This is a genomic window from Halomonas sp. McD50-4 (genome assembly GCF_022348135.1).
GTDB classification, from domain to species: Bacteria; Pseudomonadota; Gammaproteobacteria; order Pseudomonadales; family Halomonadaceae; genus Vreelandella; species Vreelandella piezotolerans.
This window is the reverse complement of sequence record NZ_JAKRFG010000002.1, coordinates 228,512-343,854: the sequence shown is the minus strand read 5'-3', so window position 1 is coordinate 343,854 and position 115,343 is coordinate 228,512. Positions and strand designations below refer to the sequence as shown.

107 protein-coding genes, 2 tRNA genes and 1 pseudogene (2 of these 110 running past the window's edge) are annotated in these 115,343 nt (G+C 58.7%); 41 read left to right on the top strand and 69 right to left on the bottom strand.

Translation table 11 applies throughout. From position 1 onward, the window contains the following. The 3 genes in view from MHM85_RS04210 to MHM85_RS04200 are tightly spaced (at most 29 nt apart) and all read left to right on the top strand, a layout consistent with a single transcriptional unit that may run on beyond the window. On the top strand, positions 1-246 hold the end of the coding sequence (locus tag MHM85_RS04210; RefSeq protein WP_239285118.1) for an ABC transporter permease. The gene continues 552 nt to the left of window position 1, outside the view; only the last 246 of its 798 coding nucleotides appear in the window; its start codon lies beyond the left edge, outside the window; its stop codon occupies positions 244-246. Positions 247-275: 29 nt separating this feature from the next. Further along, a complete protein-coding gene (locus MHM85_RS04205) occupies positions 276-1,097 on the top strand; it encodes an ATP-binding cassette domain-containing protein (RefSeq protein ID WP_239285115.1) in 822 nt (273 codons plus the stop codon). Further along, positions 1,090-1,722: an ATP-binding cassette domain-containing protein gene (locus MHM85_RS04200; protein ID WP_239285113.1), complete on the top strand. Its 633-nt coding sequence runs from the start codon at positions 1,090-1,092 to the stop codon at positions 1,720-1,722. Before MHM85_RS04205 ends, MHM85_RS04200 begins: the two co-directional genes overlap by 8 nt. On the opposite strand, the gene MHM85_RS04195 is transcribed toward MHM85_RS04200, so the two are convergent. The 4 genes from MHM85_RS04195 to MHM85_RS04180 all read right to left on the bottom strand — a co-directional run bounded on the left by MHM85_RS04195 (position 1,690) and on the right by MHM85_RS04180 (position 6,546). After that, a complete protein-coding gene (locus MHM85_RS04195; protein WP_239285111.1) occupies positions 1,690-2,877 on the bottom strand; it encodes an MFS transporter in 1,188 nt (395 codons plus the stop codon). The genes MHM85_RS04200 and MHM85_RS04195 overlap by 33 nt on opposite strands. A 37-nt stretch (positions 2,878-2,914) precedes the next feature. Further along, on the bottom strand, positions 2,915-3,445 hold the full coding sequence (locus MHM85_RS04190; protein ID WP_239285109.1) for an NlpC/P60 family protein: 531 nt from the start codon (positions 3,443-3,445) through the stop codon (positions 2,915-2,917). Positions 3,446-3,656: 211 nt separating this feature from the next. After that, on the bottom strand, positions 3,657-6,122 hold the full coding sequence (locus MHM85_RS04185) for a YbeU/YbeR family protein (protein WP_239285107.1): 2,466 nt from the start codon (positions 6,120-6,122) through the stop codon (positions 3,657-3,659). A 181-nt stretch (positions 6,123-6,303) separates the two neighbouring features. Further along, on the bottom strand, positions 6,304-6,546 hold the full coding sequence (locus MHM85_RS04180) for a GlsB/YeaQ/YmgE family stress response membrane protein (RefSeq protein WP_139525453.1): 243 nt from the start codon (positions 6,544-6,546) through the stop codon (positions 6,304-6,306). 117 nt (positions 6,547-6,663) lie between these two features. Here MHM85_RS04180 and MHM85_RS04175 point away from each other — a divergent pair, with 117 nt between their 5' ends. From MHM85_RS04175 to MHM85_RS04160, 4 genes are read left to right on the top strand one after another with little or no spacing between them, the layout of a single operon-like run. Further along, the gene (locus MHM85_RS04175) at positions 6,664-7,533 is read left to right on the top strand and encodes a D-hexose-6-phosphate mutarotase (RefSeq protein WP_239285105.1); all 870 of its coding nucleotides are present in this window, start codon (positions 6,664-6,666) and stop codon (positions 7,531-7,533) included. 58 nt (positions 7,534-7,591) lie between these two features. Beyond that, positions 7,592-7,783 carry a hypothetical protein gene (locus MHM85_RS04170; protein WP_239285103.1) on the top strand — a complete coding sequence of 64 codons (192 nt, stop codon included), beginning with the start codon at positions 7,592-7,594 and terminating at the stop codon, positions 7,781-7,783. 47 nt (positions 7,784-7,830) lie between these two features. Further along, positions 7,831-9,219 (top strand): YcjX family protein, encoded by a 1,389-nt coding sequence (locus MHM85_RS04165; RefSeq protein WP_239285101.1) that lies wholly within the window; start codon positions 7,831-7,833, stop codon positions 9,217-9,219. Beyond that, positions 9,216-10,253 (top strand): TIGR01620 family protein, encoded by a 1,038-nt coding sequence (locus MHM85_RS04160; RefSeq protein WP_239285099.1) that lies wholly within the window; start codon positions 9,216-9,218, stop codon positions 10,251-10,253. Before MHM85_RS04165 ends, MHM85_RS04160 begins: the two co-directional genes overlap by 4 nt. A gap of 18 nt (positions 10,254-10,271) precedes the next feature. Here the strand turns inward: MHM85_RS04160 and MHM85_RS04155 are convergent, their stop codons facing one another. The 7 genes from MHM85_RS04155 to MHM85_RS04125 all read right to left on the bottom strand — a co-directional run bounded on the left by MHM85_RS04155 (position 10,272) and on the right by MHM85_RS04125 (position 18,016). Then, the gene (locus tag MHM85_RS04155) at positions 10,272-11,393 is read right to left on the bottom strand and encodes an ABC transporter ATP-binding protein (protein WP_239285097.1); all 1,122 of its coding nucleotides are present in this window, start codon (positions 11,391-11,393) and stop codon (positions 10,272-10,274) included. Positions 11,394-11,569: 176 nt separating this feature from the next. Then, positions 11,570-12,448, bottom strand: a complete 879-nt coding sequence (locus MHM85_RS04150; RefSeq protein ID WP_239285095.1) for a carbohydrate ABC transporter permease — start codon at positions 12,446-12,448, stop codon at positions 11,570-11,572. Next, positions 12,441-13,355, bottom strand: coding sequence for a sugar ABC transporter permease (locus tag MHM85_RS04145; protein WP_139525447.1), 915 nt, complete (start codon positions 13,353-13,355; stop codon positions 12,441-12,443). The genes MHM85_RS04150 and MHM85_RS04145 overlap by 8 nt, the downstream gene beginning before the upstream one ends. 98 nt (positions 13,356-13,453) lie before the next feature. After that, positions 13,454-14,728 (bottom strand): ABC transporter substrate-binding protein, encoded by a 1,275-nt coding sequence (locus tag MHM85_RS04140; RefSeq protein WP_239285093.1) that lies wholly within the window; start codon positions 14,726-14,728, stop codon positions 13,454-13,456. A gap of 171 nt (positions 14,729-14,899) precedes the next feature. Further along, entirely contained in the window at positions 14,900-16,303 is a 1,404-nt protein-coding gene (locus MHM85_RS04135; protein WP_239285166.1) for an ATP-binding protein, read from the bottom strand. 74 nt (positions 16,304-16,377) lie between these two features. Beyond that, a complete protein-coding gene (locus MHM85_RS04130; RefSeq protein WP_153842319.1) occupies positions 16,378-17,103 on the bottom strand; it encodes a response regulator in 726 nt (241 codons plus the stop codon). Between the two features lie 115 nt (positions 17,104-17,218). Then, entirely contained in the window at positions 17,219-18,016 is a 798-nt protein-coding gene (locus tag MHM85_RS04125; protein ID WP_139525444.1) for a Cof-type HAD-IIB family hydrolase, read from the bottom strand. Positions 18,017-18,196: 180 nt separating this feature from the next. Here MHM85_RS04125 and MHM85_RS04120 point away from each other — a divergent pair, with 180 nt between their 5' ends. From MHM85_RS04120 to MHM85_RS04110, 3 genes are all read left to right on the top strand, one after another. After that, entirely contained in the window at positions 18,197-20,137 is a 1,941-nt protein-coding gene (locus MHM85_RS04120) for an exoribonuclease II (protein ID WP_239285164.1), read from the top strand. 134 nt (positions 20,138-20,271) lie between these two features. Further along, positions 20,272-21,390 carry a glycosyltransferase family 1 protein gene (locus MHM85_RS04115; RefSeq protein ID WP_139525443.1) on the top strand — a complete coding sequence of 373 codons (1,119 nt, stop codon included), beginning with the start codon at positions 20,272-20,274 and terminating at the stop codon, positions 21,388-21,390. Then, positions 21,368-22,405 carry a lysylphosphatidylglycerol synthase transmembrane domain-containing protein gene (locus MHM85_RS04110; protein ID WP_239285091.1) on the top strand — a complete coding sequence of 346 codons (1,038 nt, stop codon included), beginning with the start codon at positions 21,368-21,370 and terminating at the stop codon, positions 22,403-22,405. Before MHM85_RS04115 ends, MHM85_RS04110 begins: the two co-directional genes overlap by 23 nt. A gap of 65 nt (positions 22,406-22,470) precedes the next feature. Here MHM85_RS04110 and sucD read toward each other — a convergent pair whose 3' ends face one another. From sucD to sdhC, 9 genes are all read right to left on the bottom strand, one after another. After that, positions 22,471-23,343 (bottom strand): succinate--CoA ligase subunit alpha, encoded by an 873-nt coding sequence (gene sucD / locus MHM85_RS04105; RefSeq protein ID WP_044627828.1) that lies wholly within the window; start codon positions 23,341-23,343, stop codon positions 22,471-22,473. Then, on the bottom strand, positions 23,343-24,509 hold the full coding sequence (sucC, locus tag MHM85_RS04100) for an ADP-forming succinate--CoA ligase subunit beta (RefSeq protein WP_016914526.1): 1,167 nt from the start codon (positions 24,507-24,509) through the stop codon (positions 23,343-23,345). Before sucC ends, sucD begins: the two co-directional genes overlap by 1 nt. A gap of 165 nt (positions 24,510-24,674) precedes the next feature. Further along, entirely contained in the window at positions 24,675-26,114 is a 1,440-nt protein-coding gene (gene lpdA / locus MHM85_RS04095) for a dihydrolipoyl dehydrogenase (RefSeq protein ID WP_139525441.1), read from the bottom strand. Between the two features lie 112 nt (positions 26,115-26,226). After that, complete coding sequence (gene odhB / locus MHM85_RS04090; RefSeq protein WP_139525440.1) at positions 26,227-27,786, bottom strand: 2-oxoglutarate dehydrogenase complex dihydrolipoyllysine-residue succinyltransferase; 1,560 nt, start codon at positions 27,784-27,786, stop codon at positions 26,227-26,229. A 38-nt stretch (positions 27,787-27,824) separates the two neighbouring features. Then, positions 27,825-30,659: a 2-oxoglutarate dehydrogenase E1 component gene (locus MHM85_RS04085; protein ID WP_139525439.1), complete on the bottom strand. Its 2,835-nt coding sequence runs from the start codon at positions 30,657-30,659 to the stop codon at positions 27,825-27,827. A gap of 347 nt (positions 30,660-31,006) precedes the next feature. Next, positions 31,007-31,717, bottom strand: a complete 711-nt coding sequence (locus MHM85_RS04080) for a succinate dehydrogenase iron-sulfur subunit (protein ID WP_016914530.1) — start codon at positions 31,715-31,717, stop codon at positions 31,007-31,009. A 27-nt stretch (positions 31,718-31,744) separates the two neighbouring features. Then, complete coding sequence (gene sdhA, locus MHM85_RS04075) at positions 31,745-33,520, bottom strand: succinate dehydrogenase flavoprotein subunit (protein WP_139525438.1); 1,776 nt, start codon at positions 33,518-33,520, stop codon at positions 31,745-31,747. A 3-nt stretch (positions 33,521-33,523) separates the two neighbouring features. Next, the gene (gene sdhD / locus MHM85_RS04070) at positions 33,524-33,871 is read right to left on the bottom strand and encodes a succinate dehydrogenase, hydrophobic membrane anchor protein (protein WP_139525437.1); all 348 of its coding nucleotides are present in this window, start codon (positions 33,869-33,871) and stop codon (positions 33,524-33,526) included. After that, positions 33,865-34,242, bottom strand: a complete 378-nt coding sequence (sdhC, locus tag MHM85_RS04065; RefSeq protein WP_196781579.1) for a succinate dehydrogenase, cytochrome b556 subunit — start codon at positions 34,240-34,242, stop codon at positions 33,865-33,867. The genes sdhD and sdhC overlap by 7 nt, the downstream gene beginning before the upstream one ends. 488 nt (positions 34,243-34,730) lie before the next feature. On the opposite strand from sdhC, the gene gltA reads away from it, so the two are divergent. Further along, positions 34,731-36,017 (top strand): citrate synthase, encoded by a 1,287-nt coding sequence (gltA, locus tag MHM85_RS04060; RefSeq protein WP_139525436.1) that lies wholly within the window; start codon positions 34,731-34,733, stop codon positions 36,015-36,017. A gap of 99 nt (positions 36,018-36,116) precedes the next feature. Beyond that, entirely contained in the window at positions 36,117-36,998 is an 882-nt protein-coding gene (locus tag MHM85_RS04055) for an NAD(P)-dependent oxidoreductase (RefSeq protein WP_139525435.1), read from the top strand. 375 nt (positions 36,999-37,373) lie between these two features. On the opposite strand, the gene MHM85_RS04050 is transcribed toward MHM85_RS04055, so the two are convergent. From MHM85_RS04050 to gltX, 3 genes are all read right to left on the bottom strand, one after another. Further along, a tRNA-Glu gene (locus MHM85_RS04050) sits at positions 37,374-37,449 on the bottom strand. Positions 37,450-37,500: 51 nt separating this feature from the next. Then, positions 37,501-37,576: transfer RNA gene (locus MHM85_RS04045), tRNA-Ala, on the bottom strand. Between the two features lie 129 nt (positions 37,577-37,705). Beyond that, positions 37,706-39,184: a glutamate--tRNA ligase gene (gene gltX / locus MHM85_RS04040; RefSeq protein WP_153842315.1), complete on the bottom strand. Its 1,479-nt coding sequence runs from the start codon at positions 39,182-39,184 to the stop codon at positions 37,706-37,708. 286 nt (positions 39,185-39,470) lie between these two features. On the opposite strand from gltX, the gene MHM85_RS04035 reads away from it, so the two are divergent. Continuing rightward, a complete protein-coding gene (locus MHM85_RS04035; protein ID WP_139525433.1) occupies positions 39,471-39,995 on the top strand; it encodes a helix-turn-helix domain-containing protein in 525 nt (174 codons plus the stop codon). 21 nt (positions 39,996-40,016) lie between these two features. Here MHM85_RS04035 and MHM85_RS04030 read toward each other — a convergent pair whose 3' ends face one another. Then, entirely contained in the window at positions 40,017-40,595 is a 579-nt protein-coding gene (locus MHM85_RS04030) for a hypothetical protein (protein ID WP_139525432.1), read from the bottom strand. 395 nt (positions 40,596-40,990) lie between these two features. Here MHM85_RS04030 and dusA point away from each other — a divergent pair, with 395 nt between their 5' ends. Beyond that, positions 40,991-42,034: a tRNA dihydrouridine(20/20a) synthase DusA gene (gene dusA, locus MHM85_RS04025; RefSeq protein WP_153842314.1), complete on the top strand. Its 1,044-nt coding sequence runs from the start codon at positions 40,991-40,993 to the stop codon at positions 42,032-42,034. Between the two features lie 342 nt (positions 42,035-42,376). Here dusA and MHM85_RS04020 read toward each other — a convergent pair whose 3' ends face one another. Further along, positions 42,377-43,108, bottom strand: a complete 732-nt coding sequence (locus MHM85_RS04020) for an SDR family oxidoreductase (RefSeq protein WP_139525379.1) — start codon at positions 43,106-43,108, stop codon at positions 42,377-42,379. A gap of 160 nt (positions 43,109-43,268) precedes the next feature. On the opposite strand from MHM85_RS04020, the gene MHM85_RS04015 reads away from it, so the two are divergent. Further along, the gene (locus MHM85_RS04015) at positions 43,269-44,153 is read left to right on the top strand and encodes an AraC family transcriptional regulator (protein WP_153842313.1); all 885 of its coding nucleotides are present in this window, start codon (positions 43,269-43,271) and stop codon (positions 44,151-44,153) included. Positions 44,154-44,266: 113 nt separating this feature from the next. Here the strand turns inward: MHM85_RS04015 and MHM85_RS04010 are convergent, their stop codons facing one another. Next, positions 44,267-45,721 carry a catalase gene (locus MHM85_RS04010; RefSeq protein WP_139525377.1) on the bottom strand — a complete coding sequence of 485 codons (1,455 nt, stop codon included), beginning with the start codon at positions 45,719-45,721 and terminating at the stop codon, positions 44,267-44,269. Positions 45,722-45,903: 182 nt separating this feature from the next. Further along, positions 45,904-46,935, bottom strand: a complete 1,032-nt coding sequence (locus tag MHM85_RS04005) for a succinylglutamate desuccinylase/aspartoacylase family protein (RefSeq protein ID WP_139525376.1) — start codon at positions 46,933-46,935, stop codon at positions 45,904-45,906. 243 nt (positions 46,936-47,178) lie between these two features. On the opposite strand from MHM85_RS04005, the gene MHM85_RS04000 reads away from it, so the two are divergent. Continuing rightward, complete coding sequence (locus tag MHM85_RS04000; protein ID WP_139525375.1) at positions 47,179-47,790, top strand: TetR family transcriptional regulator; 612 nt, start codon at positions 47,179-47,181, stop codon at positions 47,788-47,790. A gap of 70 nt (positions 47,791-47,860) precedes the next feature. Next, on the top strand, positions 47,861-48,784 hold the full coding sequence (locus tag MHM85_RS03995; RefSeq protein ID WP_139525374.1) for an alpha/beta hydrolase: 924 nt from the start codon (positions 47,861-47,863) through the stop codon (positions 48,782-48,784). 9 nt (positions 48,785-48,793) lie between these two features. On the opposite strand, the gene MHM85_RS03990 is transcribed toward MHM85_RS03995, so the two are convergent. The 5 genes from MHM85_RS03990 to MHM85_RS03970 all read right to left on the bottom strand — a co-directional run bounded on the left by MHM85_RS03990 (position 48,794) and on the right by MHM85_RS03970 (position 57,778). After that, positions 48,794-49,468, bottom strand: coding sequence for a hypothetical protein (locus MHM85_RS03990; protein WP_139525373.1), 675 nt, complete (start codon positions 49,466-49,468; stop codon positions 48,794-48,796). A gap of 211 nt (positions 49,469-49,679) precedes the next feature. Then, on the bottom strand, positions 49,680-52,868 hold the full coding sequence (locus MHM85_RS03985; RefSeq protein WP_139525372.1) for an efflux RND transporter permease subunit: 3,189 nt from the start codon (positions 52,866-52,868) through the stop codon (positions 49,680-49,682). Continuing rightward, positions 52,868-54,136: an efflux RND transporter periplasmic adaptor subunit gene (locus MHM85_RS03980; RefSeq protein ID WP_139525371.1), complete on the bottom strand. Its 1,269-nt coding sequence runs from the start codon at positions 54,134-54,136 to the stop codon at positions 52,868-52,870. Before MHM85_RS03980 ends, MHM85_RS03985 begins: the two co-directional genes overlap by 1 nt. Before the next feature lie 65 nt (positions 54,137-54,201). Continuing rightward, a complete protein-coding gene (locus MHM85_RS03975; protein WP_239285088.1) occupies positions 54,202-55,671 on the bottom strand; it encodes a TolC family outer membrane protein in 1,470 nt (489 codons plus the stop codon). Positions 55,672-55,819: 148 nt separating this feature from the next. After that, positions 55,820-57,778 (bottom strand): sigma 54-interacting transcriptional regulator, encoded by a 1,959-nt coding sequence (locus tag MHM85_RS03970; RefSeq protein WP_176558194.1) that lies wholly within the window; start codon positions 57,776-57,778, stop codon positions 55,820-55,822. Positions 57,779-58,071: 293 nt separating this feature from the next. Here MHM85_RS03970 and MHM85_RS03965 point away from each other — a divergent pair, with 293 nt between their 5' ends. Genes MHM85_RS03965 through cynS form a run of 4 tightly spaced genes read left to right on the top strand, consistent with a single transcriptional unit; the run spans position 58,072 to position 61,756 of the window. Then, complete coding sequence (locus tag MHM85_RS03965; RefSeq protein ID WP_139525369.1) at positions 58,072-59,496, top strand: CmpA/NrtA family ABC transporter substrate-binding protein; 1,425 nt, start codon at positions 58,072-58,074, stop codon at positions 59,494-59,496. A gap of 2 nt (positions 59,497-59,498) precedes the next feature. After that, positions 59,499-60,356 (top strand): nitrate ABC transporter permease, encoded by an 858-nt coding sequence (gene ntrB, locus MHM85_RS03960; protein ID WP_139525368.1) that lies wholly within the window; start codon positions 59,499-59,501, stop codon positions 60,354-60,356. 10 nt (positions 60,357-60,366) lie between these two features. Beyond that, positions 60,367-61,323, top strand: a complete 957-nt coding sequence (locus tag MHM85_RS03955; RefSeq protein ID WP_153842311.1) for an ABC transporter ATP-binding protein — start codon at positions 60,367-60,369, stop codon at positions 61,321-61,323. Then, positions 61,316-61,756: a cyanase gene (gene cynS, locus MHM85_RS03950; RefSeq protein WP_153842310.1), complete on the top strand. Its 441-nt coding sequence runs from the start codon at positions 61,316-61,318 to the stop codon at positions 61,754-61,756. Before MHM85_RS03955 ends, cynS begins: the two co-directional genes overlap by 8 nt. On the opposite strand, the gene MHM85_RS03945 is transcribed toward cynS, so the two are convergent. From MHM85_RS03945 to MHM85_RS03895, 11 genes and pseudogenes are all read right to left on the bottom strand, one after another. Further along, on the bottom strand, positions 61,741-62,589 hold the full coding sequence (locus tag MHM85_RS03945) for a fructosamine kinase family protein (protein ID WP_153842309.1): 849 nt from the start codon (positions 62,587-62,589) through the stop codon (positions 61,741-61,743). The two genes, cynS and MHM85_RS03945, sit on opposite strands and share 16 nt — an antisense overlap. 73 nt (positions 62,590-62,662) lie before the next feature. Further along, entirely contained in the window at positions 62,663-64,147 is a 1,485-nt protein-coding gene (gene xylB / locus MHM85_RS03940) for a xylulokinase (RefSeq protein WP_153842308.1), read from the bottom strand. After that, a complete protein-coding gene (locus MHM85_RS03935; RefSeq protein ID WP_153842307.1) occupies positions 64,147-65,634 on the bottom strand; it encodes a mannitol dehydrogenase family protein in 1,488 nt (495 codons plus the stop codon). Before MHM85_RS03935 ends, xylB begins: the two co-directional genes overlap by 1 nt. A gap of 36 nt (positions 65,635-65,670) precedes the next feature. Next, a complete protein-coding gene (locus MHM85_RS03930; protein WP_153842306.1) occupies positions 65,671-66,291 on the bottom strand; it encodes a nucleoside/nucleotide kinase family protein in 621 nt (206 codons plus the stop codon). A gap of 7 nt (positions 66,292-66,298) precedes the next feature. Then, a complete protein-coding gene (locus MHM85_RS03925) occupies positions 66,299-67,084 on the bottom strand; it encodes an L-iditol 2-dehydrogenase (protein WP_153842305.1) in 786 nt (261 codons plus the stop codon). Then, on the bottom strand, positions 67,068-67,766 hold the full coding sequence (locus MHM85_RS03920; protein WP_139525361.1) for an HAD-IA family hydrolase: 699 nt from the start codon (positions 67,764-67,766) through the stop codon (positions 67,068-67,070). Before MHM85_RS03920 ends, MHM85_RS03925 begins: the two co-directional genes overlap by 17 nt. Next, complete coding sequence (gene ugpC, locus MHM85_RS03915; RefSeq protein ID WP_139525360.1) at positions 67,763-68,920, bottom strand: sn-glycerol-3-phosphate ABC transporter ATP-binding protein UgpC; 1,158 nt, start codon at positions 68,918-68,920, stop codon at positions 67,763-67,765. The genes MHM85_RS03920 and ugpC overlap by 4 nt, the downstream gene beginning before the upstream one ends. Positions 68,921-68,931: 11 nt before the next feature. After that, positions 68,932-69,782, bottom strand: a pseudogene (locus MHM85_RS03910) (carbohydrate ABC transporter permease). Positions 69,783-69,814: 32 nt separating this feature from the next. Continuing rightward, a complete protein-coding gene (locus MHM85_RS03905) occupies positions 69,815-70,705 on the bottom strand; it encodes a sugar ABC transporter permease (protein ID WP_139525358.1) in 891 nt (296 codons plus the stop codon). Between the two features lie 75 nt (positions 70,706-70,780). Then, positions 70,781-72,103, bottom strand: coding sequence for a sugar ABC transporter substrate-binding protein (locus tag MHM85_RS03900; RefSeq protein ID WP_239285086.1), 1,323 nt, complete (start codon positions 72,101-72,103; stop codon positions 70,781-70,783). A gap of 164 nt (positions 72,104-72,267) precedes the next feature. Beyond that, positions 72,268-73,221, bottom strand: coding sequence for a sugar-binding transcriptional regulator (locus tag MHM85_RS03895; protein ID WP_139525356.1), 954 nt, complete (start codon positions 73,219-73,221; stop codon positions 72,268-72,270). Between the two features lie 121 nt (positions 73,222-73,342). Here MHM85_RS03895 and MHM85_RS03890 point away from each other — a divergent pair, with 121 nt between their 5' ends. Next, positions 73,343-73,654, top strand: coding sequence for a YqfO family protein (locus MHM85_RS03890; RefSeq protein ID WP_153842302.1), 312 nt, complete (start codon positions 73,343-73,345; stop codon positions 73,652-73,654). Positions 73,655-73,689: 35 nt separating this feature from the next. Here MHM85_RS03890 and MHM85_RS03885 read toward each other — a convergent pair whose 3' ends face one another. Beyond that, positions 73,690-74,247, bottom strand: a complete 558-nt coding sequence (locus MHM85_RS03885; protein ID WP_153842301.1) for an NUDIX hydrolase — start codon at positions 74,245-74,247, stop codon at positions 73,690-73,692. A 93-nt stretch (positions 74,248-74,340) separates the two neighbouring features. Between MHM85_RS03885 and MHM85_RS03880 the strand changes: the two genes are divergently transcribed. From MHM85_RS03880 to MHM85_RS03860, 5 genes are read left to right on the top strand one after another with little or no spacing between them, the layout of a single operon-like run. Continuing rightward, complete coding sequence (locus MHM85_RS03880) at positions 74,341-75,012, top strand: CoA pyrophosphatase (RefSeq protein WP_153842300.1); 672 nt, start codon at positions 74,341-74,343, stop codon at positions 75,010-75,012. After that, positions 75,009-75,677 carry a 2OG-Fe(II) oxygenase gene (locus MHM85_RS03875; protein WP_153842299.1) on the top strand — a complete coding sequence of 223 codons (669 nt, stop codon included), beginning with the start codon at positions 75,009-75,011 and terminating at the stop codon, positions 75,675-75,677. The genes MHM85_RS03880 and MHM85_RS03875 overlap by 4 nt, the downstream gene beginning before the upstream one ends. A gap of 20 nt (positions 75,678-75,697) precedes the next feature. Further along, on the top strand, positions 75,698-76,585 hold the full coding sequence (locus tag MHM85_RS03870) for a PAS domain S-box protein (RefSeq protein ID WP_239285084.1): 888 nt from the start codon (positions 75,698-75,700) through the stop codon (positions 76,583-76,585). Beyond that, positions 76,582-77,226, top strand: a complete 645-nt coding sequence (locus MHM85_RS03865) for an ATP-binding protein (RefSeq protein ID WP_239285082.1) — start codon at positions 76,582-76,584, stop codon at positions 77,224-77,226. Before MHM85_RS03870 ends, MHM85_RS03865 begins: the two co-directional genes overlap by 4 nt. Beyond that, positions 77,226-77,891: a response regulator gene (locus MHM85_RS03860; RefSeq protein WP_153842297.1), complete on the top strand. Its 666-nt coding sequence runs from the start codon at positions 77,226-77,228 to the stop codon at positions 77,889-77,891. Before MHM85_RS03865 ends, MHM85_RS03860 begins: the two co-directional genes overlap by 1 nt. A gap of 7 nt (positions 77,892-77,898) precedes the next feature. Here MHM85_RS03860 and MHM85_RS03855 read toward each other — a convergent pair whose 3' ends face one another. Continuing rightward, positions 77,899-78,780 (bottom strand): L,D-transpeptidase family protein, encoded by an 882-nt coding sequence (locus MHM85_RS03855; protein WP_231125533.1) that lies wholly within the window; start codon positions 78,778-78,780, stop codon positions 77,899-77,901. 371 nt (positions 78,781-79,151) lie between these two features. On the opposite strand from MHM85_RS03855, the gene MHM85_RS03850 reads away from it, so the two are divergent. After that, positions 79,152-79,631, top strand: a complete 480-nt coding sequence (locus MHM85_RS03850) for a PRC-barrel domain-containing protein (protein ID WP_153842296.1) — start codon at positions 79,152-79,154, stop codon at positions 79,629-79,631. Positions 79,632-79,767: 136 nt separating this feature from the next. Here the strand turns inward: MHM85_RS03850 and MHM85_RS03845 are convergent, their stop codons facing one another. Continuing rightward, positions 79,768-80,190, bottom strand: a complete 423-nt coding sequence (locus tag MHM85_RS03845; protein ID WP_044627904.1) for an OsmC family protein — start codon at positions 80,188-80,190, stop codon at positions 79,768-79,770. A 241-nt stretch (positions 80,191-80,431) separates the two neighbouring features. On the opposite strand from MHM85_RS03845, the gene MHM85_RS03840 reads away from it, so the two are divergent. Beyond that, positions 80,432-81,337: a DMT family transporter gene (locus tag MHM85_RS03840; RefSeq protein WP_139525347.1), complete on the top strand. Its 906-nt coding sequence runs from the start codon at positions 80,432-80,434 to the stop codon at positions 81,335-81,337. Here the strand turns inward: MHM85_RS03840 and MHM85_RS03835 are convergent. The 6 genes from MHM85_RS03835 to MHM85_RS03810 all read right to left on the bottom strand — a co-directional run bounded on the left by MHM85_RS03835 (position 81,297) and on the right by MHM85_RS03810 (position 86,912). Further along, a complete protein-coding gene (locus tag MHM85_RS03835) occupies positions 81,297-82,133 on the bottom strand; it encodes an MOSC N-terminal beta barrel domain-containing protein (protein WP_153842295.1) in 837 nt (278 codons plus the stop codon). The two genes, MHM85_RS03840 and MHM85_RS03835, sit on opposite strands and share 41 nt — an antisense overlap. A gap of 88 nt (positions 82,134-82,221) precedes the next feature. Next, a complete protein-coding gene (gene gntR / locus MHM85_RS03830) occupies positions 82,222-83,217 on the bottom strand; it encodes a gluconate operon transcriptional repressor GntR (RefSeq protein ID WP_153842294.1) in 996 nt (331 codons plus the stop codon). A gap of 79 nt (positions 83,218-83,296) precedes the next feature. After that, positions 83,297-83,797 (bottom strand): gluconokinase, encoded by a 501-nt coding sequence (locus MHM85_RS03825; protein WP_153842461.1) that lies wholly within the window; start codon positions 83,795-83,797, stop codon positions 83,297-83,299. 57 nt (positions 83,798-83,854) lie between these two features. After that, entirely contained in the window at positions 83,855-85,135 is a 1,281-nt protein-coding gene (locus MHM85_RS03820) for a TRAP transporter large permease (RefSeq protein WP_139525344.1), read from the bottom strand. Positions 85,136-85,140: 5 nt separating this feature from the next. Further along, positions 85,141-85,767 (bottom strand): TRAP transporter small permease, encoded by a 627-nt coding sequence (locus MHM85_RS03815; protein WP_139525343.1) that lies wholly within the window; start codon positions 85,765-85,767, stop codon positions 85,141-85,143. 71 nt (positions 85,768-85,838) lie between these two features. Continuing rightward, a complete protein-coding gene (locus MHM85_RS03810; protein ID WP_153842293.1) occupies positions 85,839-86,912 on the bottom strand; it encodes a TRAP transporter substrate-binding protein in 1,074 nt (357 codons plus the stop codon). A 308-nt stretch (positions 86,913-87,220) separates the two neighbouring features. On the opposite strand from MHM85_RS03810, the gene MHM85_RS03805 reads away from it, so the two are divergent. The 4 genes from MHM85_RS03805 (at position 87,221) to MHM85_RS03790 (ending at position 89,587) form a co-directional block, all read left to right on the top strand. Beyond that, positions 87,221-87,670, top strand: coding sequence for a MarR family transcriptional regulator (locus tag MHM85_RS03805; protein ID WP_139525341.1), 450 nt, complete (start codon positions 87,221-87,223; stop codon positions 87,668-87,670). 127 nt (positions 87,671-87,797) lie between these two features. Continuing rightward, entirely contained in the window at positions 87,798-88,223 is a 426-nt protein-coding gene (locus MHM85_RS03800) for an organic hydroperoxide resistance protein (protein WP_153842292.1), read from the top strand. 249 nt (positions 88,224-88,472) lie between these two features. Next, on the top strand, positions 88,473-89,333 hold the full coding sequence (gene yghU, locus MHM85_RS03795) for a glutathione-dependent disulfide-bond oxidoreductase (RefSeq protein WP_139525339.1): 861 nt from the start codon (positions 88,473-88,475) through the stop codon (positions 89,331-89,333). Between the two features lie 23 nt (positions 89,334-89,356). Continuing rightward, on the top strand, positions 89,357-89,587 hold the full coding sequence (locus MHM85_RS03790) for a DUF2798 domain-containing protein (protein ID WP_139525338.1): 231 nt from the start codon (positions 89,357-89,359) through the stop codon (positions 89,585-89,587). 101 nt (positions 89,588-89,688) lie between these two features. Here MHM85_RS03790 and MHM85_RS03785 read toward each other — a convergent pair whose 3' ends face one another. The 14 genes from MHM85_RS03785 to MHM85_RS03720 all read right to left on the bottom strand — a co-directional run bounded on the left by MHM85_RS03785 (position 89,689) and on the right by MHM85_RS03720 (position 104,148). Beyond that, positions 89,689-91,797, bottom strand: coding sequence for a TonB-dependent siderophore receptor (locus MHM85_RS03785; protein WP_219863818.1), 2,109 nt, complete (start codon positions 91,795-91,797; stop codon positions 89,689-89,691). A gap of 156 nt (positions 91,798-91,953) precedes the next feature. Next, positions 91,954-92,271, bottom strand: coding sequence for a DUF6693 family protein (locus tag MHM85_RS03780; RefSeq protein ID WP_153842291.1), 318 nt, complete (start codon positions 92,269-92,271; stop codon positions 91,954-91,956). Between the two features lie 71 nt (positions 92,272-92,342). Continuing rightward, complete coding sequence (locus tag MHM85_RS03775; RefSeq protein WP_139525336.1) at positions 92,343-92,882, bottom strand: YetF domain-containing protein; 540 nt, start codon at positions 92,880-92,882, stop codon at positions 92,343-92,345. Positions 92,883-92,943: 61 nt separating this feature from the next. After that, positions 92,944-93,264, bottom strand: a complete 321-nt coding sequence (locus tag MHM85_RS03770; protein WP_153842290.1) for a hypothetical protein — start codon at positions 93,262-93,264, stop codon at positions 92,944-92,946. Between the two features lie 54 nt (positions 93,265-93,318). Continuing rightward, positions 93,319-94,257, bottom strand: a complete 939-nt coding sequence (locus MHM85_RS03765; protein WP_231125531.1) for a lipid A deacylase LpxR family protein — start codon at positions 94,255-94,257, stop codon at positions 93,319-93,321. A gap of 304 nt (positions 94,258-94,561) precedes the next feature. Further along, positions 94,562-95,101, bottom strand: coding sequence for a YaeQ family protein (locus tag MHM85_RS03760; protein ID WP_153842458.1), 540 nt, complete (start codon positions 95,099-95,101; stop codon positions 94,562-94,564). A 46-nt stretch (positions 95,102-95,147) separates the two neighbouring features. Then, positions 95,148-95,855 carry a glutathione S-transferase family protein gene (locus MHM85_RS03755; RefSeq protein ID WP_153842289.1) on the bottom strand — a complete coding sequence of 236 codons (708 nt, stop codon included), beginning with the start codon at positions 95,853-95,855 and terminating at the stop codon, positions 95,148-95,150. 37 nt (positions 95,856-95,892) lie between these two features. After that, the gene (locus MHM85_RS03750) at positions 95,893-96,510 is read right to left on the bottom strand and encodes a LysE family translocator (RefSeq protein ID WP_153842288.1); all 618 of its coding nucleotides are present in this window, start codon (positions 96,508-96,510) and stop codon (positions 95,893-95,895) included. A gap of 100 nt (positions 96,511-96,610) precedes the next feature. After that, the gene (locus tag MHM85_RS03745; protein WP_139525333.1) at positions 96,611-97,384 is read right to left on the bottom strand and encodes an enoyl-CoA hydratase-related protein; all 774 of its coding nucleotides are present in this window, start codon (positions 97,382-97,384) and stop codon (positions 96,611-96,613) included. 109 nt (positions 97,385-97,493) lie between these two features. Further along, a complete protein-coding gene (locus MHM85_RS03740; RefSeq protein ID WP_153842287.1) occupies positions 97,494-98,342 on the bottom strand; it encodes a 3-hydroxybutyryl-CoA dehydrogenase in 849 nt (282 codons plus the stop codon). Continuing rightward, positions 98,339-99,985: an acyl-CoA synthetase gene (locus tag MHM85_RS03735; RefSeq protein WP_153842286.1), complete on the bottom strand. Its 1,647-nt coding sequence runs from the start codon at positions 99,983-99,985 to the stop codon at positions 98,339-98,341. The genes MHM85_RS03740 and MHM85_RS03735 overlap by 4 nt, the downstream gene beginning before the upstream one ends. Before the next feature lie 107 nt (positions 99,986-100,092). Beyond that, complete coding sequence (locus tag MHM85_RS03730; RefSeq protein WP_153842285.1) at positions 100,093-101,889, bottom strand: acyl-CoA dehydrogenase; 1,797 nt, start codon at positions 101,887-101,889, stop codon at positions 100,093-100,095. Positions 101,890-102,003: 114 nt separating this feature from the next. Then, positions 102,004-103,374, bottom strand: coding sequence for an MFS transporter (locus MHM85_RS03725; protein ID WP_153842284.1), 1,371 nt, complete (start codon positions 103,372-103,374; stop codon positions 102,004-102,006). Positions 103,375-103,509: 135 nt separating this feature from the next. Further along, complete coding sequence (locus MHM85_RS03720) at positions 103,510-104,148, bottom strand: class I SAM-dependent methyltransferase (RefSeq protein WP_153842283.1); 639 nt, start codon at positions 104,146-104,148, stop codon at positions 103,510-103,512. A gap of 41 nt (positions 104,149-104,189) precedes the next feature. Here MHM85_RS03720 and MHM85_RS03715 point away from each other — a divergent pair, with 41 nt between their 5' ends. The 4 genes from MHM85_RS03715 (at position 104,190) to MHM85_RS03700 (ending at position 106,394) form a co-directional block, all read left to right on the top strand. Further along, complete coding sequence (locus MHM85_RS03715; protein ID WP_153842282.1) at positions 104,190-104,573, top strand: VOC family protein; 384 nt, start codon at positions 104,190-104,192, stop codon at positions 104,571-104,573. Between the two features lie 117 nt (positions 104,574-104,690). Further along, complete coding sequence (locus tag MHM85_RS03710) at positions 104,691-105,095, top strand: DUF4870 domain-containing protein (protein ID WP_153842281.1); 405 nt, start codon at positions 104,691-104,693, stop codon at positions 105,093-105,095. Positions 105,096-105,098: 3 nt separating this feature from the next. After that, positions 105,099-106,031 carry a lipid A biosynthesis acyltransferase gene (locus MHM85_RS03705; RefSeq protein WP_153842280.1) on the top strand — a complete coding sequence of 311 codons (933 nt, stop codon included), beginning with the start codon at positions 105,099-105,101 and terminating at the stop codon, positions 106,029-106,031. A 12-nt stretch (positions 106,032-106,043) separates the two neighbouring features. Beyond that, entirely contained in the window at positions 106,044-106,394 is a 351-nt protein-coding gene (locus MHM85_RS03700; protein ID WP_139525324.1) for a DUF4870 domain-containing protein, read from the top strand. A 10-nt stretch (positions 106,395-106,404) separates the two neighbouring features. On the opposite strand, the gene MHM85_RS03695 is transcribed toward MHM85_RS03700, so the two are convergent. Further along, positions 106,405-107,814 (bottom strand): mannose-1-phosphate guanylyltransferase/mannose-6-phosphate isomerase, encoded by a 1,410-nt coding sequence (locus MHM85_RS03695; RefSeq protein WP_153842279.1) that lies wholly within the window; start codon positions 107,812-107,814, stop codon positions 106,405-106,407. After that, on the bottom strand, positions 107,811-109,406 hold the full coding sequence (locus MHM85_RS03690) for an alkaline phosphatase (RefSeq protein ID WP_153842278.1): 1,596 nt from the start codon (positions 109,404-109,406) through the stop codon (positions 107,811-107,813). Before MHM85_RS03690 ends, MHM85_RS03695 begins: the two co-directional genes overlap by 4 nt. A gap of 176 nt (positions 109,407-109,582) precedes the next feature. On the opposite strand from MHM85_RS03690, the gene MHM85_RS03685 reads away from it, so the two are divergent. Genes MHM85_RS03685 through MHM85_RS03670 form a run of 4 tightly spaced genes read left to right on the top strand, consistent with a single transcriptional unit; the run spans position 109,583 to position 114,702 of the window. After that, positions 109,583-111,112 carry a glucan biosynthesis protein G gene (locus MHM85_RS03685; RefSeq protein ID WP_239285080.1) on the top strand — a complete coding sequence of 510 codons (1,530 nt, stop codon included), beginning with the start codon at positions 109,583-109,585 and terminating at the stop codon, positions 111,110-111,112. Continuing rightward, positions 111,105-113,075, top strand: coding sequence for a glucans biosynthesis glucosyltransferase MdoH (gene mdoH / locus MHM85_RS03680; protein WP_219863109.1), 1,971 nt, complete (start codon positions 111,105-111,107; stop codon positions 113,073-113,075). The genes MHM85_RS03685 and mdoH overlap by 8 nt, the downstream gene beginning before the upstream one ends. Beyond that, positions 113,076-113,849, top strand: coding sequence for an FkbM family methyltransferase (locus MHM85_RS03675; RefSeq protein ID WP_153842275.1), 774 nt, complete (start codon positions 113,076-113,078; stop codon positions 113,847-113,849). A 52-nt stretch (positions 113,850-113,901) separates the two neighbouring features. Continuing rightward, the gene (locus MHM85_RS03670) at positions 113,902-114,702 is read left to right on the top strand and encodes a creatininase family protein (RefSeq protein ID WP_153842274.1); all 801 of its coding nucleotides are present in this window, start codon (positions 113,902-113,904) and stop codon (positions 114,700-114,702) included. On the opposite strand, the gene ribA is transcribed toward MHM85_RS03670, so the two are convergent. Further along, positions 114,699-115,343, bottom strand: partial view of a GTP cyclohydrolase II RibA gene (ribA, locus tag MHM85_RS03665; RefSeq protein WP_139525317.1) — the 3' portion only. 459 nt of this gene lie beyond the right edge of the window; only the last 645 of its 1,104 coding nucleotides appear in the window; its start codon lies off the right edge, out of view; its stop codon occupies positions 114,699-114,701. The two genes, MHM85_RS03670 and ribA, sit on opposite strands and share 4 nt — an antisense overlap.

Below are 115,343 nucleotides of genomic sequence, written 5' to 3'. Positions count from 1 at the left end.
TTACTGCCTCACTGCTTGGTCGGCGCACTGCTGCTGTTCCCCCATGCCATTTTGCATGAAGCCGCTCTGACCTTTTTGGGCGTTGGCCTGGACCCAACCCAGCCCGCCATTGGCGTACTACTGGCCGACGCCATGCGCTATCTCACTGGTGGCTACTGGTGGCTTGGCGTGTTTCCGGGGCTGGGCTTACTGCTCATGGTGCTGGCCATTGGGCGTTTTGCGGCCCTGCTGCGCCAAGCGCTGTAAGGCGATACGGTCTACCTGAGGAGTTTGCCATGCTGCATATCGAACGGCTGACCCTAGAACTGCCCCATTACCCCCGCTGGTGGCAAAGAGAGTGGGCCACCTGTATCGACGCGCTGTCGCTGCACATAGCAGCGGGCGAAATACACGCGGTGGTGGGGGCATCAGGCGCAGGGAAAAGCCTGCTCGCCTACGCCATTATGGGACTGCTGCCGTCGGCGGCTAATATGAAGGGAACGCTGCATTTTCACTCAGCGCCTTTAACCCCTGCGCGCCAGTGCCAGCTACGCGGCCGTCAGCTAGCGCTGATTCCCCAATCACTAAGCGCCCTTGACCCTCTCGCTCGTAGCCAGCAACAGGTACGCTGGGCTGCCCAGCGCGTGGGGTTTGAACGCCCCGCCGCCGATCAGCGTGCCGAGGCGCTGCTCGGCCACTACCAGCTTAGCCACGCCGCCGCCCTCTACCCCCATGAGCTCTCGGGTGGCATGGCCCGTCGCGTACTCATCGCCATGGCCCAAGTGGGCAACGCGCACCTAGTGATTGCCGATGAGCCCAGCGTGGGTCTAGACCCCACACAGCGCGACCGCGTACTGGCAACGCTAAAGGCCATGGCACTCGAGGGCAAAGCAGTATTGCTGATTACCCACGACCTTCGCCATGCCCTGCCCATTGCCGACCGCGTCACCGTGATGCGACACGGTAAAGGCCTAGAGACCGCCCCCGCCAAAGCGTTTCAGGGCCAAGGGGAACGGTTAACCACCGCTTATGCACGCGCCCTCTGGCACGCGCTGCCGGATAACGCCTTCAGCACGCTGCCAGTCACCGCCTTGCGACAGGAGCCAACGCTTGCTTGAAGCCCATGGTGTCTCGTTTCACTTTCCTTCCGGCTTGCCACTCCTGAAAGGAGTTACCCTTCGGCTTGCACCTGGCGAATGGATCGGGCTCAGCGGCGACTCTGGGGCAGGAAAAACCACCCTGGGTAAACTGCTGGCAGGTCAGCTAGCCCCCCACGAGGGCCAAGTGACCATTGACGGCGCGCCGCTACCTAAGCAAGGCTTAAGCCCTGTACAGTGGCTTCCGCAGTCACCTGAGCTGGCGGTCAACCCGCGCTGGCGGGTAGGCAAGATAGTGAGAGAGGCATGGACACCCCCCGATGCGCTGATGAAAGCGTTTGGTATTGAGCCGCACTGGCTCAAGCGTTTTCCCAGCGCCCTCTCTGGCGGAGAGCTACAGCGTGTATGCGTACTTCGCGCACTCGCCCCCGGCGTGCGCTACGTGGTGGCCGATGAAATCTCAACCATGCTGGATCCCGTCACCCAATTGACCCTTTGGCAGGCGCTGCGCGCCCACGCGGAACGCCACAACCTGGGCGTGCTGGTAATCAGCCACGATACGGCGCTGCTAAAGCGCCTGTGCCATCAACGGTGGCATTTGGCGGGTGGGCAATTAACGGCTGGTACGGCGCTCGAAGCGCCATAGGCCCACGCTAATGAACAGCGTCACGCAAAGCAGCAGCCACGAACCGATCGCCACGCCCTGCCACTGCGACCAGCGCCAAAAGGGCTCCAACCAAAAACCGCCAATGCTGGCACCTAGATAGTAAAACACGAGATAGAGCGCTGATGCGCTACCCCGCGCTCCTTGGGCATAGCGCCCCACCCAGCTAGACGCCAGCGAATGCGCCATAAAAAAGCCAAAAGCGTTAATGGTCAAACCCAATATGATCAGTGCCAGCGAGTCCGCCAAGGTCACAGCCGTCCCCAGCATCAGAATCACGATGCCTGCGCTAATACAGATGGCAGGTGAAAAACGCCCCGCCAACTTGCCGGACACCGTCGAACCAAAGGTACCGCCCAGATAGGTGAGAAAAATCAGCCCTAGACCGCTGGCCGCCAACTGATAAGGCGCATCCGCTAGACGAAAAGTGATATAGCTGTATTGGTTGATAAAAATCAGAAAGTTAATGCCGCCTAGACAGTAGGCGGCGAGCAGCACCGGTGAGCGCAGATGTCCCAGCAGGTCTGTCACTGCATCACGCAAATGAAAACGTTTGGGCACGAAGGCTTGGCTGTTGGGCAGTAGCCGCCAGAAAAGCACACAGCCAACCAGGGTCATGGCTCCCACTGCAATAAACGCTGCCGTTGGCCCGCCGATGGCGGCGGCACCACCGCCAACGATACGTCCGCTGATACCGCCCAACGAATTGGCGCCGATATAGAGCCCGACGGCGCTCAGCAGAGCCGTCTTGTCGAACTCATCGCCCATCCAGGCAATGGCCACCGCAGGCAAACCTCCGAGCACGAAGCCTTGCAGCAAGCGCAGCAACAGCAAACTTTCGAAGGACGGCGCAAAGGCCAAGGCAAGCGACAGGCCACCGGCCAGAAGCAGCGTAAACCGCATGATGGCTTCCCGACCAATCGCGTCGGAGAGCGGCCCAAACACCAGCAGCGCCAAGGCCAGCGAGAGTGTCGACACCGACATCAGCAGGCTGACACCTAGCGTCGACACGCCATAGGTCTCTTTGAGTCCAGGCAGCAGCGGCTGCGGTACGTACAGGTTGATGAACACCAAAAACGACCCTAAACAGAGGGCCGCCGTCGCGCGCCACCAGGCGCGCGTCTTTGCTTCAATCATGGCCTTTCCAACGTGAACGGACGCTCACGGCGAACACTTACGGCATCGAGCGACTGCTGAGCTGAGCCAGATTGGTCGGCTCTAGCGCCCGACGCGACTGCCAGTAATAGCGCTGCCAATAGCTGTTGTCCAAGCTTGAGATGATCACCCCTTTGGAGGTGGACGCATGGAGAAAGTAGCCATTGCCGACGTAAATCCCCACATGGTTGTAGCGTCCCGGTGGGCGGAAGAAGACCAGATCGCCCGCCTGCAGCTCTTGGCGGTCGATCGGGCGTCCCTCATGCACTTGATCTTGGGTGGAACGGGGTAACTCGACGTCAAAGGTATCGCGGAATACGTTTCTCACCAGGGCAGAGCAATCGATCCCTCGATCCGTCGTTCCTCCAATCCGATAAGGCGTTCCGGCCCACCGCTGATGCTGCTCTAGAAGCGCTTGGCGCACGACTGTTGGCGGGGGTGTCTGCAGACTGCGAAGATGCGCATCGATGGGATCAACGGGCGACATTTGAGGATTGGCACCCTGCATGCCGGGAAGCGACATCGAGAAGTAATCCTCGGGGGGTTCCATACCCTGGCGTGAGGTGGAGCCCGCACAACCAGCTAACAAAGCAACGACGACACAAACACTTACAACACGGACAGCGGTCACAGCGGGGTGTGGCGACGCAACCATGCGATTAACCTCGTGACTGAAGAAAAAGTGGAAAAGACCCAAGCATGAGAAAACTCATTTTTTACAAACCCTGGACTATAAGCTAGTTATCCTATGCTTGGCGAGCCTAATGTAAGATTCGTTGATCACCCGGCAGCGTATCGATATGCAGCGGCGCGAAATGGCGCGGCTTGTTGCCTGGAAAATCCAGGCTCGCCCAGGGGCCGGCCAGCACTGGCGCGCCGCATAACCAAGCCACCAGCGCTTGACGAAAACCGGCCAAGAAGCTCTCTCGTTCCGGGGTGTCGCCCATGAAAAACGAAAACCCTGCGTACATGCCCGCCGCATACTCCTGCCAACCCGAGTAATGATCCGCCGCCAACTGATAGGCGCGGTCGAGCACGTTCGCGAACGCTGACTTGTCGAGCCAACCTAGCTGACGTGCCGCAATGGCGAGATCGACGAGCTGGGCAATGTCCCAGGCGGCCATATCCACGTCATTACAACCATCTTCGTTGGTACTCACACGGCGCAGGCGCAACAAGTGGTGACGCTCTTCTTCGCCGCAGTCGCCGGACTCCAATATGGCGATCTCAGCCGCCAACCGCTCCGGGTTAAGCGTGTAGGGCGCGTAGTTGATCTGGTACTCCTGGCGATCTCCCGCCTCCAACATGAAGGTCAAAAACTCCTGCATGTCGTCGGCGCTAGAGAGGTGATAGTGGCTCTCTACCCATTCGCGAATGTCGGCGCACTCACGAGGACTTTCCAACTGTGGCTCGCTCCAGACCGCGCTGTTCAGCGGCCCCACCAGCGACATCGCCGTGAAGTGGGTCAATGTAGGTCTCTCACCCGGTTCGCACCAAGCATCGGGGCGCCAATCTAGCCAATGGAACAGGCTGCCAGGATCTTCCAGATGCCATGCGATTTCATTGATCAGCGAATCATGCTCGGGCTCTGGCAGGCAACTCTCCCAGGCAAACCACGCCTCTAGCAGACGCTTGGGCGACGCATAAAAGCGACACAAGCAGCTACGTAAGGCGCTAGCGTGCTGCATGAGCGGTTCGCGCTCGAACAGACCACTGTCGAAAGCCATATGCAGATAGAAGGCAAATTTCTCCGCCATGTGAATCGTCGCGGCGTGGCGGCTCACGCCTTTTACCGCGTTGCGCTGTTTGAGCTCATCGGGGGTCGGCTGACCAAAGCGCGTCTGCGACGGTGGCAATACGCCATGGGCGGCATCCGCAGCCAGCTGGTTAAGATGGTGCGCCTGGGCAGGTAGCCAGTAGCGCGCCAGCACTTGGTGGCCCTCATCGGCATGCAGCCCCAGAGAGTCTTGAAGGTAAACGGCGGCATCTGCCCTGCGCTGTTCGGCGATCGGCGCTGACGGATCGAGTTGCCGCAACATGACGTCCGGCTCGCGGACGCCCGCCAACGCGAGCAGCCAATGGTGCGGCGTATGACGCCATGCTTTGATGCGCGCCCGCGAGGCATCACGGGTCGGCTCGTCCAGTAACGCCCCCAGCGAGTGTTTCCAAGGGCTGTGGGGCGCGTGCATGAGCAGCTTATGACGCGCGCTAGGCGTCATCCCCCGGCGATCGACGCCCTCGAAGAGGCTTTGTCCGCGCAGGTAGGCTTTCAGTACGGCATGCCAGTCGTGGTAACGGCGCCCGACGAGATCAGCCGCGTGGGCCGCCAGGTCGTCCGCTTCCGCCTGGCTTAGCCAGCCGCAGCAGGCACCGGCCCAGGCAAGCTCCACCAATCGCAGCCAATCCCAGGCGGCCCATTCCAGCGGCTCGCCCTGATTGACGAACGTGGTGAGCACTGGCGCGTAAGGCGCATCGTTCACCGCGCCCCGTTGCCACTCTTGGCGCTGAGCATGATCCATGGTTAGCAGTTCGCGGGCTTCGATATCCCAGCGCTGGCGCTCGCCCTGGGCACTGAGCCAAAGCATCACTTCCAGTAACTGCTCACGGTCTTGAATCTGCCAAACACGCGCCAACCACTGCGTGGCGTCGGGCCAATCGGCGGTGCTGGCTGGATAGCACACCAGCGGGCGGAACAGTGCGCCCAACCGCCAGGGCTGGGCTGCAGCAGACTGAGGCCACAGCGATGCTGGGGCGCCACGCTCGGCGAGCGCTGCATCCAGCGCCTGCCAGGTAACACCTTCACCTTCACTCTCTAGATCCGACAACGCTTGGCAGGCATCGATAAAACGGTCATCGGCACCGGTTTCCCAGCCTTTAGCACCTAAGGCGCGGCGCAGGTCGGCCAGCCACGCTCGCTGATCGCCGTAGTCGGCGGTGATGCGTCGTATTAGGTGGTGCGCCCAGTTCGTCGCCTGCGCCTGACTCAACCAGCCTGCTGCGCCCGCCAGGGCTGACCACTCCAGCGCGCCCAGCAGTTGGTCGGCACCCCCCGATGGCGCACCAAGGGCAAAAAACAGCTGGTCTGCCAACGCGCCACGATCTGTCATACCCAGTTCCAGCAGGCGCTGCTCCGCTGCAACCGCATCCACCGCCAGTGGATGCGGCGTAAAAGCCCAGTCACACAGCACCAGCTGTTGAGCCCACCAGGTAGTTAGTGCGTCGACCAAAAGACACCTCGAAGAAACAGAAAGCGATCCATGAAAGCCATCACCCATCGGAGCAGCCAGTCGCGGCTGCTAAAAGCCGAATAGTGTAACGGAATCTGCTGCCAAGACCGATAGCCGCCGCACAAAACAGCGCTGCCCGGCGCAAAGGCCGGGCAGCAGATACCACTTAGCGTGAGAAACGCTAGGCGCTTTTAACTTTACTAATGACCCATAACAAGACCACGGCCCCCACGGTCGCCGTGACTAGCGAGCCGATGAAGCCGCCCGCCTGCAGCCCCAGCAGGCTGAAGAGGAAACCACCGACGAGCGCACCGACCACGCCGACGCCAATGTTACCGAGCACGCCAAAACCGCCGCCACGCATGATGTTGCCGGCGATCCAGCCAGCTAAACCACCAATGATTAACCACGCAATAAAGCCCATACTACCTCCTTGGTTTCACTCAGCTTGGGGTTTTACCTTCCATCTATGCTTGTCCTACCATAGCACACGGCGCTACTGTTCTGCCTATTTGTTGCCTTTGCCCACAAGGATTCCCCTATGATTCCCGACTCCCTTAAACAGCTACTTAGCCATGTTGATGGTCATCAACGCGCCACCTGGGAAGGCCGTGACGTTACGCTCTTCAACATGGCCTGGGGGGAAATGGTCATTAGCCTGCAAGGCGCACAGGTGCTGCACTTTCAGCCGACAGGCGACACTGGCTGGCTATGGGTAACGCCAACGCCCCAAGCGCTGCCCGGCGCGATTCGTGGCGGCATTCCGCTTTGCTGGCCCTGGTTTGCCGACGAGCGCTACGCTGACGAAAGCCCCGAGCGTAACGGCCCCTTCCATGGGCTTGCCCGTCACGCCATGTGGCGCCTGGACGCCGTTGACGACCACGCCGAAGGCATCGAGGTCCATCTCTCGCCGGAAGAGCGTCTGCATAGCCAGCTCACCGCGCGCGTGGTGATTCAAGCCAACGCCCAGCGGTTGAACGTCGAGATCATCAGCGAAAACATCGGCGATGCCCCGATCAAGACCAGCGGTGCGCTGCACAGCTACTTGGCTGTCCATGACGCCCATCAGTGCCGTTTAGAGGGCCTGGCGGGGGCGCGCTACCTGGACAAGCTGCGCGACTTTGCCGAGTCTGAGCAGCAGGGCACGCTGGCGATTCGTGGACCGGTCGACCGTATTTATCACACCAACGAAGCCGTGCTGCTCGACGACGGTCAGCGCACGCTGCGCATCGGCAAACAGTCCAGCGACTCTACGGTGATCTGGCACCCGGATAGCGAACTGCCCAACGATACCCCCGCTGACGCCGCCAAGCACTTTGTATGCGTCGAAGCCGCCAATACGCGCCTTGATCCCGTTTGGCTGGTTCCCAGAGCACAGCACTTGCTAGGGACGACAATAAGCCGCGGTTAATGATCGGTTCATCGAGGCTTTGCTATGATCAGGCCACCAATATCCCCAAGGAGAGACGATGGATCCGCAGCAATGGCTGGAGGCCGCCACGCTGGCCTTTAACCTAATCGGCATGGTGGTGTGCTTGGTGGGTTTGACCCTTGCGCAAAAAATGCAGCGCCACTGGCCCGGCTATAGCCTTGCGGTCGTTGGCTTCATCATTGCGACCCTGCCCATGCTCTCTCAGCTGGTCTTGATGTGGCAGCGCTAGCGCGCTTATCTCATTCGAACGCCCTACCCAACCAAGGAAGCGACAGGATGCGCCAGCCGCTGAGCCGCGAATTGAGCAACCTATTGGAGCGAGGCCGAGACCGGCAGCTGCGGCTGGCGGTCACGGGGCTGTCGCAAGCAGGAAAAACGGCCTTTTTGACCTCGCTAGTAAACCAACTGCGCCATGCAGGCGTAGAAGCACGATTAGACCTGTTATCGGTTGCCCGCGAAGGGCGATTGCTAGGCGCGCAGCGTTTGAATCAGCCTGACCTAGGGGTGCCGCGTTTCCCTTACGACCCCGGCATGGCCTCGCTGAGAGACACACCGCCGCGCTGGCCAGAGCCTACTCGGGGTATCAGCGAGCTTCGCTTGCAGCTGCGCTACCGCCCTGCCCAACAGGGCTGGTTCACGCCGGATATCGCTCACCTGACACTGGACCTGTTCGACTACCCTGGCGAATGGCTGCTGGATTTACCGCTGCTGCAGCACGACTTCTATAGTTGGAGCCAGAGCCAAGCCCAGCACGAAGGCCCCCATCGCCGAGCGCTGTTTAGCGAATGGTTGGCCGAAGCAGAGCAGCTAGACCCCACGGCGGAAGCCGATGAAGCGCAGCTCGCCACGCTGGCCGAGGCCTACGCATTGGGCCTACGGCGTGCCAAGCAGGCGGGCTTTTCTGACCTGCAGCCGGGGCGTTTTTTGCTGCCCGGCGAGCTGGATGGCGCACCGGTACTGCAGTTCTTCCCGCTGCCCGGATTAGATACTCCCAAAGAAACCCTCGACGCGCTGCCCGAGTCGAGCCTCTACGCCACCCTGGCGGCGCGTTTTCGCTACTATCAGCAGCAGGTGGTGCGCCCCTTCTACCGCGACCACTTCCGCCGCTTTGACCGCCAGATCGTGCTGGTGGACGTGCTGGGCGCGCTCAACGCCGGGCCGGAGCGTTTCGAGGATCTTTCCCGCGCGCTGCAACAGCTGATGAAGAGCTTTGATTACGGCAAGCGCAGCTTGCTGACCCGCCTGTTCGCTCCCAAAATCGATCGCCTCGCCATTGCCGCGACCAAAGCGGACCACGTAACGCCCGATCAGCACCCCCATGTCGTGCAGCTGTTGGAAGCGCTGCTGGCGGAGCCATTGAAAGACTTACGCTTTGCCGATATCCCGGTGAAAGCGCTGTCGCTGGCGGCCATTCGCACCACCGAGGCCCGCGAAGTGCTGCATGATGGCAAGCGAACGCCAGCGCTGAAAGGCACCACGTTAGAAGGCGAAGACGTGTTGGTGTACCCCGGCGATGTGCCCAGCCGCCTGCCCAAAGCCGATTTTTGGCAGCAGCAAGGGTTTGATTTCCCCAGCTTCCGCCCGATGCCCGCCGATAGCGAGGCACTGCCCCACATCCGTATGGACGCCGCGATTGACTGGCTGATTGGAGACAAACTGACATGAGCAACCCTCAGCCCCGCCGCGACTTCCACACCGAAGCGCCGCCCGAACCTACCCCGGAAACCCTGCGCCAGCACGAACGCTTTTCGGCGACTGAATCGCACCAGCCGCTGGCGACCCAAGCCGAACTCAAAGCACTGCCGGAAGAGACCCTAGGCGCGCCCCGCAAGCGCCGCTGGGGGCTGATGTTCGCCTTGGCAGGCGGAGCCACACTCGGCACGGTAGAGCTGGCAACCGGCATTCCTGACGCGCTGTCCCAGTCCCAGTGGATGACGATGGCGTGGCAGCTGTTTGGGATTAGCCTGATTGGCTTGGGCGGCGTATCGCTTCTCAAGGAGCTGGGCCGTTTGCGGCGCTTAAAGCGGCACGATCAGCTACGGGCCAACCTAGCCGAGCTTCCCCAGCGTTCCAGCCAGCAGGCCCAGGCGATGGCCGTTCAATTGAAACAGCAGCTCGCGCTGAGCAACGATGATCCTCACTGGCTGGCCTTCCAGCGGGCGTGCCAGCCGCACCATAGCGGGGAAGAGATTCAAACCCTGCTGCGCTACCACCTGCTGGCCCCCCGTGACCGGGAAGCTCAGCGGTTGATTACCCGGATGTCGGGGGAAACCGCCATCATGGTGGCGGTTTCCCCGCTGACCCTGGTGGACATGGCGCTGGTAGCGTGGCGCAGCCTGGCCATGGTGGATCGGCTGAGCCGTCTGTACGGGCTGGAGCTTGGCTACGCCAGCCGCCTGCGGCTATTTCGCCACGTGCTGCACAACATGGCCTTTGCAGGCGCCAGCGAACTGGCCACCGATGCCAGCATGGACATGCTCTCGCTGGACTTGGCAGGCCGCCTTTCGGCGCGAGCAGGCCAGGGCTTGGCGACCGGGTTGCTGAGCGCCCGCCTGGGGCTGCGTGCCCAGCGGCTGTGCCGCCCGGTGGCCTTTACGCCAGAGGAGCAGCCCAAATTAGCCGACCTTCGCCAAGACCTCTGGCGGCAGATCAAGCGGCTCGACAAAGAGCCCGCCCCCGCCGCGCGTCACCGCGATTAATACCGCTCACCCAGCGGCTCACGCCAGCCGCTGCTCGGTTTCGGCATCGAACAGCACCGCTCGGGACATATCGACCCTCAGCGCCAAGCGCTCCCCGGGTGATACCTCACATTTGGGCCCGACCCGCGCGGTAATCTCCTGCTCACCCAGCGGCAGGCGCAGCAGAATATCGGCACCGGTCGGTTCCACCACGCTCACCTTGGCGTCCAACAGCGTACCTTCGGCTTGCTCGCTGAGGCGCAGGTCCTCTTCGCTAAAGTGCTCGGGCCGTAGACCCAGAATCACCGGCTTGTCGAGCTGCTCCACCAGCTCTGCGGTATGGCGGGCCGTTGGCCAGGGCAGCAGCAGGTCGGCTTCGTCGGGGGTGGCAATGCGCAGTGCATAGCCATCGCCGTCGGCTTCCAGCGTGGCGCGGATGAAGTTCATCGACGGCGAGCCCATAAAGCCCGCCACGAACATATCCACCGGATTGTTGTAGACCTCATCGGGGCTGCCCAACTGCAGAATATGCCCGTCACGCATCACCGCGATACAGTCTGCCAGGGTCATGGCTTCTACCTGATCGTGGGTAACGTAAACGATAGTGGTGCCCAGGCGCTGGTGAAGCTTTTTGATCTCGGTGCGCATATCCACGCGCAGCTTGGCGTCCAGGTTCGAGAGCGGCTCGTCAAAAAGATAGACTTTGGGCTCCCGCGCCAGGGCACGCCCCATGGCCACCCGCTGGCGCTGGCCGCCGGAGAGCTGGGCGGGCTTGCGCTCTAGCAGGTGGGAGATTTGCAGCAGATCGGCCACCCGCTCCACGGCGGCTTCCCGCTCGGCCTTGGGCACTTTGCGCATCTCTAAACCAAAGCTGATGTTTTGGCGCACGGTCATGCTGGGGTACAGGGCGTAGGATTGGAACACCATGGCAATATCGCGCTCGGCGGGGGTGCGCCAAGTGACGTCCTCACCGTCGATATAGATATTGCCGCTGGTGACCGGCTCAAGCCCGGCGATGGCATTCATCAGCGTGGATTTCCCACAGCCGGATGGCCCCACCAGAATCAAAAACTCGCCGGAATCGATGGAGATGCTGACATCTTTCAGCACCCGCTCGCTGCCAAACTCTTTGCGTACGTTGTGAATCTCTAACGCTGCCATGATCAAAATCCTGTTCTAAGGGGGCTGGCAAGAAGCGCATTGGCACCGGTCAGATCACCCCTTGGCGGGGGCGCTGTAAACCCTTCCCTGGGCGCTACTTTCGCCGTCCTGGCGAAAGACCCCCGCTACGGGGTGATGCTGACCTCTACCTGCGACTGCCATGCACCTAGTTGTTATTAGCCCTTTACGGAGCCTGCCGTGAGCCCGCGTACGAAGTATTTACCCGCCAGCACGTACACCACTAGGGTGGGCAGTGCGGCAATCATGGCGGCGGCCATATCGACGTTGTATTCGCGCACGCCGGTGGAGGTGTTCACCAGATTATTGAGCGCCACCGTGACTGGCTGAGTGTTGTGTGCCGAGAACGCCACGCCAAAGAGGAAATCGTTCCAGATTTGGGTGAACTGCCAAATCACCGACACCACGATGATGGGCGCCGACACCGGCAACAGGATGCGCCAAAAAATACGGAAGAACCCGGCTCCGTCCAGCTTGGCCGCCGAGACCAACTCGTTAGGAATCCCCACGTAGAAGTTACGGAAAAACAGCGTGGTAAAGGCGATACCAAACACTACGTGCACCAGGATCAGCCCCGCTCGAGAGCTAGAGAGCCCCAGCCAGCCCAGGGTTTGCGCCATGGGCAGTAGCACCACCTGAAACGGAATAAAGCAGCCGAACAGCATCAGCGCGAAGACCAGCTCGGAGCCTTTGAAGCGCCATTTTGTCAGCGCATAGCCGTTCAGCGCTCCCACGGCGGTGGAGATCAGCACCGCAGGAATGACGATGGCAAAGGAGTTCCAAAAATAACCACCCACGCCGTCGCAGCGCATACCGGTGCAGGCTTCACCCCAGGCTTTTGCCCAGGGGGCCAGCGTCGGATTTTGCGGTAACGACAGCAGCGACCCGGCGCTGATTTCGCTCAACGGTTTAATGGAGGTCATCAGCATGACCACCAACGGCAGCACGTAGAACAGCGCGGCGATGACCAGGACCGCGTACAGCACGCCACGCCATAACTTGGCCGCAGGCGTTTGGCGACGAATCACATTAGCCATGTTTGCGGCTCCTTAATTCGGAGTAGAGGTAAGGAATCAGGATGGCCAACACCCCACCGAGCATCAGCATGGCGCTGGCCGACCCCAGCCCGATCTGCGCCCGGTTGAACGCATGGGTATACATGAACGTGGCCGGCAGGTCCGTTGCATAACCCGGCCCGCCGCCGGTGAGCGCGACGACCAAGTCAAAACTCTTGATGGCAATGTGGGCCAGAATCATCACCGCGCTGAACACCACCGGGCGCAGGCAGGGCATGACCACCCGCCAGTAAATGCGCGGCAGGCTCGCGCCATCGAGCTGGGCGGCTTTGATAATGCTATCGTCGATACCGCGCAGCCCGGCGAGAAAGAGCGCCATCACGAAGCCAGAGGCCTGCCAAACGGCGGCAATCACCAAGGTGTAGATCGCCATATCCGGATCGACGATCCAGTCGAACTCGAACGACTCGAAGCCCCAGCTGCGCACCATGGCCTGAATGCCTAGCTGCGGGTTCAGCAGCCACTTCCACACGACCCCCGTAACAATGAACGACAGCGCCATGGGGTAGAGATACACCGTGCGTAGCGCGCCCTCCTGACGAATCTTTTGATCCAACAGCATCGCCAGCAGTGCCCCCAGCACTAAGCAGATCACGATAAACAGCGTGCCAAAGATCATCAGATTGGTAGACGCCACCCACCAGCGCTCGTTGGCCATCAGCCGCGCATACTGGCCAAACCCGACAAAATCGTAGCTGGGCAGCATACGCGAGCTGGTGAGTGATAAGACAAAGGTCCACAGCATAAAGCCGTAAACAAAAAACAGAGACACCGCCACCGAGGGTGCCAGCACTAGCCTTGGCAGCCAGGCCTGCAGCCGACCAGAGGCCGTTGGCCGCAACGCGGTGTGCGTTGGGGTTTCGCTCATGGGGAATTCCTCGCCAGTCAACCGCTAGCGCCGCCGTTGCGGCGGCGCTGGTTGCGTACGTTCAGCGCGTACTTGCGCTATTGCCAATGGTGCCGCGCTTAGAACGAGGCAGCTTCTGCGGCGCTGACCAGTCGCTGGGCCGCTTCTTCGGCGGGCATATCGGCGTCGTTGAAGTAGTTGGTCACGACGTCAAAGATGGCTCCCTGAACGTCGGCACGTACGGCCATACCGTGAGCCATACTGGGCACTAATCCGCCTTCATCGGCAGTGCTCTGGAAATCGTCCATTGACTGCTGGGCGCAGCTATCGAACTCGCTCATATCCAGGTCAGGGCGCGCGGGAATGGAGCCTTTGGCAAGGTTGAAGGCTTCCTGGAAGGTGGGTTCAAGCACCAAACGCGCCAGCGTGTGCTGAGCTTCACGCTCGGCATCATCGGACACGCGGAACATCGCCAGGCTGTCGATGTTGAAGGTAAAGGCGTCTTCGGTGCCCGGAGCGGCGGCGCACAGGTAGTCTTCACCGGCGGTCATGCCTGCAGCGGTGAACTCCCCCTTCGCCCAGTCACCCATCAACTGGAAACCAGCCACGCCCTCGATCACCATCGCGGTGGCAATGTTCCAATCGCGGCCCGGCATGCCTTCGTCCATCAGCTCGCGCAGGCGTTTGAAATCTTCCAGTGCGGCGACCATCTGCTCGCCTCCCAGGGCTTCTGGGTCTAGCTCCACCAGCGCCTGCTGATAGAACTCGGTGCCTTGACTACCTAACACCACGCTTTCAAACACGGTGGCGTCCTGCCAGGACTGGCCACCGTGGGCGAGCGGCACAAAGCCTGCTTCACGAATCGCTTCCCCGGCGGCAAACAGCTCGTCGAGGGTGGTGGGCATTTCTACGCCAGCGGCTTCCAGCACGTCTGGGTTGGCCCACAGCCAGTTAACCCGGTGTACGTTTGCGGGCACGGCTACGTACTGGCCGTCATAACGCATAATATCGGCCACAATTTCTGGTAACAGGTCGTTCCAGCCTTCGGCATCCGCCACTTCATTTAAGTCACCTAGCAGGCCAAGCTCGCCCCACTCCTGAATTTCCGGGCCTTTAATTTGCGCGGCGGAGGGTGGGTTACCTGACATGGCACGGGATTTGAGCACTGTCATGGCGGTTTCACCGCCACCGCCGGCCACAGCGAAATCCTGCCAGCCGTAACCTTCGGCTTCGAGTAGCTCTTTGAGAACGTTGGCTGCGCGGGCTTCACCACCGGACGTCCACCAGTGCAGCACTTCGACCTCATTGGCCTGCGCGGTGCTTGCCAGGGCCGTACCGGCGGCAAGGGCCAGCGCGAGGGCGGATTTTTTGAAGACGGGTAACAAATGACGCATGAGTTGCTCCTGCTGTTGTTTTTATAGGGATAACGATGATGGGTAAACGGCGAGAGCGCCGTTTTTATCGCGGTTATCGCGCCGCGCTTCGTTGAGAGGCGGCTCATCGCAGAGTACGTCACCTGCGCCCACAACGGGAGTTACCGAGTCCTGCATAGTGTTAGCGATTTATTACAAGTCTGTAACGCTGGTTTGGCGAGGCAGCGTAAGCGTGGCCAGCAGGCCGCCTACGGGGTGGTTGGCAAGGGTAATATCGCCCCCATGGGCACGGGCGATATGCCGCGCAATGCCTAGCCCCAGGCCGCTTCCACCGGTGTGGCGGCTTCTGGACACCTCCAGGCGTACAAAGGGTGAAAACACGCGGCCAAGCTGATCCTCAGGAATGCCAGGGCCACTGTCGTGAATATGTAGGCGCACCACGCCCGACTGCTCTTCCAGCGTTACCCTCGCCCGCTGGCCGTAAAACACCGCATTTTCTAACAGGTTCGCCAGGCAGCGCTTCATCGCCAGCGGCTTGACCGTGAGTGGCGCCACCTGCCCGGCCACCTGCACGTCGCCCCCCTGCAAGCGCAGCGCCTCGGCCAGTTCAATCGTTAGCGCGTAGAGATCCGTTGGCTGCGGCTCTTCATGCAGGTCTAACCCCTTGACCGAGGCCAGCGCGCCTTTGACCAGCTCGGACAGCTCGTCCAGCGAGGCGCAGAAGCGTTCGCGCTGAAGTGGGTCATCCAGCATTTCAGCCCGTAAGCGCATGCGGGTAATCGGCGTTTTCAAGTCGTGGGAGATCGCTGAGAAGAGCCTCTCGCGCTCCTCCACCTGCTCGCGAATACGCCGCTGCATACGATTGAACGCCACTGCGGTAGCTGCTACTTCCTTGGGGCCACTCTCTTTCAGCGGCGGGCTATCCAGGTCGTCGCCGAGCTGACGCGCCGCCCGAGAAAGTCTAGCCAGCGGCCTCGTGACGCTGGTAATACCCAATAACGACAGCGCCAGCACGGTGAGCAGCACGACGATGCCCGCCAGCAGCCGCTCTTCCGAGAGCCAGCGGTAGCCGCTGAAGATATCCGGCACGCCCAGCAGCGTGGCCACATAGAGCCAAGTATCCGGGGCCAACTCCAACTGCACCACCAGAATCGGCGGCGATAGCGGCTCCATCAACAGGCTATGCTGGCCCCAACGGGGCGGCAGATCGTGGAGCAGCACTTCGTTATTGAATACCCGCAGGGTTTCCGGGCGGGAAAACTCCACCACCACATCGTCAATCGAGAGCTGCTGAGTCAGAATGGTGCGAACGTTATTCACCACCACTGTTTTTTCCGGACCGTTGCCGATGTCCACGACGGGGATACGCCGCTCGTTTACGCTGACGAAAAAACGCGTGCCGCCCATGCTACGCAGCTGATCCAGCACGATATGCCGATAGTCCACCGGCAGCGAACGGAAAAATTTCATGGTGGAGGCAATGCTAAACGCCATATTGCTGGAGAGCTCATCGAGCTGTTCAAGCTGGCTGGCGCGCACTTGAGAGGTCCAGATGGTATAGCTGGCCACCTGAGCGGCCAGCACCCCAGCAATCATGATGATGACAAAGCGCCCGCGCAGGCTGCCGGGCAGCCAGCGTGAACGTCGTTTCAGCCAACGTCGCCACGCCCTCACGACGTTGGTTCTACCCTGGCCGTGAGCACGTAGCCCGCCCCGCGTACGGTACGAATCAACTGTGAATGCTGGGCATCCTCACCTAGCCGCTGGCGTAGCCGACAGACGTGCACATCAATCGAACGATCCAGCGGCGGCGCATCACGGCCTCGGGTCAAGGTATAGAGATCATCGCGAGTGATCACCTGGGCGGGACGCTCCAAGAACACCTGAAGCAGCTGAAAATCTGCCCCCGACAGCGCGGTGCGCTCGCCGTTGTGACCGACCAGTTCACGCGTCATGCGGTCGAGTTGCCACTCACCAAAGCGTACCCAACGCGCTTCATGAGGGGCGGCCGCCGAGGCAGCCGTGCGCGTGCGGCGCAGTACCGCTTTGATACGCGCCAGCAGCTCACGAGGGTTGAAGGGTTTGCCGATATAGTCGTCGGCCCCTAATTCCAGCCCCAAGATGCGGTCGGTATCGTCGGCGCTGGCGGTGAGCATGATGATCGGCGTGTCGCTGGTTTTGCGCAGCTCCCGGCAAATGGTGAAGCCGTCATCCCCCGGCATCATCACATCGACGATCAGCAAATCGGGTGTTCGCTCGGCAAGCTGTGAGTAAAGCGTGTTCGCGTCTTCGGCGGTCCGCACGTGGTAACCGTGTCGCCCCAGGTAATCCGCCAGTAGCTCGCGGATTTCCGGATCATCGTCGACCACCATCAAGGTCGCAGGTGTGGTAGTCATCGTAGAAAGGGCCCCTAGGTTATTATCGTTTTAGGGGCTAGATGATGGTGGAGCGTATCGCCTACCGCAAGCGGCTCTCGACTAAGGTGGCAGAGTGATAATGGCAGCAAAAATGCTAAAGCCCAAAGCGCTGCTTCAGGAACGACGCCACCGCCGCTTCGCCGTGGTGGCCGATGCGCTGGGCTCTTGGCACGCGATCGAACAGCGCCGGATGGGCGTTGGCCATCACCTGGGCTTCACCTGCCAAGGTAAGCATTTCAGTGTCGTTGAGGTTATCTCCGAAGGCTAAGCAGTCGGCGGCGGTGAGCCCCAGCGACTCCAGTAGCGCCGCCAATGCCACGCCTTTGTTGACCCCGCCCGCCATGATCTCTAACGAGTCCACCGTGGAGTAGGTAATGTGCAGCCCATCGCCGTGGGCGGCCTGGGCCTGAGCTTCCAGCTCTGCTAGCGCTTCCGGGTCGCCTAAATAGAGCACTTTACCCACGCCGTTGGCGTCCATCTGATCGGGCGGCACGACCTCATAGCGAAAGCCCGTTGAGGCATGTAATGACAGCAGATGTGGCGCGTGGGCATCCACATGCCAGCCTACCTCGCGGTAAAGACTGAGACGCACTTGGGGTGGTCGGGGTAATTGAATCAGCGTGCGGGCATGAGCCGGATCGAGATGGGACGCGCTGACCAAGCTATCCGCGGGATCATGGGTGTACGCCCCATTAGTACTGATCAGGTGGGCAGGGACGCCCAATTCGTCACGGAATACGCGCATATCGTGGTAATGGCGGCCGGAGGCCAGCGCCAGATGGTGCCCCTGCTGTACCAGCCTACGCAGCACCTCGACGGTGCTGTCATGTAACCGGTGGTCGCTGCCCAGCAGCGTACCGTCCAGGTCGGAAACGATCAGGCGTGGGGTCATAAGCGCGCTCCTTGTACGTTAGTCGCCTTAGCGGTCGATCTACTCAGCTTAACCGATTCAGCCAAGCGTAAGTAAGCCATTGACCTGTCGTGCCCACCGCCACTTCCCCCAGGGCAACGATTGGCGCGGCCAGTGGGAATCCGTATAGTGGCACCCTACTCTCGCCAACTGATCGAACACATGCTTCAAAACAACTCCCTGCTTGCCCAGCTCAAGCAACAGATCCGTGAAACGACTCCTCGCGCCGAAGGGGTGATCAAAGCTACCGAAAAAGGCTTTGGGTTTCTTGAAACCGACAGCGGCGACTCCTATTTCGTGCCACCTCCCGCCATGAAGCAGGTACTGCACGGTGATCGCGTGGAAGCCGTCATACACGAAAACGGCGATAAGAAGTCGGTCGAGCCGGAAAAGCTCATCGAAGCCGGTTTGGACCGCTTCGTGGCACGTGTGCAAAAACGCGACGGCCGCCTGGCGGTGGTGCCGGACCACCCTTCGATTCGCAACGTGTTGAAAGCACGTATAAAAAACAGCCTCGACGAAAATAGCATTGGCGATGGCGACTGGGTCGTGGCGCGCTTGGTACGCCACCCACTAAAAGAGAACGACCGCGGCTTCTTCTCCCAGATCGATGAGTTGGTGGCCAAAGCCGACGACCCTGCCGTACCTTGGCGCGTGACGCTTGCTCGCCACGCGCTGGAACAAGAGTGCCCGGATGCTGGCAGCGATTGGCCGCTACGCGACGAGGGACTGACGCGGGAAGACCTCACCGCACAGCCCTTCTTTACCATCGACGGCGAAAAGACGCGAGACATGGACGATGCCCTATATGTGGTGGCCCGTCCCGAAGGCGGCTGGCAGTTGAGCGTGGCCATTGCCGACCCCACCGCCTATGTGGAAGAGGGCCACGCCGCCGATCTGGAAGCGCGCACTCGCGCATTTACCGTCTACCTGCCGGGCCAGAACGTCACCATGCTGCCCGAGCAGTTGGCGGACGACTTGTGCTCGCTGTGGGAAGGCCAAGAGCGCCCAGCCCTTGCCTGCACGCTGACCATTCATGCCGACGGCAGCCTGGGCGACTACCGCTTCTTCGCGGCCAACGTGACGTCCCATGCGAAGCTGGTGTACGAGCGCGTCTCCGACTGGATCGAAGGCCAGGGCGACTGGGCACCGGCCGAGGAGATTGCCGAGCAGCTGAAGGCGCTGCAGGCCTTGACGGAAGCTCGCACTGCATGGCGTAACGAGCACGCACTGGTCTTCAAAGATCGTCCTGATTACGTCTTCGATCTGGATGAAGCGGGCAACGTGCTGGGCATTCGCACCGAAGACCGTCGCATTGCCAACCGCATGATCGAAGAGTCGATGATTGCCGCCAACGCCTGCTGCGCGGACTTCCTGGCCAGCCATATCGGCCACGGCGTCTTCAACGTCCACCGCGCTTTCGAGCCGGAAAAAGCCGAAGCGGCCCAAGAGTTCCTCGCCACTCAGGAAATCGTCGTCGATCAACAGGCCTTGACCGAACTGGCTCACTATAAGGAACTCAAGCGTGCGCTTGAGAGCCGCGACGACGCTTGGCTGGATGCGCGCCTGCGCCGTTTCCAGGGCTTCACCAGCATGTCGGCCCAGCCTGGCCCGCATTTTGGGCTGGGGCTGCCCGCCTACGCCACCTGGACCTCGCCGATTCGTAAGTACGGCGATATGGTCAACCACCGCTTGATCAAGCGTGTGCTCAAGGGCGAGCAGGCTCCGGCAGAAGCCAGCCAGCAGCTCACCGAGCAGCTCACCGAGCGCCGCCGTCTGAATCGTATGGCTGAACGCGACGTAAAAGATTGGCTTTACGTGCGCTACCTGACCCCGGCGGCGCAGAATCAGGACACCTTCGACGCCGAAATCATGGCGATCAACCGTGGCGGTATGCGGGTTCGTCTGATAGAAAACGGCGCGACGGCGTTCGTGCCCGCCCCCTTGATGCACAGTGACCGCGATAAAGTGGTCATCGATGACAAAGAGGGCCGCATTCAGATCGAGGGCGAGGAGCGCTTCAAGCTGGGCGATAGCCTGCGTGTCTCACTGACCGAAGCTCGCGAAGAGACACGATCGCTGGTCGCCAAACCTGCTGCCTAAACGCAGCCAACACGTGTTCGCGCCACGGCTTTGCCGTGGCGTTTTTATTTCTGCTGCACGGTGACGTTGTCGCAGAACTGACTTATTTCTACCCTAAGGTAATTCGATGACACTCATGTGGCTCGGAGGTTACCTTGCACATCGCCGATGTGACCATGTTCCACGCCCCGGCAAGTGGCGGCGTTCGCACCTACTTACAGGCTAAACATCGCGTGCTTTCGCGCAGCCCCAACCTGCGAACCAGCCTGCTGGTGCCGGGGGCCGAACGCGATAGTTTGGGCGACCACCATACGCTGTCGGCGCTGCACCTGCCGCTTGGGCAGGGTTATCGATTTCCGCTGCGCCGCCGTCCTTGGCGAGAAGCCTTGGTAGACCTCTCACCCACGTTGATCGAAGCAGGTGATCCGTATGTGACCGCCTGGGCCGCGCTAGAGGCTGGCCAGCGGCTAGGTGTGCCAGTGGTGGGTTTCTACCACTCCGACTTACCTAACTTAATGGGGGACCGTTTTGGACGACACGTCCACCAACGGCTGGTTCGCTACGTGGTAGATCTGTACCAGCGCTTCGATAGCGTACTCGCCCCCTGCCACGCCATGGCCAACCGTCTCACCGAGTGGGGCGTACCCAACGTACGCGTGCAGTCGTTAGGGGTCGATTTAGTGCAGTTCCACCCTTCAAGGCGCGACCCTGGCTTCCGTGCAGCCATGGGTGTACCTGACGATAAGAAACTACTGATATTCGTCGGTCGCTTCTCGCGAGAAAAGAACATCGACGTTTTACTCGCCACCATGCGAGCGCTGGGCAGCGACTATCATCTGCTACTAATGGGGCCGGGCATGCCAACGCAGGTGCCCAGCAATGTCACGGTGGTGAACCGCTGCTGCGGCAGCCATGAAGTGGCAAGGGCGCTGGCCAGTAGCGATGCGTTACTGCATGCCGGCACCCGCGAAACCTTTGGGCTAGTGGCTCAGGAAGCAATGGCCAGCGGCCTGCCAGTCATTGGTGCGCGGGCGGGTGCGCTGATCGAGAACGTACCGCTGGGCGCGGGCGTGCTCTGCCAGCCGCTGGACCCAGATGCCATGGCTGACGCCTGCGCAGCACTATTTAGCAACGACATCGCCGCGAGCGGTCGCTATGCACGCCACTATGTCGAGCGACAGTTCAGTTGGGATAGTGTGATTGGCTCGCTGCTGACGCACTACATCGACCTATGCGGACTCGAACAGCCCGATGCCCGTGCCGTCCGCCGCTAACGCCCAACGGCTGCTACGTTTTCGTCCGCTACACGGTGTGTTGCTGCTCGCTGCCCTGGTGGCACCGCTGGTGCTCACCTCACTGGCCGGGGGCAGCCGAGCGTTCGACCATGTGGCGCAATTCCCCATTGGCTTGCTGGTTCTGATGATCGCCATGGCGGCGCTGTGCTGGAACTTGAACGCCGCCCGGCTACGCCTGATGCTGAACGGCCGCGCTGGCCAGCTTGGACAGCGCGGCGCGCTGGGCATCGAGCTGGCAGCGAAGTGCGCGCTCTGCGCGACGCCAGGCGGCAGCGGCGGTCCGGCCACCCTGCTGTTACTGCTTGCCCAGCGGGGATTTTCACCCTCGAAAGGCACGGCGGTCTTTCTCATCGACCAGGGCTGTGACCTGCTGTTCTTCCTAGTGATGCTGAGCGGCTTGGTGGCGATGTCGGTAGTCGGTGATGCCCAGTGGCCGCACCAGGGCCTGGTACAGCTTTCATTGCTGGGATTGGCGCTGCTAGCCGTAGGCGTCTCGCTGATCATGGGATATTTACCCAAGCTGCTACGGTCGCGTCGTCAGTGGCTGGCTTGGCTACGCCCAAGCCGACGGCGCTGGCTGGTCAGGCGACTGTTACGCTGCCGCCATGCGTTGCGTATGACGTTAGCGCTCCCCAAGGGCACGCTGGCAGCAATGCTGGCGCTGACGACCCTGCACTGGCTACTGCGCTACAGCTTGCTTTACCTAGCAGTGATTGGCATCGGCGGGCATGCCGACTGGCTGTGGACGTTTTTGACTCAGATGCTGGCCATGGCCGCCAGCCAGTTCAGCTTTCTGCCTGGCGGCGCGGGAGCGGCTGAAGTGGGGGTGGGAAGCTTGCTGCTGCCTTTGATGGGCAGGGAGCAGGCCGCTGCCGCTGTGCTGGTTTGGCGGCTGATTAGCTACCACCTTTACCTCGCCGCCGGCGCGCCGCTGCTACTGCTCTACAGCGCGCGTCTGCTGCGTCAGCGCAAGCCGCCCCACCGCTTTCCTTGACCCTCACGAACGCAAAAAGGGCACCCGAGGGTGCCCTTTTCAGCGTCATGAAAAAAGTGCGCGGCTTACCAGCCGGTGACTTCTTTCAACGCATCGCCAATTTGCGCCAAAGAACGAACGGTTTTGACACCGGCGTCTTCTAGAGCCGCAAATTTTTCATCGGCAGTCCCTTTACCACCAGAGATGATGGCACCCGCGTGGCCCATACGCTTGCCAGGAGGTGCCGTCACGCCGGCAATGTAGGAAACCACCGGCTTCGACACGTTGGCTTTGATGTAAGCCGCGGCTTCTTCTTCGGCGGTGCCGCCGATTTCGCCGATCATCACGATTGCTTCGGTTTTCGGGTCTTTCTCGAACATCTCCAGGATGTCGATGAAGTTAGAACCCGGAATCGGGTCGCCGCCGATACCGACACAGGTAGACTGACCGAAACCGTGATCAGTGGTCTGCTTAACGGCTTCATAGGTCAGGGTACCAGAGCGAGACACGATACCGACGCGGCCTGGCTGATGGATGTGACCCGGCATGATACCGATTTTGCACTCACCGGGAGTGATCACACCCGGGCAGTTCGGGCCGATCAGGCGTACGCCCAGCTCGTCGCATTTGACTTTTGCGTCGAGCATGTCGAGGGTCGCGATGCCTTCGGTGATGCACACGATCAGCTTGATGCCAGCATTTGCAGCTTCAAGGATCGAGTCTTTGCAGAACGGTGCCGGTACGTAGATCACGCTGGCCTCTGCACCGGTTTTCTCGACCGCTTCTTTCACGGTGTTGAAAACGGGCAGGCCCAGGTGCGTCTGGCCGCCTTTGCCCGGCGTGACACCACCGACCATCTGCGTGCCATAGGCAATCGCCTGCTCGGAGTGGAACGTGCCCTGGCCACCGGTGAAACCTTGGCAGATGACCTTGGTGTTCTTATCGATCAGGATGCTCATTACTTGCCCTCCGCTGCTTTGACAACCTGCTGAGCCGCGTCGGTCAGACTGGTAGCAGCGATGATGTTCAGACCGCTAGACGCCAGTTTCTCAGCGCCCAATTCAGCGTTGTTACCTTCCAGACGAACGACCACCGGGACGTTGACGCCCACTTGCTCGACGGCACCGATGATGCCTTCCGCAATCATGTCGCAACGAACGATACCGCCGAAGATGTTCACCAGAACGGCTTTGACGTTGTCGTCAGACAGGATGATCTTGAACGCTTCTGCAACGCGCTCTTTGGTCGCGCCGCCGCCAACGTCCAGGAAGTTAGCGGGCTTGCCGCCACTCAGGTTGACGATATCCATGGTGCCCATGGCCAGGCCTGCGCCGTTGACCATGCAACCGATGTTACCGTCGAGGGCAACATAGTTCAGCTCCCACTTCGCCGCGTCGGCTTCACGCTGATCTTCCTGGGAAGGATCGCGCATGGCCTGCAGGTCTGGATGACGGTACAGGGCGTTGCTGTCGAGCCCCAGTTTGGCATCCAAGCAGTGCAGGTTGCCTTCGTCAGTGATGACCAGCGGGTTGATCTCGAGCAGTGCCAGATCTTTGTCGTGGAACAGCTTGGAGAGACCCAGGAAGATCTTGGTGAACTGTTTCACCTGATCGCCTTCGAGACCCAACGCAAAGGCCAGTTCACGCGCTTGGTAGGGCTGTGCGCCAACCAGCGGATCGATTTCTGCTTTGAGGATCTTCTCAGGCGTCTCTTCAGCAACGGTTTCGATCTCGACACCGCCTTCGGTGGAAGCCATGAACACGACGCGACGAGTGGTACGGTCAACGACCGCGCCCAGGTAGAGCTCGTCGGCGATGTTGGTGCAGGTCTCTACCAGAATCTTGGCAACCGGCTGACCTTTTTCGTCAGTCTGGTAAGTCACTAGGTTCTTGCCCAGCCACTGCTCGGCGAAGGTTTTGGCTTCTGCCGGGTCTTTGATCAGCTTGACGCCGCCCGCTTTACCGCGGCCGCCAGCGTGAACCTGGGCTTTGACAACCCACATGTCGCCGCCGATTTTTTTACACGCTTCTACAGCTTCTTCGGGAGTGTCCACGGCAAAGCCTTTGGACACTGGCAGACCATAATCGGCAAACAGCTGCTTGCCTTGATACTCGTGAAGGTTCATCGATTCATGCCATTGGTTGCATGTGACTCGAACGATGATCAGCTGGCGTGACAGTGTATCTGTACCGCCCTGACCATCCCCGTACTTTCAGTGGCCAGCACATTACCGCGCGGGGCTGAAAGTGTTGCGCCACCTGACGGTGGCGCTTGGTTGTTGCTTAGCGAATTACTTGCGCTTCTTACGGTTCGCCATATGAATCGCATGGCCTTCTACCGCAAGAGCAGCTTCGTGCACGGCTTCCGACATGGTCGGGTGCGCGTAGCAGGTCAGCGCGAGGTCTTCGGCGCTAGAGCCGAATTCCATCGCAATCACGCCTTGAGCGATCATTTCGCCGGCGTGCTGACCGACGATGTGCATACCGAGAATACGGTCGGTTTCCGCATCGGCAATGATCTTGGCGCTACCTTCGGTGGCATTGTTCGCCATGGCACGGCCGCTGGCGGCGAATGGGAAGCTGCCGGTTTTGACCTCAATGCCTTTGGCCTTGGCATCTTGCTCGGTCATACCGACCCACGCCACTTCCGGGAAGGTGTAGATCACGTTCGGGATGGTGTCGTAGTTCATCTCGGCTTTGTGGCCAGCGATGATGTCCGCCACCATAATGCCCTCTTCGGACGCTTTGTGCGCCAGCATCGGGCCGCGTACACAGTCGCCGATGGCGTAAACGCCCGGCACGTTGGTACGGCACTGGTCGTCGACGAAGATGAAACCACGCTCGTCCAGCTCGACGCTCACGCCATCGGCAATCACGCCTTTGGTGTAGGGGCGACGGCCAACGCAAACGATCAGCTTGTCGAAGGTCATCTCTTGTTCGCCGTTGGCATCGGTGTACTTGACGACGACTTCGTCACCGTTCGCTTCCGAACCGGTCACACGGGCACCCAATTTGATGTCCAGCCCCTGCTTCTTGAGCAGTTTCTGGGTCTCTTTGGCAATCGCGGTGTCGACCATCGGCAGGAAGGAGTCCATCGCTTCCAGCACGGTGACTTCAGAACCCAGACGGTTCCATACGCTGCCCAGCTCCAGGCCGATGACGCCCGCGCCAATGACGCCAAGACGCTTCGGCGTTTCCTGGAACTCCAGGGCGCCGGTGGAATCGACGATTAGGCCTTCGGTCAGCGGGGTCGGCGGGATTTCCACCGGCACGGAGCCTGCCGCGATGACGATGTTATCGGCGTCGTACGTCGTGGTATTGCCGTCGAGGTCGGTGACTTCGACTTGCTTGCCAGAGATGACTTTACCGGTACCTTCGATGGCCGTAACACCATTGGCTTTGAACAGGCCAGAGATGCCGCCGGTCAAGTTCTTAACGATCTTGTCCTTGCGCGCCATCATCTTCTTGACGTCCATGGTCACGTCGCCGGCTTCGATACCCATGTCGTCGAAATCGTGCTTGGCTTCGACGAACTTGTGCGAGGCTTCAAGCAGCGCTTTGGACGGGATACAACCGACATTCAAGCAGGTACCGCCGTGAACGACGTTACCTTCTTTACCGATCCATTTTTCAACACAGGCGGCTTTCAGACCCAGCTGCGCAGCGCGGATAGCCGCTACGTAGCCACCAGGGCCTGCACCAATAACGATCACGTCAAACTTGTCAGCCATGTTGGCTCCTTTAGCTTGGTGGCCTCCTCCCGGGTGGATGACAGCGGGTAGGAGGCTGTGTGCGATTAACTCAGCGTGCTCAACACTAGCGAAGGCGGATCAGCGCGCTTCGTTATACGTCCAGCAGCAGACGAGCCGGGTCTTCCAGCAGCTCTTTAATCGTAACCAGGAATTGTACCGCGTCTTTGCCGTCGATCATGCGGTGGTCGTAAGAGAGTGCCAGATACATCATCGGGCGAATTTCGACCTTACCGTTCACCGCCATCGGGCGTTCCTGGATCTTGTGCATCCCCAGGATAGCGGTTTGCGGCGGGTTGATGATCGGGGTCGACATCAGCGAGCCAAAGATACCACCATTAGTGATGGTGAAGGTGCCGCCGATCATGTCGTCCATGCCCAGCTTGCCATCACGACCACGCTTACCGAAGTCGACGATGGTGCGTTCGACGTCGGCAATTTTCATGCTGTCGGTATCACGCAGTACTGGCACCACCAGGCCACGGTCGGTAGACACCGCCACACCGATATCCTGATAGCCGTGATAGACGATCTCGTCACCGTCAATGGACGCATTGACATCCGGGAAGCGCTTGAGAGCTTCCGAGGCGGCTTTCACGAAGAAGCCCATGAAGCCAAGCTTGGTGTCATGCATCTTCAGGAAAGTATCTTTGTACTGCGCGCGCAGGTTCATGACCGCGCCCATGTCCACTTCGTTGTAAGTGGTCAGCATCGCCGCCGTCTGCTGGGCTTCGACCAAGCGTTTGGCAATGGTCTTGCGCAGGCGCGTCATCGGCACACGTTTTTCGACGCGATCACCTTCGACTGCCGGGGCCGCCGCGGCTTTCTTCGGCGCCGAGGACTTGGTCGCTTTCTTTGCCGAGCCCTCTTTGACGGCTTTCTGAACGTCTTCTTTCAGAATACGACCGCCTTTGCCGGTACCTTCGATCTTGGACACGTCCAGATCGTGCTCGGCCACCATTTTACGTGCCGCCGGTGCCAGGATCTTGTCGCCGACTTTCTCGTCAGCGCCGTCGTCGTCGCTGCCGGACTTGTCTTCGGTGCTCGGTGTGCTGGCTTCGTCGCTGCCACCGCCTTCGACGAAGGTCGCCAGAATCGCTTCCGACTCTACCTGACTGCCCTCTTCGGCCTTGATCTCTTGCAGCGCACCGTCGGCCGGTGCCACGACTTCGAGTACGACCTTGTCGGTTTCGATGTCGGCGAGTACTTCGTCACGCTTGACCGCTTCGCCAACTTTTTTGTGCCACGTGGCAACGGTGCCTTCCTGGATCGATTCAGGGAAGCTGGGGGCTTTTACATCGTGCTTTTTACCGCCGCCAGCAGGCTTAGACTCTGCTTTTGATTCGGTTTTTTCAGCGCTGCTATCGCTAGAAGCGCTCTCTTTAGAAGAGCTATCTTCTTTGCTGGCAGACGCGTTGCCTTCGCCAATTTTGCCCAATACTTGCTCAGACTCAACGGTATCGCCCTCTTCGGCCATGACGTCGGTCAGGGTACCCGCTTCCGGTGCGACGACTTCGAGCACCACTTTGTCGGTTTCGATTTCAACAATCAGCTCGTCGCGTTCGACGCTGTCACCCGGCTTTTTATGCCACGCGGCCACAGTGCCCTCGGCAACGGATTCCGGAAAGGTTGGCGCTTTGATCTCAGTAGCCATGTCGTTTCCCTTATGTGTTCTCTAAACCCGGTGGGCGCTTATAGGTTAAAAGCGTCTTCCACCAGCTGGCGCTGCTGTTCAGTGTGGACGGACATATAGCCCGCTGCCGGAGCAGCCGAGGCAGGACGCCCTGCGAATTTCAACTCACGTCCAAGGCCATCTTTCAACATATCGGCCACGGTGCGCATGTGGTGCTGACTGGAGTACCAGGCGCCTTGGTTCAGCGGCTCTTCCTGACACCATACGATGTCTTCCACATTGGCATACGCCTGGAGCACTTCCAGAAGCTCTTCTTTCGGGAAGGGATAGAGCTGCTCTAGACGAATGATCGCCGTGTCGTCACGCTCGTTTTCAGCGCGCCAGTTGGCCAGATCGTAGTAGACCTTGCCTGCGCACATAATGACGCGGGTGACGTTGTTGGCGTCGAGATTCGCTTGATCCGGCAGTACCATGTGGAACTTGCCGTGAGCGAGATCTTCCAAGCTCGACACTGCTTCTTTGTGGCGCAGCAGCGACTTAGGCGACATGACCACTAGCGGCTTGCGCAGCGGACGAATCACTTGGCGGCGCAACAGGTGGAAAATCTGCGCGGGCGTCGTCGGTACGCACACCTGCATGTTGTGCTCGGCGCACAGCTGCAAGAAGCGCTCTAGACGGGCAGAAGAGTGCTCGGGCCCTTGGCCTTCATAGCCATGAGGCAGCAGCATGGTCAAGCCGCACAGGCGACCCCACTTGGTCTCACCGGAAGAGATGAACTGGTCGACCACCACTTGAGCGCCGTTGAAGAAGTCACCGAACTGCGCTTCCCAAATGACCAAGTCATTCGGGGCGGTGGTCGAGTAACCGTATTCGAATGCCAGCACGGCTTCTTCCGACAGGAAGGAGTCGTGGATGGTAAAGCGCGGCTGACCATCGGCCATATTCTGCAGCGGTACATAGGTCGACCCGTCTTTCTGGTTGTGCACGACCGCGTGACGGTGGGAGAACGTCCCACGACCCACATCCTGCCCGGTGATGCGGATAGGATGACCTTGGTCGAGCAACGTGGCGTACGCCAGCGTTTCGGCAAACCCCCAGTTGAGCCCCATGCCGCCCGCCTGCATTTTACGGCGGTCTTCGTAGATTTTGGCGACCTGGCGCTGAACGTCGACACCGTCCGGTATTTCACACATCTTCGCCGCTAGCTGCTGAAGACGCTTCATATCGAAGGTGGTGTCGGCGTCACCGGTCCACTCGTGGCCAAGGTAAGGCGCCCAATCCACGAACAGTGAAGTATTGGGCTCTTGGACCAGCGCATTGGCAACATGATTACCTGCGACAAGGTCATCACGGTAGGTTTCTACCATGGCCTTGGCATCGTCTTCAGTGATGACGCCCTGCTCGACCAAACGCTGCGCGTAAAGCGTACGTGAGGAAGCGTGGTCTTTAATCTTGGCGTACATCATTGGCTGCGTGCCTGACGGCTCGTCTGCCTCGTTGTGACCACGGCGACGGTAGCACACCAGATCGATCACGACGTCTTTCTTGAACTGTTGACGATAATCCAGCGCTACTTGTGTCGCGTGAATCACGGCATCAGGGTCGTCGCCGTTGACATGGAAGATCGGCGCCTGAACCATTTTGGCAATGTCAGTACAGTATTCCGTAGAGCGCGCGTCCAAGGGGTTCGAGGTGGTGAAGCCCACTTGGTTATTGATGACGATGTGCACCGTGCCGCCCGTCTTGTAAGCACGGGTCTGAGACATCTGGAATGTCTCCATCACCACGCCCTGACCGGCGAATGCAGCATCACCATGGACGTTGATGGGCAGTACTTTGCTGCCTTCGTCATCGTTACGACGATCCTGGCGAGCGCGTACAGACCCTTCGACGACCGGCGCAACGATCTCCAGGTGCGACGGGTTGAACGACATGGCGAGGTGGACTTCCCCACCCGGTGACATGACGTTCGAGCTAAAGCCCTGATGATATTTGACGTCGCCGGAGCCACGCTCGATGACTTTCTTGCCATCGAACTCGTCGATCAAATCCGCTGGGTTTTTACCCAAGATATTGACCAGCAGGTTCAAGCGACCACGGTGGGCCATGCCGATGACGACTTCTTTGGTGCCGTAACCACCGGCGCGCTGAATCAGCTCGTCCATCATCGGTACGAACGACTCACCACCCTCCAGACCGAAGCGTTTGGTGCCCGGGTACTTGGACGCTAGGTAGTTTTCTAATCCTTCCGCTGCGGTCAACCGCTCCAGCACGTGCTTGCGCACGTCATCGCTGAACTTGGGTGCGCTGCGTACCGATTCGAACCGACGCTGTAGCCAGCGCTTCTCTTCGGTATCGACGATGTGCATGATCTCGCAACCGATGGAGCGACAGTAGGTCTGCTCCAGCGCGTCGACGATGTCACGCAGCGGCGCTTTATCGATACCCAGGAAAAACGAGCCGGTTTGAAACTCGGTGTCGAGATCAGCTTTGGAGAGCTGGTGGAACGACAGGTCGAGGTCGGGAACGGGGGTGGGATTACGCAGCCCAAGCGGGTCGATATTGGCCTTCTGATGGCCACGGAAGCGATACGCGTTGATCAGCTGCAGGACTTTGACCTGCTTCTTGTTCTCACCGCTGTCGGAGGCGGCAGCTACCCGGCCCGGGCGGCTTTCACGGCCCAGTTGGTAGAACTGATCACGAATGGGGCTTAGTGGAACATCGTGGGAGGCACTGCCCTCAGGACGCGGCAGCTGATCAAAATAGCTGCGCCACTCGTCTGAGACAGAATCAGGATCGGCGAGGTACTGCTCGTAAAGCGCTTCCACGTAGTGGACATTGCCACCACTAACGTGAGAGGAACGCCACATCAACTCCATTATGCCTTGTTGCATCTCTCGGTCACCCTGCACTGATGGGGTGGTATCGGCATCGCTGCATGCATGCAACGACATCGCTATTGCCCTGCCGGCGGGGCGGGACGTTTGCCGGCGGCGCCGACCGGAGGCCGGAAGCCCTTGTTCATACACGTGGTTAAGACCACGTAGTTGCGACGCGTTTCTCATTCAGTTCATGCTCAAAAGCCGGTACTTAAAGCACCGGCTTTTAAACTTGGCTGACCACGGTGCGACGCGTCGCCGCACCGTGACGGCCCCTATGATAACAAGCGAAGCGCCACGATTTAAGTAGCTTTATGCTGCAACTTACGTGGTACACGCTTTTTCTTCATGGGATTAGATAGTTACGTAGCGTCCGCAAGCAACATTTCACGAATTTTACCAATTGCACGGGTCGGGTTAAGACCTTTCGGGCACACGGCAACACAGTTCATGATGCCACGGCAGCGGAAAACCGAGAACGGATCCTCCAAGCTGGTCAGGCGCTCACGGGTTGCGGTATCGCGGCTGTCGGCCAGGAAGCGGTAGGATTGCAGCAGGCCAGCAGGACCCACGAATTTGTCCGGATTCCACCAGAACGACGGGCACGATGTGGAGCAACACGCGCACAGAATACATTCGTATAGGCCGTCCAGTTTGTCGCGCTCTTCCGGCGACTGCAGGCGCTCAATGGCCGGTGCCGGGGTGTCGTTCTGCAGATACGGCTGGATACGCTCGTACTGTTTATAGAACAGCCCCATGTCGACCACCATATCGCGGATGACCGGAAGACCAGGCAGCGGGCGAAGTGTCAGCTTGTTGTTTTTCACGACGTCTGACAGCGGCGTGATGCACGCCAGGCCGTTTTTGCCATTCATGTTCATGCCGTCGGAACCGCAAACACCCTCACGGCAGCTGCGGCGATAGGCCAAACCGCTGTCTTGCTCTTTCATCAGATGCAGAACATCCAGCACCATCAGATCGCGGCCTTTGGTATCGACCTGAAACTCCTGCATATAAGGTGCGGAGTCGGTTTCCGGATTGTAGCGGTATACGGATACCTGAAGATTGGACATGGTGACTCCCTCTCGTCGGTGCGGAGATTAGTAGGTACGAACCTTGGGCTCGAACGTATCGACGGTTTTCGGCTTGAAGTTGACGTCGCGCTTCTTCAGCTCTTTGCTGGCCGGGAAGTAGAGCGAGTGTTTCAGCCAGTTGACATCATCACGGTCAGGGTAGTCGTAGCGCGAGTGGGCACCACGGCTCTCTTTACGCTCGAGGGCAGCAATCGCCGTTGCTTCTGCCACTTCCATCAGGTTGTCCAGCTCCAGCGCTTCGACACGAGCCGTGTTGAACGCGTTGGATTTGTCCGGCAGGTGCGCATTGGCAATGCGGCCACGCAGGTCCGCCAGCTTTTTGACACCTTCTTGCATGTTTTTCTCTTCACGGAATACACCGAAAGAGTTCTGCATGATGTCTTGCAGCTCGGCTTTCAGTGCCGGAATGCTTTCGCCACCCTCTTCGGATTCGTTCCAGCGCGTGATGCGCTTCATGGCGAACTCGATGTCCGACTCGGAAGCGTCGAGGTATTCGATACCTTCGTTCAGCGCGCCTTCGATGAACATACCCGCAGCACGGCCGAAGACCACCAAGTCGAGCAGTGAGTTACCGCCCAGGCGGTTGGCACCGTGGACCGATACACACGCCGCTTCGCCACAGGCGAACAGGCCGTTGACGATCTGGTCGTTACCATTTTCGTCTTGAGTGATCGCTTGGCCATGGATGTTGGTCGGAATACCGCCCATCATATAGTGGCAGGTCGGGACGACAGGAATCGGGTCTTTCGCCGGATCGACATGGGCGAAGGTCTTGGAGAGCTCGACGATCCCCGGCAGACGCTTGCCAAGGACTTCTTCGCCAAGGTGATCGAGTTTCAGGAAGACGTGATCACCCTTCTCGCCACAGCCGCGGCCTTCGAGAATCTCCATGACCATGGAGCGTGCCACCACGTCTCGACCCGCTAAGTCTTTGGCGTTCGGTGCATAACGCTCCATGAAACGCTCGCCGTCTTTGTTGATCAGGTAGCCACCCTCACCACGGCATCCTTCGGTCACCAAGGTGCCCGCACCGTAGATACCGGTCGGGTGGAACTGCCACATTTCCATATCCTGCATCGGGAAGCCCGCGCGCAGCGCCATGCCGATGCCGTCACCGGTATTGATCAGAGCGTTGGTGGTAGAGGCGTAGATACGACCCGCACCGCCCGTCGCCAGAACCGTGGCTTTCGATTTGACGTGCACCACTTCACCAGTTTCGATGCACATGGCGATACAGCCCACTACGTCACCGCTGGCGTTCTTGACCAGGTCGACTGCATACCACTCGTTCAAGAACGTGGTGTTGTTCTTGAGGTTGTTTTGGTACAGGGTGTGCAGCAGTGCGTGGCCGGTACGGTCGGCGGCTGCACAGGTGCGCGCTGCCTGACCGCCTTCACCGAAGTTCTTCGACTGACCGCCGAACGGACGCTGGTAGATGCGGCCGTTATCGAAACGCGAGAACGGCAGGCCCATGTGTTCCAGTTCGAAGACCGCTTTGGGGCCTTCGGAGCACATGTATTCAGCGGCGTCTTGGTCAGCAATGTAGTCGCCGCCTTTGACCGTGTCGTACATGTGCCAACGCCAGTCATCGTTCGGGTCGGCGGAGGCGATGGCACAGGTAATACCGCCTTGAGCAGAAACCGTGTGAGAGCGCGTCGGGAACACTTTGGAAAGTACGGCTGTCTTTTTACCGGATTTTGCTAGTTCGAGCGCCGCACGCAGGCCAGAGCCACCGCCACCGATGATGATGGCGTCGAATGTCAGGCTACGAAGGTTAGACATGTATCAAGCTCCCCACAGAATTTGAATGCCCCACACGAGGTACACGAAGATGGCCAGAATGATCAGCGTCTGGGCACCCACGCGCAGGCGAGTGGACTTGAGGTAATCGGTGGTGACGGTCCACAAACCGATCCAGGCGTGCGCAGCGATCGAGATAAACGCCAGCAGCGAGAAAATACGCATCCAGGTTTGCTCGAACAGGCCGCTCCAGGTGTAGTAATCCAGGTTCGGATTCAACAGCAGGTAAGCAACGACGAAAACGGTATAGAGGGCCAGCACGACCGCAGAAACACGCTGCATCAGCCAGTCAGACAGACCGCTACGGCCAAAACTCGTAATGTTGGTTACCATACCCAAACTCCTGCCAGAATGATCAGAACCGCGCTTACCACGACGGTCGCCTGTGCTTTTTTCACGCCACCTTCTAAGGTCACCCCAATATTGGCGTCCATCAGCAGGTGCTTGATGCCTGCCACAAAGTGGAATGCCAAGGCAGACAGCAGCCCCCACGCAACGAGCTTGGCAAAGAAGTTGTTGGCTAAGGCACTGCTGACAGCATCGAAGCCAGCCGGAGATGATAGGGATTTACCCAACGCCCAAAAAGCGAAAATCAGGCCAACGAACAGGATCACACCCGTGATACGGTGTGTAATCGACGTTAGCGCCGGTAGTGGGAAATGTATCGTCGTTAGATCTAGGTTTACGGGTCGTTTGCTATTCACGGCGTTATACACACTCTCTTGGCCCGCTCTGCGACAGGTCGGGCATAGCCCGAGCGGGCAGTGGTTGCTGGAAGGGGCTCGGCCGTTGCCAAGTCGGGCACGACCACCTACCTGCCGGTCGCGCGCCGTGGATTATAAGAACCTTAGCCCCTGCTGACAAACCGATCTCAGGCTTAACTCGACCATGGTGCAAGAAAAATGCCGCCTACCCGAGTCGATTTTGCGATGCAGCATGGTTATAGTGACAGGAGATTGATGGTTTGATAAGCCTGTTAACGTATCGTCAATCCTCTGGCACTTCGCTACTATGAACACCTCATTTATCATATACAAAAATTGTTCATAACAACAATCTCTGTACAAGCATAGCTAGCGCTTAGGCTAATTGACAAAATGTCGCACACTTCTATAGTGGGCAAGCCTTTTCGCCGGCGCGGTATGCGAAACAACGACTTTACGTCCCAAACCGAATTCGAAAGGAGGCCAGCATGGCTGACAGGAAAGCGACATTGACGGTAGACGGTCTCGACAAAACGATCGAGCTACCCATGTATTCCGGCACACTTGGCCCCGACGTCATCGACGTGCGCGGCTTAGGCGCCGAAGGCCTGTTTACCTACGACCCCGGCTTTATGGCCACCTCTTCCTGCCAATCTGCCATCACCTATATCGATGGCGGCAAGGGCGTACTGCTGCACCGCGGTTACCCCATTGATCAACTGGCGAAAGAGTCGAACTTTGTAGAAGTTTGCTACACCCTGCTGTTTGGTGAGCTGCCCAACGACGAGCAGTACGCTGATTTCGAATCACGTATTCGCAATCACACCATGGTGCACGACCAGATCAACAACTTTTTCAAAGGGTTCCGCCGTGACGCGCACCCAATGTCGATTCTGTGCGGTGTCGTGGGCGGCCTAGCAGCCTTCTACCACGATCACATGGACATCACTCAGGAAGAAGACCGCGTCATCAGCGCGATCCGTTTGATCGCCAAGATGCCGACCCTGGCCGCCATGTCGCACAAGTACAATGTGGGCCAACCGTTCAATTATCCGCGCAACGATCTGAGCTATGCAGAGAATTTCCTCTACATGATGTTCAGCAACCCGTGCGAAGAGTACAAAATCAACCCGGTATACGCGAAAGCCATGGACCGCATCTTCATGCTGCATGCGGACCACGAGCAAAACGCCTCTACCTCTACCGTTCGTCTGGCAGGCTCAACTGGCGCCAACCCGTTTGCCTGTATCAGCGCGGGCATTGCGGCCTTGTGGGGTCCTGCGCATGGCGGTGCCAACGAGGCCGTGCTCAACATGCTGGACGAAATCGGCGACGATTCCGAAGAGAACATTCAGCGCTTCGTGGATAAAGCGAAAGACAAGAACGATCCCTTCAAACTGATGGGCTTCGGTCATCGCGTCTACCGCAACTTCGACCCACGCGCCAAAGTGATGAAAGAGACCTGCGACGAAGTACTGGCCGAGCTCGGCATGGCCGACGACCCGCAGCTCAAAATCGCCAAGCGCCTGGAGCAAATCGCACTCGAAGATGAATACTTCATCGAGCGCAAACTGTATCCGAACGTCGATTTCTACTCAGGCATCATTCTGAAAGCCATGGGCATTCCGACCAACATGTTCACCGTGATCTTTGCGGTGTCGCGTACCATTGGTTGGATCTCCCACTGGCATGAAATGCTCAGCGAAAGCTACAAAATCGGCCGCCCGCGCCAGCTGTACGTCGGTCACGAAAAACGTGACTATCCCAGCAAGTGATTTGGCAGCTAACGCGCTAATGCATGCATAGGATGACGAAGGCCACCCACGGGTGGCCTTTTGTTTGCTCGTACTTCCTACCAACAACAAAGGTGCTTTATGCAATCTATCAAAACCGTTGCGTTTATCGGCCTTGGCGTCATGGGCTACCCGATGGCCGGCCACCTCGCCAAGCAGGGCCTCACCACGCGGGTTTACAACCGCACCGCAAGCAAGTCAGAAGCATGGGCTAACGCCTTTGGCGGCACGGCTCACGCGACACCCGCCGAGGCAGCCCAGGGGGCCGATTTGGTATTGGTGTGTGTCGGCAACGATGACGATGTGCGCCAAGTGACCATGGGCAGCGATGGTGTACTGAGCACCATGACCAGCGGGAGCTACCTCGTCGATCACACCACCGCGTCAGCGGATTTAGCGCTGGAGCTGGATGCTGCCTGTCGAGAAAATGGCGTAGCGTTTATTGACGCCCCCGTGTCAGGCGGCCAGCAAGGTGCCGAGAACGGCGCACTGACCATCATGTGCGGCGGCGAGCAAGCGCATTTTGATGCCGTCGCCCCTTTCCTGAATCATTACGCACGTGCCGTCACGCTCATGGGCGCTGCCAGCAGTGGTCAGCTCACCAAAATGGTGAATCAGATCTGCATTGCAGGCTTGGTACAAGGCTTGGCGGAAGGCCTGCACTTTGCTGAGCAAGCCGGACTCGATCAGCACCAAGTCATCGACGTCATTTCCAAAGGCGCTGCAGGGTCTTGGCAGATGGAGAACCGTCATAAAACAATGATTGCTGATGAGTATAACCATGGTTTCGCGGTGGACTGGATGCGCAAGGATCTGGGGATATGCCTCGAGCAAGCGCGACGGTTAGACGCCACCCTTCCTGTCACGGCGTTGGTCGACCAATTCTATGCGGACGTACAGCGTATGGAAGGCGGCCGCTGGGACACGTCATCGCTACTAAAACGGCTGCGCAAACCTGAATAACGCTTGACTTTTTGGCACTCGCTGCCTAGCCAGGGTTTTCCACACTATCTGTGGATAACCCTGTTCACAACCACTAGAAAACGCCCCACAATCGCCATGAACAGTGACTCAACCTTAAATTGGTTATTTTTTAACCTAATATAACTGATTGATTTTAAAGAGCTTACGCTAAATTGCTGATTTTTTGCTTCATCTTTATGTGGTTGTGCACAACCCGATCCTCCAAGTTACAAAAGTGGACAAGTCAAGCACAATATGGACAAAAAACGCGTGAAATAGACGCAAGTTCTAGACAACGGGAATGCAAAAAAGGCAAGTGAGAAGACTCATTGCTATTCGCGAATCGAAATGATTTAAGGAGAGAAACAAAGAGAGTGGCGTCCCATAGGGGGTTCGAACCCCTGTTCCCGCCGTGAAAGGGCGGTGTCCTAGACCACTAGACGAATGGGACGTTGTCAGACCTTAGATATCTTGGACAATCAACATCAGGGATGGCTGATATTGGTGGAGCCTAGCGGGATCGAACCGCTGACCTCAACACTGCCAGTGTTGCGCTCTCCCAGCTGAGCTAAGGCCCCACATGTCGCGAAGACGGAGCGTATATTACTGATTCGCCTGATCTTCGTCAAGCCTATTTCCCGAAGAAAACGCCACGCGTTCATAACTAGACCGCGCGACGCTCTCTCCATTTTCATACCAGGGGTCAATTACAGATCGCGGTACTCTTTTTCAAACCGCTTCGCTTGCTTTTTGGAAACACCCCCTAACACGTCAATAGCGTTACGCAACCGCGCACGTGTCACATCGGAGCCCAAGATAGCCATCGCATCCATCACCGAGGTACTGGACGCACTTCCGGTGATGGCAATGAACACCGGTGCCAAGAACACTTTCATTTTGAGCTCGAAGTGCTCTGACAATGTTTTCACCTCGGCCAGAAGTGCGTCTTTATGCCAAGCAGAAACGGCCTCGAAACGCCAAACCAGGAATTGCAGCAGCTTGACGAGTTCTTCGTCGTCCAGCTTTACGCTATCAAAGTCATCTTTACTGATCGCTGGCAAACCTGAGAAGAAATGGCCAGCGAGCGGTACGACCTGAGAAAGCGTCTCTATCCGTGGACGCACTTGCGGCAAAATCTGTTTAACGTACGCATCGTTGAACGCCCATTCGCGCAGCGCCTGAAGCAGGGCGTCGTCATCCAAATCTTCTCGAATGTAAACGCCGTTTAGCCACGTTAACTTCTCCAGATCGAACACGGGACCACCGAGGGAGACGCGCTGAATATCGAATTCCGCCATCATTTCTGACAGGCTGAATTTTTCACGCTCGTCGGGCATCGACCAGCCCATGCGCCCTAGGTAGTTGGTAACGGCCTGGGGTAAAAACCCCATGCGACGATAGTAGTTGATCGATGTGGGATTCTTACGCTTGGAGAGCTTGGACTTATCCGGATTACGCAGCAACGGCATATGGCAGAGCTGCGGCATTTCCCAGCCAAAGTACTCATATAGCAGTTGGTGCTTCGGCGCGGAGTTGATCCACTCTTCACCACGCAGTACGTGAGTAATGCCCATCAGATGGTCATCCACCACGTTCGCCAGATGATAGGTGGGCATACCGTCTGACTTCATCAGAATCTGCGCATCGACCTGCGCCCAATCGACCTCGATCGTGCCGCGCAACATGTCGCTCACCACACACACACCCTCGCTGGGTACGTGCATACGAATGACGTACGGCCAGCCTTCTTGCTCACGGCGTGCCTGCTCGTCGACGTCCAAGGCTAGATCGGCTGGCTTCAGCGCTAAGTGTAGGCCCGCCTCTTTGCGAGACTCACGCAGTTCGTCCAACTCTTCGCTGGTGCGGTAACATTTGAAAGCATGACCAGCATCCAGCAGCCGCTGGGCGTGCATCGCATAGATATCGCCACGTTCGCTTTGGCGATAAGGGCCATGTGGGCCACCAACGTCAGGACCTTCATCCCACTCCAACCCCAGCCAGCGCAAGGAATCCAAAATCATCTGTTCGGACTCGGGAGTCGAACGCACCCGATCGGTATCTTCGATACGCAGAATGAACTGCCCGCCGTGCTGACGAGCAAAGCAGAGATTGAACAACGCAATATAAGCAGTACCTACGTGCGGATCGCCTGTAGGAGAAGGCGCGATACGAGTGCGAACGGTCATCAACGGATCCTTTTGGCAATTAAGCGTGGCGCCATTATACGCACCCTTAGATCAACCAACAGCCTCCATAAGGGAACGAGTTTGGCTTAAAAGCGTCTGAACGAGTGCTCAAGGATCGTCGATAGGAAGATGCGCGCTAATGCACAATCGCTTAGTATGACGCAGTACCTATGATTCGTGTTCGTACATGAGAAAACATTGCGTCTTTCTCAGTATGATCAGAGCGCCACCTTGCGGGTGGAAGTACATTCAACGAGCTGATTCAGCTCATCGACAGGAAAATGAAATGGAATCGCTAGGCTCACGTATCAAGCAACTGCGGCTTAGGGCCAAGCTCAACAAGGCTGCCCTTGCACGTAAAGTTGGCGTGTCAGATGTCACCATTTCTTACTGGGAGTCCGGGGCGATTAAACAGATCGGCCACGAGCGTCTAGTGGCGCTCGCCGATGCCCTCGATTGTTCGCTGGCTACCCTGCTAGAAGGTGATAGTGCACCTCAACTGTTAACCCTGAGCCATACGGGTCCCCTCCCCTGGGAACAGGTTCAGGCCACGACCATTACCGTGCCGCATCATCTGCCGTTGAAGATCGACTGGAAAGCGCCCTGCGTGATGGCGACCCCGGGCAAAGACACGGATTTTTCACCCATTGCATCCGGGGATTTACTCCTGCTCGGCCCAACACATGTGTTCCATAAGGCGGGCCATTACTTGGTCCAGCGGGATAACCGCTTCGTGATCGAACACTTTGCGAAAGCGCCAAGTGACATCTCTATCCATGCCGTATTACTGGCACACTGGTGTCCTGCCTAAAGCAACTACCTCCCCATCCCTTTAGTTGTCCTCAATCACCTCCACCTGGTCGCGCGTCCGTCTTGGTTCATTGCCAATCAAGAAACGGCGCGAGTAGGTGGCTATCTGCCCTAGACCGTGGCGGGATTGGCTGACCAGCTCTCCCGCCAAGTATTCGCCTTCTCCACCAATGCGTTCCTGCACGCTTTCTGGCTGAACGGCAGCCTCACCTAACTGTACCGTAACCCAATAGCCCCCATCCGGTAGGCCGCTGCCAGAACCAAAGGGCCCCGCTTCGAATTTACCGTCCATCACTCGCGTACGCGCTTGCCAACGGACGCGGCTTAGCTCCCGCTCGATAATCACCTGCACTTGGGCGTTATCCGGCAAATTGGTGTCGCCTTCTACCATTAGGCGGCGATCGGGACGCAGTGACGCTGACGTCGAAATAACGACTTCCAGGGGCTCCACCTGCTGCGTTGGCGGTTCCGGCTCAGAGGCGCGCTCTTCGGCCACGGAGTTAGGCTGGGTTTGTGAGACCTCTTCCTCCGGCCCGCTGCACCCGCTCAATAGCAGGGCCCCGACTAACGCCACGCCAACATAACCGAGCGTCTTCCCCATAACGACTCCTCATCTTAATGTGCCACGCCTGCCTACCCAGCGTTGACTCTCACCATACCTTTTTTTGACCACAAAATACGCAAAGTGATGCAGGGGTTTATAAGAACTGATGAGGGCTGCGCGATGATTGAGACAGACCTCTCACCCCTCCTTAGAGACGCCATGCCTCTCCAATGGGGTCCACAGTGTTAGGACCTCAACAGTCGTACAGAGATAGCTTAGCTTTGTACTGTTCATAGCTTCTTGCGTACAATCGCACGCCAACGATGCCCCTTCGAATACATAGCCATGGTGCACCACCGCTTTTCGTTACACGGCAAGAAACTTGCTATTGGAACATTAGTGGTACATAGAGCATGACTTATAGATAGCATCTTATGATGCAAGTGATTGATATGAATAAACAAAGCCCAGCAGACATGGCACGCCGATTCTCCGTCGCGCCTATGATGGATTGGACGACCCGAGATTACCGCGCCTTCGCGCGCACGCTGACCAAGCGGGCGCTGCTATATACCGAGATGGTGACGACTGGGGCGGTGTTGCATGGTTCTCCCCGGGAGCGCTTTCTGGGTTATAGCGAGGTGGAGCATCCGATTGCACTGCAGTTGGGGGGCAGCGATGCGGGGGAACTGGCGGAGTGCGCGGCGATTGCGCAGGCGTGGGGTTATGATGAGGTCAATCTGAACGTTGGCTGCCCCAGCGACCGGGTACAGAACAACATGATTGGCGCGTGTCTGATGGGCCACCCAGAGAAAGTAGCGGCGGCGGTGAAAGCCATGCAGGCGGCGGTGTCGATTCCGGTCACGGTGAAGTGCCGCATCGGCATCAATGATCAGGATGAAGATACAGATTTAGCACGATTTATCGATATCTTGGCCTCGGCGGGCTGTGAGGTGTTTACCGTACACGCCCGCAAGGCGTGGCTGCAGGGGCTGTCGCCGAAAGAGAATCGCGATATTCCGCCGCTGAATTATCCCCGCGTGCACCGGCTGAAGCAGAGCTATCCTGAGCTGCACATCGGCATCAACGGCGGCATTAAAACGCTTGGAGAGTGCCAAGCGCAGCTTGAGCACGTAGATAGCGTGATGGTAGGTCGTGAGGCGTACCAAAACCCGTGGTTACTGGCGAGTGTGGATAAGCAGATTTTTGGGAAGTCTGGCCCTGCGCGTACGCGATTGGAAGCAGCCACGGCGTTTCGCCCGTACATTCAGCAGCGGCTGGATGAAGGGGCCAAGCTGAATCATATCACTCGGCATCTGCTTGGGCTGTTTCAGGGCTGTCCTGGCGGGCGTCGGTTCCGTCGCCACCTGTCGGAGCATGCGCACAAAGAGGGTGCAGGCTTACGTTTGTTTGATGATGCGCTCGGCTTGGTTCGCGAGCCTAAGTTTGAAGCGGAGTCTATCGAAGAGCATAAGACCAGCCAGCTTTTGTTCTAACACATCCAGGGGAGTTGAAACCTGCAGCGCTAAATCGTGCGCCGCCTCTGTAGGCTCGATACCTCGGGCTTTTCGTTCAAACAGCGCCACACCTAATTGATGGTGCTAACCTCATCGTCGCAGTGGCAAATTTTGACGGTAAGCCGTGGGATATTTTGGCTAAAGGCGCCTCTTTCGTGTAAGCCTTGCCAATAAGTTCAGTACTAACGTTGCTAGCTACCGGCGCTGATGAATGCGCAGCGTGAGCAAAAACGGCTGCAGCACCTCTCGAAGAAGACCCCGGTGCGCAGCTCAACTGCGCGGCCGGGGTTTTAATTTACCGGTTGCGTAAACAGATAAACCTTAGTAGCCAGATTGCGTTGGCTGAATAATTATTTCATCGATATTTACATCATCCGGTTGCACTATGGCGTAGGCAATGGCATTTGCTATCGCGTCAGGCTTCAGCGCTACCTGACGAAAATCTTCCAGCCAGGCTTTAGTTGCGGTGTCTGTGGTGGTGTGCGCCAACTCGCTTTCGACTACACCCGGCGAAATAGTGGTAACCCTGACTTTTTTTGTTTCCATCCGCAGACCATCGGAGATAGCACGTACTGCAAACTTAGTTCCGCAGTACACTGCAGCTGTCGGAAATACACTGTGGGCAGCTATAGACGCAGTATTGATTATATGCCCGCCACGCTGCTCCATCACGCTGAGCACAGACTCAATGCCGTTTAATACCCCTTTAATGTTCACGTCTATCATTCGGTTCCACTCATCTGCTTTCAGCGCCGCCATGGGTGACAGCGGCATTAAGCCAGCGTTGTTCACCAAAACATCAACCGGGCCGAACTCTTCGCTGACAGCCGCCACTACCGCCTTAAAGTTATCGCGTGATGTGACATCAAGCGTATAAGCTTTCGCCTTACCACCTGCTTGCTTAATTCTCTGAGTTAATGCTTCAAGCCGATCAGTACGGCGCGCTGCTACCAGCACGGTGTGCCCGGCGTTAGCTAATATTTCAGCGGTGGCTTCACCAATACCGCTGCTGGCACCGGTGACCAGAACAACTCTAGGTTTGATAGCGCTCATAACAAAATCCTTTGTAAATAAAGAAAATAATGCTGCTTTTATACGGGCTAACCCGATGCCTGTTATGTTAAAAGCATGAAGGACTGTTATGGATACCCAAAAATACGCTATGATTGCCTGATTATCCAACCTAAGTCAGAGGGGGGGGGGGGGTGGAGAGATGATTCACAGTACTCTGAAACGACAACTGTTGCCGCTGGTCCAGCAAGTTGCCGTTAATGAAGGGCTAAACAGCACCGCTTTACCTAATGTATTTTGTTACAAAGTTCGCAGCTCTCAGGTCACGATGCCAGCGGTGTATGAACCCTGTCTATGTATTATCGTGCAGGGCCGCAAAAACGTAATGCTTGGCACCGATATACTAAGTTATGGCGAACTGGAGTTTCTGGTGGCCTCGGTCGACTTACCCATTCTTGGTACCGTGGTAGAAGCATCAGAGCAGCAGCCGTATTATGTTATCCAGATTAATATTGATGTCAGGATACTGTCAGAATTACTGCTACAGATGGAACATTTGGCCGTTGCAAACCGCAAAGCCGAAAGTGGATTGTTTATCGGCCAGGTTGACCCACAAATGGGCGATAGCCTGCTGCGTTTATTAACATTAATGCAAGTGACAGACGATATTCCGGTACTTGGCGAAAGCCTAGTCCGCGAGATGCACTATCGTATGCTGCGTAGCAACTACGGCAAAGAAATTGCTCAGATCTCATTAAAAGGCACGCCAACTCAGCGCATTTCGGTTTCTATTCAAAAATTACGCCGGGACTACGATCAAACCGTCACCATAGAGGAACTGGCGGCGATGGCTGGAATGAGCGTGTCGTCTTTTCATGCCCATTTTAAAGCGGTAACCAACATGAGTCCGTTGCAGTTTCAGAAGTCAGTCCGGTTGGTCGAAGCGCGTAGTTTGATGATTGCGCAGCATTTGGATGCGGCCAGCACAGCATATAAGGTAGGTTACGAAAGCCCCTCGCAGTTCAGCCGCGAATATGCACGCATGTTTGGCAACCCGCCAGCACGTGATATTGCCAGGATTAGGTAATAGCCAAGTATTAGGGGAAATAAATCAGACATGCTAAATGGTGCCCGGGCCAATGGGCTGACAGTTTAGCTAACGCCCAACGATGTTATCGTTGGGCGTTGTCGTTTACGGGGCTACTGCGCGCGAACGCCTTGCTCGATACGCTCGCCCACCTCTTGGTCGATGTTGCGCCAATACTCAAACGCGCGCTCCAACACCGGCTCGGTGACGCCACCGGAAAGGTGCCCCACCACGTTGGAAACCAACCGGTCACGCTGGGCATCGTCCATCACCTCACGCACCAGGGTGTGCGCTTGGCTCCAGTCGTCGTCATCTTTGCGCAGCGTGTACGCGGCGCGTACGAATTGCCCATCCGTCGACCACACCGCATCTTCCGGGTAGCGCTGCCCATCTGCTTTGGGGCCGCCTTTGCTATTGGGGGTGTAGACAGGATCAGTGGCGTGGCGAATGCGCATGGCGCCACCCTGACCATAGCTATGCACAGGGCATTTGGGGGTATTCACGGGGATATGCTTGTAGTTTACCCCTAACCGTGCGCGGTGGGCATCCGCATAGGAAATGGAGCGAGCCAGCAGCATTTTATCCGGCGACAGCCCGGTGCCGGGCACCATGTTGTTGGGTTCGAACGCGGCCTGCTCGATTTCGCTATGGAAATCGGTAGGGTTACGGTCGAGCGTCAGTTTACCCACTTCGATCAAGGGGTAATCTTTGTGTGACCACACTTTGGTAAGATCGAAGGGATTAACGCGATAGATCTTGGCATCCTCGAACGGCATGATCTGCATGTGCAACGTCCAGGTGGGGTAATCGCCGCGCTTGATGGCCTCGAACAGGTCGCGGCGGTGGTAATCCGCATCGCTACCGGCCATCTGGTCGGCCTGCTCTTGAGTCATGCATTTGATGCCTTGATCGGTTTTGAAGTGGTACTTCACCCAGAACCGTTCGCCCTCATCGTTTACCCACATATAGGTGTGGCTGGAGTAGCCGTTCATGTGCCGCCAGGTGGCGGGAACGCCGCGGTCGCCCATGAGCCAAGCCACTTGGTGAGCAGATTCAGGCACCAGCGTCCAAAAATCCCACTGCATGTCGTGATCGCGCAGGCCATTATCGGCGCGGCGCTTTTGAGAATGGATGAAGTGCTGGAACTTCATTGGGTCGCGTACAAAGAACACGGGGGTGTTGTTACCCACCATGTCGAAGTTACCTTCTTCGGTGTAGAACTTGATCGAGAAGCCGCGCGGATCGCGCCATGTATCCGGGCTACCGCTCTCCCCTGCTACGGTGGAAAAGCGAATGAGGACATCGGTCTTCGTGCCTGGCTGCAGAAATTTTGCTTTGGTGTATTGGCTAACGTCTTGAGTGACTTCGAAGTGACCAAAAGCGCCACTGCCTTTCGCATGGGGCTGCCGGTCGGGAATCATTTCCCGGTTAAACGCCGCCATTTGCTCCATCAGGTAGTGATCGTGCATCACGATCGGACCATCCGCGCCTACCGACAGCGAATGCTCATCGCTCGCTACCGGAATACCTGCTTCATTGGTGGTGGGATGCTGGCTACCACTACTCATTGCTCTTCCTCCTTGTCACACTCGACATGGCACGGTCTGTACCACTGGAAATCACCGCTACTGCTTTTTAACGTAAGCTAAAACGGCATCCACACAGGTATAGTCAACAAGCCAGCATCGCGCCATCCATGGCGCTGGTTATAGGGCTATTGCTTTAATAGCTGTTAACTATCGAGGTAACGTCAATACAGCGCGTCTGGTGGAGGCGTCAGGCTGGACTGAAAGCTTTCGATGGCCGTCTCGGCTTCTTCGATCTCATCGAAACGGGCAATGTGGTAAAGCGCCTCTCCTTCGTTGGCAAGCGGTAAGCGGCTCATGCCGATGACGATGCCGTCCGCCATGGCGCGCACTTCGTCTTCATCGTTGCCGAATGGATCTGCCACTTTGCCAAGCACCTCGCCTTTGGCCACTCGCGCCCCCAAGCGCACCTTGGGGCGCAAGATGCCGTCGATGGGTGCGCGCGCCCAGCTTGAGCCATTGGCCAGTTCGGCCGGAGCCGGGGCACGGCGACGCTGCTCGCCTGTGAGCATGCCCAAGCGGCGCATGACGCGCAGCACGCCTTGCACCCCTGGGACAATGGCCCATTCATCGAAGCGCAGCGCTTCACCCGCCTCATAGGTGAGCACCGGAATACCGCGGCTTTGGGCGTAATGACGCAGGCTGCCTTCGCGTAGTTCCGCATTCAAAATAACCGGCGCACCAAAGGCGTCTGCCATGCGCTCGGTTTCGCTGCCCGTACTTAGCTGTGCACGGATTTGCGGCAAGTTCGTGCGGTGAATGGCGCCGGTATGCAGGTCAATGATATGGGTGGCGTGATCGACGATCTCATCGCGAAACAGCGCCGCGATTCGGCCGCCCAGCGAACCTTTTTCGCTACCAGGGAAACAGCGGTTCAAGTCGCGACGGTCAGGCAGGTAACGCGTCTGTTGGAGAAAGCCGAAAACATTGACCACCGGCACCGCAATCAGCGTACCACGCAGGCTATTGATCGTCTTCGAGCGCAGCAAACGGCGGACGATCTCCACACCATTGATCTCATCGCCATGAATCCCTCCACACACTAACATTACCGGCCCCTCTTTGCGGCCATGAACCACTTCGACCGGAATATGCAGCGGCGTATGGGTATACAGGCGCGCCACCGGCACGTCGATCTGTAAACGTTGCCCAGGCATCACGGTATGCCCAGCTAGGGAGAAAGGAGCTCGCGCCATGGCCATTCCTTATACATGCAGGGAGACATAGCCTGATACGCCATTTCTAAGTGGCACCAGGGCTTTGAAAGGTTTTAAAACAGTGTTTTAAAATGAAATCATATCCGTTTTCAACCATTAAGTAACGTGCTTGATAACCTAGATTATCAACTTATACCCATTATCCATACAGTTTTGAATGTAAAAAGGCACCACATCAGATAAAATAACGCCATTGTGTATCGAGAGTGAGGTAATGGTTTCATGGCAAGAAAAACCAAAGCGGAGGCTGCTGCAACTCGCGAAGCGCTGTTGGATGCTGCTGAAGAGGTGTTTTTCGCAAAAGGCGTTGCGCGCACGTCATTGGAGCAAATTGCTCGCCATGCTGGCCTTACCCGAGGTGCCGTTTATTGGCACTTCAAAAACAAGGGTGACCTCTTCATGGCGCTGGTACAGCGGGTGCGCATGCCATTTCAGTCGTTGATGGAAGAGGTCAATAACGCCGACCCCACGGTGTCACCACTCGATGCCATCCGTCTTGCCTGCCATGCGGGCCTGAACCGTTTGGAGCAGCCCTCTCACCAGCGCATCCTATCGATTCTGCTGCATCGCTGTGAGTTCTTTAGCGACATCAATCCCATCGAAATGCAGGATGAAATTGCCGAAGAATGCTTCGACGAGATGCTTCTGGTGTTTCAGCTCGCCCAACAGCAGCAGCTATTACGCGATGATATAACACCGGAGATTGCCACGAGGCTCATGCAGGCTACTCTTGGCGGCCTGTTTCACGACTGGCTACGTAATCCCGATGCGTTTTCCCTACGCGAGCGCGGCGGAGAGTTGATTGACGCTTTAATGGCCATGCTCCACCGCTGAGGTGACTCCCCTCTCTGTTGCACTGCAGCAAATCGCCTATACTGGAGCTATCTCATGAAAGGAGCCCAGTATGGATGCTTTGGAATTTATCCGCGTGCGCGAGTTGGACGTGGCCGTACGCATTTGGAACCCAAAAGCAACGCGCACTCTGATCGCTTGGCACGGGCTTGCCCGCCACGGCGGTGACTTCGCCGCCCTGGCGAGAGAGCTGGGCAGCGAGTGGCGCATCATCGCCCCAGACACTCCGGGTCGCGGACTCTCCAGCTGGTCGCTGTTTCCCGCCCATGACTATCTCTACAGTCACTACATCACCATTGCCGTTGCGTTGCTGGATCATTACGAGCTCGATCAGGTGGACTGGCTGGGGACGTCCATGGGCGGCCTGCTGGGCATGTTGATCGCAGCAGACGCACAGCACCGCTCGCGCATTTCACGGCTGATACTCAACGACGTGGGGCCCGAGCTGAATAAAGAGGGGCTGATCGCCTTGTCGAGCTACTTTGGCGTGACGCATCGGTTCAACAACTTTGCCGACTTAAAAGCAGAACTTACCCAGCATTACGCCAGTTTTGGTATCACCTGCGAGGAGGAGTGGCGAGAGCTGGCCTTGAACAGCGCTCGCCGCCTGCCCGACGGCAGTTGGACCTACCACTTCGACCCGCGTATCGGCGAACAGTTTATCCACGACACACCCAGAGACACCTGGGCCGACTGGGCCAACATTCGCTGCCCGCTGATGGTGATTCGCGGAGAGACATCGACCCTATTGGATGCCGAGACGCTACCCAAGATGGCCGAGGTCCAGCCTACCTTGACGACCTTGACCGTCACAGGATGCGGCCACGCTCCGATGCTCAACACGCCCGAACAGGTTACGCCCATACGCCACTTCCTCGACGCGCCTGCACGCACACATCGCGAACGTGCCGCCACCGCTGCGCCCACCCTATTGAGCTGGCTGACGAGACAGTGGCAGCGCTGGTTTCATCGCTGAAGGCAGCCGTTAGGTGGAGTATCCGTTAGGATGCTGCTTGTGCTGCAAACGAAGCTTATTGATACGCACCCGTGTATCCAGATAGTGCTGCTCTAGCACGCTGCGGTATGCCCCTTCCTTGGCTAGATACTTCACCAACACACGGCGTTCACCCGGCTGCGGGCAGTCCCCGGCTTTACAGTGCAATATGACCGTACTGTTGGGCTCATTGAGCAGCGTAGCGCTGGCAGATTCGTCGTTTTGGCGCTCTGCCACCACGACGGTAGCGCCCAGCAGACAGCGACGTTTGAAGGGTTGATAACGGTGCAGCGCACGCTGCAGCGCATGGCATAAAGCGGCAGCGATGGGGGAAGCTACCGCGAGCGCAGCCCACACGACCAACACCCCGACCGGCACCCTGAGCAATCCAAGCGGCATCCATCGCAGAGCGAGCAGCTCGACGGCTAGTGATAACGCACCGGCAATGAGCATCAAGAAGCTGAGCGCCAGCGTCGCGGGTACCCCGGCAAACCCAAGCGAGACCAAGGTGCTGGCCATATGATCATCGCGTAAGCTGTCGCGCTCGAAAAGCTCTAGAGGGGCTAGTCGAATGAGTACCAGCAGCCAGTAGAGCGCCATTAGCGCCAGCAAAAAACTAAACACGACGGTAGGAAACTGCAGCGCAGCAGAGATAAGCGTTTGCATGGCGTGTCCTCCTCTGGGCGTACCCAGTCTTGTTTGCGCCTGACCCACGCTCTGATTATTGGCGTTTATTAGTACAAGCTAAAAACGGGGTCACTACTAGCGTAGCTCATCTCATTGGCTTATGAAGCGCCAGGGTCGAGGGGCAATCGGATCGGTGGCAAAAAAACGGGCGCCCTGAAAAGGGCGCCCGTCGTCAGTCAAGCCAGATACATTAACCGTTATCGTGGCCAAGTTCCGCCTGCGATTGGCGGTTGCCGTTCGGATGGCGCTTACGATAGAGCCAATCCGAGACCGACGCGATCATGGCGTAGAAACTGGGAATGAAGAGACTTCCCAACACCGCCACGGAGGCCATACCCACCGCTACCGTAGTACCAATGTGGTGACTGCTCACGTCACTGGCACCGGTGGCCAGCGCCAACGGTAACGTGCCGAAAATGAACGCCAATGAGGTCATGACGATCGGACGGAAGCGCAGCTCTGCTGCGGTCACCGCAGCTTCACGAATCGACTTACCCTGCTCTTTACGCTGCAGCTCGGCAAACTCGACGATCAAGATGGCGTTCTTCGCCGCCAGGCCGACCACCACCAGCATGCCGATCTGCACGTAGACACTGGTATCCAATCCGCGTAGCACGATACCCGCGATGCCGCCCAGGAAGGCGAAAGGTGTAGCGGTGAGAACCGCCAACGGCAACGACCAGCTTTCGTACTGTGCCGCCAGAATCAAGAACACCATCAAGATACCGAACACGATGGCCAGCGTGGCGGTATTACCCAGGTTGGACTCCTGATACGCCGTTCCGGTCCAGCCCATGCCCCAGTTATCGCCCAGCGTCTCTTGCACCACTTCTTCCATGGCCTCGATGGCTTGGGCCGAGCTGTAGCCGGGTGCCGGGTTACCCTGGAATTGCGCCCCCGCGTAGACCCCAAAACGCGACACCACCGCAGGTCCCGTTTGACGCTCTAGCGTGACGAACTCAGAGAGTGGAATACGCTCGCCATTACCGCCGCGCACGTAGACGTTGTTGACGTCTTCCGGTGTTTTACGGAACTCGTCCTCGTTCTGTAAGTACACCTGGAAGTTGCGGTTTTGGTAGCTAAAGTAATTCACAAACCCATTACCAAAGGTGTTCGCCAGCGCCGAATTGATGTTCTCCAGCGCAACGCCGTAGCTGAGCGCTTTTTGCTGGTCGATCTCCGCCCGGTACGAAGGCACGTTCACGTTGAACGTGGTGAACACACGGTTCAGCACCGGGTGCTGGTTCGCCGCCTGCATGATTTGCAACGAAGCTTCATACAGCTCCCGCGTGGACGCTCCGTCGAACGACTGCAAATAGCCGGTGAAGCCACCGGTCGTGGAAAGCCCCATGATCGGCGGCACGTTGAAGGCCATCGCCGAACCGCCATCGATACTGGCACCCAGTTGCATGATGCGGCCGACCAGTTCGTTAGCGGTGAGTTCACGCTCTGCCCATGGCTTCATGTTGATGAACATGATGCCGCGTGCGGTATTCACCGCACTGGAGAGAATGTCGTAACCCGCCACAGCTGAGGAGTACTCGACACCAGGGATGGCTTCGATCTGCTCGCTCAACTCGGCCATGTACGCTTGAGTACGACTCAGCGAGGCCGCATCCGGCAAAGAGATACTTGCCAAGACGATCCCCTGGTCGGTTTCTGGCACCAGCGTCGAGGGCGTATTGGCGTAGAGCCAATAAGAGCCTGCGCCCACCGCCACGGTCAACGCCAGCGCCAGCACCCAGAAACGCACCAGCTTCTTCACCACCCACATGTACACCGCGGTGAAGCCCGCAAAGAAGCGGTCGAACAGCCGCAGCGGCGTGGTAATGGCACGCTTGAACGCCGATTGCTTGGTTTTGTGCAAGTTGTGCTTGATGAAGATCGCCGACAGGGCGGGGGTGAAGGTCAACGCCATCAGCGCCGACAGCGCCACCGAGATGGCTACGGTAATCGCGAACTGCTGATAGATCTGCCCGGTGAAGCCTCCCAAGAAAGCGACCGGTACGAATACCGCCGCCATGATCAGCGAGGTCGCAATGACCGGCCCACCGACTTCCTTCATGGCTCGGATCGTCGCCTCACGAACGCTGATGTCGTCCTCTTCGCTAAGAACCCTCTCGACGTTCTCGACCACCAGTATGGCGTCATCCACCACGATGCCTATCGACAGCACCAGGGCAAATAGCGTCAGCAGGTTGATCGAGAAATCGAACAGATAAAAGCCTGCGAAGGTACCGATCACCGACACCGGCACCACCGACATGGCGATCACGGTAAAGCGCCAGTTCTGCAGGAAGATGAACAGGATCACGATGACGATCAGAAACGCTTCGATGAACGTCTTGATCACCGTTTCTACCGAGGCATCGATGAACAGCGTCGTATCGTAGGGAGTGACGTACTCGAGCCCTGGCGGGAACCGCCCGGCCAGCTCTTCCATGGTGGCACGCACCGCCTCGGCGGTTTCCAGCGCGTTGGCCCCCGGCTGCTGATTGATGATGATCGGCGTCATGGCGTCGCCGTTCAATCGTGCGTCGACGCCATAGAACGAGGCGCCCAGTTCGATACGCGCTACGTCTTGTAGGCGCAGCGACGAGCCATCGGGGTTGGTGCGAAGGAAAATCTCACGGAAATCATCGGTGCTAGTGAGTCGTCCACCGGCGGTGATCGTGTAGGTATAGGCGCGCGGGTCGCTTTGCGGCGTCGCGGCCAGGTTACCAGCGGGAATTTCGGTGTTCTGAGCACGAATGGCGCTAGCCACTTCGCTGGGCGTGAGGTCGTATTGCGCCAGCTTGTCGGGGTCCATCCATATCCGCATGGCGAACTCACCGCCGCCGAGCACCTCGGCGTTACCCACCCCTGGCACTTGGCGAAGCTCATCCAGAATGTTGAGCGTGGCGTAGTTCTGCATGTAGATCTTATCGTAATCCCCGCTTTGCGAGGTCAGCGCCACCAGCATCAAAATGGAGTCTGAGCGCAGTTCGACGGTGACCCCCTGGGACTGCACGGCCTCCGGTAGCTGCGATAGCGCCCCCTGCACACGGTTGTTGACGTTGATCGTGTTGATATCGCCATCCGTGCCGATATTGAACGCTACACTCAGACTCATGGTGCCGTTATCGGCGCTATTGGAGGTCATGTAGAGCATGTCCTCGACGCCGTTAATCGCCTCGGCGAGCGGGGCCGCCACCGTTTGCGCTACGGTTTCGGCATCCGCCCCTGGAAACTGGGCCTGTACCGATACCGTGGGCGGCACCACGCTGGGGTACTGCTCGATCGGCAGGACCCGCATGGCCATCACACCTACCAGCGTGACGATGATTGCCAGTACCGTGGCAAAAATCGGACGACTGATAAAGAAGTTAGAGAAATTCATTATTGCGCGCCCTCTTCCCCTTCAGCAGCGGGTTGCGCGCCGTCGGCTTGCTGCATTGCCTCAGCGGCTTGCGCTTCTTCCTGGGCATCTTCCTGCATCGCTTCTTCCACTACCTCAGTCGCGCTGCCGCTAAACGGCTGAGGATCGATCAAGACCCCCGCTTCCAGACCGGCAGGATCACCGACGACCACGCGATCACCAGGCTCCAGACCATCGCGGATGATTTGCCATGGGCCTGCGACTTCACCCAACTGAACGGTGCGCTCCCGGGCTTTGTTCTCGTCATCCAGCACGTATACCAAAGGCCCCATCAAGCCTTGCGTGACGGCAATTTCTGGCACGGCCAGCACGCCGAAGCGCTTCAAGCCTTCGATACGCACGCGCACGAATTGGCCTGGCAGCACTGCGCCATCGGGATTGGCAAAGGTCGCCGAGGCCTGCACGGTGCTGGTGCCGGTATCCACGCGGGAACCGAGGAAGTCCAGGCGACCTTCCAGCTCGCTGCCTTCGCTACCATCCAACCCAGGCACCCGCAGGCGAGCGGTGATTTGGGAAGCATCGCCGTCGCTGCCGAGCTGGCGACGCAGCTCGAAGGCATCACGCTGGGGCAACTGGAAGCGCACTTCCAGCGGATCCAGCGGCGTGATCGTGGCAAGCTCGGTGCCCGACGTCACCAAGTTGCCGACGTTGATCTGGCTCAAGCTGATCATGCCGGATACCGGTGCCGTCACGTTGGAGTAGCCTAAGTCCAGGTTGGCGCTGGTCAGTGCCGCCTCCGCCTGGGCAACGTTGGCCTGCGCCACGCGCTGCTCGGCAAGCGCTTGATCGTACTGCTGGCGGCTAACGGAGTTTTGGCTCAGCAGCTGCTCGAAACGCTGAGCATCGCGCTGGGCACGGGCCAGCTCGGCGCGGGCGCTTTGCAGGTCGGCTTCCCGCTGGTTGACGGTCGCCTGATACAGATCGGGCTCGATGGTATACAGACGATCGCCCTGCTCGACCATTTGACCAGGTTCGAAGTGGCGCTCTTCCAAAAAGCCGCTGACGCGTGCCACGAGCGTCACTTCACTATCGCTGCGCAACAGCGAGGGGTAGGATTTATCCAGCGGTATGTCCCGACGCGCTATCTCAGTGACCTCCACCGGGTGGGGCGGCGCTTCCTGCTGCTGGCTTTGCTGCTCTTGTGGCTGCTCCTGGCCACACGCCGTGAGCGCTAACGCGGCGATCAGCGTCACTAGACTCGCTCTACCTGAGTGAATCACTCTTTTCATGCGTCGAATTCCCATTCATTTTTCTAAACATTGACCGACCGCCAAGAAGGCATGCGCAGCGTACGTCAAGCACCTGGAGTGGGCGGTGCACCAATATCCATTGCACGCTGATACGCGTCGGGCTCATTGCTTTCCGGTAGAATAAAGTGGATGTCCTCGCCGGTGAGCCACGCGTTCACTTCTTCGATGGCCTCGACATCGAGCAGCCCTGCCTGCTGACGCAGCGACAGCAGATTCACGACATAGTCGTAACGCGCCTCGGCATAATTGGCGATGGCGTTATAGAGGTTTTGCTCGGCATTGAGCACGTCGACGATATTGCGCGTACCCACTTCGTAACCCGCGCGGGTCGCTTCCAGCGCGCTGCGGTTGGACACGATGGCCTGCTGGCGCGCTTCGACCGTTTCGACGTTGTTGCTGACCTGGGTATAGAGCGAGCGAACCTGTTGAATCGTAGTGCGGCGCTGAGACTCGAAGTCGTACTGGCTGCTCTCCAATTGGAAAGTGCCTTGTCGAATGCTGGCGCTGGTGCTGCCACCGGTATAGATCGGCACGTTCGCCGAAACACCGACCTGAGCGGAAGTGTCGTAACCGCTCACTAATTCGCTGTCGCTGTCGGCGTACTGATAGTTGGCGAACGCTTGCACGGTGGGCAAACGATCAGCACGGGCCAGCTCTACTCCCACACGAGAAACTTCGATACCCGCCTGCTGGGCAAGTACCTGGGGGTTGCGCTCCAGTGACTGTTCGACCCAGTAATCACGGTCGGTGGGCGTCGGCAGCGCGATGGGCATACTATCGCCCAGGGCTTCGATGCTGGCATAACGCTGGCCGGTAAGCTGCTCCAGCACTTCAAACGCTACTTGCAGGTTGCTCTCGGCAGCAATGCGATCGGCGCGAGATTGATCGAAGCTCGCCCGCGCCTCCTCGACTTCGGTAATCGCAATCAAACCGACCTCGAACTGCTCACGGGCCTGCTCTAGCTGACGGCCGATAGCACGCTCCTGCGCTAACCGTGCTTCCAACACTTCATGAGCGCGTAGAATATCGAAGTAGGCACTGGCCACATCGATCAACAGCTGCTGCTCGGTGGCGGCCAGCAGATAGACCTGCTGATCGATCTGACGCTCTGCCTGAGTGACTTCCTGCCGTGTCACCGCATTGAATAGAGCCTGGGTGGCTTCTAACGTCAAAGAGACCGTGTTGTAGCTATCGTCACTGACGCCGACACCCGCATTAGCCCCTGCTCCGGTACCGGCACCACGGGCCGAGCCTTGACTCTCGAACTGCTCGTTATGCACAGCGCTGCCAGAGGCGTTCACTTGAGGCAGCAGTCCACCGCGGGCGACGTCACGCGCCGCTTCGACGCTTGAAAACTCAGACCGCGCAGAGGCCAGAGCCGCATTGTTATTCAGCGCGTCACGGGTAATGGTCACCAAATCGGCCGCTTGGGCGGGCGCGATAAAGGACGCCGTGAGTACTGCCAACAATAGGGGGCGGAAGGGGGCATTGACTGCCCAGTGTGCTAGTCGCATGGGATTGCCTCTAGGTGTCAACGTAAGACGGCGCAGCAGAGCACCATTACGAAAGAGTGGCATTATAGTTACATTCATGTATGTATGCTAGACTTGAAGTTGCCTGATTTGTGTGTACAAACGGATGTCAAGCAGATCCTCCCTAACCTTAGTCCAAAGCATCGTTGGCTGACGTACTTTTGCGCTGGCGTCTGCGATATTGCCGAGGATCGATGCCCCATTTTTGCAGTCGCGAAGTGAGGGTGGTGGGCTTCATGCCCAACAGCTCAGCCGCTCCTCCCGCCCCAGACACCTTTCCGTTTGCGGCTTTCAACGCTTTTAGTGCATTGCACCGCTGCTGATGGCACAGCGCTTGCTCGGTGAGCAGGTGGTCGGGCAACTCGCTACTATCGTGCGACGTTTCGTTGAACGCCGTGTGACGAGATAGTGGCTCTACCAACAAAAGGTCATCGAAAGAGAGCCGCTGATCTTGCGTCACGATTACCTGACGCTCGATGACGTTCTCCAACTCGCGAATATTGCCGGGCCAGGGATAACGCGTGAGGACATCAAGTTGCGCAGGCGGTATTCGTACCCCAGGTTTGTTGAACTTCAGGCAGGCGCGATGCAAGAAGTGGCGGGCCAGCAGCGGCACGTCTTCGATGCGTTTGCGCAGTGGAACGGAGTCGATGGGAAAGACGTTCAATCGGAAGTAGAGATCCTCGCGAAACTGCCCGGCATCGATCATCTCTTTTAACTCACGATTGGTCGCCGCAATCACCCGCACATCCACTTCGCGGGTACGGTTATCCCCCACCCGCTCGAACTGCTGATCCTGCAATACGCGCAGCAGCTTGCTCTGCAGCTCTAATGGGATTTCCCCTACTTCATCCAGGAACAGCGTGCCGCCATGGGCCAATTCAAAGCGTCCCGGACGGTCTTGCACCGCGCCGGTAAAGGCGCCTTTCACGTGACCGAAGAACTCACTCTCGAAGAGGTCGCGGGGAATCGCGGCACAGTTCACGCGGATCAACGGCCGGTCGCTGCGAGTACTACCTGCGTGAATTGCCCGGGCAATCAGTTCTTTGCCAGTACCTGACTCGCCGCTAATCAGCACGTTAGCGCTGGTCGGCGCGACCATGGCAATCTGCTGAGTCAGCTTGGCCACCGCCGGGCTGTTGCCGACGATATTGCGGTGGTTCACTTCGGCTTTGATCTCTTCTTGCAGATACTGGTTCTCTAGCTCCAAGCGGCGTTTGAGCGACTCCACCTCTTCTAGCGCATCGCGTAGCTGCTGCTCGGCACGTTTACGCTCGCGAATATCGCGAAACAGGACCACCGCTCCCACTAATCGGCCCATTTCGAAAATCGGCGTGCTGGTGTACTCCACGGGAATGGCCTCGCCATTTTTATGCCAGAACACTTCGTCATCCACATGGTGCACTTGACCATCACTAAACGAGGCATGGATAGGGCACTGCTGGACGGGGAAGTGGCTGCCATCGGCGTGGGTATGATGAAACATCAGATGCGCATCGTGGCCCACCATATCCTCCGTACTCCAGCCAAGAATGCGCTCGGCGGCCGGATTGACGAAGGTGGTTTTGCCATCGGCATCCAGGCCGTAAATGCCCTCCCCGGCCGCGCTGAGAATCAGCTGGTTCTGCTTTTCGATACGCTCGAACACCTGCTCGACCCGCTGCCAGCCCACCTCCCCTTGCCGGTGCTGTCGGCTAAGCTCGGCCTTGGCACGACGCTGTTCGGCCTTGTTGCGATCGATCAACGTCAACAATAGCTGCGATTCGCTCTGCAAGCGTTGGCCATAGACTTCGACACGACGAGGTTGGCGGGCGCTATCCAGCAGCACTAAATCATCCGACCACCCTTGCCCGGTCGTTAGTACCTCGTCGGTAAAGCTGACCCATAGCGGCAGTGAGGCGCTCAAGCGGTGACTGAAGGGGGTGGTGAGGGTTTGATCACGCGCTAGGAGCAGCAAGTGGCAGGCGGCAGGGTTGGCATCGATCAGGGAATCGCTAAGCGGATCGACGATGATCATGGCCAGCGGCGTATGGCTGGCCATATGCGTTAAGGGCGTTTCGATGATCGAGGAGTGGGAAGTGCCACGCATCACAGGCTCCTTGGCAGCCAGCTGGACGACTCTCTTTCCATACAAACAGCGGGCCAATCACGAATTTTCGTTATTTAAACAACGAAATATCGTCATTGACGAAAAATCGTGACGAATTCGTTGACTCAGCGACTGCCTTCTCACACCAGTAACCCTATGACTCATCGACAAAAACATCAGAAAAACTCGTTTTGGCATATAAGTCGCTATCTATGGACATAGCGCCGCAGGGAATCGTTACGCACCAAGACGGCGCAGCTTAAACCCCTTTTGCTCCTGTGAGGTGAACGTCCATGAAAGAGAACAACGACCCCAGCAGTCTTGGCAACCCGTTCGATCATCGCCAATCACTGATTCACGGACGACAGTGCGATTGCCATCAGTGCTCCCCCTCCCAACCCAACAGCGCTAGGTCCCCGCATCAGACAAACGCAGTGGCACCATCGTTAACGCCAAGCAGCGCCGATGACGTTATGGATCGAGTGGTCGAAAGCGCCTTAATACGCGGCATGTTTGGCCATAGCGACATGCACCGCCGTCAGTTCATGAAGCTGGTGGGTGGCGGCACGGCCGCCGCGGCGTTAGCGAGCCTGTTCCCCCTAGATTCGATCAAAGCCGCCGTCAAAGAGAGTTTAGGTCCGCTCGAGAAAACCCAGCTTAATGTGGGCTTCGTTCCCATTACCTGCGCTACCCCCATCATCATGGCCCACCCCATGGGTTTTTATGAGCGCTACGGCCTGGATGTCTCGGTCATCAAAACCGCGGGGTGGGCAGTGGCGCGGGATAAATCCCTTAACCGCGAATACGACGCGGCGCACATGCTAACGCCCATGCCATTGGCCATGACCCTCGGTGCGGGTTCCACGCCCGAGCCATTCATCATGCCAGCGGTAGAAAACATCAACGGTCAGGCCATCGTGCTACATAACGACCACCTGGATAAGCGCGATCCGCAGCAGTGGAAAGGCTTTACCTTTGGCGTACCGTTCGAGTACTCCATGCACAACTTCCTACTGCGCTACTATGTCGCCGAGCACGGCTTGGATCCGGATCAAGATATTCAAATTCGCGTGATTCCGCCGCCCGAGATGGTCGCCAACCTGCGGGCAGGCAACATCGACGGCTTCTTATCACCCGACCCCTTCAACCAGCGCGCGGTATTCGAACGCATCGGCTTCATTCATCTGCTGACCAAAGAGATTTGGGACGGACACCCCTGCTGCGCCTTTGCCACCAGCGCCCGCTTTGCCCGCGAGAACCCGAACACCTACGGCGCTTTGCTTCGCGCGATTATCGACGCGACACAGTACTCCTCCGACCCTGCCAACCGCTCAGAGATTGCCGAAGCCATTGCTCCGACGAATTACCTGAACCAGCCGGTCACGGTCATAGAGCAAGTACTCACCGGGCGCTTTGCCGACGGTTTGGGCGGCGTACAGAACGTGCCCGACCGCATCGATTTCGACCCCTTCCCCTGGCACTCCATGGCGGTCTGGATCCTGACGCAGATGAAGCGCTGGGGCTATATCGAAGGCGACGTGGATTATCAGCAGATCGCTCGGGACGTGTATCTGGCTACCGATGCGCAGACCGTGATGCGCGAGCTGGGCTATGAAGCGCCCGAAGAGACCGCCCGCAACTACCAAATCATGGGCAAGACCTTTGATTACACCCAGCCCGAAGCGTACGTCGACAGCTTCGCCATTCGGAGGGGTTAACCATGGACCGCACCACTACCGAGTGGAAATTGAGCCTAAACGTTCGCGCCACGATTCTTGCCATCATGTTGCTGGTCGTGGGTCTGGGCATCTGGGAAGGGTTGAATCAATCCCCGCTCATGGGGGGAGGTGCCGAGCTGAGCGAATACGAGCAGCTGCTGGCCGGGGCCGATGAGAGCGCTAAAGTACCGCCACCTTCAGAAATCGCCGTCAAAGCGTGGCAAGAGCTTTCGAACCCTTTTTATGATGCAGGCCCCAACGATAAAGGCATTGGCATTCAGCTGGGCTATTCGCTGTATCGCGTGCTCAGCGGCTATTTGCTGGCCGCGCTGGTGGCGATTCCCATTGGCTTTTTGATTGGCATGTCGCCGCTGGCGTACAGAGCGCTCAACCCGTTCATTCAGGTGTTGCGGCCCATCTCCCCGCTGGCCTGGATGCCGCTGGCACTGTTCATCATTCGCGATTCCGAAGCCTCCGCCATCTTCGTGATCTTTATCTGCTCCATTTGGCCCATGCTGCTCAACACGGCCTTTGGCGTGGCGGGCGTACGCAACGACTGGGTGAACGTGGCCCGCACCCACGAGCTGTCGTCGCTGCAAACGGCCTTCAAGGTCATTCTACCTGCGGCAGCGCCCACCATTCTGACCGGTATGCGGATCTCCATCGGCATCGCCTGGCTGGTCATCGTGGCCGCCGAGATGCTGGTGGGCGGTACGGGCATTGGCTACTACGTCTGGAACGAGTGGAACAACCTCGACCTGACCAGCGTGATCTTTTCCATCCTAATGATCGGCGTGGTGGGCATGCTGCTGGATATGTCGCTTGCCTATATTGCCCGCTTCGTCACTTACGCCGAATAAGGAGCCGACCATGAGTCATGCGTTCGTAGAGGTACAGAAAGCTGCCAAGCGCTTCCCAAGTGCCAGTAAAGAAGCCGAACCGCTGACGGTGTTCGAGAACATCAGTTTTCAGCTCGAGAAAGGCGAATTCGTGTGCATCATCGGCCACTCTGGCTGCGGTAAATCCACCATCATGAACGCGCTCGCCGGGCTGGATCAGTTCTCCGAAGGGTCCTTGGTGATGGAGAACAAAGAGATCAGCGGCCCAGGCCTCGAGCGCGGCGTGGTGTTCCAAAACTACAGCCTGCTGCCCTGGCTAACCGCGCTTGAAAACGTTCGCTTTGGCGTACGCGCCCGGTGGAAAACGTGGAGCGATCGAGAAGTTACCGACCACAGCATGAAGTACCTGGACATGGTCGGCTTGAAAGAAGTGGTGGACCGCAAGCCCTCCCAGCTCTCTGGCGGTATGCGTCAACGGGTGAGCATCGCCCGGGCGTTTGCCACCAAGCCCAAACTGCTGCTGTTGGATGAGCCGTTTGGCGCGCTGGATGCGCTGACCCGGGGCGTCATTCAAGACGAGCTGATCAACATCTGGAGCCAGGATCAGCAAACCGTGTTCATGATTACCCACGATGTGGACGAAGCGATCTTGCTGGCCGACCGCATCTTTTTGATGACCAACGGCCCCCAGGCGCGTATCGCCGAGGCGGTGGAGATCGATCTGCCACGGCCGCGCCAGCGGGCAAGTATCGTTAAACACCCGCACTTCTACACGATTCGTAACTACCTGGTCGACTTCCTGGTGAACCGCTCCGGCGAGCTGCGCACCCAGGAGTTCGACGGCCAAGGCCTGCGCTATCCCACACCGGTCAACCCGGTGCAACTAGCGACTGCCGAGGCCACCACGGTTTCAACCCCGGCAACCCCTGCCACCGAATCCCAAGAAAACCTAGTGAAGTTCACTCCCAAGGAGGTCCGTCATGGATAAGCTAGAAATGCGTCATACCCTGCTGGCTGCCAAGGCCCGCAAAAAACTGAGTTGGGACGACATTGCCAGCGCCGTCGGCATGTCGCCGGTGTGGGTCGCCTCTGCCTGCTACGGCATGAACAGCGCCAGCGCCGATATCGCTCATAAACTCTGCGACGTACTCGAAGTGGATGGCGACGTCGCTACCGCACTCACGGCCTTCCCCACCAAAGCGTGGGATGAAGCGATTCCCCAAGACCCGTTCATCTACCGGCTCTACGAAGTGGTGGGCGTGTACGGCGAAACGCTCAAGGACGTGGTGCAGGAGAAGTTCGGCGACGGCATCATGAGCGCCATCGACTTCACCATGGAGGTGGATAAGGTCGAAGACCCGAAAGGCGACCGTGTGCTGCTCACCCTCAACGGCAAATTCCTGCCCTATAAATCCTGGTAGTGCTCCAGCCGCGCGACGCTGCGCTCGACGCCGCCACGGTAGCTGACGCCAAACAGCAGTAGGTGGTTGAGCAGCGGATAGAGCTGAAACAGCGCCTCACGCCTCGGCCAGTCGGCCGGGGCGTTGCCGTTCCAGTAAGCCTCGAAAAACGCGTCACCGGGGGAGCCGAACAGCGTCAGCATGGCCAGGTCGGTCTCGGGGTAGTGGCGATAAATCGCCGGGTCGATCAGCGCTGGCCCGCAGGGCGTGGTCAGTACATTGCCGGACCATAGGTCGCCGTGAAGCAAACTCCCGGGGCCGTCCGGCAACCAGCGCTCAAGCTGTTCGGCCTGCTGCTCGATACGGCGACGTAGCGCGCTATCGAGTAAACCACGCTGAAAGCAAGCCTCGCAAAGAGGGAGCAGGCGCCGCTCGCGCTGGAACTGCCGCCCATCGGCCAGTGGCGCATTGGGCTGCGGGGTCAATCCGCAGGCGTTGTCTTCATGCCAACCATGGGAGCTGCCTATCACGCCGTGCAGCTGGCGAAGCCCCTCCCCTAGCGCGGTCGCATCCTGCCGGTTGGCGGGCTGAGTCTCCAGGGCTTCTATCACCAACCAGCCTTCCGCCTGGCCGAGCACTTCCGGAATGATGAGCGAGGTATGGGCCCCGGCCAGGGCGTGCAGGCCCTTTGCCTCGCCCCTAAGACGCTCGGGATCGTCGTGCTTCACGATCACCCGCCCCTGGCGCGTGGATAACGTGTACACCGCTGCACTGTCGCCGCCGCTTAGCGGCTCTAGTTCGCCGGTTGGCGCTATATCGTGAGTCGTGAGCAGATGGCGTAAGCGCGCCTCCATGGCATTCTCCGCTGCGTTACCGTGGTTGAATAGATCACGCTACAGGGCCATCGACCATGAAGGCAATGGGGGGTTATAGCGTATGGCGCTGCCCTAGCGCAGCCAAATAGCGCCGATAGGCCGCTTCATAGGTCGCCACACGCTCGACATCGGGCTCCGCCAGCGAGGCAGCATCCAGATGCACTAGGCGCTCGCAGAGCGATGCCAGGCTGACCCCCTCGGCCTGTAGATCGCACCAGGCCGCTTGAATGGCAGCCCCTAGCGCAGCGGCATCGGTAATCTCGGGGCAGATCACCTGGGTACGGGTAATGTCCGCCACCATCTGCCGCCACACCGGGCTGTTCGCCCCGCCGCCAATCAGCCGAATCTGGCTGGTGCCTGCGGCAAGCTCACCCAACAGCTCCAGCCCATAGCGTAGACCAAAGGTCGCGCCCTCCATTACGCCTCGGCAGAGGTTGGCCTGGGTCATGTTCAGGCTGGTCAACCCGAGAAAATCGCCGGCGGCATCGGGCAGCATGGGCACCCGCTCGCCGTTAAAAAACGGCAATACGGTGACACCTTCAGCGCCAATCGGGGCGCTGGCGACCTGTTCGCTAAAGGCGGCCAAATCCAGCCCAAACAGTTCACGCACGCGAGTCGTTGCCGAGGTCACGTTCATGGTGCAAATCAGCGGCAACCACCCCCCGTGGCTGGCGCAAAAATTCGCCACCATGGCGCTGTCACACACCACGGGACTAGGCGAGTAAGCGCACACCGTGCCGGAGGTGCCCAAGCTGAGCGTGACCAGTCCTTGGGTAATATTGCCGGTGCCAATCGCCCCCATCATGTTGTCACCACCGCCGGAGGAGACCACCACGTTATCGCTCAGCCCCAGCTCCTGCGCCACTAGCGGGCGCACCCGGCCTGCTGGTTCATGGGCGTCAATAATCCGAGGTAATACACGGTCAGGGTCGAGCTCCGGCGCAATGGCGGCAAACACCGCTTTCTGCCAGCACTGGGCGCGGGTATCGAAGTAGCCAGTGCCCGAGGCGTCGCCTGCCTCGGTCACGCGTTCGCCGGTTAGCCAGAAGTTTAGATAGTCATGGGGCAGCAAGAGTGTGGCAATACGCTGATAGGCATCCGGATGGTGGTTGCGTAGCCAAGCCACTTTTGAGGCGGTGTAGCCGGTTTGCAGCACCAGGCCCAGCTTCTCCAGGCAGCCCGCCTCGCCCCCCAGCGTTTCCACTAGTGCGCTATTTTGAGCGCTGGTTTCGGTATCGCACCACAGCTTGGCGGGATACACCGGCACGCCATCGGCATCGAGTGCCACCATGCCGTGCTGCTGGCCAGACACGCCGATGCCGCGCACCTGCTTGGCATCGATGCCGGCGCGCTCAATCGCTTGAAAGAACGCGCCTTTGAGCGCCGCCAGCCACTCCGCGGGTGCCTGCTCCCGGCGGCCATGCTCCCCTTCATCCAGGCGATGCGGGCGGCTGCCCTCGCCCAGAATGACGCCCCGCTCCACATCAACCACCACGACTTTGGTACTTTGCGTACCGCAATCCACCCCGATATACATCACAACGTTCCTTTGGACGCGACCAGAGCCTCAAGAGTAGCCCGTGCGCCTCGTTCATGCAGCGACTTCAGTGCCTCCAGGTAGGCGTTAAGGAAACGAGGCTGGTCCGCCAAGTCGCCAAACAGCTCGCGGTTTTCCACGAAGGCCGCTGGATGGGTGCGGTTATTGGCGGCAATGGCCATTAACGGCTCGCGCAAACGGTCCACGATCTCAATGGACTGACCCTGCTCATCGACGCCTTCGGCGTAGCGTGCCCAGCTGGCCACCACGGCGGCGCTGCGCTCAATCTCACCGCCCTGGGCAAGCTGCTGGCGAATCACCGGCACTAACCATTTAGGAATGCGATCCGAGCTTTCGGCGCACAGCCGCGCCAAGGTGTCTCTGATTTGCGGGTTCGCAAAGCGCTCGATCAGCGTCAGCCGGTAGGTTTCTAGATCTACCCCCGGCACGGGGGCCAGCGTCGGCGTGCCCTCTTCGCGCATGTAACCGAGCAAGAACTCGACAAACAGCGGGTCTTGGCACACCTCATGGGCGTAGCGGTAGCCCGCCAAATAGCCAAAGTAGGTCAGCGCCTGATGGCTGGCATTGAGCAGGCGCAGCTTCATGAGTTCGTACGGTTCGACATCCTCGACAACTTGAACGCCGACCTTCTCGAACGCCGGGCGGCCCAAGGGGAAGTGATCTTCCAACACCCACTGGGTAAAGGGCTCACACACCACGGGCCAGGCATCTTCCACGCCAAAGCGCTGGGAGAGCTCTTCGATATCCGTGGGCGCGGTCACTGGCGTGATGCGGTCCACCATGGCGTTGGGGAACGCTACCTCAGCGGCTAGCCAGTCGCCCAGCTCCGCACTGCGGGCGCGGGCGTAGGCGCTGAACATGCGCTTGGCGACATCGCCGTTGCCTTGAATGTTATCGCAGGACATCACCGTAAACGATGCAATACCCCGTGCCCGGCGGCGTACCAGGGCTTCCACCACCAAGCCAAAGCTGGTGGAGGGGCGCTCAGGGTGGGCGAGATCGTCGCGCACCTGGGGGGCGTCCAAGTTGAATTCTCCGGACACCGGATGAAAGTTGTAGCCGCCCTCCGTAACGGTGAGCGAGACAATTTTGATGGCGGGGTCGGCCATGGTTTCGATGACCGCCTCGGGGTCTTCCGAGGCAAACAGGTAGTTCACCATGCTACCAATCACCCGAGGCTGATACTCACCGTCAGGGTGCTTGACCACCAGCGTATAGAGGTAGTCTTGCGCAGCGAGGGCCTGCTGCATGCGCTTGTCGCCGGGCATGACCCCCACGCCCACAATGCCCCAATTCAGCGCTTCGCCCTGGTTCATCAGCGCATCCACGTACATGGCCTGATGGGCTCGATGAAAACCACCAACGCCAATATGCACGATGCCAGGCGTCACGGCCTGACGATCATAGGTTGGCGTCTCGACCGCCGCGCTGAGGGCACCCATGTTGTGGTTGTTAAGCTGGGTCATCGTCACTCTCCGGGTTATGGGTTAGGCAAGCGCGTCCTAGCGCCAGCGCTGGTCAGGTGTCACGCTGCAGGTTTTGACCAGCGCGGCATTGAGCATGTCTTTTTGGTGGGTACGCTCGAGGGCACCGGTCCGGTCTTGGCCCATACAGAGCCAGCGGTTCACCAGCCGCTCCACGAGCACGGCATCGTCCACGTCGATAAATACCGTCCAGTCGAACAGCGCGTGCAGTGAACGCCACGGGTCTTGGTCCAGTAGTAGGTAGTTGCCCTCCACGATCACGATGCGATGCTCTGGCGTCACGAGCCGCCCACCGGCACGGGCAAGATCCAGCGGTCGATCAAAGACCGGTACAGCGACCGGCTTATCCACACGACGGATGCGCGTCAAATCATGATGCAACCCCTCCACATCGAAGGTATGGGGCGCGCCTTTCACAGGAAGCTGCTCATCGCCCAGTACGGCGTTATCGAAGTGGTAGCCATCCATCGGCACCACCACCGCCTGCCCAGGGCGCAGCTGGTTGATCGCCTCACAGAGCAGCGCGCTGCGGTAGGATTTTCCTGCCCCCGGCGGCCCCGCCAGGGCAACCATCCAGCGCGCCTTGCCGTCGGCAGCATCCAGTAGTTGGTGGCTTAACGAAACAAGATCAGGGCTCATGGGCGTCTTAGCTCATCCAGTTGCCGCCATCGACGTTCAGGGTTTGGGCGACAACGTAATCGCTATCCTGGCTGGCAAGAAACACGGCGGCGCCGGTGTGATCTTCCGGCAGCCCCATACGGCCAAAGGGCACCGACTCGCCCACTAAGCGCTTTTTCTCACCCAGCGGGCGGTTCTCGTAGCGGGCGAACAGCGCATCGACCTCTTCCCACATCGGGGTATCCACTACGCCGGGGGCAATGCCATTCACATTGATGTGGTGTTTGATCAAATCGAGACCGCAGGACTGGGTCAGGCTAATCACGGCGGCTTTGCTAGCGCAGTAAACGCTTACTAGCGGCTCGCCTCGTCTACCCGCCTGGGAGGCCATATTGATGATCTTACCCCCCTGGCCTTGGGCCACCATGGCGCGGGCTACGGCCTGCAGGGTGAAAAACATGCCCTTGGTATTCACCGCAAACTGTTTATCGAAGCTGGCCTGGGTCACGTCCAGCACCGGCGCCATATCGAACACCGCCGCGTTATTGACCAAAATATCAATGCCGCCAAAGCGCTCGGTGACGCTCTCCACCATGGCATCGATGGAGCCTTGGTCACACACGTTCAGCACCACGCCCATGACCCGCTCGGCGCTAGCATCCTGCTGCAGCGTGGCGAGCGCGTCTTCGATGGCGTTGGCATCGATATCGGCCACCACCACCTGGGCTCCTTCGGCCAAGTAGCGCTGGGCAATGGCGAGCCCGATGCCACGGGCACCGCCGGTAATCACGGCACGTTTATCGAGCAGTTTCATTGTTATCGTTTCCTTGCAGATGTAGTTGCCACTCGTCGACCAAGGCGTTGAGCCCACGCATATGGGGCAAAATTCGCCAAGCACCCGCCGCGAGCAGGCGGTTAGACTGCTCGTCGTCGATATGGCTGGCGCCCACAAAACCAATCACCCGCATGCCGGCGGCATGGGCAGCGCTCACCCCTGCCACACTGTCTTCGACCACTAGACAGCGGCTGGGCGGGCAACCCAACTCGCTTGCCGCCAAGCGATAAATCGCGGGGTCCGGTTTGGGGTTGTCGACCTGCTCGGCGGTGAAAATGGGGGCGTCGCCCAGCGCCTCTTTCAATTGTGTCGTGGCGAGCGATGCCAGCACGCGGCAGCGGCGGCTGTTGGAGACCACGGCTTTGGGTAAATCGATACCGCTCACAGCGTCGTGAACCCCTTCAATAGCGGTGAGTTCTCGCGCTAGACGCGCTTCTATAGCGCTATCGACGACTTCAGAGGCATTGGACGGCAGCGGATAGCGGCTTAACTGCGCCAAGTGCTTTAGGATGTCGGCGGTCGTCATGCCCAGGGCTTGGCTGAGCAGCGAGGGAATATCCAGATCCGGCAGCCACTGCACAAGGTGGGTTTCCAAGGTCTCTTCCGCCAGTGCCTCGCTATCCACCAAGACGCCATCGCAATCAAAAATCAGCACCTTCATACCTGCGCTCCGGGCGTAGGCGTCTCGGTCGCCGCACGGTTATCCTGTCGGGTCAGGCTGGCCAGCGGGTGCTGTGACAGGCTTTCTAGCGCCAACCCTTGGGCATCGAACAGATGAGCACGCTCGGCGGCAAAGCCAAACTGCACGGTATCGTTCACCCGGTAGGCCACGTCGCCATCGGCCATGAGGGTGATGAGCAGCTCGCCCATCTGAACGTACAGCGAGGTCTGCCCGCCCAAGCGCTCCAACACTTTGATTTGGCCACTCAGCGGGCCGTTTTCATCCAACTGTAGGTGCTCAGGACGAATACCTAGCTCCAGCGCTTCGTCGCTGGCGAGCCCTTCGCCCGAGACGGGAATGGTGCACGGCCGCCCGCCGGGCAGGCGCACGGTGACACCGTCATCGCCAATGGAGCGCTGCTCGACGCTGAAGAAGTTCATCTTGGGCGAGCCAATAAAGCCCGCCACGAAGCGGTTACGCGGATGGTGATAGAGCGCCATGGGCGAGCCCACCTGCTCCACCACGCCATCGTGCAACACGACGATTTTATCGGCCATGGTCATGGCTTCTATCTGGTCGTGGGTCACGTAAATCATCGTGGCATCCAGCTCTTCATGCAGCCGCGCCAGCTCGATACGCATCTGCACACGCAGCGCCGCGTCTAGGTTGGAAAGCGGCTCGTCGAACAGGAAGATGCTGGGGTTACGCACGATCGCCCTGCCAATCGCCACCCGCTGGCGCTGGCCGCCGGACAGCGCTTTGGGCTTGCGGTCCAACAGCGGCTCGAGCTGAAGGATCTTGGCGGCTTCCAGCACTTTGGCGCGGCGCTCTTTTTTGGGCACGCCAGCCAAGCGCATGCTAAAGCCCATGTTGCCCTCGACGGTCATGTGCGGGTAAAGCGCATAGCTCTGAAACACCATTGCCAATCCACGGTCGGCGGGTCCCACGTCGTTCATGCGCTGGCCATCGATGAGAATATCGCCGTCGCTGGCGCTCTCCAACCCCGCGATCATGCGCATCAGCGTGGATTTACCGCAGCCCGAGGGGCCAACGAACACCACGAACTCACGATCATTCACGTCGAGATCGATACCTTTGATGACCTGGGTGTCGCCAAACCGCTTGGTAATGTTCTTGAGTTGTAAGGTCGCCATGGGGAACTCCTTTACTTGACGGCGCCAAAGGTCAGGCCACGCACCATTTGTTTTTGGGTCAGCCAACCGAGGATCAGGATGGGGGCAATAGCCATGGTGGACGCCGCCGACAGCTTGGCCCAAAACAGCCCTTCAGGACTCGAGAAGGAAGCAATGTAGGCGGTCAATGGCGCGGCTTTCGACGACGTTAAGTTGAGGCTCCAGAACGCCTCGTTCCAGCTCAAAATCACCGACAGTAACCGGTAGAGGCAATGCCCGGCAGCGTGAGCGGTAACAGCAGGAAAAACACTTCCTGCAACGTAGAGGCACCGTCCATCCGGCCCGCTTCGAGGATGTCTTTGGGCATGTCTTTGAAGAAGGTGTAGAGCATCCACACCACGATGGGCAGGTTCATCAGGGTATAGACGATGATCAGCCCAGTGCGGGTATCCAGCAGCCCGACATCTCTAAAAATCAGATAGATAGGCACCAAAACACCCACCGGAGGCAGCATCTTGGTGGAGAGCATCCACAGCAGCGTGCCCTTGGTGCGCTTGGTGGGTAAAAACGCCATGGCGTAGGCCGAGGGAATGGCGATCAGCAGCGCTAAAAAGGTCGAGCCAAACGCCACGGCTACGCTATTTAGTGCAAAGCGGGCGTAGCCCGAGCGGTCCTGTACCGCCTGATAGCTTTCCAGGGTGGGCGAAAAAATAAAGCTGGGATCGGCAATCGCCGCTGTCTCGGTTTTGAACCCCGTCAGCACCATCCAGAGGATGGGAAAAAAGATGATCAGCGCGATGGTCCAGCCCAACAGGGTGAGCACCAGTTGCCTCATCGGCAACGAGCGAGTGTGTGCTGGTGCGCTATTACGATGCGTTGTCATTGAAATGCTCCCAAGACGCCCTGGTGCCGGGGTCAGTCTTCTAAGTTCTTAGCGACCATGCGGACAAGGAAAATCGCGACGATATTGGCGAGAATGATGGCGATCACCCCACCCGCCGAGGCCATGCCCACATCGAAATCCAGCAGCGCTTGGATATAGATCAAATAAGCCAAGTTGGTCGTCGCGAGCCCCGGCCCGCCGGAGGTGGTGACGAATATCTCGGCAAAAATCGTCAGCAGGAAGATCATTTCGATCATGATCACCACGCTTATAGCACGCTTGAGATGCGGCAGCGTGATGAAGAAAAAAATCGCCAGCGGCCCTGCGCCATCCATCCGGGCGGCCTCCACCTGGTCCTCATCCAGCGATTGCATGGCCGTGAGTAGAATGAGGAGCGCGAACGGCAGCCACTGCCACGAGACGATAATGATGATGGAGGTCAGCGGTAGCGACGAGAACCAGTCCAGCGCGGGGAGCCCTAACGACTCCGCCAGCCATGCCAGGACCCCATTGGAGGGGTGCATCATCATGTTTTTCCACACCAGCGCGCTGACCGTTGGCATGACGAAGAAGGGAGAGATCGCCAGTACGCGGGCGATACCCTGCCCGGCAAACTCCTGTTGAAACAGCACCGCCAACAGCGTGCCGCCTACAACGGTGACCACCAGCACCCAGCCCACCAGCAGCAGCGTGGTGCCCATGGCCGACCAGAGCGCGGGGTCGGTGAGCAGATACTCGTAGTTCTCCAACCCGGCAAAGCCGGTCATTCCGGGCATCAGCAGGTTGTAGCGCTGAAAAGAGAACCAGAGGGTCATGCCTAAAGGCACGATCATCCAGAGCAGCAACAGCGTGACGGCGGGCGCTTGAAGCGACAGCGTCCTCAGCCCGCCGACCGTCCGGCCAGAAGCACGTGTTCTATTCATGTAAATACCTGCAAGAAAGACCTGCGAGAACCACCAGCAACGCCTGCCCAGGGCCGGGCAGGCGCGGGAGTGCCTTTAACGTTCGATATAGCCCGCCCGTTGCATGGTGCGTTCGGTGGCGCGTTGGGCGCTATCCAGCGCCTGTTCAACCGATGTATCGAGGGTAAGTGCCGCAGCAATGGTCTGGCCAACCTGCGTCCCAATCGACTGGAACTCGGGGATACCGACGAACTGCACGCCCACATAGGGGTTCGGCTCAAGGGTGGCATCGGTGGGGTCGGCTTCTTGAATGGCGTTCAGTACGAAGCCAGCAAACGGCGCGGCGGAGGTGTACTGCTCGTTAGCATAGGTAGACTCGCGGGTGCCAGGCGGTACGCTGGTCCAACCGTTGGTGTCACCGACTAGCTCGATGTACTCCTGGGATGTGGCCCAAGTGATGAACGCCTGCGCAGCCTCTTTATGCTCAGAGGAGGCTGGGATGGCGAGCGCCCAGGACCACAGCCAGTGGGAGCCTTTGGGGGTTTCCGCGATGGGCGCGGGTGCAAAGCCCAGCGTGTCGGCTACGTCGGATTCGTTCTCATCATAGAGCTTGCCAGCCGCCGAGGTAGCATCGACCCACATCGCGCAGTTGCCGCGGGAGAAGAGCGCGAGGTTCTCGTTAAAGCCGTTGGAGCTGGCGCCGGGCGGGCCATAGTTGCCAAGCAGATCTACGTAGAACGCAATTGCCTCATTCCAGGCCTCGGAGTTGAGCTCTGGGTTCCACTGCTCATCGAACCAGCGTCCACCGAAGGTGTTTACCAGCGTCGAAACAAAGGCCATGTTCTCGCCCCAGCCCGGCTTACCGCGCAAACAGATACCCGCAAGGCCCTCTTCGCTACCGTGGAGCTGTTCGGCCCAGTCACGCACCTGCGACCAGGTGGGCTGCTCGGGCATCTCGATGCCTGCCTGCTCGAATAGATCGGTGCGGTAATACATCATCGAGCTTTCCGCGTAGAACGGCAGGGCGTGCAGCGTACCATTTAGGCTCAAGCCATCGCGCACCGATGCCAGCAGATCGTCTTCGTTGTAGTCGTCAGCCAGGTCGTCCAGCGGCTCTAGCCAGCCGCGCTCCGCCCAAATGGGCACTTCGTAAGTGCCGATGGTCATGACGTCGAATTGCCCACCGCCGGTGGCAATGTCCGTGGTCATACGCTGACGCAGCACGTTCTCCTCGAGCACCACCCAGTCCAGCGTGATCTCAGGATGCGCTTGTTCAAAGGCGTCGGTCAGGCTCTGCATGATGACCATGTCGTTATTGTTCACCGTCGCGACGGTGATCTCGGTTTGAGCCTGGGCTTGGCCAGCTACCGCAACGGCAGCCGCTAGGGTCGTAACGGGCAAATGACGCGCGAGACGCATACAGCACTCCTCTTGGCAAATATTGGCATTGTTGTTGCCTTGATCTTATTGATCATCAACCGAACAAATGATCGTATGCAGACCAAAAAAAAGCAAAGCCTGCCGCGTTAGACTTTACGCTAATGCATTCAATCGTTTGCATGTTGCAGGCGCGAAGTCGCGCTTCACTCCATTGCCTCCACGATGTGTCGGGCGGCAATCTCATCGGTGACCAACCCTTTCAACCAGCCGCCGCGCAGCGCGGCTAAAATGGCGGGGGCTTTATCCCGGCCACCGGCAATGCCTACCATCAGATGTTTGCCAAAGCGTTCAAGCGGCAGGCTAGTCACGCGCCGGGTGATCGAGCAGTCCACCACCTCGCCACGGCGGTTCAGCGGCCAACCCAACAGCTCCCCCACGGCCTCTCGGCCCAGTAGCTCATCCAGCTCGGTTTCACTGATGAAGTGATCTTGAAACAGCGTGGCTCGACGATCGATGCGCCCAATACCGATAAAGGCGGCTTCCGACTCCCGCGCCACGTCGGCAATCGCTTTGAACAAACGCTGCGAGAGCATGGCCTCTTTTTCCGCCAGTGACGCCGCGACGACCGGAGCGGGAAGCAAAAAACGCTCTCCGCCGGTTTTATCCGCCAGCACCATCACGGCGTCGTAGCGGTTGGCGGAACCATCACGCGCCACGTTGCCCACCAGTGAGACAAAACGATGCTGCGGCCGCTCCACGCGGCTCAACGCTTCCACCGCGGCGCGCACCGAACGTCCAGTTCCCAGCGACAGCGTTAACGGCTCGCTGCGCTCCACCAGACGGGCAATGCGCTCTGCCCCTGCTACGGCCAAGTAGTAGGCCGCACTCTCAGGGGCCTGGGTGTCTGCTGGCACCACGTCGCAGTAGGTCAGTTGAAAACGCTCACGCAGCGTGCTGCCGAGCGCCATACAGGTCGAGATGGGGTGGTCGATATGCACTTTCACCAACCCCTCTTGGCGCGCCAGGGCCAGTAAACGCTGAACACCGGGGCGTGAGACGCCAAGTTGGCTGGCAATCTCGTCCTGGGTCATGCCACCGACATAGGACATCCAGGCAGCTCTCGCCGCCTGATCCAGTTTTACTTCGAACTTATCCATGACTGGGCTCGCCGCCTTGTCGTTAAAAAAACCTCATCATACAAAGCCTTCGCCAAGACCAGTAGTGTCCGATCCGCTAACATGGGCAGCGACGTCTTATTCCCGATGCACAGAGGTGGCCATGTATAAACTTGCGTTTTTCGTTCCCATTGAAAATGCCGATAGCGTCAAACGCGCCGTCTTCGAGGCGGGTGCCGGTCGCATTGGCGACTACGAGCATGTCTGCTTTCACTCCCGCGGCACCGGTCAGTTTCGACCGATGGCGGGCGCCGAACCGCATATTGGACAGGTCGGCACGCTGGAAACGGTCGACGAGTTCAAAATCGAGATGGTGTGCGACGACGAGCATATCCGCGCCGCCATTGCTGCGCTCAAGCTGGCTCACCCCTATGAAGAAGTGGCCTACGATGTGTGGCAGCTCGCCGACCTGTAAGCGCATGGACTAGACGAATGCGCGAAGCGAACGATCTAGGCGCTGCCGAAGTAGCGCTCGCGATCCTCGGGCGTGATCTTACTGATATGCAGCGGAAATATGGCGCTTTCACGGTCAGCATAATAGTGACGCAGCGTCCGCTCGATGGTGGGAAACGCCAGCGCGTCCCAGGGAATCTCGTGCTCCTCGAAGAGCGCCACTTCGAGGCTCTCCGGCCCTGCGTCGAAGCTCCCCACCAAGTCGGCACGAAAAATCATATAGACTTGGTTGATATGCGGCAGGTCGATCAGCGTGTATAGGTCCCCAAGGGCGACCTCGGCAAACGCCTCCTCCCAGGTTTCTCGCATGGCGGCCTGCTGGGTAGTTTCGGCGTTTTCCATGTACCCCGCCGGTAGCGTCCAGTACCCTTTTCGAGGCGATATCGCCCGCTTGCAAAGCAGTACTTTGGAGCCACTGATCGGCAGCGTACCCGCCACGATGCGTGGGTTCTGATAGTGGATCGTGCCACAGCCGTCGCACAGGTAGCGGGGGCGATCGTCGCCTTCGGGAACGGCAAACCGGACTTTCTCACCACACTGACTACAAAAGTTCATCGCGTTTTCTCTACGGCTGGTGGGTCGGGGCATCAACGTGCTTGACGATGATCACCGTGGCTGGGTAAAAGAGAGCAAAGTAAAGAGACGCCTATGTTAGAGAAACTGCGCAAACGGCTGCAACAGCATACCCCTCAACGGCTAGACCACATAGCGCTGCCGGAGGCGGCCGTGCTCATGCCCATCGTCGAGCGTCCTGCTCCTACCCTGCTGTTCACACGCCGGGCCAGCCACTTGACGACCCACCGAGGTCAGGTCGCTTTTCCAGGCGGCAAACGCGAACCGGACGATGCCGACCTATACGCCACCGCCTTGAGAGAAGCAGAAGAAGAGATTGCGCTGGCGCCTGGCCAAGTGCAACCGCTCGGGCGACTGTCGGATGTGATTTCGCTTCACGGCATTCGCGTGACGCCTTGGGTCGGTCTGATTCCGCCAGACCTGCCGCTGGTCGCCGACCCTGGCGAGCTGGACGCCATCTTCGAGGTCCCGCTCAGCCACTTTTTAGACGACCAGCGCACCCATACCGATGTGATCACCGTCGATGGCGTCGCGCACTATGTGCCCAGCTATCACGTCGATGGTCACGTCATTTGGGGATTATCTGCCATGATGTTGGTGGAGCTGTTGGCCGAGGGTTTTGGAATGGAGATTGACCTTTATCAGCGCCCGCCCGGCGCCCTACGCCACTACCCTGAACGCCGTACCCCCACTAGCCGTCGCTCGGCTACGACCAAGCGCGACCCCGCTACGAGATCAACGAAATGATTGCAACGCCTGACATGGATACGCCAGCCCTCACGCCCCAGGCCCACTTGGCGCTCGTAGACGCACTGGTGGAACAGGGTTGGTACGTCGGTAAAGGCGTGATCGACCCAGCGCTTTGCCAATCACTGCACCGGGAAATCCATCTCTTGGCCGAGCGTGACGCGCTGGATGAGGCGGGCATTGGGCGAGGCCAACAGCACCACCTGCGTAAAGACATCCGCGGCGACGCCATCCACTGGCTCGATCGCGAAAGCGACGCCCAGCGCCGCTATCTGGATGCCATGGCAGAGCTGCAGCAGTCGCTGAATCAAGCGCTGTTTTTGGGTCTGTTCGAGTACGAAGCCCACTTTGCCCACTACCCTGCCGGTGCCTTCTACCAGCGCCACCTGGACAGCTTTCGCGGGCGGGCCAACCGAGTGATTTCCACCGTCGGCTACTTGAACCCCAACTGGCCGAGCGACGGCGGTGGCGAAATGGTGATTTACCACCCCGATGACCCCACTCTGGAAGTGGCCCGGGTAGTACCCGAAGCTGGCACCTTTGCCTGCTTTTTATCGGAAACCATTCCCCATGAAGTGCTCCCCACCCGCCAGCCCCGCGCCAGCATTGCAGGTTGGTTCCGTCGCAACGCCTCCATGGGTGGCGTGTTAGACCCTGCCCGCTAAACGATGAGCGAGACGAGCCCGTGAGTGCTGAAAGAGAGGCTATCCTAGCGGCAAAAGTGGCGACCCTGGAAGCTCGCAACGCCGCACTCGAAGAGGAGAAGTGCCACTATCAGTGGCTGGCCGAGAGTACGACGGATCTCATTTCACGCCACGCCCGAGACGGCACGTTTCTGTACGCGTCCCAAGCCGCTCGGGAGCTGCTAGGCTATGAGCCGGATGAACTTATCGGCGTCTCTGCGTATCAGCTGTTTCACCCAGCAGATTTGAGCGACCTGCTCAACAAGTCGCCGCGGGTGTACTATCACGATGGCTTCTATCAGCAAACCTATCGGTTTCGTGCCAAGGCAGGCCACTACGTATGGTTCGAAACCACCAGCCGTACCCGGCGAGACACTCACACCGGTGAGCTGATCGATATTTTGTGCGTCTCCCGCGACGTCGGCCGACGTATCGAAGCAGAAGCCACCCGCGAGCGCTTGGCCCAAGTCGTCGAATCCACTACTGACTACGTGCTGTTTTTAGGGCCGGACCAGCAAGTATTCAGTGCCAACGAAGCCGCCCGCCGCTGCTTTGCCCTACCCGCGGCGTCGCCTACGGCGCTAAGCGCGCTGTATCAAGCCGAGTCGCTGCGCTTGCTCATCGAGGTGGTGTTTCCAGCCGTCGAACGCTACGGCTCCTGGAGCGGGGAATTGGAGATGTGCACCGAGAACGGCAGCGTGCCGGTGCTCAGCGTGGTACTGGCCCATCGCAGCCGGGGGGCCACACCCGGCCACTACGCCTTGGTGAATCGTGATATCAGCGCCCGCAAAGCCGCTGACGCCCAGGCGCGACGCCATCAGGAGCAGATTGCTCACGCCAACCGACTGGCCGCGGCGGGGGAACTGGCTCCAATATCGCCCACGAATTGAACCAGCCTCTCGGCGCGATTGCCAACTATACCAGCGGCGCGTTGCTAAAGTGCCAGCAGCAACCCACGCCCCTCGCCAGCGAGCTTCAACTACCTCTAGAGCGCATCGACGAGCAGGTACAGCGCCTCGCTCAGCGGCTGCGGCATCTGCGCAGCTTCGTCCGAAAGCGTAGCCATCAAGTACGCCCACTGGTGTTGGCTGACGTAGTGACGGCCGCCTGCGGGCTCTGCGACTGGCAGTACCAACAGGCAGCGGTGGGTCTAACGGTAGAGCTTCCCGCTGTGCTGCCGCGGATCTACGGCGACGCGATTGCCTTGGAACAGGTCATCGTCAATTTATTGCTGAATGCGCTGACTGCCAGCCGTCGAGTGGTTGATGCCAAAACAGTGCGCGTCAGCGCACGGCGAAGCGGCCAGCGACAAATCATGCTAAGCGTGGAGGACGAAGGGCCGGGGGTCGACCCGAGGCATCAGCCCATGATTTTTGACGCTTTTTTTACCACCCGTGATGAAGGGCTTGGCATGGGGCTAGCCATTAGCCGTACACTGGTGGAAAGTATGGGGGGCGCGCTTGCTTTGCGTGCCGACAGCGCTAAAGGTGCCTGTTTTGACGTATTTCTACGCACGGAGACCGACGTTTGATGCCCTCGGCTAACGCGCCTACGACTGCCTCTTCGCCTAAGGCTAGCGCCATCGCGGTGGTCGATGACGACGACGCGCTTCGGGAATCGCTGGTGTGGCTATTGGAATCGGTAGGGCTCACCCCCCGCGCTTTCGCCAGCGGTGACGCCTTTTTAACCACGGGGCACGAAGCCTTTGGCGCGCTACTGCTGGACGTGCGCATGCCGGGTATGAGTGGTCTTCAGGTGCAACAACAGCTCGTTGACCAGGGCAGCCGCCTGCCCCTCATCATGATGACCGGTCACGGCGACGTTCCCATGGCGGTGGCAGCATTGAAGAACGGCGCATTCGACTTTATCGAGAAGCCCTTCAATCATCAGCAGCTCATCGATGTAGTGCAGCAAGCGCTCAGCCATACCGAACAGCAGCGTCAACAGACCCAGGCACTGGCACGATTACAAACAGAGTTCGACGCCCTGCGCCCCAAAGAGCAGCGCATCGTGCAGCATGTTGCAGAGGGCATGACCAGCCGTGAAATCGCCGATCACATGGGCATCAGCGCCAAAACCGTCGAGGTCTATCGGCTGCGTGCCATGAAAGCGATGGGGGCAGCCAACGTGGCTGCCTTAGTGCGTCAGGCGGTAGCGCTCTCGTTGGTCCCCGCGTTGCCGCCTGATGTCGACTGATCGTTGGTTAGCTAAGTGGCACGATCTGGCCGTTGGCGTCTTCCAAGACGCGGCTCACCTGCTCGTAGTTCGCGCGACCTTCACCTTCATGCGCTTCGATCAGGCTCACTACATTCAATAGCGTCTCCATACCAAACGCCTGCTCATCGGTCGCCGTGAACGCCTGAATGTAGGCGTCGCCTCCGACGTCCCATCCCAACTTGATCGGCGCATCGATGATGTTCACTTGGGTGCCCACCGGCACACGCCAGAAGACTGACTCGATATCCTCGGGGTGCATGCGAATACAGCCGCGGCTGGCGCGCATACCAATCCCGTCAGGTTGATTGGTGCCATGAATCAGATAACCGGGAATATCCAACAAAATGGCATATTGACCCAGCGGGTTATCCGGTCCAGGCGGTACGACCGCAGGCGGCGGGTCACCACGCTCGGCGGCCTCGCGGCGGATCGACTCAGGCGGGTACCATGCCGGATTTTCCAAGCGCATGGTGGTTTCGGTGATACCCAACGGCGTATTGTAGGCATCGCGGCCAATGCCGATGGGATAGGTTTCGACACGGGGAGCATGGCCATCTTCGGCCTCGGGGTAGTAGTACATGCGCAGCTCGGCAACGTTGATCACGATACCAGTGCGAGGCTCGTCAGGAAGGATGAACTGCCCCGGAATGGTGACCTCGGTGCCTTCGCCAGGCACCCACAGACTCACGTCCGGGTTAGCCATGCGGATCTCTTCGTAGCCCACGTTATGCGCTCGGGCAATATCCAGCAGCGTGTCCTCTTCACTCGCAGTGACGGTATACACTTCGCCCACCATATTGCCCGACTCGGGCAGTAAAAAATGGCCTTTCGGCAGCTCAGTATCGTTGGCGATCGCGCTGGCTGTCATCAGCCAAGCGCCTAATGCCACAACACCGCCAGCCAAGCGCTGTTTCAATGGCTGAAACAGCCATGAAGGGTCTGTCAGGGTCATTGGAAAATCTCTCTCTATGTCGCTATCGCTCTACGGCGATCTTGATGACGATGAAAATGAATATGCACAGCCACAGGCAGCGGGTCAATTCGCCAGACTGTCGCAGCCGTTTAACCTTTATCTAGCATTTTATTGATATTGATTAAGAGTTTGACACAGCGATTGCAAAGAACGTCTCAGCACCTACCTTGAGAAGTGTCCTTGCACAGCGAGGTGCAGGGCAACTTCGGACAAAGAGGTGCCACGCACAGTGAGACCTCTTCATCACCACGCAAGGAGCAATCACCATGAAACCGACCTTTCTGACTACCCTCATCCTTCCCGCGCTGATGGCTACGGCAGGCATCGCTCAGGCCAATGAGGGCGGCAATGGTATGGAAGCGTCTTACCTGACCCATGCCCCAGACAACACTTTTCACTCTGACTCGCTTACGGGTAACCAAGTGCGCAGCCGTGTCGAAAACGACGAAGACATTGGTACCATCAACGATTTGATCATCGATGAAGACGGCAAAATCAACGCCGTGGTCGTTGGTGTCGGCGGTTTTCTAGGGATGGGCGAAAAGAACGTCGCCATCGAATGGGACTCCCTGGAACTGACGAAGGGCGAAGATAACGAAGAGTACGTCATCTCCGTCAACGCCTCTGAAGAAGCCCTTCAGGAAGCCCAGGAGTACGAGCGCAACGATGATCTTCGCACCGAGCGCGACACCGAGATGAACAATAGCGAAGACAACGCTAACGAGATGCGCGACACACAGAGCTAAGCGGTACTTTAACGAGTACATAGCAGCCATTGCTCGCAAAAAGGGCCTTGCCATTCGGCAAGGCCCTTCTCGTATGTGAGTGGCAACAACGGTATACAACACGCTGCCAAGCGCTGCCCTAAGGCAGCGCCAGATATTAGCCTTTCAACTTGGCAGACATCGTGATATCGGCCTTGAGGACTTTAGATACTGGGCAGTTGGCCTTGGCGGTTTCGGCGGCCTCCTGAAAAGCAGCGTCGTCGGCACCGCTCACGCTGGCTTCCACGTCCAGGTGAATGCTGGAGATATCGAAACCGGCATCGCTTTGCGACAGCGTGACTTTTGCCTGGGTATCGATGGCGTCGGCGGTGTAGCCTTTCTCACCCAGGATCATCGATAGGGCCATCGAGAAACAGCTGGCATGTGCGGCGCCGATCAACTCTTCTGGGTTGGTGCCGGGCTCGCCTTCGAAACGCTGTTTGAAGGAGTAACCTGCATCCAGTACGCCGCTTTCCGTGGCGACTTTGCCTTGGCCATCTTTCAAACCACCTTCCCAATGTGCGCTTGCTTTACTATCCATTCTGTTCTCCTTTCCTAGGGTAGTGTGCTTCTCGCAGGATGAACGCAGGGTTACGTTCGGTGCTCATTCAGCGTAGCTGATTCTTAGCAGCGATTCTATGTGGCTGTCGAAACCTCTAAACCCCGACGATAAAACTGCTGGCGCTTCACTGCGGACAATAAAAAGGATTCGCTGGCGGTGGCTTTGTCGTTAAGCTGTTCATCTCTTTAAAAAGACCGACATACCACGGTAAGGACACTCCATGTCATCGGCCGATACGCTGCGCTTGCTACTGCTCTCTTCGTTATGGGGATTGTCGTTCATCTTTATGCGCGTCGCGGCGCCCGAGTTCGGCCCGATACCGCTGGTGTTGGTACGAATGGGCATTGGCGCTCTGCTGCTACTGCCGCTGCTGCTGAGCCTGCACTACGTGCGTCTGATTTGGCAGCATAAGGGGCCGCTGCTGCTGCTCGGGGTAGTCAACCACGTGCTGCCTTTTTCGCTACTGGCCCTGGCCACTACTCGGCTAGAGGCAGGCTTTACCTCGCTCATCAATGCAACGACCCCCATTTTCACTGCCCTGCTGGGCGCCGCCTTCTTTGCGACCCCTGTGCAACGCCAGCAGTACTTGGGATTGGCGCTCGCGCTGTTGGGGGTGTACGTGCTCTCGGCAGACAGACTGGACTTCGCACTCGGCGGCGACGGCTGGTTCATCATCGCGATCCTCGGCGCCACGTTCTGCTACGGCATCGCGGGCAACTATTCCAAAACGCGCCTGGGCCATTTGCCTACGCGGGTGCTTGCCGCGGGCAGCAGTGCCATGTCGGCCCTGGTGCTACTGATTCCCGGCGTGCTGCTGTGGCCAAGCGACCCCATCAGCCCCTTGGCGTGGGGCAACGCGCTGGCGTTGGCCATGCTCAGCACGACACTGGCGTTCTTGCTCTACTTTGGTTTACTGGCAAGCGCGGGCGCAACGGCAGCCTCGACGGTCACCTTCTTAGTCCCCGTTAGCGCCCTGCTGTGGGGCTATTGGCTACTGGATGAAACGCTGAGTCTACAGGTCATTGCGGGGATGGTGATTACCCTACTGGGCACTGCCATTGCCACGAAAATGCTACGTTTTAGGCCTAGCGGGGCGTTACGGAGACCGCCTCCCCCACACGAATGACGCTACCTTCCCCCGCCGTCAACGTGGCGTTTTGGCCAAAGTGCGCGCCCTTCAAGTGGGGTTGGGTATTCAGTGCCAGCAGCGTTTTCAGTGGCTCGGCTTGAGTAGGAATCGTGCCGGTCTGCTGGTCGACGGTGGTGATTTTGCAGCGCTGGCAGGGTTTACGCAGGGTGAGCTGATAGCTGCCGTTCTCGATCGTCGCCCAACCATCCTCTTGCCAGGCCTCGTCGCAATCCACCACGATATTGGGCCGAAACCGATTCATGGGCACCGGTGTATTGCCGCCCGCCACCAGCGCGTTGTTCAACGCATCCAGCGAACCGGTAGTGGTGATCAAAAAGGGATAACCATCGGCAAAGTAGGTGTGCGCCTCGCCACCGGCCAGAAAATCGTCTTCCACCGCCCGTGTAAAGGTAGTGGCGAAACGCACCAGACTCACACCCTTGGCCGACTCACCCAATGCCGCCTCTAGCCACTCGGACACCGCCTCGCTCTCCGGCAGCGCTTTGCAGTGATCACTCCACACCGATACCAGCCGCAAGTTGCCCTTGGGCTCTTCCAGTGAAATGGAAATCGGCTCGACGGTGGGGTGAGAGAGCACCAGGGCATCGGAGGTCAACGCCACGGTGATCGTGGCCAGCGCAGGTAGCTGGCGCTGGGTGACGAAGCGTTGCTGGGCATCCACCAGCATCCAACGGCGATCCCAAGCGAGGCCGTGGGCATGAATCTCGCTCTGGGTCACATCGATCCCCCGAAGGGATTTCACTGGATAAACCGTCAATTGGGTAATGTTCACAGCGGCCTCGTACGCCTAGGGCATGGCAAAATGAACCGTTAGCCTAACGAGGTTCTGATGCACCGCCAAACGATTTTTGGTCGCGCCGCTATAGCGTGTCGCCTGCTTCGATGCGGTATCCCAAATCCACGACTCTCTGCGCCAACGTCTCACCACGAATGCGCGCCAACAACGCTTGGGCGGCCGCCTCACCGATGGCTTGGCGGGGCGTCACGACGCTGGCCAAGCGGGGTGACATCGCTTGGCCCACGTCGTGCCCATGAAAGCCGGCAATCGCCATCCTTGCGGGCACGTCGACGCCCTGACGCCGACACTCGAAATAAGCCCCTACGGCTACGTCGTCGTTGGTACAAAAAATGCCGTCTGCTTCTGGGTAGTCGCGCTGAATTTCCTGCATCAGCGCGGCCCCGACGGTATAGGAGGAGCGCTGGCTGCTCTGCAGGGTCACCGGCGTGAGCCCCTGCTCTTCCATGGCTTGGCGATACCCCTGCTCCCGTTGCCGGGTACGCTCATCGAGCCGAACGGCGAGGTAGATCACCTGACGACGACCGCGGCGAATCATCTCGCTGACCATGTCGTAAGCGGCGCGTACATTGTCGTAGCCTACTGCCTGCTGCAGGGGCGGGCGGTGGGTATCCATGATCTCGACGATGGGAATACCCGCCGTTTCCAGCATGCGTAGACTGCGCGGCGTGTGATCATGGTCAGAGAGAATCACCCCATCTACGTTATACGACAGTAGCGAGGCAAGGCTGCGCTCCTCGAGCTCCTGACTATAGCCGTAGTGGGAGAGCATCAAGTGATAGCCTGCCGGTTCGGTATGGGCTTCGATCCCCACGATGACGTCGGCAAATACTTGGTTGGTCAACGAGGGGACCAGTACGCCTATCGAGTGACTGGTCGCGCGGGAGAGCAGATCCGGGGCACGATTGGGTATATAACCAAGCTGCTCGGCGATGCCGAAGATGCGCTCTCGAAGCCCTTCCGATACCGTTTCCGGGTCGCGTAAACAGCGGCTAACGGTCATCTTGGTGGCACCAACGCGATCAGCAATATCTTGTAATGTAGGGCGTTTTTTCTTCAATGGCGTCGCTGCCTTGTACAATGGATGGCGCTCGAACCCTACCATAGCGAATAGCAGGGCCCGCCGCCTATCCCTTCCTTTAGCCTAATGAGCGGCGCGGCGTGGGCGCGAGCGTAGCGCTAAAACGTTCCACGATCACCGCAGGCGTTAAGCTGATGGGGAGCGTCACGGCTTCGTCTACCTGGGGCGGCTCCAAGTCGGCCAATTGGCTGGCCAACATGTTATCGCCTTTGAAAAAGTGCCCGGCTCGGGTTTCCAAGCGCTTCCGCAGTAGCTCGTGGGTGCCTTCCAGGTACAAAATTCGCAGTTCGCTATCCCCTTTTCGCAAGCGGTCGCGGTAGCGCCGCTTGAGACCAGAGCAGGCAATCACCACCGATTCGCCTCGCGCTTTGAACTCAGCAAACAGCATGGCCAGAGTTGCCAACCAGTCGCGGCGGTCATCGTCGTTTAGCGGTGTGCCGCTGGCCATTTTGGCCACGTTAGCGGGCGAGTGATGATCATCGCCATCGATGAAGGTGGCACCTAGCGTCGCAGCCAACTGCTGACCAATATGCGATTTTCCCGATCCAGAAACCCCCATGACGAGAATGCGATATGAGCCGTTATGATTTGAATCAGTCGTCACACGCGGCTCCTATCAGTTACCGCGCACGGCGGTGAGGTCGGGCAACCAAGTCACGATGCTTGGAAAGGCGATGAGCAGCACCAGCACCACAAGCAGCGCGGCATAGTAAGGCAACATGGCCTTGACCAAAGACTCCATGGAGACTTTACCCACGCCACAGCCCACGTAAAGACAGGTGCCCACCGGCGGCGTGAGTAGCCCAATTCCCAGAATGAAGGCCATGAGCACGCCAAAGTAAGCGGCATCCACACCCACCGAGGTGACGATAGGTGCCAGCATCGGCGCCATGATGACCATGGCCGGGGTCAGATCCATCACGAAACCGACGATCAGAAGCAGGGCCGCCACGATCAGCAGCAGCAAAAAAGGCTCTTCAGTAATCGCCTGTACCTGACGTACCAGGGTTTGCGGGACCATATTGATGGTCAAGAACCAGGCAATCACGGTGGCAAAGGCCAACAGCATCATCACCATACCGGAGAGCCTGGCGGTACGAATCAGCATGCCGACCAGTTCTGAGAGTTTGAACTCACGATACACCAGCAGCGAAATTGCCAGCGAGTAAAGCAGTGCAGCGACCGCCGCTTCGGTGGCCGTAAACACACCGCCAATGATGCCGCCAATCACGATGACCGGTAGCACCAGGGCCAGCCAAGCGTCTTTGAAGGCTTTCCAGAGCACGTCCCAGCGAAATTGCCGCACCCCGCCACCCTGCTTGCTGGCCAGAATGAAGGTGGTGACCATCAAGGCCGCACCGATGAGTAACCCCGGAACGATACCGGAGATGAACAGGCGGCTAATGGACGTTTCCGTTACGATGCCGTACAGAATCAGTGGAATGGAAGGAGGAATGATGATCCCGATCACCGATGAAACGGTATTGATCGCCGTGGCGTTGGCAGCGGTGTAGCCCTGCTGCTTCATCGAGGGAATCATCATCGAGCCAGTGGCCGCTGTATCGGCCACTGCCGAGCCGCTGATGCCGCCAAAGAACATCGAGCCAGTGATGGCCACTTGCCCCAAGCCACCGCGCATGAAGCCGACCAGCGCACCGGCTAACTCCATCAAACGGCGCGCGATGCCGCCGTTACTCATGACCTCGCCGACCAAAATAAAGAACGGAATGGCCAGTAGCGGGAAGCTATTCACCCCACGGATGGACTGCTCGATCAGGATGGAGAGCGGAATATCCGATAGGACGGCCATCACCAGCGCCGCGACTCCCAAACCAAAAGCGATAGGTAAGCCGATGATGATCGAGACCAATAAAATAGCCAGAAAAATCCACAGCATGTCGATTACTCCCCTTGCGCTTTGGTCGATGGGTCGTGTGGTTGAACGATCACGCGTATGCTCATCCATACCCGCCACAGTGACACGGCGGCAATGAAGGCAACGCATAGCACGAGGGAAAGACTCACAAGGCTGAGCGGCACGCCCATGATGGCGGAGCGACCGCTGGAGCGTGACAAGACTTGATAACCACCAAACACCATCACTAGCATCAAACCCGTAATGATCAGGTGCTGCAGGCAGTAGAGCATGTGTGCGAAGCGCAGCGGCAGACGCCGCACCAGCGCATCCACAGCAATATGTTCATAGCGGGCGAACGCGGCCGCCGCACCAATGAAGACCAGCCAAATGAACAGCATGCGCGCCAGCTCATCGACCCAGGGGAGCGAGTGGTTGAACAGCGAGCGGCCCACCACGTTGCTCGACACCGCGACGATCAACGCCACCAAGATCATGCCAATCAGATATTCCATACCCAGCGTTAACCAGCGAAACAGCGCAGGGCCCTGGCGCGTGTCGGTATCGATTTCCAGCAGCTTGCGATTGGGATCGTCCAGGTAAACCGAAGGATCTTCCATGATGGGCGCTGCCAAAGAGGGATCAGCGTTGGGAGGTGTTGAGGAGGATGTCATAAGAACTCCAAGGGCACTGACAAGTCGGGCAGGCACAATGGCCTGCCCGATGGCGCGCTTAATGGTGCGTATTAGTTGCTGGCATCTTCAACGATCTGTTGAATTTCAGCGATCAGATCTTCGCCAATGCGCGGTGCCCACTCTTCATAAACGGGCTGCACGGCGTCTTGGAACGCGGCCAGTTGCTCATCGCTCAGGCGAGTGATTTGCATACCGCGGGCTTCTAACTGCTCACGGGACCAGTCGTCATACTCAGCAGAGAGCTGAATTTCGTACTCGGCGGATTGACGCGCGGCTTCAAGCACCAGCTCTTGGTACTCGGGTGCCATACGGTCCCAGGTACGCTCGGACAACATCATGATGAACGGTGTATAAACGTGACGAGTTTCGGTGCCGTAATCCTGAACTTCGTTGAAGTTGGATGTCAGGATGGTGCTCCAGGGATTTTCCTGGCCATCGACCACGCCCTGCTCTAGGGCAGAGAACAGCTCGCCAAACGCCATCGGCGTGGGGTTAGCACCTAATGCTTCCCAAATCGCCAAGTGCACCGGATTCTGCATGGTGCGCACGCTCAAACCGCGAACGTCCAAACCGGCGACGTCTTCCGGCGATTCGACCGGACGCGCGCTGTTGGAGAGCTGACGGTAGCCATTCTCAGAGAACGTCAATGCTTTCAGGCCGGTACCCTCGAACTTATCCAGCATTTCCTGCGCTACGTCACTCTGCATGACGGCAATGGCGGCTTCACGGCTGGGCAGCAGGAACGGCAGATCAAAAGCAGACAGCTCTTCAACGTAGCCAGTGGTGGCTGAGCTGGAGGGATAGGTCATGTCTAGCGTGCCGGTCTGCAGCATTTCCATCATCTGAACATCGTCGCCCAACTGGCTGTTGGGGAACACGTTGACCGTGATACGGCCTTCGGTGCGCTGCTCTAGAATCTCGCCAAAGTATTGGCTAGAGAGAAACTGCGGGGACGTTTCCGACAAACCAATACCCATACGAAGCGTGTGGCTACCGTGGTCGGCGACGATATCCCCTTCGATGGCGGGCGGATCGGAAAGCTCGGGACTTTGGGCATGAGCCATACCAAAGGTCAGAGTCGTTGCGCCTACCAGAGTAAGCGTGCTGCGCCAAATCGCTGTCATGACGTTATCTCCAAACATTCATTGTTGTTAAATGTTGAGCAGTGGTGTACTGAGATGCTGAGCGTTTATCTGCCACCCGAGCGAGCCGCGTCTTCATTCGCTTTATCGAATAACGCGTCAATATGAATGCTGCGGCTAATCGACGGGTTACGCCTTTTTTGTTACCGGTAACATTCAATAAGCGAAGGCTAGCGATCGCTTGGCGGGGTGTCAAAACAAAACTGCTCACTTACGACCAACGTCTAGGGATAGCCACTCATCGTTTGGCGCGCTACATTACCCACTATGCATTTCGTCTGGGAGTCCACATGCCTGCGTTAGACCCTTGCAGCGAACTTGAGCTCGATCACCAGCTCTGTTTCGCCCTCTATTCAACGTCGTTGACGATGACCAAAATCTATAAACCACTTTTGAAAGAGCTAGGGCTGACCTACCCGCAATACCTCGCCATGCTCGTGCTATGGCAAGAAGATGGCATTACCGTTGGCGCGCTGAGTAAGCGACTGCTGACGGACCCTGGCTCACTCACTCCACTGCTCAAACGCTTGGAGGCGGACCAGCTACTGCGCCGCCAGCGCAGCGTGCAAGATGAGCGCGTCGTCGAGCTCTTTCTCACCGACAAAGGCCGGGCGCTGCGCGAACAGGCTCGCCACATCCCTAGCTGCGTAGTGAATGCCAGTGAGAAATCGGTCGAGGCCCTGACGCAGCTCAAAGAGGACTTAGTACAGCTGCGTGAGAGTTTGCAAAAAGCAAAATGACGACCCGCTTTTTCAATGGGAAACGTTTTTCCGCTCAATTATATTGCGCGCAAAACAAAGCTGGACTAAATTAAAACAGATCATTATCCCAGCATGACCCACTTAACGACCAAAAAAGGAGACGTCTATGTCGATTGAAACGATTGCTTATCGTGCACATGCTCACGCCAAGGGTGGCCGTGAAGGCCATGCCAAGTCCTCCGATGGCGCGCTGGATGTCAAACTGAGCACCCCCAAAGAGCTGGGTGGCGCAGGTGGCGACGGCACCAACCCAGAGCAGCTGTTTGCGGCAGGCTACTCCGCTTGCTTTCTAGGCGCGCTGAAGCACGTGGCCAGCCAAGAAAAAGTCAAACTGCCCACAGATACTCAGATCGATGGTAGCGTAGGCATTGGCGCTATCCCCACGGGGTTTGGGATCGAAGTAGAGCTAAAAATCAGCTTGCCGGGTCTTGAGAAGGACGTTGCGCGGGCACTGGTCGATAAAGCGCATATCGTTTGCCCCTACTCCAATGCCACTCGTGGCAACATCGATGTCACGCTGACACTGGTGTAAAGCCGCTCTCTTTGCCGCCTTGCCAATCGGCAAGGCGGCGACACTGCATCTGCTCTGCGCTTTCTTTTACCCTTGCGGGTCATCCAGACAGCTCCTACCGTCAGTCCCCCTATACGCCCTGTATATTTTTATTTGACGAACACGCGAACTACCCTTGTACCCAGGTTTTACGTCCCCATTAAAAAGACACAACTTAGCAAGCTAGGCAATTGGTACTGCACTTATCACCTGTTCAACAGCGAGGCTATTATGAGCGATACGACCTACACGCCACCGCGGGTTTGGAAGTGGGAGCCGGGCAACGGCGGCAAGTTTGCCAATATCAACCGCCCGGTGGCAGGCGCGACCCACGAAAAGCCGCTACCCGTTGGTAAGCACCCCCTACAGCTCTATTCGTTGGCGACACCTAACGGCGTCAAAGTGACGGTCATGCTCGAAGAGCTGCTTGAAAAAGGCGTCACCGCCGCCGAATACGATGCGCATCTGATTCAAATCGGCGAAGGCGATCAGTTTGGTAGTGGCTTCGTCGAGGTGAATCCCAATTCGAAGATCCCGGCGCTGATGGATCACAGCGTGACCCCACCCCAGCGCGTGTTCGAATCAGGGGCCATCTTGTTGTACCTCGCGGAGAAATACGGAGAGTTCCTGCCGACAGACCCCGCCAAGCGCACCGAGTGTCTCTCTTGGCTGTTCTGGCAAATGGGCAGCGCACCGATGCTGGGCGGCGGCTTTGGACACTTCTACGCCTACGCACCAGAGAAGTACCAATATCCGATCGACCGCTACACCATGGAAGTCAAACGTCAGCTAGACGTGCTGGATCGTCACTTGGCCGACAACCGCTTCATGGCGGGCGATGAATACACGATTGCCGACATGGCAATTCACCCTTGGTACGGCGCGCTGGTTAAGAACCGCGTATACGAGGCGGCCGAGTTCCTAGAAGCGCATACGTACACCAACGTATTGCGCTGGACGGAAGAGATAGATGCCCGCCCCGCAGTACAGCGAGGCCGTATGGTGAACCGCACCTGGGGCGAGCCCAGCGAGCAGCTTCACGAGCGCCATGACGCCAGCGATTTTACTGAAAAAACCGAAGACAAGCGTTGATTCGCGTATTTAGGAAACGCACGATGTTCGATCCGAAATACGCCCAGCTGATATTTTCATGCCTGATGGCGCTATTCATGTCATGCATCATGTCGCTGGTGATTACGTTGTATAACGTGGGCCTCGTCGAGGGAATCGTGATGATTTGGCTCAAAGCGTGGCTGTTTGCCTTTGCCGTCGCGCTGCCGGTCATCAATCTAGTCTCCCCTATCGTGCGGCGTTTAGTGAAGCTGCTGATCAAGCGGCCACACTAACCGTGGCATCACGTCGAGTTCCAAAAAACAACGGGGCCTGCGATGAGCAGGCCCCGTTGTGTATGTGACGTTTCGCCAACGCGCGTCACGCATCGTTTACCTTAAAACTGATAGCGTACGTTGGCCGTGACGCTGCGGCGGTCGCCGTAGCCACAGTCGCCGCCGTCATAACGGCACCAGGAGACGTACTCTTCATCGGTGGCATTTTTCAGGTCCACCGAGAAGTCCCACTCGCCCATAGTGTAACCGACCATTGCATCGTATAGCGTGCTAGAGGGCACCACCGGCGCACCGCCAGAGCCGACGTTGTCACCGACATAGCGCACGCCAGCGCCAATACGCCAGTTACTGCCAACGTACAGGCGGTTCCACCAGGAAGCCTGCTCTTCGGCTACGTAGGGTAACCGCGTGCCGGTACTATCGTTGCTAGCGTTCAAGTTAGTGTAGGCCACCTGGGTCTCAAACTGCTGCCAGCGCTTGTTGACCTGTAGTTCCCAGCCATCGACCACGGCACCTAGCTGTTCGACACCGCCGGGGGTAACGCCGTCGCTAATACGGTTTTGCTGCGTAATATCGAAATAGGCAGCGCTAATGGCCAACGATTGATCAGGAGAGACGTACTTGAAACCAACCTCTTCTTGGTCACCGGTCGTGGGTTTCAACGGACTCGGATTGGCCGTCCCGTCGGTACCCAGGTTCATGGCAAACGCTTCCGAATAGCTCACGTAAGGCGAGAAACCGTTATCGAAACGGTACATCAACCCCACGCGGCCCGTGGTTTCGCCCTCATCGCTGACGGTATCCGGCCCAGACAGCGCCAGCGTCCGGTTCTCCGCCCAGTCACGACGCAGGCCAGCAGACACCACCACCGGCCCTACCTCGATATGGTCGGCTACGTAGATGCCGACCTGCTCGATTTCATTATCCGGACGATCGGTGGGGTTCAATGAATCTAACTGCAAGTTGCCATATTGGGGGTTGTAGACGTTGAACTGACCACCACCACCGGGCACCGAACTATAGTTATCCTGCGACCAGCGGGCGTCCTGACGGTCGACACCCGCAATGAGCGTGTGCTGGGTGTTACCGAGTTCGAACGAGCCTTCCAGACGAGCATCCATATTGAGAATACGCGTTTGGGCATCCGCCGTAAAAATGGTGCGACTGACATTGCCATCCGCATCGGGAATACTGGGAATGTCGACCCAGTGCTCGCGGGTCTCGGTACTGGAGTCGGTATAGCGCGCGGTGGCGGCAAACGCCCAGTCATCGTTGAGCTGATGATCGACGAACAGCGTGGTTTCGGTTTTTTCGCGGTCATAACGATCCCAACCAGGCTCTCCGACGAAGCGTTCCGAGCCAATGAAGCCGAGTGACCCTGGTTCCAAGGTGCCTACTTGGGGAAGAAACTGTGCCGACACCTGCCCCTTGTTCTCCTGACGATTGAACAGCAGCGTGATATGGGTGTCATCGCTGGGGCGCCAGGTAAATGAAGGCGCAAACAAATAGCCATCATCTTCGACGTGATCGACCTGGGTATCGCTATCGCGGGTCAACGCGACGAGCCGATACAGAAACTCACCATCCTCATCAGCGGCCCCCGTCACGTCCATTGCGAGCTGCTTGCGGTCATAAGAGCCATACTGGGCCCATATTTCACCGCTGCGCTCCTCTTGCGGCAGCTTCGAGACACCGTTGATGATACCGCCCAGATCCGCTTGACCGTACAGCATGGAAGAGGGACCGCGTAGCACCTCTACGCTTTCTAGAGCGTATACATTGGTGCGAACCGTATTGTAAGAACCGTATACTTGACGCAGGCCATCCAAATAGCGACCGGCATCCAGCCCGCGCACTTTGGCGCTGTCGCCACGGGTGTCGAAGCCAAAGTTGCCCGCATAGACGCCGGGAGTATAAAGCAGTGCATCCTGAATGTTTTTAGCACCGCTATCCTGAATGAACTCCTGGTCGATGACGGACATGGAGTAAGGCTGCTCGGCCAGGGGAACATCCAACTTGCCTACGCCAGGTTCGCGCTCGGCGTCGCTATAACCAAAGCGGCCTGCAGCGTCTGCAGTCACTTCCACTGTTTCTAAATTGACGCTATCAGACGCATTGTCTTGTGCATTGGCTGCCGATACCGAAGCAGCAGACGCAAGGGCGACCGCAACGCCAAGTGACCGCAGTCGAAAGCTAGGTGTGGTTTTCATCATGTAGATCCCGGAGCGAATATTAATATTAATGATAGTAATTTTTATTCACGCAAATATAGGGAGTTGTACATGGGTTGTCAATGACACACACTCCCCTGCCGATGCTCGGCAGAGGGAGTGTCGTGGCGCTGTTGGGAAGTACAACCGGAGAGATTACTGCAGGCGAGCGTTATTCAGGGCGTAGTTCCACACCCGGTAAAAGTAGAAAATATAACCAAGTCCCAAGGTGAGAAACGAGATCACCATCCATAGAATGATATGCCCCAAATTACTGAAAATATTGATATCGCACACCATTCTCCGCTCGATGCCCGTCGTGTTATCGATCACACGGGTGCGATTGATCACGAAGCGAGCAAACGAATAAGGAAAGAAAAACAGCGCGATGCCAAAGGTAATCAGGGTCAATACCACCCAAATCAACAAATGGCCGATGATGTCCAAAATCGAAAGATCCGCTTTTACGTTCACGGGTTGCCCTTGCACGGTAATAGAAAGAGGGAGCGCAGCGTACCATCGTCGAAGCTCGCCGTGAACGATGACTATCGCTCCCAGCCTTCACACCTAGCCCCTCGCACGCCAGCCAGACTGGACTCATCTGCTCGGCGACTACGCTTCACCACACTCAGCGAGCCATCGGTCTCCAGCACGACCGCCTGGGCAGCGTCGAGGCTGGCTAACCCGCTACTGCGCACGGCAGAGCGAACTTCATCGCGTGTTACCCTCGCCCTGTAGAGCGCGTCGAGCAACAGCTCGCCCTCGTACAGCAGTAAGAGCGGCTCACCGGTGACTACCCGTTTGACCCAGCTCACGCGCACGCTTAGCCACGTAATTATGAACTGTAGAGAAATCAGTAACCCCAACGCCAGCGCCCCTTCGGCCAGCGCCACGTCTTTGGACAACAGTACCGTGGCCAGCGTCGACCCCAACGCCACTGTCACAATCAGATCGAAGGCGTTCATTTTGGAAAGCGTACGGTTGCCTGACAAGCGTAAAAATACGATCAGCACCGCGTAGGCAAGCACGCCTACGATCAGCGTGCGACCTAAACTTTCCCAACTGCTAAAAAAAACCATCTCCATATGTCACTACTCCTAAGTGAAGACATCTATCTCTTCCACTGCTCAGGGTAGCAACCGTGGGTTAGGAGCGCGACGCCCACCACTGGGCGTAGGAGCTATTGTGAGGCGCAAGGCCACCCTCATCAGGCGCGCCATCTTCCCACCATACGGGCCCGCGCTCCCCTAACGCTTCTTTCGCTGCTTGTACCGCTTGACGCGCTTGGCGCAGCGCATGTTCATCTTCCTGTTGCTGAGCGCTGCGTACCGCCCGACGCGCTTTCATCAGCGCTTTGATATGGAGGCGCTTCTCCCCTTCCGAGAGGCGCGGGTCGGTGCAACGCCAAAGCCGATTCTTGGCAACGAAATAGCGGCCATCTGGCGTGTGAGGATACTGATTGGCCATCGCCCTCCCCCTATTAGCCCCTAAAGCCGCGCCCACCGGCTATCGATGAAGGTCTTAAAAGCGTCTGGTGAGTGTTAGTGCGCCAAATTTATCCTGCTCGTCTTGCCCATCGAATTCTCGGGTCCGCTGAACGGCCGCGTAGGTCACCTGCCACGCATCCCAGGCCAGTGCCAACCCGGCAGACGCCTCGGCCACCCATTCGTTGCGATCGACCGAGTGGCTGTTGCGGAAAGTGTTGCCATCGAGCGTCAGGTTTTGCGCCATGTAGTACCCTTCCACGTTCGCAAACAGGTACCACTGCCACCCGCGGGTGCCCTCGAGCTGATGGCGGCTGCCAGGATTGGGCGTTAGCGTCGGCACTCCCTGCGCATCGTCCCCCCAACGCACGCTATAACCCGCGCTGGCGTAGGTATACAAATTACCCAGCGCCGCGCCAACGCTTGGCCCATGAGAAAACTGCTTGCCGGCCAATGGCGCATCATGCCACCACTGGCGGCGCATGGTCAGGTTGAGGATGGCCTCGTCACCCAGCTGGTTACGCCAACCGCGCGGACGGTCGCTGTCGGTCACGCGGTGCACTTCGCGCTGAATACTGTCTGCCAGTGATGAAGGCCCCACCAAACCAACGTCTAGATGCAGATCCGTCGCCTGCTGCCAGCGGCCTACCGCTTTATCCTCGTAAAGCGACACGCCCCCGTACACTAACCCCGCATAGGGGCGGTCGTCTTCGATCAAGTCGCGGCGCTCGATCACATTGGGAGTGTAAATTTGATGTACCAAGCGATACGAGGCGCGATCCGCTTCGCCAATCAGGCTATCGGGTAACGCCACAGCCAAACGCTGGGTCCAGCTTTGCGGCTCGGGGGTAAACATCCAGTTCAGCTCGAAACCGCTGGTAAAGTGACCATCATCACTGCTGGCAAACCCATCGTTTTCGAACTTGATGGACAGCGCACTGTCGTCGGCGGGCGCCACGGCGGGCAGCAGGGTCATAGGCAGCACCAGCGGCAGGATGGCTTTACGGAGACCTCCTGCGTAGCGCTTTTTCTGATGAACAGGGGCGTTACCACGGGCAACGCGGGAACATAGAACAGAGGGCATCATGGCTCATTCCTTGAGTTGAGTGCTGAAGCAGGTAGTCAGGGACACAGGGGAACAACAAACATTGCTGATTGTATGTAATTACACAATTAGATAGCAAGCTACATTGCTTTGTCGCATCCACCGTGCCCAAAAGAAGTCCCTTTCATGGCGGGCAGACCCACCGCCCGACCATCAAAACTTAGCACAAGATGCTTCAACGCTCCCGCAATAGCCACTGCGGGGTGATCTCATGCTGGCCATTTTCATCGGTGATGAACAGCGAACCGTCGCTAACCATGACGGCCCAATTAATCGCACGGGGAAGATCTGCAGCAACGGTGGCCAGCGCCTCTTGCGGCAACCCTGCGACGTGAACATTTTTCAGTGAGGCAACGGCCGGTAGCACCTTACTCTCCCAGATATCGACGCGGCCATACGCCAGCAGGGACACCCGCTCAGCGCGGCGCGAGCACCAGATCAAACGCTCGGCGTCGGGTAGACCGACCTCGATCCAGTGCAGCACTCGGCCATCCAGGCTTTTTTCCCATAAGGCGGGTTCGTCGACATCCGATAACCCACGTCCAAATGCCAGCGATTCGCTGTACCATAGGACATAAGCAATCAGCCGAGCGCATAAACGTTCTTCCGTTTCGGAGGGGTGGCGAGCCACCGTAAAGCGCAGCGTTTCGAAAACGCTGCGGTCCAGGTCGGTCAGGTTAACGTCGACTTTATAAGGGGTAGCGCTCAGCGCCATGGCGAAGGTCTCGTTCGAAAAAGAAGTGGCGCGCAGTGTAGCGGATTTATGGCTCTCCTGCGGCGCTGCGTTCATCGCTAATGAGCGTGGCGTTTTTCACCGTTTCCTCTTCATGCATCGGCTCGCGCCACGTCTCTTTTAAGGCAGCCTCGTACCACTCCTGCATGGCGGGTAGTGCCAATAGGCGCTTTACATAGGCAAGTGAGGCATCGCTTAGCGGCAGGTTGAAGGTTTGTATCCGAAACGCAACAGGGGCGTAAAACGCATCCACCGCAGTAAAGTGCTCGCCTGCCAGAAACGGGCCGCCAAAATGCTCGAGCCCTTCTTGCCACAGCGCATCCAACCGGGCCAAATTACTTTTCAGCCCTGGAGAGAGCGCGTTCATTGTCACGCGAACGCCGCAGTTCATGGAGCATTCATCCCGCAGCGCGCCAAAGCCACTGTGCATCTCAGCACTGGCAGAGCGTGCCCACGCCCGCGCAGCACGTGCCCGAGGCCATACGTTGGAGTGTGTTTCCGCCACATACTCCACAATCGCCAGCGAGTCCCATACGGCCACACTGTGCTCGCTATCCACTAGGCATGGCACCAAGCCAGACGGTGAAAAGCGCTTGAACGTCGCGAGGCTCTCCCCAAAGCCACCCTCGAAAGGCATCAAGTGCTCGTTAAAGGGGATCTCCAGCGCCTTCAGCAACACCCAAGGGCGCAGCGACCAGGAAGAGTAGTTCTTGTTAGCGATATATAGGTCTAACATGCTGCGCTCCTTACGTTGAACATAACAATGAATGGCCCTACCGTGCCGCCTGGACCAGCGTATTCCCTCCGAGTCCCATCAACACACCGCCTCCCATTCGCTGAATCAGCTTGGAAGAGCCGTGAGACGTTTGCAGACATGCACGCAGTGGGCTGGCTAACAGCACTACCACCACATCCGCTGATGAGAACAAAACGTTGGTAGCAATGCCTAACCAAAGGAGCTGCCATGCCACCGGCATGGCGCTGTCGGGCTGCACAAATTGCGGCAAAAAGGCCACAAAGAAGAGCGCCGTTTTAGGGTTCAGTACCTCCACTAAAAAGCTATCGCGCAGTACCCGTCTGGTGGTCGCGAGCGGCAGCTCCTCAGCGTTCGTCCGGATACCTTGTTGCCATAAGCGCACCCCCATCCAAAGTAAATAAATGCCACCGATGACCTTCATCGCAAGATAGGCAGGCGGAATGGCGGCGAACAGTAGAGCCAAACCAAAAGCGGCAGCCACCACATGCACGTAGCAGCCTAAATGCACGCCAGTCACCGCCAACCAGCCTGCGCGCCGACCGCGTCCCAGCGTTTGCGCAGCGGTGTACAACATCGCCGGTCCGGGTAAATAGGCAAACCCCAGCGCGGCGAGAAGAAAGGCAACCCACTCCATCGCGATGACTCCGGCTTATCAAAAAATCGTAAGCCTGAGAATAAAATAAGGGATGACGCAAACGCCACCCCTTAAATGAACCAAACACGAAAAAGAAAACTTAGAAGTTGGGTTTGCGCTTCTCGACAAAGGCGCTCATGCCCTCTTTCTGCTCTTGGCCTGCAAAGCAGAAGGCGAATAGGCTGGTTTCCAGGGCCAGGGCGCTATCGAGATCCTGGTCCATGCCGTCGTGGACGGCTTGTTTGGCACCGCGGACCGACTGCGGGCCGTTGCCCTTCAGCTGCTTGGTGAGCTCTTCGACATAGCTCTCAAGCTCGGCCTGGGGCATCACGCGGTTCACGAGGCCAATGCGCAGCGCTTCCTGGGCATCGATTTTGCGCCCGGTGGTAACCAGATCGATCGCCATGGCGGGGCCGACACGACGCGGCAGACGCTGGGTGCCGCCAAAGCCAGGAATGACGCCTAACAAGACTTCCGGCTGGCCGAAGACGGCGTTGTCGCTGGCGACGGCCCAGTCACAGGCCAGCGCCAGTTCGCAGCCGCCGCCAAGGCAAAACCCGTTGACCAGCGCGACCACCGGCACGGGCAGCGTTTCAAGACGCTTGATGGTACGCAGCGCTTGGCTGGCAAAGGCGCGGGCCTCTTCGGGAGTTTTATCACGCATTTCGGTGATATCGGCTCCGGCTACAAAGGATTTTTCTCCAGCACCGGTAATCAACACCGCCCGCAGGCTGGGGTGCGCTTCGAGTTCGACCAAATGCGCTTCCAAGGCGCTGAGCACGTCGCTGTTCAACGCGTTCAAGGCTTTGGGGCGATTGATGGTCAGGCGCACCACGCCGTCGTTATCAACCTTCTCGATCACTGCGTCGCTCATAGTGGCTCCTTGATTGTTATTGCGCGTAGAAGTGGTAACCACTCAACCCTAGCGAACGCTTGGTTGGGTGGCAATCACTTCTTTTGTCGCGCTTCGACCCAGCCGCTGGCTACTCGTAGATATAGAACCCACGGCCGCTCTTACGCCCCAGGTAACCTGCGGCCACCATGCGTTTGAGCAGCGGGCAGGGGCGGTATTTCGGGTCGCCAAAGCCTTCCTGCAGCACGTCCATAATCGCCAAGCACACATCCAGGCCAATCAAATCCGCCAGCGCCAGCGGCCCCATGGGGTGCGCGGCACCTAGCTTCATGGCGTCATCGATGGCTTCCGGTGTCGCGGTGCCCTCCTGCACGATAAACGCGGCTTCGTTGATCATCGGCACCAGCAGGCGGTTCACGGCAAAGCCCGGCGCGTCGCCTACCGGCACGGCGGTTTTGCCAAGCGCCTTGGCCAGCGCTTCGATGCGCTCCACGGTGGCATCCGAGGTCTGCTCGGCGCGAATCACTTCCACCAGCTTGAGTACCGGCACCGGATTGAAGAAGTGCATGCCCACTACCCGCTCAGGGCGCTCGCACACCGCGGCCAGGCGGGTGAGTGACAGCGAAGACGTGTTAGAGGCCAGAATGGCATCGCTGCTCAGATGGCTGAGATCGCGAAACAGTTTCTCTTTCAACGCAGGCTGCTCGGGGGCAGCTTCGATAATCACGCTGCAGTCGCTAAGCGCATCTAGCGCCGTGGTGGTCGAAAGCCGAGCCAGCGCCTCCTGTTTGCCCTCAGCGGTCATCTTCTCTTTGGTAACGAGCTTCTCGAACCCTTTATCGATCGCGCTCTTGGCGCGGGTGAGCTGCTCGTCGGCGACATCGTACAGCCGCACGTTAAAGCCACTGGCCGCGACCACCTGGGCAATGCCCTGCCCCATGGTGCCTGCGCCTACGACGCCAATCCGTTGTTCGCTCATTTCGACTCCCCTGGCTGGTGCTGTTTGGCTTCTTCACGCAGCACGAATTTTTGAATTTTGCCCGTGGACGTTTTCGGCAGTTCGCTAAACACCACCGTTTTCGGCACTTTAAAGCTCGCAAGATGCTTACGGCAGTGGGCGATAATATCCGCCTCGGTGACTTCGCCGTAGCCTATTTTCAATTTCACGAACGCACAGGGCGTTTCGCCCCACTTGTCGTCCGGCTTTGCGACCACGGCAGCCTCTTCCACCGCGGGATGGCTGTAAATGGCATCTTCCACTTCGATGGTAGAGATGTTTTCACCGCCGGAGATGATGATATCTTTCGAGCGGTCTTTGATCTCGATATAGCCATCGGCATGCCATACCGCCAAGTCGCCCGTGTGGTACCAGCCGCCCTCCAGGGCTTTTTCCGTCGCCTCGGCGTTTTTGAGATACCCCTTCATCACGTTGTTGCCGCGCATCAAGATTTCGCCCATGGTTCGGCCATCTTTTGCAACCGGTTCTAACGTCACCGGGTCGGCCACGCAGAGCGCTTCCAGCATGTGGTAGCGCACCCCTTGGCGGGCTTTGATTTTGGCACGGGATTCCAGCGGCAGCTCGTTCCACGCCTCGCGCCAAGCGCACACGGTCACCGGGCCATACACCTCGGTGAGCCCGTAAACGTGGGTCACTTCGATGCCCAGCTTTTCCACCCCAGCAATCACCGAGGCGGGCGGCGCAGCCCCTGCGGTGGTCACTTTCACCGGATGATCGAACACCCGCTTTTGATCGGCGGGCAGGTTGACCAGCCCGTTGAGCACGATAGGCGCACCGCTGAAGTGGGTGACGCTCTCTTCGGCGATCAGGTCGGTGATGCGTTTGGGGTCGACTTTGCGTAGGCACACGCTGACACCGGCATTGGCGGCAATGGTCCAGGGGAAACACCAGCCGTTGCAGTGGAACATCGGCAGCGTCCAGAGATAGACAGGGTGATGGGGCATGGCCCACTCGAGAATGTTACTCACCGCGTTCAGGTAGGCGCCGCGATGGTGATACACCACCCCTTTGGGTTTACCGGTGGTACCCGACGTGTAATTGAGTGAAATGGCCTGCCACTCGTCGCTGGGCAGTTGATAGGCGTACTCAGGATCTCCCTCGGCCAGCAGCGACTCGTACTCCAGCTCGCCGATGCCTTGGGTCTCGCCCAGGAATTCCGGGTCGGCCACGTCGATGATCAGCGGCTTGCTTTCCAATTTGGCCACCGCCGCCTGAATCACCTCGGCAAACTCAGGATCCACTAGAATCGCTTTGGCTTCGCCGTGGGCCAGCATGTAGCCAATCGCGTCGGCATCGAGACGAATATTCAGCGTATTCAGCACGCAGCCCGCCAGCGGCACGCCAAAGTGCGCCTCGAACATGGCGGGAATATTGGGCAGCATGGCGGCCACCGTCTGCCCTGGCTGAATGCCACGCTTTTCCAGCGCCGAGGCAAGCCTTCGGCAGCGCGTCCAGGTCTCTGCCCAGGTACGGCGCGTCGTGCCATGCACCACAGCCGGATAATCGGGATAGATGGCCGCCGAGCGCTCGATAAAGGTAAGTGGCGAGAGCGGCACATGGTTGGCAGCGGTTGGCGGTAAGTCTTGTTCAAAGATGGAGGTCATGATCGGTTCCTGCACTCTTGGTTTTATTATTGAAGATCTTAGTATGCGCGACGTTCGCCAATCGGCGATGCCTGATGAACGCCGCCGCCTAAAAGGCGGCGGCGGGGCTAGTGGGCAAGGTGGCTGTCAAACTGGCTGAAACAGTGCCAGCCGGCCTCGATCACGGCACGGTGGGCGCGGCCCACCGGCAGCCATTGGTGAATGGCAAACTCGGCGCTGCACAGCTTGGTGCGGTAAAACGGCTCATCGCTGCCGCCTTTTACAGCCTGTTGGGCGTGCAGCGCTGCAATGCCCATTTGCCAAGCGCACAGTACGTGCCCGGCCAAGTTAAGCAGCGGCGTCGCGTAAGCCTGTACGGCATCGGGGCCGTGCTCAGGGTCGCGGCCCTGCTCCAGCACCAAGGCCATGGCGACGCGCAGGTCGTCAGCGCCTGCCGCGAGTGCACTGCCCATGCTGGCCAGCGACGCTTCACCCCGCAGCGTTTCGGCCGTTTTATGCACGTCATCGATCAGCGCCGAGAGTGCCGCGCCGCCGTCTCGCTGCAATTTGCGACCAGCCAAGTCCAGCGCTTGAATGCCGTTGGTGCCTTCATAGATAGGCGCAATGCGCGCATCCCGCAATAACTGGGCAGCGCCGGTCTCTTCCACGTAGCCCATGCCGCCGTGTACCTGCACGCCCATGGACGCGATATCTACCGCTTGGTCCGTCGAGAAGCTCTTGACGATGGGAATCAGCACATCGGCACAGGCCTGGGCGGCTTGGCGTTCGGCCTCGCTCTCTGCATGACGAGCGATATCTAGCTGTCCGGCACAGTAGAGTGCCAGTGCACGCAGCGCGTCGGTGCGGGCGCGCATGGAGAGCAGCATTCGACGCACGTCGAAGTGGTCGCTGATCGTGCATTCGCTGCCGCCGCGCTGCTTGGGCGAACGCCCCTGGGTGCGGTCATTCGCGTAGGCCAAGGCGTGCTGGCAGGCGCGCTCGGCCACGCCAATGCCTTGGATCCCGACTTTATGGCGCGCCTCGTTCATCATGGTGAACATATGGTTCAACCCGCGCCCCTCCTCGCCGACGAGGTAGCCTACGGCACCGCCGTTTTCCCCAAAGCTCAGCGTGCAGGTGGGCGAGCCGTGAATGCCGAGCTTGTGCTCGATGGAGGCGCAGGTGACGTCGTTACGCTCACCCAGCGAGCCGTCGTCGTTCACTAGAAACTTGGGAACCAGGAACAGCGAAATGCCCTTATTGCCTTCCGGGGCATCGGGCTTGCGAGCAAGGACGAGGTGAATGATGTTCTCAGCGGCGTCGTGTTCGCCCCAGGTGATGTAGATCTTTTGGCCGCTGATGCGGTAGTGCTCGCCTTCTGGAACGGCTTTGGTACGCACTTTGGAGAGGTCCGACCCTGCTTGAGGTTCGGTGAGGTTCATGGTGCCGGTCCAAGTCCCTTCGACCAGCTTGGGTAGATAGATGGCTTTGAGAGCATTGCTACCGTGGTGGGCCAGCGCTTCGATGGCACCGGCGGTGAGCATCGGGCAAAGCCCCAGAGCCATGTTCGCGCCGTGAAGCATCTCCTGTACCGCGCTGGCCACCACTTCGGGCAGGTTCTGGCCGCCCAGCGATTCCGACACGCCAATGCCGTTCCAGCCGCCTTCGACGTAGGCGTGATAGGCGGCGGCAAAGCCTTCAGGAGTGGTGACGCTGCCATCAGTTTGGCGCTTGGCCCCTTGGCGGTCGCCGGTGCCGTTGAGCGGAGCCCAGACGTCGCCAGCCAGCTTCGCAGCTTCTTCCAAAACGGCCTCGACGAGATCTGGCGTGGCTTCTTCGAATCCCGGCAGCGACAAGGAGCGATGCGCAAGCATCTCTTCGAGCACAAAGCGCAGATCGCGGACCGGCGCAGCATAAACATTCATGGCAAAACCTCAGGCAGACGCGGTGATATAGTAAAAACACTATCGACGATAGTAGTTTCCCTATTTCTTCAACACCATTAGCCCAAGGTCTCAGCAGATAGCCACCTTGACGTCTTACTTGCGCACCTCGGTTTCGACATCGTCGTAGTAGGTGATATGGCTCTCGTCTGCCTGGGGCGGCCCTACCACCGGCTCGGCCACGTCGACCTCGGGTACGACATCAGATAGGTCTTCTAGGTGCTCGTGTTCGAGCGCCCCTTGCACCAGCTCCTCGGTGACCACCAGCTCAGCACCTGCGGCGGTCATCGGCGTCGTAGCATGGAACGGTGCCACGGGCACCGGTGCCGGGCGCACGCTGCGGCGCCAGCCAAAGAAAAACACGAAGAACAGGCTGAGCGCGCCAAATGCCCAGAATAGGCCCGCATCGCCCATTGCCGTCATTACCGGCGAAATCATCAGCGGGCTGACGGTGGCCCCAATCGAGTTGATCAACAGAAGGCCCTGGCTCATCCGCACCAAGGCACCTGCAGGCGCGCGGTCGGCGGCATGGCTCACTGCCACCGGGTAGAGCGCAAAGACGCCGCCGCCCAGCAAAAAGAGCAGCACAGCGAGCAGTGGCGTAGAGAGCGGCAGCCACAGCATGGCCGCCGAAATCACCACGCAGAAGGCACTGATACCGATCAGCACCATTTGGCGGTCGTGGCGGTCCGACCAACGGCCAATGGGGTACTGCAGCAGCATGGCCCCCAAAATTACGACAGCCATCATTTGACCGACTTGGTTAACGCTCATGCCAATGCGCTGTAAATAAAGTGGCAGCAGCGTATAGGCCGCAGCCACCACCATACCAGAGCCAAGGCTGCCCATAACGCCGGTAGGCGTCATGGTAATGAGACGATGCGGCGGCAGCGGTTCAGCGTGTTCGATGAGCGGCGAGACGCGGGGAATCATCGCCATGGGTAGCACCGATAGCGATGCCAGCAGACCAATCACCATGAAGGGTGCTGTGTCGCCCATCGCACTGGTGACCCCCAGCATGAGCTGCCCAAGCACCCCAGCCGCGTAAAGCGAAATCATATAAAGCGCCAGCAGGCGTCCACGTACTTTCTGGTCACCCGCCGTGAGCAGCCAGCTTTCGATGACCAAGTAGACCCCAACGGTCGCCCAGCCGCCAATCAGCCGTAGGGCAAACCACGCCCAAGGATCGAAGAACAGTCCCTGCAGTAGCACGGTCACCGCGACCAGCGATGCAAAGCTGCCGTACGCGCGGATGTGGCCAATGCGCAGCAGCAGGCGGTCGTTGAGCATGGCCCCGATGGCGAGGCCAATGAAATAGGCCGACGAGACGATACCGATCATGGTCGCCGACTCGCCCGCAGCGTCCAGGCGCACGGTAATCAGCGTGGCCAAAAAGCCATTGCCAATACCAAGAATAAACAGCCCTAATAGGGGCGCTAGCGCCATGGCCAGCAGTTGCCGCGACATGCCTACCTCACCTTGCTCAATGGATGAATCGTTGCCGTTTACACGCCATCACATCGAATAGGCAAGAAAACGGGCGCGCAATTATTGCTTTCAGAGGCGCAAAGTCAATGCTTTTTCGCTCCGACACTGAATAAATTAGTGTTTTCTAAAAATTACCACGTCATTACCAGCAAATTCGACTGTTAACCTCTCTTTCGCCGCCCACCAGCGAAAGGTGGCTTCGCTAAAAAAACTGACATGGGTGGGATCGTTGATGTAATGCCAACGGGCGAAGGCTTCTTGGCTCGTCACTCGCTTGGTCATCAGCCCAAGATAGCCGCCATGGTCGAGTTGCGCGATACGCTCACCCAACACCTCGCCCGGCGCCGCCAAGTGTTCGACCACCTCGGTCGCGGTGATGAAATCATACTGGCGGCTGAGCGACACGGCATGGGGCGCGTAAAAAATGTCGTACACGTCCATCTCAAAACCCGCTTCCTCGAACATCACCGAGAGCGTCGGCCCCGGGCCGCAACCAAAATCCAGCCCTTTTGCGCCAGGCGCCAGCTTTTCCGCCAGCGGCGTGAATAAACGCCCCAGAAAGCGTCGATATCCCGTATCCTGCGGCGAGTTTTGGTGCTGGTCATACTCGGCTTTTTCAGCGGCGGCGCTTAAATGCTGCTCACTAGACACAAACACCAGCGCACACGTGGCACACTGGTAGTAATCACGGCGACGGTCTTGATGGTACAGCGCAGACTCTTGCGCGTGGCATAGCGGACAGCGTCGCATCATCGTATTCTCTGGTTTTGACGTTCGTATTTAAGGAAAGAGGCATGCTCTCAGGTCTGGATCATCTTGTGGTTACCGTGACCGATATGGGTCGCGCAGTGGATTTCTACTCTCGCGTATTGGGCCTGGACGTACGCTACCGGGACGCTCAGCGCGTCGATCTCCTGCTGGGCGATACCGCCCTGCGCCTGCACCAAACTGACACGGATATTGCGCCCATTTCCGCCACGCCGACGCCGGGCAGTCTGGATTTATGCCTGCGCTGCCAGCTACCGCTGGACGAGTTCAAGCAGCATCTGGATGCGTTGGCCATCGACGTCGAGCTTGGCCCCGTACCCCGCCAAGGGGCTAGCGGCCCCATTGAATCGCTCTACCTGCGCGACCCCGACGGCAACCTGCTGGAAATTTGTCGCCCGGCAGCGCGTTAGGCGCGACCACATCGTGGGCCGCCCGCGCGTGATAAGTCGCTGCGCCCACGCTATCATAGCGCGCAGCCGAAGTGTCCGCTGGATGCTGGAATAGAACCGATCGAAGAAGGAACGCCCATGCGCGATGACACCCCGCTAGAAGGCGAAGTGGTCGACCGCCACGCCTCACAGGAAGAATCCTCAGCGCCTTCCCCCTCCCCGGACACCACCATGGCCATGGTAATTTACGCACTGTACTTGGCCAGCTTCGTGGTTGGGTTTACCTCGCTGATCGGGGTCATCATTGCCTATGTGTACCGTGGCAAAGGGCCTCACTGGCTGGAAGAGCACTACCGCTACCAAATTCGCACGTTCTGGATGGGCTTGTTGTATGGCAGTATTGCCACCCTGCTCACGCTCGTGCTCATTGGTTTTCCCATGCTGTTGGCGCTGGCCGTCTGGTTCATCGTGCGCTGCGTGAAGGGCTTCAAAGGGCTGCAGGAAAAACGCGCGCCCTCCAATGTCGATAGCTGGCTACTGTAATCCATGACCGAACAGGCAACTCCCTCCGAGACGCGGGCTCGCGCCCGCGCCATCGTCCTGCTCTGGCGCGGACTGTCCCGCTGGCCGATACGCTGGCTATGGCGTATCGCGGCCATGGTCGGCCCCCAGGTATATCGCTTCAGCAAACGCGAGCGACGCGTCACCGACATCAACCTCGCAAAAGTCTATCCCGACACGCCTGTCAGTCAGCGGCGCGCTTTGGCAAAGCAGAGCCTACAGCACTCGACCGCAACGATGCTGGAGCTCGGCCACGCTTGGATGGCCCCGCCAGAGAAGGTAGAAGCCAGTATTTTAAGGGTACATGGGCGCGACAAGCTGGACAGCGCACGAGCAGAAGGGCGTGGTGTGATCGTGCTCGCCCCCCATTTTGGCAACTGGGAAGTGCTGAACTTTTGGCTCTCCAGCCACTTTCCGTTTACGGCCATGTACGAGCCCCCCAAAATCGCCGAGCTAGAGCCGATCATTCGCCATGGCCGCGAGCGCATGGGCGCCAAGCTCGTACCCACGAATCCACGGGGCGTGGCGGCGCTGCTCAAAGCGCTCAAGCGAAGTGAAGCGATTGGTATTTTGCCGGACCAAGAACCGGACTGGGGCAGCGGTATATTTGCCCCCTTTTATGGCCGCGATGCTTATACCGCCACGCTGTTACCCAAACTGGTGGCGCGCACCCAGGCGCGGGTAGTGACCGGTGTGGCCCTACGCATTCCAGGCAAAGGCTTCGAGATCCACTTTCTCGATGCCGACGAGCGGGTGTATAGCGAGGAAGACGCTGTTTCGGCCACCGGTGTGAATGCCAGCGTCGAGGCCTCGATTGCCCTCGACCCGGCCCAATATCAATGGGAGTACAAACGCTACCGTAAGGTGGTGGAAGAGCAGCAAGGGCTGCCAAACGCCAACGACTTCCGTCTCTATTAAGTGAGGATGGGCATGACCGAACGATACCTCCCCAAAGAGGATACGCGTCCGCCACAAATTATTTACGCACTCTATTTGGCAGGCCTGATCACGGCCAACATCACCCTGCTGATCGGCGTCATCATCGCCTATGTCTATCGAAAAGAAGCGGCGCCCTGGCTACAGGCGCACTACCGCTATTTGATCCGCACGTTCTGGATCGGCAGCCTCTACTTCATCGTCACGTTCACCTTGAGCCTGATCTTCATCGGCACGCTGCTCTGGCCACTACTCGTGGTCTGGCTAGGCGTGCGCTGCATCATCGGATGGGTAGCCGTGCGAAAAGGCGAGCCCCCAGCAAGGCCGGGTAGCTGGCTCTGGTAACGACGGCTCATTACTCGTCGCGGTGGCGAGCATAAACGTCATCCAGCCGCTCGATATCATCCTCGCCCAGGTAGCTGCCAGACTGCACTTCGATCAACTCCAGTGGAATTTTGCCTGGGTTCTCCAAGCGGTGCAGTGCGCCGATAGGAATATAGGTGGACTGGTTCTCGCTGACCAAGTACGTACGTTCATCCACGGTTACTTTGGCTGTGCCGCTGACCACCACCCAGTGTTCGGCACGGTGATGGTGGCGCTGCAGCGAGAGCCGCCCACCGGGGCGCACGGTAATGTGCTTCACCTGGTAGCGATCTCCATTATCCATGGCTTGAAAACTGCCCCAGGGGCGGTGCACTTGAGGCGATGTCTGCGGCTCGCTGCGCCCTGCTTGGGTCAGCGCTGCGACGAGCTGCTTGACGCCCTGCGCCTTGTCGCGATGGGCCACCAATACACTGTCAGAGGTTTCCACGACGATCAGGTCTTCCACGCCCAGCGTGGCGACCAAGCGGTGGTTTGCGACTACCAGCGAGCGACGTGTATCGCTCAGTACGCCATCACCGGTCACCACATTGTCTGCCGAATCAGGCGTATGCGTGGCCATCAGCGCATCGAAGCTGCCAATATCACTCCACTGAGCGTCCAAAGGCACCACGGCCGCCTGGGCACAGTGCTCCATGACCGCGTAATCGATCGATTCGCTTGGGCAACGCTGAAAGGCGTGTTCGTCCAAGCGTAAAAAATCGAGGTCGCTTTGAGTGCGCGCCACGGCTTCTTGGCAGGCTGACAACATATCGGGCGCAAGCCGCTCGAGCTCCGCCAAATAACGGGAGGCGCGCAGCAAGAACATACCGCTGTTCCACAGCGTATCTCCCTGGGCCAGCAGCGCTTTGGCTTTCTCCAATACCGGTTTTTCAATAAACGCGGCCAAATGGTGGCCTTCGCCCAAAACGTCACCGCAAGCAATATAGCCATAGCCCGTTTCCGGATGCGTCGGCACCACGCCAAAAGTCACTAAATAGCCCTGCTCCGCCAGCGGCTCGGCACGCTGCACGCTGTGCTTAAACGCGGCAACATCGCCTAGTACGTGGTCGGCGGGCAGTACTAATAGCAGTGGATCCTCGCCCGACTGGCGCGCCAGCAGAGCGGCGCAGGCAATGGCAGGAGCGGTATTGCGGCCCACAGGCTCTAGAACGATTTGCCCCTCATGCTGAATTTCACGCAGCTGTTCGGCCATCAAAAAACGGTGCGAGTGGTGGCCCATCAAGATCGGCGGCAGCGTGGACAAGCCCTCCAGACGCGTGAGCGTCTGTTGAAGCAGGCTCTGCTTGCCGGTCAAACGCAAAAACTGCTTGGGCATCTGCTCGCGGGAGAGCGGCCAAAGCCGGGTACCGCTTCCGCCACTCAAAATAACCGGTTGAATCATGGTGTCGTCCTTGCTGATGTTGCTGCGGGGCCAAAGTCCTGCTGCAGCCAGTGGCGAAGTTGGCTCATCCTCGGCGCCTCCTGCGGGTGCGCTAGGGGGGGCAGCATCCCCTCCACGAAGCCACGCCGTTTGAAAGGGTCCAGCAGTGCTGGATCGCCGCTGATGATATGTACCGGTACGGCAGCACTGGCTTCGTCGCCGGTAATCAACGGGGCGGGCTGATGGTCGCCCAGCACGATGAGCAGCGTCTGTTCATTGGCCACGCGCTCGGCCCAGCGTCCTGCCACGCTAACAGCGTAGTCCACCGACCACGCATAGTGGTCGCGAATGCGCTCCAAATCTCGCCAGATCACCTCGGGCGGATCACCCGCGTTCTCCCAAGGGGCATAGAGACTGCCATCGCCCACCAGCGACCAGTTTTCCAGCACGGGCAGAATGGGTGTCCAGGGAGCGTGACTCGAGATCAGTGCGATCTGGGCGAACAGAGGTGAGTTACCCAGCAGCTCGCGCTGAGTATAGTCGAGCGTAAATTGATCCGGCATGGTGACCCAGTTGAGCGGCGGCCCTTCGTAGGGCATGTCTTTTGCGGCGACGATTTGGTCGAAGCCGTAAGCACGCCCCTCTGGCCACGCCAGGGTGATCGCAGGCATCACGCTGAGCGTGCGCTGCCCGGAGGCACGAAAATCGTCGATCATCGTCGAGTGGCCGCTCTCTAGCATCAGTCGATACCAAAGCTGATTGTCTATCCAACGCCCGCTTAGCGTCGTCGCATGGGCAAGCCACGACTGTCCGCCGCGGATGGGCGATGCGACCAACCCCGATACCACGTGCAGGTCACGCTGGGATAGTCGTCGCTTAAGGTCTTCCAAGGTGAGCAGCAGTGTGCGGTTATAGCGAGGGTCTTTCAGGGCAGACACACCATAAGACTCGATGAACGTCAGTAGTACGTTTCGCCCTGCCAAACCTGGCAGTACCTGCGCCGCTATCGGCGTCTCTTCCAACTGCGCGGTAAACGCTTGCCGAGCGCGGTGCGTATCGACCACCTGTTCCCACTGAAAACGGGCAGTGGCGACCATCGGCAGTGCGGCCTGGGGAACTAGGCGATAGTGATTTACCTCTAACAGAGCCATACTCGAACTGACCACTAGCAACACGACGGCCGCGTTTCTCGCCCGACCACGGCGCGTGGGAGGGCGAGCAGGCAGTAGCAGGCGCAGCATGAGCCACAGCACGCCAATGAGCAGTACACCGCCTAGCAACATCAGGCAAATTGCCGCCAGTTGGCCTACATTACCCACTAGTAAATGGTAAATGGAGCGCACGAGCGGCACGTCCAGATAAAGGTTCAGCGAACGGCCAAACGCCGTATGCGTAGCGGCATCGCCAAGGTTGGTCGCCGTTGCCAATGCCAGGGCGCTCACGACACCGCTCCCCAACCAGCGCCGCCAGCGACCGGCCGGTAGCAGTAGCATGGCCGGGGCAATCACCCACGCTTCCCAGGCGATCAAGGGCGATAGCGTGCCAAAGCGCCACCACAGCGGAGCCACCAGCAGCACATTCAGCGCACAAGCCGTAATGAGGAGACGACGCATTCATTTCACCAGTAGCGTTGAGGAGAGCATCAGCGGTATAACCGATTGAAGGCCCTGGAGCCTTGAACCGTTAAACCACTATTTTTAACACAGCTTGCTAAGCGTATAGGTTTTGTTTAAACATTTCACACAATGACGTGTTGTCCACTCTATCAGGTCACGAAAGGAACTCGCCCATGGATTGTCGAACGGCTGCAAAATGGATCGTCTCACTGAGTTGGATGCTTGCCCTTCCCGCTGCCGCCAGCGAAGATCCCGTGTTTCAACAAGTCATAGAACGCGCCAAACAATTAGCTGCTGCCCCCTATACAGCTCCCGACGCCCAGTTGCCCGAAGCGCTACGATCACTTGACTACGATGGCTATCGACAAATTCGCTTCAACCCAGAGCGCGCCTACTGGCGCGAGGAAAGCCCCTTTAGCCTACAGCTCTTCCACAGCGGGTTTCTATTTCAAACGCCGGTGGCACTCAATCTGGTCGAAACCGGTGAGGTCGTCCCGCTCGACTTCACCACCGACGATTTTCGCTACGATGGCGACGCCAGCGACCTGCTGGAGCACGACCTGAGCGGCAGCGGACACGCCGGATTTCGTCTCCACTATCCGCTCAATAATCCCGACTATGCGGATGAATTCTCCGTCTTTCTCGGCGCCAGCTACTTTCGTTTAGTGGGCCAACATCAAGCCTACGGGTTATCCACCCGGGGGTTGGCGATCGACACCGCCTCGTCCCAGGGCGAAGAATTCCCTGCCTTTCGTGAGTTTTGGCTAGTCACGCCAGACAGCGACGCCGAGAGCGTCACGCTCATGGCGCTGATGGATAGCCCGTCGCTCAGCGGTGCCTACCGATTCACGCTCACCCCTGGGGCGCACACCGAAGCCGACATAGAAGCCGAGATCTTTGCCCGGGAAGATATCGAAAAAGTCGGCATCGCCCCACTGACCAGTATGTTCACCTTTGGAGAAGCGAGCGCCCAGCGGCCAGATGACTTTCGCCCTCAAGTGCATGACTCCGATGGTCTTTTAATGCACACCGGTAGCGGCGAGTGGATCTGGCGACCGCTGAGCAACCCCAGTGAGGTCCGTGTGTCGAGCTTCGTCGATGATGCACCACAAGGCTTTGGCCTGATGCAGCGCGAACGTCGCTTCGACCGCTACTTGGACCTGGAAGCCAACTACCATCGCCGCCCTAGCCAGTGGGTCGAGCCGCTGGAGGCATGGGGAAAAGGTCACGTGGAGCTGGTGGAAATACCCACCCCTGACGAAACCCACGACAACATCGTGGCTTACTGGGTCGCCGAAGATGCGCTCGACGCCGGTGACTCTCGGCGCCTGCACTACCGCACTTACACTTTGAACGAGCAGCCCGACGCCCACGCACTGGGAAAAGTGATACGCACTCGGCATGGCAGCGCCGCCGTACCGGGTGAAGCGGACTCCCCATCCGCCGAGCAGCGCCAGTTCGTGGTCGATTTTAGCGGCGGCGCGTTAGAGACGTTAGCGGCCGATGCAGAGCTCTCACTGGATATCAGCGTGCGCGATGGCGAAGCGCTACTGCCCCAAATCAAAGTACTCCCCCATCACGGCCGACGCGCCACGTTCAGGCTTCCACCCAGCCCCCAGCCGAGCGATATACGCTTGCGTTTGATGAGAGACGGTGAGCCCGTCACCGAAACCTGGAACTACGTGTGGTATCCCAATGCGTAATCCACCTTCGTTAATGCCGTCCATACCGTGGCTCAACGCTCGGCGCGCACTGCTAGCCACGCTGGTCATTGGTACCAGCCTGCTGGGCTGCGCCGCCATGGTGCAAGTAGTGACCAACCTCGCGCTGGGCTGGCAAATCGCCATGCTGACGCTATTTGGCCTCACCTTCAGCTGGATTGCGCTGGCTTTTTGGGGGGCCATTTGCGGTTTTGTGATCTGTGCGCTGCGTCTCGACCCGCTTAGCCTCAAACCCTTGACGGCAGAGCGACCGACCGCCAGTCGCTTGGTCAGCCGGACGGCGCTGGTCATGCCGATTTACGCCGAGCCGCCCATTCCCACCATTGCCGGATTGGAGGCTACTTGCCGCTCACTGCTTCAACAGCCAAGCACACAGGGCGAGGACACCGCCCGCGTCATCGGTCAGCACTTCGAAGTGTTCATCCTCAGCGATACCCAAGACCCGACCCAAGCCGACGAAGAAGCCGCCCACGTGGCTGCGCTTCAGCAACGTATGGCTGGCCAGATGGCAGTGCACTACCGCCGTCGTCCCAATAACCACGAGCGCAAAGCAGGCAATATTGCCGACTTCTGTCGTCGCTGGGGCCGCCGCTACGACTACATGATCGTCCTGGATGCCGACAGCCTGATGAGCGGCGATACGCTGCTGCACATGGTGCACCAAATGCAGCGCTACCCCACCGTGGGCCTGATTCAAACCGTGCCCATTCCCGTTGGCCAGCGCACGCTGTTTGGCCGTTTTACCCAGCTCGCCTCGGCGCTGTACAGCCCGATGCTGGCAGCGGGCCAAAGCTTTTGGCAGGGCGACGCTGCCAACTATTGGGGGCACAATGCGATCATTCGCACCCGCGCCTTCATGGCCCACGCAGGGTTGCCAACGCTCTCCGGCAAACCGCCGCTAGGGGGCGAGCTGTTGAGCCACGATTTTGTGGAAGCGGCTCTGTTGAGACGTGGCGGCTGGCAGGTGCTACTGGATACGTCGGCAACGGCAGCGCTGTCCCGGCGCGACCCCCACGCCAGCGCCTCGCGCAACAGTTTCGAAGCCATGCCCAGCAACCTACTCGACTTCGCCAAGCGCGACCGCCGCTGGCTCCAGGGCAATCTTCAGCACCTGCGCCTGTTGACGGGCGCGGGCTTTCACGTCATCAGTCGCCTGCATTTCTTTTTTGGCGCGTTTGCTTACTTGTCGTCGCTGGTCTGGCTGGGGCTGCTGGTGTGTACCAGCCTGATGGTGGGCTACCACGCCATCGATGGGGCGACCGAGCCGGTCTTGCCCAAGGCGCTCTCGCTGTGGCTATTGAGCACCACGCTCGGCATGCTGATGGCCCCCAAACTACTCGGCCTACTGCTGTCCTTCTGCCAGTGCCCCCACGCCTTTGGCGGGCGCTTCAAATTGGTGGTCAGCACGCTGCTCGAAATCGTATTTGCCGCGCTCATTGCGCCGCTGATGATGGCGTGGCACAGCCTATTCATCATCAATGTGTTGATTGGTCGTGCCATTGACTGGCAAACCCAACATCGCGGCGAGCGCTCGTTGAGCTGGCGTGAAACCTGGCGGCATACCGGATGGATGACGCTATGCGGTGCGCTGTGGGCGGGCGTGATGGTGCTGTTTTCACCCTCGGCGTTCGGCTGGTTGACCCCTGCTTGGCTCGGGCTCGTGGCCGCCGCACCGTTGGTAAAGTACTCCAGTAGCGGTACCTGGGGGGGCGTGGTGAGCCATCGGCTAGGGTTGCTGCATACGCCTAGCATTAGCCTGAAACCGGCGCTCCTCAAAGATTTTGCCGATCTGACGGCACGCAGCCCTGCAGCGCTGAACATGGACGGCGACCTCACGCTGAATATCCCCCCCAGTGAGCTGTATGGCGACATGCCTTGCCAACTCTTAAGACCCGGAAAGTCGTCACAAACGTCGACCGTTTCACGCGCGAAGGAACCCCATTAAATGCCCTCTACGCTTCAGCAACTTCGCAGCGCCAGCGGCTTGGCCCGTTCCCTGTTCATCTATTGGCGGCCTGGGCGGCAACGCAGTTTGAAGCGGCTCTACCAGCCCTTTCTAGTGCCCGGCGATATCGCTTTCGATATTGGCGCCCACCTAGGCGACCGCAGCGCCGCGTTTCAAGCGCTGGGTGCCCAGGTCATCGCCTTGGAGCCCCAGCCAGCGCTGGCCAAATGGTTTCAACGGCTGCTAAAAAGCCCACACATTACACTGCTGCCGCTGGCGGTTGGCCCCACTCCAGGTCATGCGGAGATTGCCATTAGCGTCGGTAACCCTACTCTTTCGACGCTTGCCACCGAATGGCGCCGCCACGTGGGCGAGCGCAACGCTGGCTTTCAACGGGTGCGCTGGGAAGAGACGCTACAGGTCGAGATGACCACCTTGGATGCCTTGATCGAACGTTTCGGCGAACCCCGCTTTATCAAAATCGACGTAGAGGGGTTCGAGGCGGAGGTGTTGCAAGGTCTTTCCTGCCCGGTAGCCGCTTTATCGATGGAGTTCGTGGCAGGCATGCTGGATGTCACTCACGCCTGCCTGGCAGAGGTCAACCGGCTAGGCGACTACCGTTTCAATGCCATCGCTGGCGAGCAACGTCAGTTCCGCTTTGCTACTTGGTTAACTCCGGAGGAGATGGCCTCTTGGTTAGCCGAAGGCGCTGAGCAGCTCGCCTCAGGCGACATCTACGCCTGTCGTAGCGATCACCCGCTGCTCACCTCCTAACACACTGCGCCCCAGCGCTTCTCCCCAACGACACAAACGCTAACGAGACGCTATGGTTTATCATTGGCAACACTTGACCGCCCCTCAACTGAATGCCCTTGCCCAGCACGACCCGGTCGCGGTCATTACCTTAGGTGCCATCGAGCAGCACGGCACCCACCTACCCTTGGGCACCGACCTCATCATTGGTGAAGGGCTGCAGGCCGACATGCTGGTACAACTCGAGCGTCTGGCGAAGGATGTCGAGGTGCTGTGTCTACCCGCCATCGCGGTAGGGGCCAGCGACGAGCATGCAAGCTTCGCAGGCACATTGAGCCTGCCCGCACCGCTGGCTATTGCCACGCTGGAAGCGTACGGCGAGAGCATTGCCCGTACAGGCATTCGTAAGCTCGTGCTGATCAATAGTCACGGCGGGAATAAAGCGGTGATGGATCTAGCCGCGCTCACGCTTCGGCGGCGCTGTCACATGCGCGTAGTCAAAGCGACCTATACACGATTGCCGCCTTTAGAGGGCGCCATGAATGCCGATGAGCTACGTTATGGACTGCATGGCGGGCTGCTGGAGACGGCGATGATGCAGCACTTAGCACCGCAACTCGTCACTCTCGATGACTATACGCCTGCTGCTCCAGCCATGCCTGCGGAAGGCGCGCTGGTCAGCCCCGAGGGTAGCGCTGCCTTTGCTTGGTTAGGGGAAGATTTGAGTGAACATGGCGTGGCTGGAGATGCCAGCCACGCTAACGCCGCACTGGGTGAACGGCTCGTCCACCACTATGCCTACCAGCTTGCTCAGGTCATTGTGGAAACCGCTCGACTACCGCCACTGGGAGCGCCAGCGGCGGGCAAGCGTTAACGGCTGCGACTCTCGAGCACCTCATCCAAAAAGTGACCCGCTCGGCTGGCTTTGGCACTTAGGTAGCGGTGGTTGTGATCCGTTACGCTGCCATATAGCGCTTGGCGGGACACCACTTCGATACCGCCCTCTTTCAGGGCTGACATTTTCAGCGGATTGTTGGTGAGTAGCTGCACTTGATCGATACTCAACGCGTTCAGCATATCCACCGCCACGGCGTACTGGCGCTCGTCGTCGCCAAAGCCCAGCACTTGATCGGCATCGACGGTGTCCAGTCCGCTATCTTGCAGCGTGTAGGCGCGCAGCTTGTTCGCCAAGCCGATCCCGCGCCCCTCTTGGGCCAAGTAGAGCAGCACACCGCCACCCATGGCCTGAATATCCGCCACGGCGTTGCGCAACTGCTCACCGCAGTCGCAGCGCAGACTGCCAAACAAATCACCGGTCAAACACGCCGAATGCATACGCAGCGGTACCGGACCCTGCACATCATCGAGCTGGCCGATGACCACGGCCACATGCTCACGCAAACCATCCGGTTCACGGAACAGCACGAAGCGACTATTGGGGGCATCTTCCAACGGAATATTGGCTTCGCTCACCCGCTTTAGCATACCCGGCGCACCCGCCAAACACTTATGCGC

Coding starts and splice junctions, on each gene's coding strand:
- MHM85_RS03875 (WP_153842299.1), top strand. CDS start 75,009: ATGATTGCAACGCCTGACATGGATACGCCAGCCCTCACGCCCCAGGCC.
- MHM85_RS03930 (WP_153842306.1), bottom strand. CDS start 66,291: ATGAGCCCTGATCTTGTTTCGTTAAGCCACCAACTACTGGATGCTGCC.
- MHM85_RS04055 (WP_139525435.1), top strand. CDS start 36,117: ATGCAATCTATCAAAACCGTTGCGTTTATCGGCCTTGGCGTCATGGGC.
- MHM85_RS03900 (WP_239285086.1), bottom strand. CDS start 72,103: ATGCGTCTCGCGCGTCATTTGCCCGTTACGACCCTAGCGGCTGCCGTT.
- MHM85_RS04020 (WP_139525379.1), bottom strand. CDS start 43,108: ATGAGCGCTATCAAACCTAGAGTTGTTCTGGTCACCGGTGCCAGCAGC.
- MHM85_RS03955 (WP_153842311.1), top strand. CDS start 60,367: ATGAGTCATGCGTTCGTAGAGGTACAGAAAGCTGCCAAGCGCTTCCCA.
- MHM85_RS03815 (WP_139525343.1), bottom strand. CDS start 85,767: ATGACATCCTCCTCAACACCTCCCAACGCTGATCCCTCTTTGGCAGCG.
- MHM85_RS03675 (WP_153842275.1), top strand. CDS start 113,076: ATGCCCTCTACGCTTCAGCAACTTCGCAGCGCCAGCGGCTTGGCCCGT.
- MHM85_RS03895 (WP_139525356.1), bottom strand. CDS start 73,221: ATGGATAAGTTCGAAGTAAAACTGGATCAGGCGGCGAGAGCTGCCTGG.
- ntrB (WP_139525368.1), top strand. CDS start 59,499: ATGGACCGCACCACTACCGAGTGGAAATTGAGCCTAAACGTTCGCGCC.
- MHM85_RS04190 (WP_239285109.1), bottom strand. CDS start 3,445: ATGGAACCCCCCGAGGATTACTTCTCGATGTCGCTTCCCGGCATGCAG.
- MHM85_RS04015 (WP_153842313.1), top strand. CDS start 43,269: ATGATTCACAGTACTCTGAAACGACAACTGTTGCCGCTGGTCCAGCAA.
- MHM85_RS04085 (WP_139525439.1), bottom strand. CDS start 30,659: ATGCAACAAGGCATAATGGAGTTGATGTGGCGTTCCTCTCACGTTAGT.
- MHM85_RS04175 (WP_239285105.1), top strand. CDS start 6,664: ATGATTCCCGACTCCCTTAAACAGCTACTTAGCCATGTTGATGGTCAT.
- MHM85_RS04155 (WP_239285097.1), bottom strand. CDS start 11,393: ATGGCAGCGTTAGAGATTCACAACGTACGCAAAGAGTTTGGCAGCGAG.
- MHM85_RS03710 (WP_153842281.1), top strand. CDS start 104,691: ATGCGCGATGACACCCCGCTAGAAGGCGAAGTGGTCGACCGCCACGCC.
- MHM85_RS03905 (WP_139525358.1), bottom strand. CDS start 70,705: ATGAATAGAACACGTGCTTCTGGCCGGACGGTCGGCGGGCTGAGGACG.
- MHM85_RS04180 (WP_139525453.1), bottom strand. CDS start 6,546: ATGGGCTTTATTGCGTGGTTAATCATTGGTGGTTTAGCTGGCTGGATC.
- lpdA (WP_139525441.1), bottom strand. CDS start 26,114: ATGGCTGACAAGTTTGACGTGATCGTTATTGGTGCAGGCCCTGGTGGC.
- MHM85_RS03925 (WP_153842305.1), bottom strand. CDS start 67,084: ATGAAACTGCTCGATAAACGTGCCGTGATTACCGGCGGTGCCCGTGGC.
- MHM85_RS03975 (WP_239285088.1), bottom strand. CDS start 55,671: ATGCGACTAGCACACTGGGCAGTCAATGCCCCCTTCCGCCCCCTATTG.
- MHM85_RS03690 (WP_153842278.1), bottom strand. CDS start 109,406: ATGCGTCGTCTCCTCATTACGGCTTGTGCGCTGAATGTGCTGCTGGTG.
- MHM85_RS03820 (WP_139525344.1), bottom strand. CDS start 85,135: ATGCTGTGGATTTTTCTGGCTATTTTATTGGTCTCGATCATCATCGGC.
- sucD (WP_044627828.1), bottom strand. CDS start 23,343: ATGAGCATCCTGATCGATAAGAACACCAAGGTCATCTGCCAAGGTTTC.
- mdoH (WP_219863109.1), top strand. CDS start 111,105: ATGCGTAATCCACCTTCGTTAATGCCGTCCATACCGTGGCTCAACGCT.
- MHM85_RS04165 (WP_239285101.1), top strand. CDS start 7,831: ATGCGCCAGCCGCTGAGCCGCGAATTGAGCAACCTATTGGAGCGAGGC.
- MHM85_RS03885 (WP_153842301.1), bottom strand. CDS start 74,247: ATGAACTTTTGTAGTCAGTGTGGTGAGAAAGTCCGGTTTGCCGTTCCC.
- MHM85_RS03785 (WP_219863818.1), bottom strand. CDS start 91,797: ATGAAAACCACACCTAGCTTTCGACTGCGGTCACTTGGCGTTGCGGTC.
- MHM85_RS03695 (WP_153842279.1), bottom strand. CDS start 107,814: ATGATTCAACCGGTTATTTTGAGTGGCGGAAGCGGTACCCGGCTTTGG.
- MHM85_RS03995 (WP_139525374.1), top strand. CDS start 47,861: ATGGATGCTTTGGAATTTATCCGCGTGCGCGAGTTGGACGTGGCCGTA.
- MHM85_RS03850 (WP_153842296.1), top strand. CDS start 79,152: ATGAAACCGACCTTTCTGACTACCCTCATCCTTCCCGCGCTGATGGCT.
- MHM85_RS04005 (WP_139525376.1), bottom strand. CDS start 46,935: ATGGCGCGAGCTCCTTTCTCCCTAGCTGGGCATACCGTGATGCCTGGG.
- MHM85_RS03760 (WP_153842458.1), bottom strand. CDS start 95,101: ATGGCGCTGAGCGCTACCCCTTATAAAGTCGACGTTAACCTGACCGAC.
- MHM85_RS03890 (WP_153842302.1), top strand. CDS start 73,343: ATGTATAAACTTGCGTTTTTCGTTCCCATTGAAAATGCCGATAGCGTC.
- MHM85_RS04110 (WP_239285091.1), top strand. CDS start 21,368: ATGCCCGTGCCGTCCGCCGCTAACGCCCAACGGCTGCTACGTTTTCGT.
- MHM85_RS03880 (WP_153842300.1), top strand. CDS start 74,341: ATGTTAGAGAAACTGCGCAAACGGCTGCAACAGCATACCCCTCAACGG.
- MHM85_RS04205 (WP_239285115.1), top strand. CDS start 276: ATGCTGCATATCGAACGGCTGACCCTAGAACTGCCCCATTACCCCCGC.
- MHM85_RS03755 (WP_153842289.1), bottom strand. CDS start 95,855: ATGTTAGACCTATATATCGCTAACAAGAACTACTCTTCCTGGTCGCTG.
- MHM85_RS03840 (WP_139525347.1), top strand. CDS start 80,432: ATGTCATCGGCCGATACGCTGCGCTTGCTACTGCTCTCTTCGTTATGG.
- xylB (WP_153842308.1), bottom strand. CDS start 64,147: ATGTATATCGGGGTGGATTGCGGTACGCAAAGTACCAAAGTCGTGGTG.
- MHM85_RS03745 (WP_139525333.1), bottom strand. CDS start 97,384: ATGAGCGACGCAGTGATCGAGAAGGTTGATAACGACGGCGTGGTGCGC.
- MHM85_RS03965 (WP_139525369.1), top strand. CDS start 58,072: ATGAAAGAGAACAACGACCCCAGCAGTCTTGGCAACCCGTTCGATCAT.
- MHM85_RS03855 (WP_231125533.1), bottom strand. CDS start 78,780: ATGACAGCCAGCGCGATCGCCAACGATACTGAGCTGCCGAAAGGCCAT.
- MHM85_RS04010 (WP_139525377.1), bottom strand. CDS start 45,721: ATGAGTAGTGGTAGCCAGCATCCCACCACCAATGAAGCAGGTATTCCG.
- MHM85_RS04030 (WP_139525432.1), bottom strand. CDS start 40,595: ATGGGGAAGACGCTCGGTTATGTTGGCGTGGCGTTAGTCGGGGCCCTG.
- sdhA (WP_139525438.1), bottom strand. CDS start 33,520: ATGTCTAACCTTCGTAGCCTGACATTCGACGCCATCATCATCGGTGGC.
- MHM85_RS03970 (WP_176558194.1), bottom strand. CDS start 57,778: ATGCGTGGCACTTCCCACTCCTCGATCATCGAAACGCCCTTAACGCAT.
- MHM85_RS04145 (WP_139525447.1), bottom strand. CDS start 13,355: ATGAGCGAAACCCCAACGCACACCGCGTTGCGGCCAACGGCCTCTGGT.
- MHM85_RS03805 (WP_139525341.1), top strand. CDS start 87,221: ATGCCTGCGTTAGACCCTTGCAGCGAACTTGAGCTCGATCACCAGCTC.
- MHM85_RS03720 (WP_153842283.1), bottom strand. CDS start 104,148: ATGATGCGACGCTGTCCGCTATGCCACGCGCAAGAGTCTGCGCTGTAC.
- MHM85_RS04125 (WP_139525444.1), bottom strand. CDS start 18,016: ATGACCCCACGCCTGATCGTTTCCGACCTGGACGGTACGCTGCTGGGC.
- MHM85_RS03980 (WP_139525371.1), bottom strand. CDS start 54,136: ATGAAAAGAGTGATTCACTCAGGTAGAGCGAGTCTAGTGACGCTGATC.
- MHM85_RS03845 (WP_044627904.1), bottom strand. CDS start 80,190: ATGGATAGTAAAGCAAGCGCACATTGGGAAGGTGGTTTGAAAGATGGC.
- MHM85_RS03990 (WP_139525373.1), bottom strand. CDS start 49,468: ATGCAAACGCTTATCTCTGCTGCGCTGCAGTTTCCTACCGTCGTGTTT.
- MHM85_RS04130 (WP_153842319.1), bottom strand. CDS start 17,103: ATGACTACCACACCTGCGACCTTGATGGTGGTCGACGATGATCCGGAA.
- MHM85_RS04135 (WP_239285166.1), bottom strand. CDS start 16,303: ATGATTGCTGGGGTGCTGGCCGCTCAGGTGGCCAGCTATACCATCTGG.
- MHM85_RS04000 (WP_139525375.1), top strand. CDS start 47,179: ATGGCAAGAAAAACCAAAGCGGAGGCTGCTGCAACTCGCGAAGCGCTG.
- gltA (WP_139525436.1), top strand. CDS start 34,731: ATGGCTGACAGGAAAGCGACATTGACGGTAGACGGTCTCGACAAAACG.
- MHM85_RS03775 (WP_139525336.1), bottom strand. CDS start 92,882: ATGGAGATGGTTTTTTTTAGCAGTTGGGAAAGTTTAGGTCGCACGCTG.
- MHM85_RS04160 (WP_239285099.1), top strand. CDS start 9,216: ATGAGCAACCCTCAGCCCCGCCGCGACTTCCACACCGAAGCGCCGCCC.
- MHM85_RS03935 (WP_153842307.1), bottom strand. CDS start 65,634: ATGACCCAGCTTAACAACCACAACATGGGTGCCCTCAGCGCGGCGGTC.
- MHM85_RS03800 (WP_153842292.1), top strand. CDS start 87,798: ATGTCGATTGAAACGATTGCTTATCGTGCACATGCTCACGCCAAGGGT.
- MHM85_RS04080 (WP_016914530.1), bottom strand. CDS start 31,717: ATGTCCAATCTTCAGGTATCCGTATACCGCTACAATCCGGAAACCGAC.
- MHM85_RS03985 (WP_139525372.1), bottom strand. CDS start 52,868: ATGAATTTCTCTAACTTCTTTATCAGTCGTCCGATTTTTGCCACGGTA.
- sdhD (WP_139525437.1), bottom strand. CDS start 33,871: ATGGTAACCAACATTACGAGTTTTGGCCGTAGCGGTCTGTCTGACTGG.
- MHM85_RS03765 (WP_231125531.1), bottom strand. CDS start 94,257: ATGACCCTGCTGCCCGCCGTGGCGCCCGCCGACGACAGTGCGCTGTCC.
- MHM85_RS03790 (WP_139525338.1), top strand. CDS start 89,357: ATGTTCGATCCGAAATACGCCCAGCTGATATTTTCATGCCTGATGGCG.
- MHM85_RS03945 (WP_153842309.1), bottom strand. CDS start 62,589: ATGGAGGCGCGCTTACGCCATCTGCTCACGACTCACGATATAGCGCCA.
- ugpC (WP_139525360.1), bottom strand. CDS start 68,920: ATGGCGACCTTACAACTCAAGAACATTACCAAGCGGTTTGGCGACACC.
- odhB (WP_139525440.1), bottom strand. CDS start 27,786: ATGGCTACTGAGATCAAAGCGCCAACCTTTCCGGAATCCGTTGCCGAG.
- MHM85_RS03920 (WP_139525361.1), bottom strand. CDS start 67,766: ATGAAGGTGCTGATTTTTGATTGCGATGGCGTCTTGGTGGATAGCGAG.
- MHM85_RS03685 (WP_239285080.1), top strand. CDS start 109,583: ATGGATTGTCGAACGGCTGCAAAATGGATCGTCTCACTGAGTTGGATG.
- dusA (WP_153842314.1), top strand. CDS start 40,991: ATGAATAAACAAAGCCCAGCAGACATGGCACGCCGATTCTCCGTCGCG.
- MHM85_RS03735 (WP_153842286.1), bottom strand. CDS start 99,985: ATGACCTCCATCTTTGAACAAGACTTACCGCCAACCGCTGCCAACCAT.
- MHM85_RS03705 (WP_153842280.1), top strand. CDS start 105,099: ATGACCGAACAGGCAACTCCCTCCGAGACGCGGGCTCGCGCCCGCGCC.
- MHM85_RS03740 (WP_153842287.1), bottom strand. CDS start 98,342: ATGAGCGAACAACGGATTGGCGTCGTAGGCGCAGGCACCATGGGGCAG.
- sucC (WP_016914526.1), bottom strand. CDS start 24,509: ATGAACCTTCACGAGTATCAAGGCAAGCAGCTGTTTGCCGATTATGGT.
- cynS (WP_153842310.1), top strand. CDS start 61,316: ATGGATAAGCTAGAAATGCGTCATACCCTGCTGGCTGCCAAGGCCCGC.
- MHM85_RS03700 (WP_139525324.1), top strand. CDS start 106,044: ATGACCGAACGATACCTCCCCAAAGAGGATACGCGTCCGCCACAAATT.
- MHM85_RS03750 (WP_153842288.1), bottom strand. CDS start 96,510: ATGGAGTGGGTTGCCTTTCTTCTCGCCGCGCTGGGGTTTGCCTATTTA.
- MHM85_RS03825 (WP_153842461.1), bottom strand. CDS start 83,797: ATGGGGGTTTCTGGATCGGGAAAATCGCATATTGGTCAGCAGTTGGCT.
- MHM85_RS03670 (WP_153842274.1), top strand. CDS start 113,902: ATGGTTTATCATTGGCAACACTTGACCGCCCCTCAACTGAATGCCCTT.
- MHM85_RS03725 (WP_153842284.1), bottom strand. CDS start 103,374: ATGTCGCGGCAACTGCTGGCCATGGCGCTAGCGCCCCTATTAGGGCTG.
- MHM85_RS03770 (WP_153842290.1), bottom strand. CDS start 93,264: ATGGCCAATCAGTATCCTCACACGCCAGATGGCCGCTATTTCGTTGCC.
- yghU (WP_139525339.1), top strand. CDS start 88,473: ATGAGCGATACGACCTACACGCCACCGCGGGTTTGGAAGTGGGAGCCG.
- MHM85_RS04035 (WP_139525433.1), top strand. CDS start 39,471: ATGGAATCGCTAGGCTCACGTATCAAGCAACTGCGGCTTAGGGCCAAG.
- MHM85_RS04170 (WP_239285103.1), top strand. CDS start 7,592: ATGGATCCGCAGCAATGGCTGGAGGCCGCCACGCTGGCCTTTAACCTA.
- gltX (WP_153842315.1), bottom strand. CDS start 39,184: ATGACCGTTCGCACTCGTATCGCGCCTTCTCCTACAGGCGATCCGCAC.
- MHM85_RS04195 (WP_239285111.1), bottom strand. CDS start 2,877: ATGATTGAAGCAAAGACGCGCGCCTGGTGGCGCGCGACGGCGGCCCTC.
- MHM85_RS04150 (WP_239285095.1), bottom strand. CDS start 12,448: ATGGCTAATGTGATTCGTCGCCAAACGCCTGCGGCCAAGTTATGGCGT.
- MHM85_RS04140 (WP_239285093.1), bottom strand. CDS start 14,728: ATGCGTCATTTGTTACCCGTCTTCAAAAAATCCGCCCTCGCGCTGGCC.
- MHM85_RS03810 (WP_153842293.1), bottom strand. CDS start 86,912: ATGACAGCGATTTGGCGCAGCACGCTTACTCTGGTAGGCGCAACGACT.
- MHM85_RS04120 (WP_239285164.1), top strand. CDS start 18,197: ATGCTTCAAAACAACTCCCTGCTTGCCCAGCTCAAGCAACAGATCCGT.
- MHM85_RS03860 (WP_153842297.1), top strand. CDS start 77,226: ATGCCCTCGGCTAACGCGCCTACGACTGCCTCTTCGCCTAAGGCTAGC.
- MHM85_RS03730 (WP_153842285.1), bottom strand. CDS start 101,889: ATGAATGTTTATGCTGCGCCGGTCCGCGATCTGCGCTTTGTGCTCGAA.
- MHM85_RS03715 (WP_153842282.1), top strand. CDS start 104,190: ATGCTCTCAGGTCTGGATCATCTTGTGGTTACCGTGACCGATATGGGT.